The organism is Shivajiella indica, assembly GCF_042683085.1.
GTDB lineage: Bacteria > Bacteroidota > Bacteroidia > Cytophagales > Cyclobacteriaceae > Shivajiella > Shivajiella indica.
Window position 1 is genome coordinate 394,756 of sequence record NZ_JBHUIV010000020.1, and the last position, 113,107, is coordinate 507,862.

Below are 113,107 nucleotides of genomic sequence, written 5' to 3' on the forward strand. Positions count from 1 at the left end.
GAAAAAAACTTACTGAAGTCAACCAATCTGAATACAGATCAATTGTTGTTTATCAGGCTGGAAAATAAAAACCACAAGAGTAACAATAGGAGCACAAAAGTTTGGGGCCATCGGCCCTTTCTTTTAACGGGATTTTCCATTAGGGCCCTTTCTTTTGTTCACTTTGCAGACTTTTGTGGTTCGAAAAAAAACTTACTGAAGTCAACCAATCTGAATACAGATCAATTGTTGTTTATCAGGCTGGAAAATAAAAACCACAAGAGTAACAATAGGAGCACAAAAGTTTGGGGCCATCGGCCCTTTCTTTTAACGGGATTTTCCATTAGGGCCCTTTCTTTTGTTCACTTTGCAGACTTTTGTGGTTCGAAAAAAAACTTACTGAAGTCATCCAATCTGAATACAGATCAATTGTTGATGCTTAGGATGGGAAAAAAAACCACAAGAGTAACAATAGGAACACAAAAGTTTGGGGCCATCAGGCCCTTTCTTTTAACGGGATTTTCCATTAGGGCCCTTTCTTTTGTTCACTTTGCAGACTTTTGTGGTTCGGAAAAAAACTTATTGAAGTCAACCAATCTGAATACAGATCAATTGTTGATGCTTAGGATGGGAAAAAAAACACAAGAGTAACAATAGGAACACAAAAGTTTGGGGCCATTAGGTCCTTTCTTTTAACGGGATTTTCCATTAGGGCCCTTTCTTTTGTTTACTTTGCAGACTTTTGTGGTTCGGAAAAAAACTTACTGAAGTCAACCAATCTGAATACAGATCAATTATTGTTTATCAGGCTGGAAAATAAAAACCACATGAGTAACAAAAGGAGCACAAAAGAAAGGGACAGTTTTGACTGTCCCTTTTTTTTAATTACTGATCAACTCTTCAAAGTCATCCCTGATATAGATGACGTTTCTTCCCAGTTCAATCCATTTCTTTTTTTCCAATTGTTTGAGCAATCTGGAAATTACTTCCCTGGAAGTCCCTAATTCGTTTGCAATTTCCTGATGGGTGGTGTGCAGCTCATTTGTTTTTTGTTGCTTCATTTTGGTTACAATATAACGCATCAGCCTTTCGTCCATCCTTTTGAATGCTACTGCATCAAGTGCTATCAACATTTCATGAAATCTGGTTTGGTATGTCATGGAGACAAAATCCTTCCATTGTTTGTATTGGTCCTGTAGTTGTTCATGTTTGTGGATGGGGATACCCAAAAGAACCGTTTTTTCTTCTGCGACTGCTTTGATTTCACTGGGTCTGGAAGCTGAACAACAGGTTAAAGAAAGTGCACAGGTTTCACCTGGCTCTAAATAGTATAAAAACAATTCCTTGCCATCTTCATCCATCCTAAGGATTTTTACAGATCCTTCCAAAATCAAAGGCACCATTTTGATAAACTGTCCCGGTTCTGTAATTACTTTTCCAGGTTGAAATTCATGAATGGTGCCATATGTCAATAGTTCATTTAATAAATTAGGGTCTGTAAGATTGGGAAGAATTTGCTTTAATTTTTCAAGTTCCATATCTGTTATTTTTAAAAATAGATCAATAAGAGGACAAGTTAACTATTACAGAAAGAATAGAAAAAGGGTCAAATAAAATATTTGACCCTTTTTAACCACCAAACCTATTAATTAAGCACTAAAACCACCATCAACGACATGCATTGCGCCGGTTATGAACTTGCTTTTGTCGGAGGCCAGGAATAGGGCCATTTCCGCGATATCTCTATTGGTTGCATATCTTCCCAAAGGAATCATGCTTTCAAAACCTTTTTTAACTTCTGCCCCAGCGCCGGGAGCAAATTGATCCTCCAAAGACCTCATCATCCTGTTGTCAACGGGAGAGGGGTGAATGGTATTGACCCGGATATTGAATGGAGCACCTTCTTTTGCGCCTACCCGCATAGCCCCTATGGTAGCATGTTTGCTGGTTGTGTATGCAATCATTTTTGCCGTCCCGGTCAATCCTGCCACTGATGAGGTGATAATGATGGAACCTCCTCCGGATTTTTCCAGGTAAGGAAAGGCGTATTTCATTCCCAGCCAAACTCCTTTGACATTGACATCCATCACAAGATCGTATTCCTCTTCTGAATATTCAGTCAATGACTTGACCACACCCTCTGTACCAGCATTCAGGAAAACAATGTCGATTTTTCCAAAAAGCGATGCCGCTTTTTCCGTATATGCTTTTACATCCACAGCCTTACTGACATCTGCGGCAAAAACATGCACTCTTTTATCGTTCAATTCTTTATTTGCAACCTCTAGGTTTTCTTGCTTCAAATCCACCAACAAAACACCTTCCATACCCTCAGAGAGAAACAATTCAGCAGTGTCTTTTCCTATTCCTCCTGCTCCTCCTGTGATTATTCCATATTTCCCTTTTAAAATCATGGCTTCCCTTTTTTAAATGAATTGATTTTATAATTCAAAACTAACTATGAAATAAATAAGGAATAGTGGTAATTATCAGGGTGTTCTATGATTTTCATCAGGGTTTATGCCTTGGAAAATTGCGAAATTTAATCTGTACTTAAGAACTAAAATCCTGAAGCCATGAAAAGAATAATTGTCCCCGTCGATTTCTCTTCTTATGCAGATAATGCTTTTTTGACGGCACTAAAAATAGCCGATAAAGCGAACAGTAGTATTACCTGTGTAAATGTTGTCAGTACCCCACTGGATTGGGAAAAGTTAAGTGCTGAAAAAAAGAAGCAACATCCGGATATCCTTGATCTCGAGGCTGAGGCTAAAGATAAATTAAAAGCGTTTGTCATGGACCATAAATTGGGAGGGGTACCGGTAGAAACAGTCGTTGAAGTAGGTGTGCCGCATGAACAGATTATTAAAGTTGCCAACAAACATAAGGCGGATCTCATTGTAATAGGTGCCTATGGTATAGGCTATACCAATGAAAAATTCCTGGGATCAAATCTTCAAAAAGTATTAAGAAATTCAGAATGCCCTGTTTTGGCAGTGAAAAAAGTCATGAATGGAAATGACCTGAGAAAAATGGCTTTTGCATCCATGTTCACTGAAGATTCAAGGCCTGCTTTCCTTAAGATGAAGCCCATGATCAAAGACTTTCAAACCTCAGTACATTTTCTGGTTGTGAACACCCCTAATTCTTTCATCAACTCGGCAGATGCCCAGAAAAACATGGACAAATTTGCCAAAGGATTGGAGGATATTGTCATCCACAAGAATGTTTACAACCATGACGAAATAGAAAAGGGAATCGTGGAATTTTCAGAAAACAACAAAATCGGATTCATCGGAATTGCTTCCACAGATAGGAAAGGCATGTCTTCTTACCAAATTGGTGTAACTGATACAGTTTTATTCAAATCTGAAATTCCTGTTTTAAGCGTAAAAATGGAGTGACCCACGGAAAAGTTGCAAGCACCCAAAGGCTGTCCCTGTTGATGGGACAGCCTCTTTTTTTGGTTAGATTTCTGAACCAAGTTTCTTATAATGAATTCCCAGGGCATTCATTATACTTACGATACAGCCTTATAATTTATATCTATAACTTCCTTCTTCAAAAATTTCCAATGGATAACAGAACTTCCAAGGTTGTCCAAGCTTGAAATTACCTGTTTAATTACATTGGTTAGGGTTGAAACAGGAAATTCAGATGGCCCTTTTTTAATTTTTTCATACATGACAGCAATCCACATTTTGTACTGTTTGGCGTTTTCGCCTATCCAATCCGGTTCCCCTTTTTCTTCAAAATTTTCTTGGGCCAAATAATCATTCAACTTACTGATAAAGTCAAAGAAATATTCTCTCAAACTCTTGTAAAAATCTAAAGCTAAAGGATCATCTTCCCCCTCCATATCCACAATATTATGCATCACATCTTTCAAATCCTTTGCTGCATATACCATTGTTCTTAAAGATAACATCAAAGAGGTAAGTCTTTGGGCTTCTTCTAAGGTTAGGTTCTGCTCCTGTAAATCGATATGGTAGTTGGTCAATTCGTCTTCCAGTATCTTTATTTCCCTGTATTGCTCCATCAAATCTTTGGGCTGCAATAAAATCCTCCTCCATATTGAAATGTTTTCATTCTCTATTTCCCCATGGTTCCAGACATTGTACATGAAAGAAATTGTTTTTTGAAAAGCCAATTGAAGGTCTTTTTCAAGGGCTGAAATGGCAGCCTCAGGTACTTCAACACTCACTTTTTTGATATAGATGGATACGCCTATTGGTTCATCAGATATAAACCTTTTTTTCAGCCATTTTTCAGCTTTGGGGATGAATGGGAAAAACAATATTATTCCGATCATGTTGATTATGGTATTCAACAATACCAATTCCATCAAAGGATCTTCAACAGAAAAAATGAGCATGGTGTACGCCACCAAATGCCTGATAAAAAGGAAAACTAATACGCCTGTAATTAAATTGAACAGAAAATGAGCAAGAGCAAGGCGTTTTTTATCTGCAGAACCGTTTAGAGCGCCAATTCCCACAGTAATGGTAGTCCCAATATTGGCGCCGATTATCAAAACTGCTCCTTCCAATAATTCAATGACTCCGGCATTCATGGCACTTAAAATGATCACCACCATAGCAGAACTCGATTGAATAAGAGCTGTAACAATAATACCTATCAAAAGGAAAATCCAAAGGCCATAGGTATGGAATTCGCTTAAATCAACTTGGTCTGCCACAGCCTCTATGGAAGTTTTTAAGAAATCCAATCCAAGAAACAAAAGGCCAAATCCAACACAGAAAGCTCCAATATTTTTTAAAGTCGGTCGCGATGTTGTGAACAAATAGAGGATACTCCCTAGACCCAAAAATGGCATGGCAAAATCTGCCACACTTAATTTGAAACCCAAAGTTGCGACAATCCAGGCAGTGACAGTGGTTCCAAGGTTCGCTCCCAAAATCACTCCAATGGCATTTTTGAGGTTCAACACTCCGGCACCAAGGAAGGCAAGTACCATTAAGGTTACTAAGGAACTACTTTGTAAAATGGCAGTGATCAAAGTACCAATAAGGATTCCTTTCCATGCCGAATCGGTAAATTTTTGTAATAAGTTGCGCAATGATTTGCCCCCTAATTCCTTGATAGCCGTTTCCAATTGGTGCATCCCCCAAAGGAAAATGCCTATACCTGCTAAAAATTTCCAAAAATCAAAAATATCCTCTTGCATATTTCCACTGTACAGCCATTACAAAGATAAATGTCAGAGGTAGAAATCATCTGAAATCAGGATTTTATTCCTGTGATTTTTTAATCCTTTTGATCTTTTTAGGATAATACCATAGGTAAAAACCTGAAATACCCAAAAAAATCAATATCAAAGAGGTAATGGTACTGTATATGAGTTTACTGGCTTCAGAATCAGATTGCATAACAAAATCCACTATACTCCCATCGTGGATGCGTTCTATCAGGTCTGAATTCCTTTTTTTAACAGATAGGATATTTCCTGTATAACCATCCACCTGAATCTCCATAAAATGCTGCTTGTAAAGGATCTTGGCAATTCCTTTATCCGGCCTGATGTCAATTCTATCTATGATGGGGCTTTTGCCCAGGCTATCCTTCATAAAGGAAGAACCAATAGCTAATATTTCCTCAATATTTATCCATTGGCCTGGGACCTCTAGCTTGGTTTTTTGGGTTTTTGGGAGCAGTTCCAGTTCTTTTTTCCAGGCCAAAAGAATTGCAGTGAGCCCTATGATAAGAAGAAACAGCACAAAAGGAATACTGATCCATTTATGGATCCTTCTGTAAATTCTGGTCAGGCTCGCTATTTTCGAAATTCTATGCATGATTCGTCAAAGGCCTAAAGTTATTTCAAACTTCAGGCAGGACTAAAGTAATCCTTTTAACGGTTGATTTTGTGGGTTAATCAGTTAAAAACCACACGGGATAATTTCATGGCTTCTGATAATTCATTTCGATCGATTCCAGTTTCAAATCCATTCTTATCAAGGATACTGATCAGGGATTCTGTGGCTACATTGCCGACCAGCTCGTCTTTGGCCATAGGGCATCCCCCAAATCCATAAATGGCCCCATCAAATCTTCTGCAACCTGCTTTTAGTGCAGCCTCAATTTTTGGTTGGAGGTCTTTTGGGTTGCTGTGCAGGTGCAGTCCAAATTCAATGTTGGGAAAAGCCCTGGCATTCACCTCATATAAATTTTCGATAAGGTCAGAATCCGCACTGCCTATGGTGTCAGCAAAGGAGATGATTTTAATTCCCATTTCCTCCAGTTTTTCCACAAAATCAGCCACCAATTCAGGGGAATAGGGGTCTCCATATGGATTTCCAAATCCCATACTGAGGTAAGTGACCAGCGTTTTCCCATTTACTTCACAAAGGTTATGAATGGATTCAACTGTCTCCAAAGCTTGTCTGATGGATTTGTTAGTATTTCTTTGCTGAAAAGTTTCGGAAACCGATAAAGGAAAGCCCAAGTAATCAATTTCTTCAAATTGAAGGGCATCTTCAGCCCCTCTTTCATTGGCAATGATGGCCAGAAGTTTTGATTTGGAGCTATATAGGTCCAAAAGTGAGAGCACTTCTGCAGTATCCCGCATTTGGGGAATGGCTTTGGGGCTGACAAAACTTCCAAAATCAATGGTGTCGAAGCCCACTTGTAACAATTGATTGATATAGGCAGCTTTTATGGCAGTATCTATAAATTCAGTTCTGCCCTGCATGGCATCCCTTGGACATTCTATCAATTTAATCATGACCGAATGTAATTTTTACTGCGTTCATTTCCAATTAATATGACAAGGAAAGATAAGACCTACTAGGAGAGGTAGTGGCTTTTCCAGATCTAAATAATGAGGAAATGTTTGATTTTAATGGAAGAATATTTAGTATATTTCATTAGACGAAATCTGTTTTATCGAAAACCAAAATATGTCTTATAAAAGCATTTCTATAGCAATCTTGATGTTTTGTTTTGGATGGCTGACATTACAATGCCAAAAGAAGCAAATTGAAACGGAAGAGGAATTTTCCTTTCGCCTGCTGTCCTTTTATGGTGTTACTTTCTATCCTTTTTCAGTATTAGATAACCATGAGCGATTTAGCTATGAAGATTCAGGAGAATATGTAACTGTTCCTGTCAAGAATGGTGATTTGGTTGTTTTTAAACTTGATAAAACTAATAATGAATATATTTATTCAATTGATCCTGAGTGGAAAGACACCTTGATTTTTGATGGGGATGAAAACACCTTGCTGATCAACGGGAAACTTTCATCCATTACTATTGATTCTATTGGTCCTTCACTGATGTTTTTGCATCAGTTGTCACTTCAGGAGAGCAAAACGCTCAAATCAATTGAGTTTGAAATTGAAATTCCTGATTCGGTTAAGCCTTATTTGCAAAAAATTGCAGAGTTCAATCCGCATATTGACATTTCATTCACAGGATATGAAGATTCAATCCCTGTCAACAATCAGGATTTACTTTGGATTTCCCAGCATTTTTCGCCCAAAATGCTATCCATTAATAACCCATTGGATTCTCTCACATTGACGAGTATTGGAAGATTCAAAAATCTGGAAAGCCTGATGATCTTTATTCCGGATTCAATTGGTGATCTTCCACTTCCCCATTTGGAAAAATTGAAAAAATTAATCCTTAGAGAATGGAATGAAACAGATCAATTTCCACTCCTGAAGTCATCCTTTTTTCAAGAAAACTTACAGATAAAGTCCTTTACTTTTGTTGGGGATGGTGAAGATTTGGAAAGCCTTCCACCATGGTATGATCTGAAGCAACTCGAGGAATTGAATATCATGTTTTGGGATGATGCATGGATGGATTACCCTTTAGCTTATGTCCATCCAAATTTAAAAGCTTTGACAGTGGTGGGACAATTGGAAAATGCTGCGGATATCTCAAATTTAAAGCAATTGAAAAGACTTTCTTTAAGGTCACAGGAATCCTACTTAAAGGATAACTTACCAATTTTTGCTGACTCGTTAAAAGAACTGGAGTTTTTGGATTTTAATGTGGTAGATACATTATTTGATTACAGGATCTTGGGAAGATTCAAAGAATTAAAATATCTCATCATAGGAGATTCTGAATATAGTTCCTCAATTGATTCTGGATTATTTCAGTTGAAAGGTTTACAATACTTGTCACTGCATGAAGATTTTTATAGTGACTCTCTAGGGATTGTCAACCTTAAAAGTGAATTACCAAATACCATTATTGTCCCGAATTCCGGTGCCTGTATTGGCTCTGTTTGGTTGCTTTTAATTATTCCAATCGCCTTGTTTTGGTTTCTGTTATTGCGTACTTATCATAAAAAAGAAGCTTATGCACCATAAAGAAATCAGTGGGCTTTACCGTGCTATCTATCTCTCGATTTTTTTGTGTGTTTTTTCTTTATTTATCCAAGAGCCCTATCCATTAAAATGGCTTGCTATTGGTTTTTTAATGATGTCAGGTTATTGGTTGGGTACCATTCAATTATTCCATCCAAAGGCAGTTTTTGATGCACAGCTTTGGAGGCTTAAAAAATCCAAAAAATGGGTCTTGTTTATATCTGTCTTCATAGCGATGGCAGTGGCTATTTATTCCCGATGGGAGGATGGATTACCAGCTATTCCCGGTGCTGTAGGACCATTTGTTATCATCGCAGTCTGTATTGGGTTTATAGAAGAACTTGTTTTTCGGGGATTTATCCAAGGAGCAGCAGGCTATTGGAATCCTAAATTGGCCATTCTGATTTCGGCTGTCGCTCATGCAGGATATAAAGCCTGTTTGTTTGTCCTGCCGGAACAGACCATTTACAATACGCCTTTGGAGTTGTTTTTTTACACAGCAATTGCCGGAGTATTGTTTGGGTATTCCAGATTTCTCAGTGGATCCTTATGGCCTTGTATTGCTGCGCATTGTATCTTCGATTTTTGGGTTTATATGGAACAATCATCCCCTCCCTGGTGGGTTTGGTGAATTGTTGTGTCACTTTATTTCTTATCTTTAAATCGATCCAAAAATCTATTTTATGAACCTGACGGCTATAGATATCGGCACCAACTCCATCCACATGATCATTGTTAAGGCCACTTCCCAACAGAATTTTGAAGTGCTGGTTCAGGAGAAGGAAATGGTCAAATTAGGAGTAGGGGTGTTTGCCAATAAAATCCTGAGCAAAACGGCTTACCACAAAGGATTGGAGACCATCTCCCGATATGTCCAATTGGCAGACCAGTATGGGACAGAACATATCATCACTGCAGCTACTTCTGCGACCAGAGAAGCCAAAAACGGCAGGGAGTTTTTGGATAACCTCATTCATGAAGTAGGCATTTCTCCACAATTGATTTCTGGGAATGAGGAAGCCAGATTGATTTTTTTGGCAGTAAGAAGAGCAATAGATCTTCAAAACGAAAAGGTTTTGGTACTTGACATTGGTGGTGGTAGCACGGAGGCAGTCATTGGAAATAAGGATGCCGTACTATTCAAAACCAGTATGAAACTTGGCGTGCTCCGATTGTTGGATAGGGTAGGATCTCAAGAACCATTAAATCAGGAACAGCGCAACGAACTGAAAAACCATGTAAGGGAAATAGCTTCCTCCGTCTTGGAAAATGCCAAAAGGGTAGGGTTTGATAGGGTGGTGGGAACTTCAGGAACCATCCGTGCTCTTGGAGAAGCTACCCTATTGCTCATGGGAAGAGAACTGGGAAATACTGTCAATGCGGAAGTCATCAAAGTCAAGGATTTGGAGAAAGTAGTAGATAAATTGATGTCCTTGGCTCCTGACAGGCGAACTGAAGTCAAAGGAATCAGTGAAAATAGGGTAGATGCTATTCATTTAGGTGGGCTTTTGCTTGTAGAGCTGCTCAAACTGGCGGAGGTAAAGGAGATTACCCTTTCAGATGCTTCTTTGAGAGAAGGGCTGATCATTGATTTTTTGGAAAAGCATGGACAGATGCTGGAGGAACCTCTCAAAGGGGGAAACATCAAGGAGAGAAGTTGCCTGCAAATGGCTAAAAGGTATGAAACAGATATAGAAGAGAAAAAGCATGTTTCCATGCTTGCTCTACAATTATTTGATCAATTGAAAGATCTTCATGAATTGGATAAAAGTGCAAGAGATTTACTTTATCAGGCAACTTTGGTACATGACGTGGGAACTTTTGTGAATTTTCAAAATTACCATAAACATTCCCAATACCTAATCCTTCAGGGGAGGTTAAGGGGATTCAATAACCTGGAATTGAAACTTTTATCGCTTTTGGCTAGATACCACCGGAAAGCTGGGCCAAAAAAGCGGCATAAAGAATATAAACAGTTGGATAAAAAAGAGCGAAGACTGGTCAAAGGACTGGCGGGAATTTTAAGGATTGCTGTGGGATTTGATAAAACCAAAAACCAATGGGTTGAAAACGTACATTGTGTTGCGGAAAAAAACCGGCTTATCATCAAGGTTTTTGGTGAGACAGGATTGGAACTTGAAATTTGGGAATCCCAACGATTTTCAGATACCTTATCCAAATATCTCAATAAAGACATCTTGATCATAAAAGGATAAAATCAACTGTTTTTAATATGTAACCTTTTTTCTAATAGATTGGACATGAGCCAAATGATGTCTGCAGTGCCAGGAATATAAGGCAATAGTCTTGTCCAATGGGATTTCCTCCTGTTTTTCAGGATGGTAAAATGTCCTTTTCAGGTCCTTTTCAGTCAGGCTTTTCAATAAAAAGACCCATCGTGCGTGCAAACCTTCCAAAATAGACAAGGAAAAACTTACAGGCATTTCCAGATAATCTACGGATTCAGCCCATAGGTGTTCAAGGTAAGGTTTGATGTGTGGGTTTTCTTCAGTTAAGGCCAATTTAAACCTTATAAAGCTATTCATATGACTATCGGCACAATGATGCACCACTTGTCTGATGGTCCATCCCCCTGGACGATAAGGAGTATCCAGTTCAATTTCTGTTAATTGCTCAACTTCTTGCTTCAAAAGCTTAGGAAAATCCTCAATATCTTGAATAAAGTGCCTAAGATGTATGGTGTCAATTTTTTCAGAGGCTTTAAATTTTCCAATGGGGTATTGCAAGGCTGTGGACATAAATCTTGTCATTTAATGGTCTAATCTGATTATTCCGTTATTATGGTCCTATTGTTTCTCGACCATTCACTCCAAGACCCTACATAAAGTTTTGGAATATCAAATCCTGCATAAGCAATGGCCAATAGTGAATGACATGCAGTCACACCTGAACCACAATGAACAATGATATTGGAAGCTTTTTTACTTCCAAAAATTTTGGAATAGTTCTGTTTTAGAATTTCAGAAGGAAGAAAATTCCCCTGTTCATCCAGATTATTGGCAAAGGGGACATTGATGGCTCCCGGTATATGCCCTGCTATCAGGTCAATAGGTTCTTTCTTTCCAATATATCTTTCATGTTCCCTTACATCAATGACGATAAAATTTTCGTCCAATGATACCTGATCCAGTTCCTCTATTGTTGCCAATGGAAGTGACCAATCCGATTGGGGATAAATGGACTTTTTTGAAGGAATTCCTTTACCACTCTTCAAAGGAAATCCTGATTTGACGGCAGCATCTTTTCCTCCATCCAATACCTGAATTTTTTCGTGTCCAATGGCTTTGAGCATCCACCAAAACCTTGCAGCCGCATTGGATCCGTTTTTGTCATCATATACCACAACATGGCTTGAGGGACTGATTCCCAGATTGCCCAATAATTTGCAAAAATCTGAGGGTTTTGGAAGAGGATGCCTTCCCCCATGGGCAAAATCTTCTTTGATGTCCGAAAGCTCGGTGTTCAGATCCACATGTAAAGCTCCTTCCAGATGGGATGCTTCATAATTTTCTTTACCAAAACAGGCATCAATCAAGACGAATTCCTCATTTTGTTTTAATTCTGAAAGATCAATGACTTTAATGATGGGGGAGAGAGAAGTTTTCATGATGGGTAAATTAATGCTTTAGGTTTTTAGAATTACTCCCTGTATTTGATGGATAAAAGTATAAAATAAACCACAAAAAAACCGAGGTCTTCATCCGGTTATCTGAAAGTAAAATAAAGATCTGGCAAAGACCATGAAAAGAATAAAACCATTTTAAGAAAATGTTTTTTGTTTTGTCCATTTCCAAAATTCCTCTTTTGAAAACTTTTTCCTTAATTTTCTTCCATGAAAAAAATCAAGGATTCTGAAGTAAGATGGGGTGTACTTGGTGTAGGAAATGTCTGCGAAAAAAAATCCGCCCCTGCTATGAATATTGTTCCCCACAGTAAATTGGTGGCGGTAATGAGAAGGAATGAAGAAAGGGTCAAAGACTATGCTGAAAGACACAGCGTGCCAAAATGGTATACAGATGCCAGTGAATTGGTTGAAGACTCCGACATCAATGCTATTTATATTGCCACGCCACCCCACATGCATCTGCCTTATACCAAACTAGCCGCATCAATGGGGAAACCGGTCTATGTAGAGAAGCCCATGGCCAGGACTTTTGCAGAATGCAAGGAAATGATTGCCGTTTGTGAAGAAGCTGGAGTACCTCTATATGTTGCTTATTACCGAAGGGCTTTACCTCATTTTATTAAGATCAAGGAAGTGATGGATTCTGGCACTATCGGAGAAATCAGAACAGTTCATATCAATATGAAACAGGTGATCCGACCCGATGCAGTGGTCCATCTTGAAAATAACTGGAGGATTGATCCTCAAATTGCAGGAGGAGGGTATTTTTTTGATTTGGCCTCCCACCAACTGGATCTTTTGGATTTCTTTTTTGGACCTATTACCAAGGCTAAAGGCTTTGCTGCTAACCAGGCTAAAGCCTATGGGGCAGAAGACATTGTGACAGGCACATTTGTTTTTGAAAATGGCGTAATTGGAACAGGAAACTGGTGTTTCACCGCGTCCCAAACGGCGCAAATTGATGAAATTATCATTTATGGCAATAAAGGAAAAATCAGTTTTCAAACCTTTGGATTGGGAGAATTTGTTCTGGAATCAGACCAACAGGAAAAACAATCGTTTCATCTGGAACTTCCTTATCATATTCAACAACCTTTGATTCAAAGTATTGTGGATGATCTTTTGGGAAAAGGTTATTGTCCCAGTACAGGTAAGACCGGGGCAAGAACCAATTGGGTGATGGACCAATTGGTGAATTCCGAATATTTGAAGCTTTGAAGTATAGCTTCCTTTATCCGGTACTCTTTAATCCACTGGCGAGAGCAGTAGTTATTTCCAGCAATCTTTTAACGAGATAATCCGCTTCAGGGCTGGCATGGTCTTTTAAACTTCTCCAATTTTTTAGGTTTGATAACTGCATTTTATGCAGTGCATTGAGGGCATTTCTTCTCCTTTGAAGCGAATCAAGATGACTGATCCTTCTGGTTTCCCGTTCTTTCTCAAACATCTTAGCTATGCCATCAAGGCTTCTTTGGTATTCTTCCAAAATGATAGGCATGATACCTTCTTTAATTTTTTTGTCTGAAACCAAATCTGCATAAGCATGCATGATATCCCTATCTGCAACCAATAGGCTGGTTTCCACTTGGATAAAGATATAGCGTAATAAAGGCCAGGAATCTGCATTTTTTCTTAAGGCTTCATAGAGTTCTGGTTCTTCATCTTGCAGTTTTTCTAAAGCGAATCCGATACCAAACCATCCAGTAAGGTTGAATCTGGCCTGATTCCAACTGAAAACCCAAGGTATGGCTCTTAAATCTTCCAGAGTCCTTGTTCCAGTCCTTCTAGCTGGCCTTGAACCTATTTTACTCAGTTCTAAAACATCAATTGGGGTTGCTTCTCCATAAAACTGGATAAAAGAAGGGTGTTTGATCAAGGATTTGTAATATTCCAAAGAATATAAGGAGAGTTTTTGTATTGATTCAACAGGATAGCTTTCTGAAGGGAGGGAATATTCAAAATAGGCAGTTTGTAAGGCCACCCCTGAAAGCAACATTTCAAAATTATAGGCTCCGTTCAATAAATTGGCGAACTGTTGGGCGATGGTTTCACCCTGCACAGTCAGTTTTATTTCACCACATAGGCTTCCTGTCGGCATACTTTCCAAAAACCTATGGTATTTACCACCACCCCGGCTTATAGTCCCCCCAATTCCATGGAAAAAGCGGAATTTGACCCCATGCTTATTGGCCACTTTCGTCAATTGGCTTTCTGTTTTGTAAATGTTCCATCTGCTGGATATGATTCCTCCGTCTTTATTGCTGTCTGAATAGCCCAACATGATTTCCTGTACTTCATAATGAAGCTGCTGACGGAATGGCAACGAAAGATAGGCTTCCATAATTTGTGAAGACTGTGAAAGATCTTCAATGGTTTCAAAAAGCGGTACAACCTGAAATTGCTGCGGGTCCAATCCGACTTCTCTGAAAAAAAGATAGACCAATAGGATATCGCTTACCTGACGGGTCATACTGATTATAAAGGAGCCAATCCCATCTGGACCATATTGGTCTGAATGTTTTTTGACGACCTTGTAACAATCCAAAACTTTATCTGCTTCGGGACCAAAAGATTTGTCGCTGACTCCGAAAGGCCTGGCAATTTTTAATTCCTCCAAAATGAATTGCATTCTTTCTTCTTCTGACCAGTTTCTAAACAGAGGTTTTTCCGGAAAAACCGAAGCTACAATCTGTTCCATGGCTTTATCATGGTATTCAGAATTTTGCCTGATATCCAGTTTGGCAAGATGAAACCCAAAGCACATCAACTGTCTTTCAATAGGAAAGAGATGTTCTTCCATTATCCTATCCGCGCCGATCTCCTCCAGACTTTTTCTTAAGGTCTTTAAGTCATCAGCCAATTCTTCCACTTCATTATAAATAGGATACCTGTTATCAGGAGTTTGTTTTGCAGTATTTTCAAGACGCAAAAGAATCAGGTTGATATATTGTCTCCAGGGTTCATATGGATTTCTGGCAATTGCTTTGGATCCTTCAGGACCAAATTCTGATTCAAGCTTTTTGATACTTTGTATCAAAAAACCGGGAACCGGGTTACGGATTTCCGAAAAAGTCATGTCTTTTGCCAATTCAAATATCTGTTCCTGCAATATATGCAGGGCGGCACTTCTGTGCGCTTGCAGTGTTTCTTCCGTCAATTGGGCAGTCACATGTGGGTGTCCATCCCTATCACCGCCTACCCAGCTTCCAAATTGGAGTTTTGGAAAATCATCTGGGGACTGAAGTAATTTCGGATCCATACCCAATGACTTCCAGGTCTGTTTTATCTGTATATCTGATTTGGCCAGTTCTTTGGGGAAAACTTTCCGGAAATAATGCATGACATTATTTCTTTCAGACACAACCGTTGGTTTTTCCAGGTAAACTTCTCCAGTTCTCCACCATCTTTCAATCAAGGATTTGATTTCATTGGCAATAACCTCCCTTTCAATTTTTGAATAGGAATTGTTTTCAAGCCTCACTAAGTTTAAATACAAATCACGGTGGAGGTCCAGAATAGATATACGTTTGGCTTCTGTTGGATGGGCTGTCAATACCGGAATAACTTTTATCTTGGCAAGGACTTTTGAAATCTCCTTGTCGGAAAGCCCATTTGATTTAAGCCTGAGTATAGTTTCTGCCCATGAACCCCGAATAGCCTGAATTCCGGATTGATCAGTTATTTTTCTTCTTAACTGGACCGCTGCATTTTCTTCGACCAGATTCATCAATTGGAGATAGATACTTAATACCTGAATGTGCTTTTCTTCCAAATGAACAAAGGCTTCAGTTAAGTTGATTCCCTTGGATTTCAATTCCAGGAGATCAACAAGATCAAGTTCTCCTAAATCATTTAATACTTCTTTAAAACACTCCAATAGAAATGAAATGTCTGAATTGATTTTTTCAAAAATCCAAGTTGTTGAAATCTGTTTCATATTTCAAAAAGGTATTTTGATGGTTTCCACAAAGGAATTTATAAACAATCAAGATAGTCAATTACATCATTTTTAGGAGGTTTGCAACAAAAAATCCCAGATAATTTCCAAGGGCATACCCGATAATTCCAATAGTAATTCCGGAAACCATAATCTGCCGGTTTCCTAAGGAGCCAGCTATTACAGGAACAAAGGGAGGAGAACAGACCAGGGCCACAGAAGTAATCATGGTGGTATCGGAGTCAATTTTGAATAATCTGGAAATCAGAAGATGTAAAATTAAGGATCCGAAGACAGCTAAAGTAATATAACCCAGAAGTGCCGGTTGAAACCCTGAAAAATTACTGATGTCAGCCATTGAGGCGACCACCAAACTAAATATTAATATCAGATACATCCCCGCTTCGAATGTTTTTTCAATCCTGCTTATAAAAGGAATCAAGGATGCAAGGATCCCAAGCGTGGTAATACTTAAAATGATGACCACCATCAGTAAGTTATCTGGAACCAAAATGGCCAAAATTCCGCCTATTGCCACTATTCCAATAGCCATGGCGATGGCTTTAGTCAAAGGTATTAAAGTCTTTGGTTTAAATGAACTCCAAAAAGCTTCCTTTTTTTGGTCATTCTGTGATATAAATTGTTTTGAATGAATGGGGAAAGCCGGAAGAAATTTCTGGAAAAATTTCTTCCCTATGGATAATAAAAAGGCCAGGTAAAATATTCCGATGATCAGGTCATAGGTATGGGTTAGAATATAAGTATTGGCATCAACATCCAACATTAATTTCAATGAAGCCAGATTGGGTGTGCCTCCTGTGTAAACACCAACCAATAGACCGGATATTTTCCAAAGGTCCCGGATTCCACTTTCTTTGAACAGGAAATATCCTGCGATGATGACAGAAAGGACCGAAAAAAGCCCAATCAATAAGGAAAGGAAGGTTTTTCCCAACAATTTTCCCCATTGTCTGATGTTGGATGAAAACAGCATCAGTGGTATTGCCAAAAGAATTGTTAGGCTGGTAAGCAGGTCCCGAAGCTTATAAATTTGGAATCCCATCAGGTCATTCTGCGTAATTAAAGCCTGCTTATACATATCCTCTATTTCTTGGTTGCCGGCATTGGGGTTAGTAACGAGGTAATCGCTTAAAAAAGAATCCATGGAAGGAAGAATTCCTGTATTTCCCAAAAGTAGTCCAAAGATATAGGCCAAAATTACCGATCCAATTTTGTCGGCCAAAGGAAATTTATAACATAAATAAAGGATTAAAATTGGGGTGAATACATAAAAAACAGTCAATAAGATAAGAGTCCATGTCATAAGGGTTACAGTTTTGCATGGAATATATTAAAAAATTGCATGTCTTTAATTCAGATATAAAATTTTACTCTATTGAAGATTGGAAAATATTTGATTTAATAAACCCGATAAAAAAGAGTTTTTCAATAAAATCGAAAAAAATCGGCTCCAAATTTTATTCTGAAACGAAAAAACCATGACTTTTACAGGATTTGGTTGATAGATGTTCGAATAGTAATATATTTGTCGGATCAAAATTTTGACAGTAAACGCAAAAGCAGCTTTATGGAACAAATGTTTATTTATGTGGTCCCATTGTTGGGGATTATAGGCCTTATTGTTATGGCAATTAAATCATCCTGGGTTACAAAACAGGAGACGGGTGATGCAAACATGGTGGAACTGGCAGGTCATATTGCCAAGGGAGCTATGGCTTTTTTGAAGGCGGAGTGGAAGATACTTGGCTATTTTGTCGTCATTGCCGCAATTATTTTAGGATGGTCAGGAACCTTGGTGGAAACCTCAAGTCCAATTATTGCAATTTCATTTATTATTGGTGCGGTGCTTTCAGCATTTGCAGGTTATTTGGGAATGAACATTGCTACCAAAGCTAATGTCAGAACCACGCAGGCTGCTAAAACCAGTCTGAAAAATGCATTAAATGTTTCCTTCAATGGTGGATCCGTGATGGGTCTGGGTGTTGCAGGTTTGGCAGTATTAGGGATGGGTTCCTTATTCATTGTTTTCTATAATATGTTTGTGCTCTCTACAGGAGGAGATGTAAACGGTAAGGCCATGGAAACTGCCCTGGAAGTATTGGCTGGGTTTTCCTTGGGTGCTGAATCCATTGCGCTTTTTGCCCGTGTAGGTGGAGGTATTTATACAAAAGCTGCTGATGTGGGTGCAGATTTGGTTGGTAAAGTGGAAGCAGGTATTCCTGAAGATGATGTAAGAAATCCGGCTACCATTGCAGATAACGTGGGTGATAATGTCGGCGATGTTGCCGGTATGGGTGCAGACCTTTTTGGTTCTTATGTAGCTACCATTTTGGCATCCATGGTCTTGGGTAGAGAAATTGTTTCTGCAGATAATTTTGGTGGAATTGCCCCTGTTTTGTTGCCATTGGTCATTGCGGGTCTCGGCCTGATGTTTTCAATCGTAGGAACTTTCTTTGTGAAAATCGCCAATGATTCTTCCAGTGTACAGGCAGCCCTGAACAGAGGTAACTGGATATCAATTTTGTTAACTGTAGCTGCCTCCTATCCGCTGATCATGTATATGTTGCCTGATGGGGAGCTTGTTTTATCAAGAGGAGGATCCATTGCTTTCACCAAAATGGGAGTGTTCGGTGCTGTTGTTATTGGTTTGATTGTGGGCGCTTTGATGAGTATGATTACGGAATATTATACCTCAATGGGTAAAAAGCCGGTTAATTCCATCATTAAACAATCCTCTACAGGACATGCTACCAATATTATTGGCGGTCTTTCTGTAGGTATGGAATCTACAGTTGCTCCAATCCTTGTATTGGCAGCAGGTATTTACAGTTCCTTCCTTGTAGCAGGTCTTTATGGAGTAGCGATTGCCGCTGCAGGTATGATGGCGACGACGGCCATGCAGTTGGCCATTGATGCCTTTGGTCCGATTGCAGATAATGCCGGTGGTATTGCCGAAATGTCAGGTTTGCCAAAAGAAGTAAGGGAAAGAACAGATATTTTGGATGCCGTAGGAAATACGACAGCTGCAACCGGAAAAGGCTTCGCCATTGCTTCTGCTGCCTTGACCGCATTGGCCCTGTTTGCTGCCTATGTAGGAATTGCAGGCATTGATTCCATTGATATTTATAAAGCCGATGTACTTGCAGGTCTCTTTGTCGGGGCAATGATTCCTTTCATATTCTCTTCCCTTGCAATTGCTGCAGTTGGACGCGCAGCCATGGATATGGTGAATGAGGTGAGGAGACAATTCAGGGAAATTCCGGGGATTATGGAATACAAGGCCAAACCAGAATATGAAAAATGTGTGGAGATTTCTACCAAAGCATCTATCAGAGAAATGGTTGCCCCTGGTGCCATCGCTTTATTGGCCCCTATGATTGTTGGTTTTGCATTTGGTCCGGAAGTATTGGGCGGTTTGTTGGCCGGGATTACAGTTTCAGGGGTGTTGATGGGAATTTTCCAAAACAATGCCGGCGGGGCTTGGGACAACGCCAAAAAATCCTTTGAGAAAGGTGTGGAGATCAACGGCAAAATGGAATATAAAGGTTCTGATGCCCACAAAGCTTCTGTAACAGGTGACACCGTAGGTGATCCTTTCAAGGATACTTCCGGTCCATCCATGAACATTTTGATCAAATTGACTTCCATCGTAGCATTGGTTATCGCTCCTCATATTTCCGATCATTCCGGTCATTCCCATGCAAATGCAGAAAAAGTTGAGGTGAAAAAAGAAATCACCTACGAGGATGGAAAGAAGATTGAGAAAATAGAGAAAATTGTGATTAAAAACTGATTAACTGAATAGATATCATCAAGCCCTTGGTTTTTTACCAAGGGCTTTTTTGTTATATTTTGTCATTCTTAGTCAAACCCTATTTCAAAATGAAAAGATACTACCTGTTTTTCCTCCTCTTTTTAATAAGCATTTATGCCATAGGCCAATCTTTTTCTGTGGAACAGATTTCTTCATTCCCTTTTCCTTCGGAATTGGTGAGTTCACCCGTGGGTAAAAAAATTGCATGGGCCATGAATGAAAAAGGAATGAGAAATGTGTATATGGCAGAGGCTCCTGAATTCAATCCAAAGAAAATAACTGCCTTTGTAAAAGATGATGGACAGGAAATTAGCAGTCTACAATTTTCAAATGATGGTAATTCTCTCATTTTTGTTAGGGGAGGGGAGCATGGGAGCAATTGGGATGACAATATCGGAATCAATCCTTCACAGGAACAGTTCATTCCAAAGGTAGAAATTTGGCAGGCTTCTTTGTCAGGAGGAGCTGCTGAAATGCTTACGGAAGGAGATGAACCGGTTATTTCTCCTGACAACCGAACCATCGCCTATATCAAAAACAAACAGCTTTGGGTTATTGCCAAAGATAAAAAACCGGAGCAGTTATTTGAAACTAAGGGCTCAATAGGCTCCATCAGTTGGTCTCCTGACGGGAAACATTTACTCTTTTCAATTAACAGAAGCAGCCATGCTTTGATTGGTGTTTTTGATATGGCTGACAAAAAGCTAAGGTATTTGGCACCCTCCTTCAGCAGGGATTCCAGTCCCAAATGGTCCTCTGATGGGAAAAAAGTAGCCTTTATCCGAAGGCCTGGCGGAAGTGGAGAAATAATGCCCATCTTAGAACAAAGGCACAATCCTTGGGAAATTTGGATAGCAGATTTAGAGACTGGAGAAGGTAGGATGAGATGGAAAGCACCTGAAACACTTAGAGGATCGATTTCCACCACTCATGGTGGAGCAAATCTGAATTGGGGAGCAGATAACACCGTTATCTATTTATCCTATGAGGATGGATGGCCACATCTTTATGCCATGGATGCTGATTCCGGCCCATCCAGACAACTGACCAAAGGGCAGTTCATGGTAGAACATGTCCGGTTAAGTCAGGACAAAAGGTTTTTAGTATTTTCGGCCAATACGGGGCCTGATGGTGAAGACATTGACAGAAGACATATAGGCAAGGTATATATTTGGGGAGGGGACATGGAATTATTGACACAGGGAAAAGGAATAGAAGCCATTCCGACAGTGCTATCTGATAACAGACACCTTGCTTTCCTTTCTTCCACTGCCCAAAGGCCATTGTTGCCAGCAGTTTTGGATATGGAAAAATCAACTGAAAAATTGGTCGGAGCACATTTGATACCTTCGGATTTTCCACAAAATCTGGTTACACCCCAACAAGTGATATTTAAGTCTCCTGATGGGATGACTATACATGGTCAGCTATTCGAAAAACAGGGTGGTTCTTCCAAAAAACCCGCTGTTCTTTTCGTGCATGGAGGACCACAGAGGCAAATGCTTTTGGGTTGGCACTATGGGGACTATTATTCGAATACTTATGCAGTCAATCAATATCTGGCAGAATTAGGTTTCGTTGTACTTTCTGTCAATTTTAGACTTGGCATAGGTTATGGCTATGAATTTCACAAGCCGGCCAGAACTTATTGGCAAGGTGCCGAAGAATACCAGGATGTAAAGGCTGCAGGGGAGTATCTTGCCTCCTTGCCCCAAGTTGATACCCAAAGAATAGGTATTTATGGAGGATCTTATGGTGGATATCTTACGGCTTTGGCTTTGGGAAAAGATTCAAAACTGTTTTCAGTTGGAGTAGATATCCATGGTGTCCATGAATTGTCCAGTAGACTGCAAATGCCTGAAGGGTTTGAAAAGGCACCTGATTTCGAAAAAGCACAAAGAACAGCTTGGTTTTCTTCACCCTTGGCTTATTTGGATACCTGGACATCACCGGTTTTGTTTATCCATGGCGATGATGACAGAAATGTTCAGGTGAGTCATACCACTGACCTAATCAGAAGATTTCAGGAAAGGAAAATGCCTTTTGACTATTTGATTATTCCGGATGATTCCCATCATTGGATGAGGTTTTCAAATCTGGTAAAGGTCAATCAGGCCACCACAGATTTTCTTAAACAACATCTCAGACCTGAATGATGAGCTTAAAAGTCATTGGGTTTCAGGATTGAATTCTATTTGGGTAACTTCAAATTCCGCCCAAGTCCAATCTCCATTTTCAAGTTTCCAGGTGGCATTGCACTTGCTTGGTAGTGTGATGCCATCAAATGCTTTATACTCTAGAACTTTAACTATCCAAAGGTGTTTTTTGGCTTCTGTTCCACTGCCCATGAATCTTTCCGCCACAAACTGTGTCAACCTGCCATTTTGATCAAAGTAAAAAAAACCAGCTCCGGTGGTGTTTTTATACTTTAATGTTGCTTTTGCAGTGTTTTCATCAATTTCTTCCCAGGTAACGTAATCCATGAGGGCAGATGAAGGGTTCCAAACTATCTCACCCAAAAAGCGCTGAAGCGCACTTTCATTGATTTGGGTATTGGGACCATCTTTTGCTACCGGAAACAAATTCAAAAGCTTGAACAACATTTCACCCTCTCCATCAATAAATTTATCTCTTCCAAAAGCAAAGACTAAAGGCATCATTTTCATGTCAGCCGTCCAAACAAAAGCAGGAGGATATGCAGTAGTGTATTGTTCAGCTTTTGCAGAATACCAGTTGGTCTGTTCCGGTTTTAATTTAATCCGGTATTCCTGAGTTATTTTTAAAGAATGAATTGGTGATTTGCCGATAATTCCGGATTGTTTTAACCATTTTATGACAGGTTGGGGAAGCCCTTGTATGGATTCTAAGGTAATAGGATCTGAAGGTTGATCGGAAGATTCCTTTAGAATTTCTTCTACTTCAGCATCAACTTTTTGTTGGAAAAGGAATTGGGAAAAAGAAATGAACGCCACCAAAAAAATCAAGATATTAGGAAATGTCCCGAATTTGGCATCGGCCCAAAACCAAATAATTAACACCTGGGATAAAATTACCCCCAATAATGCAAATAGCCACCAATGGGGATGATCATACCAATAAAATATGGTGGAAGTCAGAAATATAAGAGCAGTGCCTAACCAAATTAATCCAAACGGTTTGTTGATGGGGATAGTGAATTCTTTCACTTCGAAAATTTGAAAGCCTTTTATAAATCCCAGCAAATGGATGAGAAAATGAAAAATAAGGAAGATTAAAAATAGATGTTTCATGATTTTTTGATCAATGGCATAAAGATACCAGCTATTAGCTTTTTCAAACATGATGAAGGTCATAAAATGCCTTGATTTTTGTTCAGGCCAATCCAGACAGTTTTATTTAGTTTTGAGGAAAAGATCAAAAGATAAGCTCAAAATAAGTAAGCTGATTCTCGCCAGGCGCTGTTATTCTTTTGGAATCCAATTTAGAATCACTCATGTTTCATCCCAAAACGATATACCATCAAGGTAAATTGCCACTTATCAATCCTTTCGAAATTAGGATTGATCCTATGGAAAGGCTGTTATTGGTTAATATTGAAAAAGATCCGGATGCTATCTATAAAGGATTCGAGCCCCAATATTTCAATGATGAGATCAATGGCAAGGGGTTGCTTGTCATTGCCTGGAGATTGGATTTGAAAGTGGATCTGTATTTCCAAAAAGGACTGACCCTTAATCCTCAAAAGTATGATATTGCGGGCAATGGCCTCAGGGCTATGAAAGAAGTAGCCTTTGAGAAAAACAAATTCCTGATAAATCAGGCTGGAGTCCAAGTAGAAATTGTATTTAATGACTTAGAGAGCAGGAAGATTGAAATCAAAGTGATTGAAAATCATGATAAAGAAAGAAAGCCCTTTGGCTTATTGGCTCCTATGGGGGATGCAGCAACCCAACCCTCTGCCTTGCCCTTGGTATATCTTCATGATTTTTATTTTGTTAGGAGAAAAAAAACTGAAGCATGTCTGCGCATCAATGGGAAAGAACATAAAATAGACAGGTTTCCTTTTCCATTGGACGGTACTTGGATGTATTTTATGAGGTATTCCTCAGATCCTTTCATTGTCACCCTTAATCCATCACAATCAGGGGTTATGAAGGAATCAGCGGTTAATGAAGGGGATATAATTCTTACCAAAAACGGATCAGCCGAAGAGATCAAAAGCCTCATTGGAAAAAGAGGTAGGCATCAGGTTGAATTGAATTTTGATCCACCTTTTCCTCAGGTCAATTTGCTAAAAGACAGGGTCAATCTTGAAGGGAATTTTGAGATCAAAGGACATATTTCAACCGGAAGGATAATCGGTAGATATTGGGTAAAAAAGAGCGAGGGACAAGCGAATATACAGTTGCAACCCACTGGAGGATGGGAACCCAATGAAAAAAAACTGGCTATACGGTTCTTGTATTCCGTGGCTAAAATTTTTAAACGATGGCCCAAAACTTATTTGTGGTCAGCAAATCTAATTCAAGATGGAGGTACCTGGCAAATGGACTCCAAATGGGAGAGAATTTAACTTTATCCATTTTTAGATTAATTCAGTCAACTCAACGGACCTGTTTAATTATTAATGTTGTTTTCTGGATATCCTTATATTGGGTTTTTGTCTATATTACTCCACCTGGAATTTTCATTAATCAGGATTTGCTCCACTCTTTGGGTAAAATCCTCTATCACATTTCGAAAAGTAATATAAAATTGGATGGCATTGTTTTTTTCAGATTCGACATTGTTATCTGCATATAGCTCATCAAAAAGTCCCTGATCCTGTAAATAGTACCAGGTTTTGAGTATGTTTTGATCCTGGGTTTGATAAACTTTTTCTTTTAAATCATTCAGTAAGCCGAATATTTCATTTTGGAATACATTCAAAATATTGGTGTCCATGTTTTGTGATAGATTTTCCTCTAATCCAGGATTGAAAAAGCTGAAGGAGTCATTTTTTAACATCATTTCAGATGGGGTGGAAAAGCCAATTCCCATTTCTTTGGCTTTCCTTGGCAACTTTTTTATAAAATCCAAAACATGTAGGTCTTTGGGATTTTCCGGAATGAGGTTGGCATATTCCAGCACCAGACATACCACATCATCTTCATCAGGAAGATTTTTAACCCAGCTTAGAAACAAATCTATATCAATGGCTTGTTGTTTTTTATCCCTATTTAAGGGAAATGTGAAATTTTTGAATGGTCTTTGCTCAGCAAATAATACTTTTATTGGAATCGAATTCAGGATTTGATAATGGTATTTTGATGAACTGGAAAGTACCTTATTGAATTTTATCATAACCTTTAATCCAAGCTCAGGTAAGATGGAAGAAAAAAATTGTGTTGGATATCCCGAAATATTCAAAAAAGCTTGGGGCAACTGGCCAAAAATATTCCAAACTTTCTGTTTTTGTATTTTGATTTGTTCTTTGAATTCATCCAGGTATTTTTTGGATAAAATGGAATGTGAATAGGTTTCTGAAAGAAATTCAACATAGCCCAATTCATTCATTTTTTTCAGATCCCTGACCATTTCCGATGCTGCATGTTCCAATAAATCCAAGGTAGTTCCAGAAAAAGAAAAGCTGATTTTAAAAGGGTACTGGTTTTCTTGAAATATTTTCATCAAAACCTGGTTTACCGGATTAAATTTCATCGTCACAAGGTTTTGGATCAGTTCACGGTTGGTCGCCTCATTGAAATAGGCGCTGCTATTTCCAATATCATAAAACCTGTAATTTTTCAAAGAAATGGGTTGATGGGTGTGTAATACCAAACAAATTGATTTCACGGTCATTAGATTTTAATTATTATTCTGCGAAGATGTACTGTATTATCCGGCATAGGAATATGCCAGAACCATTCAGCATTCCTGTTGGTGGTTTATTTTCCGGTGAAAAAATGAAGGTTGGTTTTTGTAGCTAACTTGTATCGAATATAACGAAAAAAAACCATTTTTCTTATGGTTACATCTATGAATCAATTCATAAAAGTTTAAATATTTTAAAGGTATATTTCTTTCCAAAAATTCTTAAAAAAAAAGCGGACAGGAATTATCTCTGGCCACTTTCTGAAGTAATAGATAAGGTATTCCCCTTTTAAAAGTAGGATCAACCTTGAAATAAAGACCTTTCAAGGATTCAGGATTTTTATTCAACCATGCCTACAACTTTAGCTAGTTTTTCACTGACAGCTGTCGCCAAAGGTTTGATATCTACATTTCCCACTCCTGCCATAGCCGTAATCGGCTCTATGGCTGAAATTTCAATTTTTCCAGATTCCAGTTCACGTAAACTTACATTGCAGGGAAGCAAGGCGCTCATATGGGGATCTACGGATAAGACCTTATCGGCAAATACCGGATTACAGGCTCCCAAGATCACAAAAGGTCTATAATCCTTATCCAATTTTTTCTTCATGGTAGCCTTGATGTCAATTTCGGTCAATACGCCGAAACCTTCTGTTTTCAAGGCTTCCACAACTTTTTCTTTTAACTGATCAAAATCCTGTTTTTCGACTGTTTTTGAGATATGGTATGCCATATGTTTATTGATTTTATGTGATTTAAAATTAAAATTTTTAAATCACTTATACTGTGATCTAGGTTACCCAGCTATTTATTTTGTTAATGATTGCAGCTTTACCTTTTTAAACCCTTCCTTTCTTCATACACCTCACCTGCAATGATGGCAGATGATTTATTTCCCAAGTCATTTCTGATGAAAGTAAGCAAATCAGCAATTTCTTTATCAGAAAGGTGGTCATAGGCAGGCATTTCCTGGTTGTATTTTTTCCCATTGACCGTGATCTCCCCTGAAAGACCCAAAAGTAAGATCCGGATCAATCTTCCTTTGTCTCCGGTGACCCAATCCGTTTGGGATAGGGGAGGTATCAAATCGTCTGAACCTTTTCCTTCAGGCCCGTGGCAGGTAAGGCAATGCTGGGTATATAATTTTGCACCTGTCTCGAGTTCAGCACTGACTTCATATGCCCAATTTTCATCCAATAAACGCATGGGTTCAGCTTCTTCTTCATAAACTGGCAATGCAGGATCTGGATTGTCGCCGGTGTCCATAACCCTTATCCTGATAATTCTATCCGGACCTTCAGGCAATACCTCATACAACCAAGGTTGGAATCTTGGATGCCAATCCCTATTGCTGGTACAAAAAAATATATCCCCATTAGGCGCCACGGAGATGTCTCTTATCCTTCCAAAATGTTTTTGAAGAAAAATGGCCTCTTTTTCCACCTTTTTTCCATCCTCTGCCAATGTCAATACCCTGATGGATTGGCCCTTCATAGTAGCTATCAACAGGCTGTTGGTCCATTCCGGGATTTTGGAACTTCCATAATATGCCACTCCTGCGGAGGCTAGGGTAGGTGTCCAGGCAATCAGCGGTTCTTCTATTTTAGTCCGCGTTGCATAATCTTTTTCTTTTTCCAGATTGGCAAATCCCTGCACATCGGGCCAACCATAATTCCCTTCCATGAAAACCAAGTTGACCTCATCGTCATTTAAAGGACCATGGTCAGTGGCATATAAGAATCCATTATTTCCAAAAGTTAACCCTTGGGTGTTTCGAAAACCCATGGCCCAAACAGGATTGGCAGTAAATGGATTATCCGGTGGAATACTTCCGTCAAGATTGATCCTGAGAATTTTTCCTCCAAGGAAATCTTTATCTTGAGATAGATTTACTTTTCCGACATCCCCCAAGGAAAAAAATAATCTATCATCCTCGGAAATGATAATTCTTGACCCATTGTGAAAAGTGGCTCCCGGAAGACTGTCCAATAATATTTTGGGATTTGTTAAAGTGTTTCCATTGAATTCATAACGGACTAGCCGGGATTGGATTTCTTCCTCCTGTCCAGCTTTGGGAATGGCAAAAGTATAATGTAGGAAAATCCATGATTCTTTAGGATAATAAGCCATTCCTAATAATCCGTAGGACTTTTTTGCAATCAGATCCGGAACTTTAAAAATTTCATTTTGCTCTCCGGTCTTCAGATCCAATAAATGGAGGGAACCTTTGACCTGGGTAAACCAAAGTTGATTTTCATTTCCTGCATCAATATCCCAAGGAACTTCCAAATCAGTTGCCACTTCTGAAATTTCGAGCAGGGAATTGTTAAGCTTAATGTATCCGATAACAGGAAAAGAGACATCTAAAGCCTTTTGTTTACTACAGGAAAAAAAGAGGAAACACAGAAAGAAAATAAAACTAGCATACTTCATTTCATGAAATTTTGATTGTTTTAAACTATGAGTAAAATTAATTTTCCTTCATATTCAACCTTAGCCATGGTCTAATGGATTTGATTTTATGGGAATAAACTTCAAAATATTCTAAATAATACATTTAATCATTGAAAATAAAAAATCCCATTCCTCCCGGATCTCTGATGATTACATTATCAACCTCTTCTTCTTTATTAAAATAAGTGATTTCTTCTTTAGATTTTCAATCTCTATGCTCCAATCCTTACTGAACAGTTTAAGACCTGCGCGGGATGTACGGTTTGGGCTAATCTCGATGATTGCCCTACCATCGGAGAATAGATTAGGATTCTCCCCTAATGGTGTAAAGCCAAGTATATTGTAAAATATCTGCGACTGCTTTAAGTCCGGGGTAGGAGTGAGGATGATAGATTTCTTCATTTTTTTGGTCGGTAAATAATTTATTTTTGTTATATATATTGTATAAAATATAATTGTAAACAAATATTAATATATAGAATAATTTCAATTTAATAAAGTTTTTCTAATTGGGATTTGGTGTATATCCTTCTTTATGATATTTGAATGGAATATTTTTAGACATTATTCTATATTAAATTGTAATAAATTATATTGCTAACAAATATTTTTTATTTATTGAATTGTAAATTGAGATGGCACCTACTCCTTCCAAAAACAAACCTTTTGGATCCATCCATCCGCCACCTTAATTTCCGAACCCAATAAAAACTGGTCTCGTTGCAATAAGGGCAATTTGTTCATGGGAGTCCACAGGCATATAATTCCGGCTCAATGGTCATACATATTTGACATAATTGCCTCCCAATCATCCGGGCTTCTTATTAATCCTTTGTTGACAAATCCAATAATTCCTTTCGTTAGATAAGGGCAAGGTTGAAAATCAGGACAAGCATTAATGCAATTCAAAAAGTTGTCATGGCTCAATGGTTTAAGCCAATTTAGTCCATTTTATTTCTGATTGATAAGTGTTGGGTTAACCGGCGTTCTGATAAGCTAATTTTAGCCAGTTTATTACTTCCTCATCTATATCACTCAGTGCAGAAAGGTTAATTTTATGTGAACACATGGCATTGCCACTAGGAATTAATTTGCCTTGAGGTTCCTGACCTTTTAAGTTAATTCCGATTTCAAAACGTGTTTTAGTGATGGGATGGAGTAGGGCAAATTGTTTTTTCCTTCGGATACTTACATTGGCATTTTTAGGAGCTATTTCTATATCATCTCCAAATCTTGAGATTTCATAGATGAGATGGTCATAGAGGGGTCTGAAATGTTCCTTTCCTTGATATTGTTTATCAATCAATTGGCTACTGTCCTCTGCAGAACCTGCGTCACTGGCCAGACTTTTCAAGGCAATAAGGTTAGCAAAGCCATGTGTAAGCCCATGATCTTCCTTTAAAAATTTCATGATCTGGCCATGTTTTTGAAAGGATTTAGCTTTAACAAGCTCAATCCACTCCTCGAGCGTTTTACCTGTGTTTTTTTGGAGGTTTTCCAACATGGTTCGGGTGGATGTATCCATTGTAATTCAAAAGACAAGTTGATTTTTTTTATTCAAAATCATTTCCTGATCTTTTTTGGATCAGCATTGCCCTTAAAGCAATGAATCGGGCTGTTCTGTAAGTTAAACCCTCATTTTCTGTAAGGTATTTGATTATTTTTTCCTGGTTATCAAGGTTTAGAATATTGATCATGGAAAGCCAATCATCTAGTGTTAATCCTGTGTTTTTATAAAGGATTTCCACTATGGAGGATTCATTTTCGTCCATAGAAATTGAAAGCTAAGAAGTTTTTCGGTCCAAATTGTTGATGTTCAGAAAGTTAATTAAAAAATGCATAGAAATGCATTATTGCTGCAAAAAATTGTGGTTTGAATCCCTTCCATCTGCTTTTTTTACAATTAATTCGGTATTTCCAAAAATTTGATTGGATGAAATAACTTGACATTGAATGATGGCATTTCTAAAAAATCAATCGAATTCATTTATTCAAGTGGCTTCAAGAATATTAATGACTTTTTTGATATTGTCTACCTGATGAAAATCCGGATGCTGGATCGTATGACTGACTTCTTCATGGATCCATGTGATATGAAATGGTACATGAATGGCGGTTCCCCCTAATTCCAAAACAGGTAATACATCTGATTTGATGGAATTTCCAATCATCAAAAAGTTTTCCGGTTTGCAGTCCAGGTGTTTCAATAATTTCTGATAATCACTGACCTTTTTATCACTCATGATTTCAATGTGATGGAAATGTTTGGCCAAGCCTGATTTATTAAGTTTGCGCTCCTGATCCACCAAATCCCCCTTGGTTGCCATAACCATTCTGTAATTTCCGTTCAAACGAACCAGTACCTCTTCTACACCTTCCAAAAGATTGACCGGTTTTTCCAACATTTCCCTGCCTATGAGTAATGCTCTTTCTACTAATTTGATGTCTGCCGTATTTTCTGAAACTCTTAGAATCGTCTCAATCATACTGAGCATAAAACCCTTTACGCCATAGCCATATAGACTCAGATTTTGGATTTCAGTCTTAAAAAGTTCTTTTTCTACGGTATGATGGGGCAGGAAATCCTCCAACAAGGAACAGAATTTTTCTTCGGCTTCCCTAAAAAAGGGCTCATTCACCCAAAGGGTATCGTCTGCATCAAATGCTATAACTTTGATTTTTTTCATTTTCCTTCAAAAAAAACTGGAACACGTGAGATCAATCTATCTGTCCAACATCAAAGTAAAAGCCTGATAGCTATTCATGACTATACTGTCAACTTCATTGACCTTAATCCTATTGGTTCTTTTCCTGATTTTTAATGATACTAAGCCATGAAGGGTAGCCAATATCATGTAGCTCAAAGGTTCTGCGCTCAATCCCCGAAAATATCCTTTCATGATGGCCTCCCGGACAGTGAGTTTGAGCAGGTTAAATATCGATTCGCCTTCTTCCCAACCTTCTACTTCTTCACTGACCATGTGTTCGACCGGTGCCTTGAGCATAAACATCAGGTCGTAGATTTTTGGATTTTCAAGGGCGAATTGAACGTATTGTTTTCCCATGGCTTTCAAACGGCCCATTGGGTCTGCTATGGCCGTTACAGATTCCATTTTTTTCTTAAGGGTATTGAATCCTTCTGTATGTAGGGTATGGAATATTTCGTTTTTATCTTTAAAATAATGATAAATTATACCAGGGCTGTACTCTATACTTTCTGCAATATTTCTAATAGAGGTCTTTTCAAATCCCTGTTTGAAAAATAGTTCTCTTGCAGCGTTTAAGATCAATTCCTTAAGCTGCTCTTTTTCCCTAAGTTTTCTTTCGCTAATCCCCATGGTATAAACTTAAACAATCGAATATTATTAAACAATGTTCAATTAAGCAAGGAAATTAATATTTATTCCCAAAAAAATAGATGAGCGGTCTGTCCTTACAATATAATTTTTTTAAATTTCAGGAAGTGAATTTATTAACATTTCTCATCCTAATTCAACCAAAATAGCCTTATGAACTCAAGAAGAGATTTCCTTCAAAAAATCACAGCGACCGCCTTTTCTATTCCATTGGTGGCAGGAATTTCCCCCAAAAGTTTTTCAAGTACTTCTTTACCCCAGGAAAATGATAAAGTCCTCCGCGTGGCCCTTATGGGTTTAGGAAGTTACGCCAATAGGGTTGCTGATGCCATGAAGGATTGTAAAAGAGCCAAAATAACCGGAGTTATCAGTGGTACGCCATCGAAGATAAAAGTTTGGCAGGCGAGGTTCAATATCCCGGATAAAAACTGCTACAATTATGAGAACTTTGATGCGATAAAAAATAATCCTGATATAGATGCAGTCTATATTATAACCCCCAATGCCTTACATCATCCTCAATGCCTGAGAGTGGCCGCGGCAGGAAAACATGTTATTTGTGAAAAACCCATGTCCATCAATGCAAAGGAAGGAAGGGAAATGGTGGAAGCCTGTAAAAAGGCCGGCGTTCATTTATTGATAGGTTATAGAATGCATTTCGAGGCCAATACAAAAGAAATTGTCAGGATGCGCAGTGAAGGGGAATTGGGCAAAATCATGTTCTTCCAGGGATTGAGCGGCTTCATTATTGGTGATCCAAGTCAATGGAGACTAAATAGGGAACTTGCAGGAGGTGGTGCCATGATGGATATAGGTATATATTCCATCAACGGTTCCAGGTATATGGTAGGAGAGGATCCTATTTGGGTTACTGCCCAGGAAACCAAAACTGATCCTGTGAAATTTAAAGAAGGCGTGGATGAGACCATACAGTTTCAAATGGGCTTCCCCAGTGGGGCAGTCGCATCCTGTCTTTCCACTTACAGCATGAATTATCTGGATAAGTTTTACCTCAATGGGAAAAAAGGTTTTGCTGAAATGCAGCCCTCAACGGGATATGGACCCATAAAAAGCTGGACCCATAAGGGGAGGCTGGATCTTCCCCATGTAACCCATCAAACAACCCAGATGGATGAAATGGCAGGCATTATCCTTGACGGGAAGGTTCCAATGATACCGGTAGACGGAGAAGAAGGATGGAAGGATATGGTCATTATTGATGCCATCTTTGAAGCTGTGAAGACAGGTAGAAAAGTAGAGATTAAGTATGTGTAATCAGGTAAAATGAGGGAAAAGGTTAAAGAGCCAAGGCAAAAGGGGGGTAATGTAGAATGAGGAATGATGAATTAGGAATGGTTTTTCAGGGTTGTCGGGTTGTCATAGTTGTCATGGTTGGAGCTTCGTAAATTTAGGGATTTTATTCAGTATGGGGTCGACTTGTGCCAGATGTACAATCCATTGTTAGCTTAATAGCGATAACCATTCCCATCCTCACTCCTTGTATTAAAAAAAAAGCATCAATCCCTAAAGACCTGTTGGAATGCCATGAGGTGTTCTTTCAGGTCTTTTTCGCTGAATAGAACCATTCGGATAGTCCTGATATGTTGGAGTTTATTGGCTTCTTTAGCAAATGTCCTGAATGCAATATTGGCTGCTTCGGCAATCGGGTAGCCAAAAATACCTGTAGAGATAGCAGGAAAAGCAATGGATTTAAGACCCTTTTCCTCTGCAATTTTAAGGGCATTGCGATAACAGTTTGCGAGAAGTTTGGCTTCCTGCTTGTCCTGACCATAGATCGGCCCCAAACAATGAATGACAAAAGGATTAGGCAATCCATGTCCGGATGTGATGACCGCTTCCCCGGTTTGGATAGGGGCCAATGGTTTGCATTCTTCATATAAGCCTGGCCCTGCTTTAAGGTGTATGACACCTGCCACCCCGCCCCCCGGAGCCAATTGGGTATTGGCAGCATTGACAACAGCATCCATGTCTGATTGGGAAGTAATGTCTCCTTGGATGCATTCAATGGTTACTGGACCTACTTTCACACTCATCATGCAATATCTTTCAAGTGGATGATTTTATTTTCTTTGGAAAACTTGAAAATAGACTTCCCCCTCAATTGGATCTGATCTCCTTTCTTTAATCCATTGGGGAAATCCATTGCCAAAACGGCCCTATAGTTAAGTTCAACGACGGTTTGGTCTTTCTCATGCACAAGTGTTTCGATACTTTGATTTCTACTGGAAAAATAGGATAAGGACTGTTCCGCCTGTTGTCTAAATGCCTCGATTCCTTTAAGGCTCATAGTAACTTGTCCGTCGGATATGTTTTCGAAGAGGATGTTGGTGTCCATATCCTTAATCATTCCATGTACATCAAAAGCATTGTAGGCATTGATGTAATTTCTGATGACAAGTTCACGGGTATTGTAGTCAAACATAATTTATAAACTTTTAATAACACGTCAAAGATTTACCAAAGTTCCAATTCGTAAACCTGCCCTAAGGTCAGGCGGGTGCCAATTCCCAAATCTTAAATCCGAAATCCGACCTCACTTCACCTCCAACCAATCATTATAGAACAAGGCTATTTCTTCAGGTTTGGTAAGTTCTTTGCTATTGATTTTTTCCAGGAGTTCCGGGCAATCTTCAAAGTATTCGGAAAGCTGATTCATCTTTAAACCAAATATTCCCTGAGTTACCCTTACAAAATAATCTTCATCCCTTCTTTTGAATAGGTCTACCACATCTATGGTGGACGATTCCTGATCTAGGAATTCCCATTGGTAATAGGTTAAAAATCCTATTTCCCTCACCTTCAGAAAATATTTTTTTCCTATGTTCTCCCGGCTAATATATTCCATTTTGAAAAGACGTGAGTTCAACAGGATCCAATGGCTTTCAAAATGTTCATCCCCCTTAACATATCCATGGATCTTTTTGGGGCTGTATTTTTTGACGAAAGGGGAACTGCTTTTAAACCGGATTTTTTTATAAATCTTCGCAAAGGGAGGTCCTTTTCTATCTTTGACCATTCCGGGAATGGTGTCAAATGCCTTGGTGAGGACATAACCTTTTTCATAGCCTTTCTGTGCCTTTAGCTCATAGAGACCGGAAAAAATAAGGAGTAAGGAAATAAAAAGAATAGGTTTTGGCATGGAGAGGTAATGGGTTACATGCTAATGCGGTGGTTTACTTTTTGAATTTACAAAAAAAGCGTTAAATAGCTTAAGTCTTTAAACTTGTCTGCAATTGGCTGACTTGCCCAAATCAGGCTGGGTTCTATTGATCAGGCTCTTGTATCACTACTAATCACTGATGCCTCTAACCGTCAACTTGTATATCTAATACAGAAAACCTGAACCAAATTATCAATTTCTCCTCTGTAATAAGAAGTATAAAACAAAACCAATCAAACCCAACACCAGACAAGAAGCCATTTGAATGAGGAGGTCAAACCCTAAAGCATATAGGGAAAAGATCAGGATAAATAGAGCAAGACCAAGGATTTCCCAAAAGGTATTTCCAATAATCTGTAGGGTTTGGGGAGCAGTTAGATTTTCGATGGAATAGGGTAAAAAAAGAAATTGCCACTTTTCAATATCCCATAAAAGCAGAAAACATACAGCCAACAGCATCAAACCTGTGACTATGGGCGTTCCTGTAAAACCATAGGATACAGTAATGACAAAAATGTTTAAGATAATCCCAAAAAACATGGCCGCCCCCAAACTTGCAAAACGTTGGGTCATCAATAATCCTCCGGCAATTATCTGTGACCAACCTATAAAATTCCAATAGAGCCCGGATTCCGCCATGACCCTGAAAAACAGTTGGATAGGCTCCAATTCCTGGATGGGTTTGTTGGCAGCAAGTGCCAAAGGAATGGGAGTGGAGGATAATTTACCCATTCCTACTGCTGCCATCACAAACGCTCCTCCAATAAGATAGCGGAGGTAAATTGTAAAAATCTGGAGGACCTTAAATTTTCTAAAGTAGCTTACCAAACTGATCAGGTTCTTCATTTCATTGAGTCTTTAACACTTTGCATAGTAGATTTTTTTCAAGCCTCCCCATGCAATAAATAGGAATAAAGGAAAAATTCCATTAAATCCTTTACCAATTCCAAACCATTATTTTCAACAAACTTCAATATAACTTTTCTAGATTTTACTTTTCCCTATAAAATTCTACAACCTAAACCTCAACAACTCCGCCTTCACCTGATGATAATCATTTTCGGTCTGCAGATAATTGGTATAGGCCATATAGAAGTAATTGGATTCCAGGAAATATTCTATAGTAGAAATATGGCCAAGTTCTAAGGCTTTGTCCAGATATGCAATACTGCTGATATTTTCCAATACATTGCGATAATCCTGTAAAGTAGCGGACAGTTTCTCGTATCTTTCGTATAATTGTCTCAGTTCAAAATACCGTGTATTTTGATAATCCGTCCATTGTAATACCGCAAAACTTAATTCAGCTTCTTTTTGACGGACTTTGTATTTGTTTTCCCAAAGTGGAATACTTGCCCCTACCCTGAAGCCTTGAAAAGTTTGCCCCAAGAGTGTCTGATACCGATATCCAGTCGAAATCTTGGGCAAGGCCATAGCTTTCATGAGCTCTACTTGTTTTTTTGAAGTTTCATTTTCCAATTCATAATACTTCCAAAGTGGATCTGTTAATTTGAATTCTGCAAACAAAGCCTCAAATTCCGGAAGACCAGATTCCTCAGGAAAATCTGTCGTAACCAGTTCAATATCCAACCCTCCATTTAGAGATTTTAGATTTTGTTGTAATTGGTTAATTCCAGCCAGATTCAGTTGGTATTCCTTATTGATTTCAATCAGTTGAAGTTTGGCCTTGTTGACATCCAGGATATTACCATCTCCGGTTTCCAATTTCTTTTCAAAATCTATCAATAATTTTTCAGTTGCTGCTTGTCTGCTTGAAATCTGTTTTTGAAGCTTGTTTCTGAATACCAATTCAATATAGTTTTTTTGGGCTTGCAGCAATATTTCCTGTCTAGAGGCCATCAATGCTAAATCGGCTTGGCCAACTAATCCTTCGGAAAGCTTTTTTCTTTTCCCGTATGCCGTAGGAAAATCAAAGCTTTGGTTGATCCAGATATCGGTTAAACTACCTGCCCCAGAAGGAGAGCCTATCATATAGTCGTATTCAAAATTGGGATTGTAAAGTGGAAGATCCACTTTGAATTCCAGTTTTTGGGCCTCCAAATTTTGCTTTTGGGCCTGAATAGTTTTGTTGTTCCTTTCGATTTGTTCCAAAACGCTTGACTGGTCTGATTGGGCAATGAGAGGAAAGAGGGCCGAGCAGGTCAATAAAAGAGTGATGATATATTTTTTCATGATTGCCTGGTTTTGGAATGACTGATGAAATAAACCATGGGTACGATGATCAAATTGAGTAGGGTAGAGGTGGTCAATCCACCTAAGATAACCTTGGCCATAGGGCTTTGGATTTCATTACCCGGAAGGTCACCTGACATGGCCAAGGGAATTAGTGCCAGAGCCGCGGTTATGGCTGTCATCAGGATCGGACTTAACCTATCCTTGGAACCCTGAATGATGGTGTCGAAGAGGTTCATTCCCTGCTCTCTTAGCAACTCGTAATGGGAAACCAACAAAATTCCATTTCTCGTTGCGATACCAAAGAGAGTAATGAAACCGATAATTGCTGGAATACTCAGGATACCCGAGGTGAAATAGATGCTAAAGATGCCCCCGATCAAGGCCAAAGGCAGGTTAAGCATGATAATGGAGGCCAGTTTAACATTTTTAAATTCCTGAAACAGTAATAAAAAAATCACCAGTAGTGAAAAAAAGGAAGCCAACAAAAGGGTGGAACTGGCTTCTTCTTCCGCCTCAAACTGACCTCCCAGTTCTATGTGATAACCTTCAGGAAGCTTTATTTTTTCATTGATCCTGGCTCTGATTTCATCCACTACACTTTTTTGGTCTCTACCGGTAACATTCGCAGATACTACTGTTTTCCGCTGTACATTTTCGCGATTGATAGTATTTGGCCCACTGCTACTAGCTATATCCGCAACATAATGAATAGGGATTTTTTCTCCTGAATCAGTATCGATCAGAGTATTGAGGACATGGTCCATCTTCCCCCGGTTGTCTTCATCAAATCGAACAATCAGATCAAAGGAGCGGTTGCCTTCATAGATTTCGGAAACTTTTTCTCCTGCTAGACCAACATCCACCATTTGGTTGAATTGGGCTATGGTAATACCATATTGGCTGAGAAGTTCCCTATTGGCTTTCAACTGGAACTGGGGGATTTCTATCTGAGGCTCCACTGCCAGGTCTACCAATCCTTCAATGTCTTCGATTTCATGTTTGATCTGATTGGAAAGGTTGAACATCCTGTTCAAGTCTGTACCGAAAATTTTGATTGCAATATTGGCCCGTGTTCCTGATAGCATATGGTCTATTCTATGGGATATGGGTTGGCCAATACTGATATTGGCTTCTTTGATATGGGATAATTTTTGTCGGACATCTGCTAAAAATTCTGCCCTATCCCTTTCTTCAAGATGGAAGGGTATTTCAATTTCAGAAGAATTGACACCTTGGGCATGTTCATCCAATTCAGCCCTTCCTGTTCTCCGTGTGGTGGAAATGACTTCGGGAATATCCAAAAGTGCTTCTTCAATCCTTGTACCTATCTTATTGCTTTCTTCCAGGGACAAACCTGGACGTGCTACCGCAGCAATGGTCATGGCACCTTCGTTAAATTCAGGTAGAAAACTTCTTCCCAATTGGGTAAAGACAAGGACAGCGATTCCAAACATTACTAAAGTCGAGCCGATAAATATTTTTTTGATGCCCATGGCTTTTTCCAGGAAAATGCCATAAAAATGCTGCAATTTATCCACCAGCCAACTTTCCCTTTCCTGCTTCATCAATCGTTTTTCGTTGGTAAGTAAAAAGCTGCAAAGCACCGGCGTTAAGGTAATGGCAATGATCAGGGATGCAAAAAGTGCCACAATAAAGGCAATGCCCAGAGGTGCCAATAACCGGCCCTCCATTCCTGATAGAAAAAAGAGGGGTAAAAATGCCACAATGATGATAAATGTGGCGTTGATGATGGAATGACGGATTTCAAAAGAAGCATCAAATATCACAGTCAATTGATTCCTTTTTTTCTCAAGAGGAAGTTTGGCGTTTTCCTTTAACCTTTTGAAGACATTTTCAACATCAATGATGGCGTCATCAACAAGATCCCCAATGGCAATGGCCATTCCCCCTAAACTCATGGTGTTGATGGTGAATCCCAACCATTTTAAAGTTAGAATAGCCACAATAAGGGAAATAGGGATGGCCAAGAGGGAGATGACTGTGGCTCTCCAATTCATTAGGAAAAGGAAAAGTACAATTACTACAAAGGCAGAACCTTCTAAGAGGACTTTTTGGATATTACTGATTGAGGCATTGATGAAATCTGCTTGCCGGAAAACTTTAGTGTTTACGTGAATGTCTTCAGGTAGCGTCTTTTTAAGTTCATCCAGTGCATTGTCAATTTTTTCGGTCAGTTCCAAAGTATTGACATCTGGCTGTTTGGATACAGAGAGAACAACTGCTGCTTTGGCATTGGCTGAAGCATCCCCGATTTTTGGAGCTGCACCTATTTTAACTTCTGCTACATCTTCTATACGTATAATCTGATCACCGATTTTTCTGATGATAGCGCGACCGATTTCATGTACATCATTGGTTCTCCCAATGCCTTTGATGATATATTCATTACCGAATTCGTTCATGAATCCACCCGAAGAATTTCCATTTGAAGCAGCGGCTGCATTGAAAAGTTCTTCCAGGGAAACATTATGGTATTGCATTCTTTGAGGGTTTGCCAAGACTTGATATTGTTTGAAATCCCCTCCATAGACAATGACCTGTGCTACACCTCCTGTAGCCAATAATCTCGGGCGGATAATCCAGTCCGAAATTGTCCTGAGTTCCATCATGGAGGTACTGTCCGCATAGAGAGCCACAAACATAATTTCTCCCATAATGGAAGATTGCGGGGCCATGGTTGGGGTTCCTACCCCTATGGGAAGACGGTCTGTGATGGTGGATATTTTTTCATTCACGATCTGTCTGGCCTTATAGATATCTGTATCCCATTCGAACTCTATCCAAACAACAGAAAAACCACCCGAAGAGGCTGACCTAACACGGCGTACATTGGTCGCTCCATTGACGGCGGTTTCAATAGGAAAACTCACCAGCCTTTCCACTTCCTCTGGTGCCATTCCATGGGCTTCAGTAAGGATGACTACTGTAGGTGCCGTCAGATCAGGGAATACATCTACTTCCATGTTGAAGGCCACATAACTGCCAAAGAAAGTAAGCAAGACAAATCCCACAATGACCAAAAGCCTGTTATTTAGGGAGAAATGTAGTATTTTATTGAGCATGATGTTGTGTCATTAATGGTTGATAATCAGTTAATTGATTCTTCTGACTTCTAAGTCCATTTAAATTTAATGGCTATGTCCATGCTCGGGTATAGCACCCGTTGAAGTGGCTAATTTGATAGCATAAGCTCCTTTTGTTACCACCCTTTCTCCTTCTTTAAGGCCAGAAAGGACCTGTACTTTAGCACCATCATTTCCCCCCAATGTTACTTCCTGCTTGAGGAAAGTCTCTCCTCCGGTCTGAATAAATACATAATGATGTCCCAATTCTTCCATCAAAGCTTCTTCAGGAATAACCAAGGCATCTGTAATGAGAGCTGATTTGAGGAAAACTTCTGTGACTGCACCCGGAATAAGGTTGCCGACATTGTCTATTTCAAAAGTGATAGGTACAAAGGTGCTGTTGGATGCAGAGCTCCTCCCATAAGAAACTATTTTCCCGTTCATTGCTTCTGTATCATAAATCTTTTCGTCACCGGCCATCCTGAAATTTGCTGCGGTAATCAATGGGAGTTGATTATAGTATTTTTGAGAAACCTGAGCCTGCAAAAGCAACCTTTTATTTTTGCTAATCTGAGCCAAAGGTGCCCCGGTTTCAACATATTGACCTTCCCGTACCATAATGTTTTTTACAAATCCACTGATCGGAGAGGTAATAATCTGTCCTGCACTGGAAAAGTTTTTGGAGATTACCTGGTAAGAATTGGATGCAGTCTCAAAATTAGATTTAGCCTGTAAGAAATCTTTTTCTGAAATGATTTGATCTTTCACCAACGCTTCAGCCCTTTCGAAATCTGCTTTTGCCTGTTCATATTTTACTTTCGCATCCTTATAAAGGATTTCTGGATTACCTTGAGTTAGACCACTTCCACTAATAGTAAAAAGTTGATCACCAGAATTGACAGCTGTCCCAATAATGGATTTATTACCGGTGAAAAGGACTGTTCCGCTGGATTTAGCGTTTAATATGGTCTCATCACCTGGAGCAGAAAGGATTTTTCCGCTTGTTTTTAAAACTTCCCTGAAAGGTTCTTTTTGGACTTGTGCATTGGCAAAATCAATACGCCAGGCCTGGCTTTTCAGATAGCTGATTTCATCCCCGTTGCCTGATTGACTTAAGGCCCTTACTGCAGTTGTCAGATTTGGGTAAACTTTGATGTTTTCGAAGGTTATTTTTTCGGTAAAACCAGAGGTTTTAATTTCAAGTTTGATAGTGCCCACCCCCTCCGAATCGGGTGTCAAATCCAGTTCAAAAATGCCAGGAGAATCAGGTCTGGTACTTGAACTTCGGTAATTTTGACCATGGAGAAAAAGACTGAGGTCTATTTCCCCTTCTAATAGTGGTATAAAATTATCGCCTAACTGGGTGATATGCACCATGATGGTGGACATCCTGCTTTTCACCAATGGCTCAAAGTCGATAAAGACTTCAAGTCTGTCAGTATAACTGGTCAAAGCTTCTGTCGGAATACTCGATTCCTGATCATGGCTATGCTCTTGCGGGTTCTGGCATCCTACCAAACCAAGCAAAAACCAGGTCAAAAGGAATTTTGCCTGTTTCATATATTGTTTAATTAAAATGATAACTGGGAAAAATGATTAGTTTATGATTTATTCTTACAGGAATCAGCCATAGAATCAAAGGTATGAATGGCCTCAGTCATTTTGATTGAATTTACAGGTGAAATCCTTAAGAAATTAAAGAATAAATCAGACAAAAGAAGGAGGTGCCCTCAGGCCTGAGGAGAAGATTTTATGTGGAGGATGAAGATCTTCAGAATGGGGAGGAAAATTAAGTTTTAAAAAAATGAAAGCAGTTTTATATTGAATACTTTCAGGTAAAACAGCGGATATGGATAAACTCTGTTTCTTGACAGGTTCGTCAATTTGTATACAATAAATGCCCTCCATTCCTTTTTCGGAATGGGGCACCAAAGAAAATATGGATTCCAACATGCCATAAGGGTGCTCATGGTGATGGTGGAAACACTGGTGGGATTTGATAAAAAGGCTTTCAAATGGGTCCTGGTGATGGTGCGGAATAAGATTATGCCCCAGCATCATGGTCTGGGCCAAAAATAAAAACCATATGGCTAGGTTCCGCTTCATCTTAACATGATAAAGTTAAACTATTTTTCTTTTGAAAAAAGTGACTTTGATCATGTTGGCGCAATTCTTTAAAAAATATGTGGATCCGTTATTTCAATGCTAAACAAATACTGGTACCAAGTACCATCCGCCACAGCGGACAAGATGTACTAAGTACCATGTATCGGGTGCCGAATAGGATACTTGGTAGTTTGTAATTTAGCTTTGTAATTTAGCTTTGTAATTTGGCCTTTGAAATTTGATATTTGGTCTTTGGATTTTGTAATTTGTAATTTTTCAATCCTCCCATTCATATCCCCAGGGCGATGACCTGTAAAATCTTCCTTTAACTATGGCATCTTTCACCTGAATGTGTTTTCCGTTCAGACCTTGGAGTACGGCATCGAAAATCAAGGTAGCTTCAACCGAGTCGCTTCCTTCTCCAAAATCAGGAAAATATTCCACTTCTGTAATGATAACAGCTGACCCGGTCTGGGCCACACTTCTACTGGAATATAATTCCCCATCCTCCCAAAATTCAATGATGAAATTTCCAAAATCTTCATTATCTGAAGCAAAGCCATATTGGCCTGGTTGAAATAAATAAAAAAAGGATTCTCTTGTACTAAAATCATGACAAGAAAAGATCCCCATCACATTCAAGTATCTTTTGAATACACTGAACTCAGGATTTGAAATATCATATTCCTGCAAACTAATAGCTGGTCCCAAAAAAGGATTTTCATTCATTTCATACCCCAATCCACAGTTGCCGGTTCCTGTACCTGCAATCTGGACCGGATAAATATCTTCTAAACAAACTGCCTCTTGTCTGTTGGGATTCCTGAATCCGGAAGGAACCGGATTGCCGGAAAAGTAATTCAGAATAAAGGAGCCAAAATACCCGGTGGTTGGTTCACAGGAAAGCACTACTTCAGTTGAGTTATCGTCCTCACAGGAGGAAAAAACAAACATCAGAACTAAAGAAACCAAATGTAAATATTGGTTTTTCATAGCGTGGGGATAAAATAAAATTTGGGAAGAATCAGTAATAAAAACAAGAACGATAATATCTACTAAAAAGTTATTTTTTATTTGTTTTTATAAATATTTAATGGAATAACCTATATTATACCTGTTTAAAAATAAAATTCCTGAACCATATGCTTCGGTTTTTAATTATTTTTTTCAATTTTTTTTCATTTGCTTTATTTCTGGAAGCAAGGGAAGTGGATAGTGTTAAAATCCAGCAACAAAAACTTTTTAATGAAGGACTTATCCTTTCCCTCCCCCAAGCAATTCAAGGCCAGATTCCAGGTTTATTAGTGTCAAGACCCGGGTCCAACCCTAATGGAAATTACGACATGATATATAGGGGTTACCATACATTTAAAAGCAGGATGCAACCCCTTTTAATGATAGATGGTATGCCAGGTTTATCTTGGCATTTGGTAGATCCCTATCTGATCGATTCCATTGGTGTAAGAAGAGGAAGTCAATTGGCGCAAATGGGTTTACAGGCTGCGGCCGGAGTTTTTGATGCCTCGGTTTCAAAACCTTTGAATTCCGGATTATCCCTGTCATTTCTTCAGAACATCAGCATGGAAAATTACCAAAGGGCATACAATAACCTATCTGCTAAGGAATTCCGTACCCAAGCCCCTCCGGGAACATTATTTGGTGAAAGTGATACTGATTGGTTGGAGGCCCTGACAAGAACCGCCTGGTCTACAAATACAGGCCTTAAATTGGGTTATCAATCGGGAAACTTAACTGCCAGGACCATATTAAGTCACAGAAAAGTGGAGAGCATACAGCGGCAGGCCGGTTTTAGACAACTCAGTTTATTCGGTGCCCTGGATTACTCCTTTTTGAATGGCAAAATCAATGCTGGAGCGTCCACCTTGCTGGTTTCCAGAAATTCGGAACTTGGAAATACAGATTTTTTCCAGGCAGCAGTCGCTATGAACCCCACCCTGGGATTGGAAGATCCTACCAATTATTTCAATAGATATGGGGGAAATCCCAAAGTGAGGATGAAAACCGATGAAAACAGTCTCAGTGCCAACATGAATATGGTTCAGGGTTATGTGACTGTCAACCCACTTCCTCATTGGACCGTCAAAGGAAGAATTGGCTATTTGGAAACAAATAAAAACCAATTCCAGCTTAATGGGATTCTAAGTTCAAGCAATGATGCCGGCACACTTGAAAGAAATAGAATCAGAGAAGATGACAGGACGTTTTTGGAACTAACTTCGGATTATTTGATCCAAATCCAAGATTTCACCTTAAATCCTGGAATGAGGTTCACTTCACAAAAGATCTCTTATGACAAAACAGGTTCTGCCCTCATCAGGTCCTGGCAGTCTGGAAATACTGTGATTGAGGAGCAAACGCTTCCTCACGACTTTGGGAAATATACTTTGAATGCTATGGGTTTCTTTATCCATAGCGATTGGAAAGAAAAACTGTATTTTGACTTTCTGCTTCAACCGGAAGGCGCTGCAAATCTTGGAGAAAACGCAGGATGGGGGAATTTTTTTGGTTGGGATCTCAAATACCGCTTAAATCCCCGATTCCTGTTATTTACCTCATATTCCCATACAGGAATGATTCCTGATAGAACCGGACTGAGTAAAACCATCCTTCAGATTGAACCATTTGTAAATTTCACCCATTTCGCCAATCCGGATATGAAGTGGGAAGATACTTTCCAATGGGAAATAGGAGGGACTGGTAACTTTTTGAGGGATAAAATTTATGCGGAGTTTCGGTTATTTATTTCCCAGTCATCAGATTTTATTAATCTGATGCAGGGCTATGATTGGGATTATACTGACTGGAATGCCTATTACCCCTTTACTTATCAAAATTTTGGAGCCATAAGGAATCAGGGAACTGAATGGATACTGAAATTGAATCCGGTCAACTTAGGAAAATTATCTTATCAAAGCAGTATCAATGCCACATTCATACAATCCGAATGGACAGATTTAGAAGCTGAATTCGTCAGTTTGGAAGGAAATGACACTGGCGTATCCAGGGGAATAGGTGGAAATCCGCTTTATCAGTACAGTACTATCCGAACAGGAGAGTCAATTGGTACAGCAAGAGCATTGGAATATTTGGGAATTGACCGGACCACAGGTCAATGGATTTTACAACAAAGTAATAATCCGCAGGATTGGCGATCGGATTATGTAACCCAGGGCAAAACAATTCCCAGGTGGTGGATGGGATGGAATCATCAGCTTCAATGGAAAAAGTGGCATTTGGATGCCTTTTTCAGGGGGGTATTTGGTCATATCAACGCCAATGAAACCAATTTGATGTATGGAGGAGTAAATTTCTCCAATCAAAATGTCCTGAGGTCCTACCAAAATTTGCAAGACCAAGGATTGAAGGAATTTAATAGATTTAGCAGTTATTTCATCGAAAATTCGGGATTCCTTTCACTACATTATCTTACTATTTCCAGGGATTTAGATTTTTTGATCAGGAATAAAAAAATAAGCAGTACCCTTTCATTGATCGCCAACAATCTTTTTTATATTACTTCCTATTCAGCTCCTGACCCTGAGGCCAGATTGAGCACCCGCCCTGTTTGGCAAATGGATGAGCACATTGATTATACGGACAATTATTTTTCCTCTGGAATTGACGGGGCCTCCACATGGTTGCCATCCCGTGCTTTTACAGTTTCTTTTCAGTTAAGGTTTTAAAAAATCAGGTGTAGAAGGAAGATTTCTACTTACCGAGGTACCATGTACCATGTACCAAGTACAAAGTATGGAACCGGAATCTTTGGTAATTGGTAATTGGGAATTGGTAATTTGTAATTTGGCCCTTGGATTTTGGAATTTTAAATCACTTCTTATACTTATCATTCAGCCCAACCCCTTCCAAAACCATGGGTTTGATTTTTTCCAATCTTTCTAGCCGGGTCTGTTCTCTTTTGGCGCTACTGATATATTCCGCATATTCCTTCTGCTTACCCGGCGTAAGTTTTTCAAACGCTTTATTCAAAGCCGGATCAGTTGTTAAGGCTTTTTCTAAAAATTCCGGCATTTCAAACTGGCCAGGGTCGGATTGAACCAGCTTTACACCTGCTTTTTCATTTTCAATGGCTTCTTTTATATAAGCCAAAACTGTTTGGCTGTCAATTTCTTCCAAGGAATTGAACCTCCATTGCCTCAAAGCTTTGGTCTTACCTTCTTGGGCATTGATAAAAACATCCTTGGGGTCTTTCATAAAAACCCCATTGTAAAACCAGATTCCGACATAACTTTTGAAAGGTGCTATGCCCAATACATTTTTTCCATTATAGGTGTAAACATCAATACCCCATTTGATACTGTGTTCCAATTCTGTTTGTTCTACCAAAGTTTTCAATAGGGCGATTTCTTTGGTCCATTGTTCGTTTTTCATAGGCCAGGGTATTGTATTTTCCAAATTCGGGAAAAATCAGTTTTAATACGAGCCAAAATCAGGTTTTTTTAAAAAAATAAAGTCCGATTGCAGGTCCTAATCCAAGGATTAGAAACAGAAAACCAGGCATGATGATGGGATTAAGAAAATTCAATAGCTGAATACTAAGTATCGAAATACCAAAGCCAATGGAGTTTACAATAGTCAGGGATGTCCCTTTTTTGGGATCAGGTGCATTTTGTGCCACTAAAGTGGAAAACATTGGAGAATCAGCGGTAACTGCCAAGCCCCAAATCAGGAGAAACACCAGAAAAATCAGAATTGATCCTTGGTGAATGATGAATGGAGATATCAAGCAGCAAATGCCTGAAATAGTCAGAGCAGTTGCAGCGATCTTTTTGGGAGGATATTTTTCGGATAAAAAGCCACCCATAGCGCAGGATAATCCTCCCACTCCAATAATAGAAAATGCCATAAATGGAATATCAAACTCCAATCCATGACGGTTGCCAAAGTATTGAATCAACAAGGGGACAAAGGCCCAAAAGGCATATAATTCCCACATGTGGCCAAAATAACCCAAAGCTGCTGCACGGAAAGACTTCACTTTGAAAACTTTAAAAAATACTGTAAAATCAAATACCTGGCTTTTCTTTCTAAAAGGTCCATTGGGAACGAATAAAAAAATCATCAAGCCTCCAAGAATTGCCAGAGCAGAGGTGGAATAAATCACATACCTCCATGGGAGTTCATCTGTAAGACTCCTTACCAAATGGGGAAAGGCTGTTCCCAATACCAATGCTCCTACCAATAAACCCAGCGATTTTCCAAGGCCTTTTTGAAAATAATCAGCAGCGATTTTCATCCCAACAGGATAAATTCCAGCAAGGAAGAAGCCAGTACCAAACCTTAGGAGTAATATTTGCAATCCTGTCAATGCGCTAAGGCTCATAGCGAGGTTAAATGAAGCTGCAAGAATAGCGCTGATCAGAAAAACCCCTGAAGGGGAATATTTATCGGCGATGGTCAGAATTGCAAAAACTAAAGTTCCTGCAATAAAACCCAATTGTACAGCACTGGTCAGATGTCCTAAATATTGGGGAGCTAAATCCAAATCCTTGGCCATGTCTGTAAGTACGGCATTTCCTGCAAACCATAAGGAGGTACTGAGAAATTGGGCTATTACAATGATGGGCAGGACGTGTTTCACTAATTATTTTGGTTAATTATTTGGTTTATCTCCCTTTCATGATTTCAGAATCCCAAGCTTGATCATTTAGGGTAAATTTCCTGTTTAATTCAGAAGATAATAGTTGCTCCTGCATTTCTATCTGCTTCCTAACTGCGGAAATGTATTCTTTTTTATCGTGTTTAATTTTCACCAACTCTTTTAAGGCTTCTTCATCATATTTGATAAAACTCTGTGCCAGCCTTTGAACGGTATGAGAGCGAAAACCCATTTTAATCAAAACATCTTTTCCCAGCCTGACTGAACTTTCCAAATGTTCTCTGTAAATATTAGGAACATCCAATTCCATCAGTTCAAAAGCATCTACACGGTTTTTGGCCCGGATCATCAATTCAAGATTTGGAAAATGTTTTTTTACTGTCTCCACCAGGATGAGATTGGTTTCAGGACTGTCAATAGCTGAAATCAGGATTTTGGCTTCATGTGCACCTGCTGACTCCAATAAATCTGCTCTGGTGGCATCTCCATAATATACTTTGAATCCCATTTTTCTTAGCAAATCCACCCTGTCAGAGTCATTGTCCAAGATGGTGGCGTTAATACCATTGGCCCTCAAAAACCTTCCAACAGTGCTTCCAAAGTGAGAGAATCCGACTAGGATTACTCCATGCTTTTCATCCACTTTATCAGGTTCTTTTTCTGACTTTTCCAAAGTACCGACTCTTGGTAAAACTAACCTTTCATTGATTAAAATAAATAATGGAGTCAAGGTCATACTTAAGGCAGTAATAGCCATAAGCATTTCTGTAGTAGGCTTATCTATGATCTGCAATTGGCTTGCAAAAGAATAGGTCACAAAGGAAAATTCTCCAACTTGGCTTAAGCCCAATGCAAAAATGAGATTTTGGTCGGTTCCCAACTTGGCATATTTTCCTATTCCGATCAGAATTAAAGTTTTGACCAGAAGGATTCCAAATGTGATGGAAAAAATCAAACCAGCCTGTTCACTTATCAAACCAAAATTGATAGAAGCCCCAACAGCTATAAAAAACAATCCCAAAAGCAAACCCTTGAAAGGATCAAGATCACTTTCCAATTCATGTTTGAACTCAGAATTGGCCAAGACCACTCCCGCTAAGAAAGTTCCCAATGCAGGGCTAAGACCTACCAATTCCATTAGAAAGGCTATTCCTACAACAATTAAAAGTGCAGAGGCAACAAAAAGTTCTCTTAATCTGGTTTTTGCAATAACCCTTAATATGGGAACGATGGCATATCTTCCCAATATTACCACCAAACCGACCGCTCCGATCACCAATAGCGTCTGTATCCAACCTGGAAACTGATCCATCGGGCTGGTATGATGATCTGAAGAAACTACTTCAACAGTAACTACTAATAGCGGTAAAATGGCCAAAATGGGAATAACAGCGATATCCTGCATCAATAATACTGCAAAAGAATTCTTGCCTGCCGCTGAATCCAATTGGTTTTTTTCTTTTAATGACTGGAGTACAATGGCAGTAGAGGAAAGCGATAGAGACATGGATACGGCCAATGCAATCTGCCAGGAAAAGCCAAAGGATACCATTAATCCGAAAAAGGCCAAAGTGGTCAATAGAACCTGGGAAAGACCTATTTTGGTGATCATGGATTTCATTTGCCATAATTTGGCAGGCTCGAGTTCAAGTCCAACCAAAAACAACATCATCACTACCCCAAATTCTGCAAAGTGCATGATATCCTCACCTTCTTCTCCAATAAATCCCAAAAGGTAGGGGCCTATGATGATTCCGGCCAAAAGGTAACCCAACACGGATCCCATACCCAGTTTTTTTGCAATAGGGACACAAATAATAGCTGCCGCCAAATAGATGATTGCTTGAAAGAGAAAACCGTCCATAACTTAAAGGGTAAAGTGTGAAAGATCATTAAAAACCTTTATTTCTTCCGGGATTTCAGGTATATCCCTGAGGTATTTCAAGACATCCCCATATTTTTTAGTAAGGTCAGTCAATTCCTTTGATTGGATTTTATGAGTGCCCCCCACATGAAAAGGAGGTAGATAAATCATGTTGCATAATTTGGCAGTTTGATAAAATGGCAATAAAAATTCTTTAAGGGTATGTCCGTGACGCCCTTCTTTGGAATAAGCCTCCTCTGTCCCTCCACTGCTGACACAATTAAAAACATATTTCCCCTTAAGATATACGCCACCAGGTCCATATGCCCAGCCAAATTCCAAAACAAGATCAAGCCATTGCTTCAAAAGAGGAGGAGCAGAATACCAATAAATAGGATGATGCCAAATAATGATGTCCGCTTGGATTAAATGTTCCTGTTCAACCTGAACATCAATATTAAAATCAGGGTAGAGTTCATAAAGATCCAGTACCTGGATGTTTTCAATTCCTTTTACCGCATCTAATAACTTTTGGTTGACAAGGGAATGTTCAAATTTAGGATGCGCAAAGATGACAAGTATTTTTCTCATGGGCATGGGATAATTGAATAGAAAGTTGATCCAATTATTGATTTTGAAGGTTATTCTACCAAGCCTTTTGGTACAAGTCCATGGTAGAAATATTTATTTTGATAGGCTTCTGCAAGGGCAATCAAACTTTCTTCTCCAAAATAATTTCCGATCAGGGTAATACTTGTAGGCCTTCCTTTTTGATCAAATCCATTTGGCAGACTCAATGCAGGATGTCCTGTTAAATTCGTAATCAACATCTGTCTTCCTCCGAAAGTCGGAGAAATGATTACATCATATTCCTTGATCAGGTTATGAAATTCTTCTATCAATTTGGATCTATGTCTGTTTGCCTGGAGATATTCCACTGCAGGTATGAATCGGGATTGCCTCAATGAATTGGCCCTGGAACCTTTATGCTGTTCTACCATTTTATCCACATTTCCGGAAAGAACCAATTCATCAAAAAACGCACCTGATTCCGCACGAAGAATTATGTCAAAAACCGAAAAAGGAAAATTATCCGGCAGAGAAACACTATCAGGTTTGATACCTAAGAACTCAAATTCCTTTAAAGTTTTTTGATGGTTGATACTTATGTTGGAAGTATCCTTATCAAAAAGATCTTTAAAATAAGCTACTTTCAATTTTTTGAGGTCGGGACTTTCCCGGTATTCAAAAGCAGCATTTTTCACAGTTTTATCCAATCCGTCCTGGCCTCTGATATAATCAAAAACAATAGCACAGTCATTGGCAGTACGGCAGATGGGACCTACTTTATCCATACTCCATGAAAGCACCATAAAACCATGCTTACTGACTGCTCCATAAGTAGGCCGGAGACCAGTGCTACCTGTTCGGGTTGAAGGAGAGACGATAGATCCAAGAGTTTCAGTTCCAATAGAAAATGCCACGAGTCCTGCGGCTGTTGCTGACCCTGAACCTGCTGAAGACCCTGAAGCTCCCTGTTCCAGGTCCCAAGGATTTTTGGTTTTTCCACCAAACCAGACATCCCCCCGGGCAAGACTTCCAGATACCAGTTTACCCAATAACACTGCACCTGCTTCCTCCAGTTTTTTTACCACAGTTGCTGTTACATTGATAACCTGATCTTGATAGGGGGCAGCTCCCCAGGTAGTGGGATAACCGGGTAGGGCCGCCAGGTCTTTTACCCCATAAGGGATACCATGGAGGGGGCCTCTATACAGGCCATTTGTGAGTTCTTCATCTGCTTTTTTTGCCTGCTGAAGCGCCAACTCTTCGGTTACGGTCACAAATGCAAGAAGTTTTGTGTCAAATTTTTTTATCCTGTCAAGGTAAAATTTTGTCAATTCCAGGGAACTGATCTGTTTGGTTTTGATCAATCCTGCCAGATCCCGGATAGAAAAAAAAGCCAAATCATCCATATTACTTGGTAATTTAGCTTCCAGATTGATTTTCCAGTTGTTTATTCCATTATTCGGCTTTATTGAAAATCCCAAAGGAAAGGGGTCAAATATCAAGGCAGGTGCAATAGCATTTCCCAAATGAAAAGTACGCATACTGTCATAGGCTTTCCTGTTACCTTCAAGGTATTGCAACATCGTATCTATAGCAGCACCTTCGAAGTGGAGGTTAAAAAGTTTCTGGGCGGTTTGAACATCCGAATGGGTTATAGGCACTGTGGATTTGGCCAGGACAAACCCAAATAATATTCCCATTGACAGGACAAACCATAATTGTTTTTTCATGCAATTAAAATAAGGAATTAACCTTGGAAATTTATTTTTTTATGGGATCCATCACAATAAGGTTTGTTTTGGGAGGAACCGCATCTGCAGAAGGCTGTGTTTTTTTGTTTCTTTTCAATACGACCATCTCTGAATTTAACTTCAATATCCCCATAAACCATCAGTGGTCCGTTGGGCCTGACCTCAAATTGAGGTTCAGAATTTGAAAATTGAGACTCCTTTTCTCCTTTACCTGCTGGATAAAAGTAACTCAAAGCCCCTGAAGGACATTGATTGACCTGATTTATCAAAGAAGAGGTAGATTCAGCTTCAATTTTGATCCAAGGCTTTTCACTGGGCTGGAAAACCCTTGGCAATCCTTTCACGCAGATTCCGGAATGAATACATTTACCTGGTTCCCAAAGAATGGTAATTTCACCGTTTGAATATTCTTTTTGTTTCATGGAAAGTTGTGGTTATGAAATTAAACATGAACATCTCTTAAATCTTTGTTTCTAGCAAAAACCCCTCTGGCAAAGGGGCATAAGGGTAATATTTTTAAATTGTTTTTTCTTGCAAACTCAACTCCTGCTACCACCAGTTTTTTACCGATACCCAATCCTTTATATTTTGAATTTACCTCGGTATGTTCAATGATCAATTTTTCGGTTCCTGCCATGGTATAGGTCATGAACCCGGCAATTTCCTCTCCATCGATAAACTTGAATTGACCTTTAGTTTCTCTTTGTTCGTGGTGTAATACCATAGGATGAAATTTAAAATTATATTAGGAAATTCTAAACCATTGTTTTGACGAAACCCGAAAAAGGATCAAAATTTCAAAGTATTCAAAAATTCAATTTCAATCCTTCATTTTTCATTCAGCATTGCCCCTCATAACCACTTGCTTTTCACGACCATCAGCTTTTCCCTGGTCATTTCATGCATGGAGTAGGGGATGCCTCCCAATCCTTCCCCAGAGGCGTCACGGCCTCCAAAGGGCATCCAATCCACCCTAAAGGCAGTATGGTCATTGACCATCACGGCTGTTGCATTCAGTTTTTGAACGGTGTCAAATGCAATATCTATATTTTTAGTAAAAACCGCTGCCTGAAAATGATAGTCAAGCGCATTTGCCTGTTGAATTGCCTGATCCCTATCTTGATAAGGATAAATACAAACTACAGGACCAAAAATCTCCTCTTTGGAAACTTTGATGTCTTGGGGAGCATTCCAAATTACTGTTGGGGCATAACAGGTGTCAGAAATTCTTTTCCCACCGCATAATAGTTCAGCTCCTTTATCCTTGGCTTCTTTGACCCATTCTTCAACCCGATCAACTTCTTTAGGAAGAATTAAGGGGCCTACTTCTGTTTTTTTATCCAAAGGATCTCCGACAACCAATTTATTGGCCATTTCAGCCATCTTTTCAGCAACTTGCCTGGCAATTGATTCGTGAACAAAGACCTTTTGGACAGAGACACAAACCTGACCTGCATGATAAAAACCACCTTTCACCAAGGCGGGTAACATTTCCTCTAATTCTGCATCTGGCTCTACGATTACAGGAGCAGCTCCTCCATGTTCCAAAGCGCATCTGGTCCCTGGGGCCAATTTGGATTTCAGGTACCATCCTACTTTTGCAGACCCAATAAATGAGAGGTAATTGATCCTTTTGTCTGTCACCAGTTTTTCTGCTGTTTCATTGTCTGTGATAATGCTCTGTACCCAACCTTCAGGTACCCCTGCTTCGTCCAAAATCTCCAAAAATGCCAAACAGGAAAGGGGAGTGGTGGAAGCAGGTTTTACTATAACCGGACAGCCTGATGCAAAAGCGGTAACCGTCTGATGAACAATTAAATTGAGCGGATGATTAAAAGCTGAAATTGAGGCAATTACACCAATAGGTTCCCTTGTTGTAAAGGCAATCCTGTTGACTGATGCCTGGGTCAACCCCATTGGAATCTGTTCACCTGTCAACCTACCGATTTCTTCAGATGCGATTTTTACCCCATTGATGGCCCTCATTACCTCTACCTTGGAGTCCATATAGGGTTTTCCACCTTCAGCTGCCGCAGTTTTGGTCAATTCCTCAACTTTAGATTTCATTATTTCCTGAACCTTTTCCAGGATCTCAATTCGCTTGTAAGGAGGTATCCATTTTTTACGGTCTAAAAAAAGCGAATAGGCAAGCTTTAAAGCATTTTCCACTTCTTTTTCACCTACCATAGGGATTTCCTTCAATAGGCTTTGGTCAAATGGGGAAAAGACTTTTAAAGTTTTTGAATGGTTCATAGTTTTTGTACTTTTTCTTTCAATAAAACATTTAAAATGGGATGATTTAGGGAATAATCTACTTCCAGATCAATCAGGTTCACCCCTTCGGAATTAAGGCAGGTTGTTAAAATATCCTGAAAATCCTGATCTGAAGTAGGCCTAAATCCTTTCGCTCCATAACTTTCTGCATATTTTACAAAATCAGGATTGTTGTAGTCCAGACCGAAGTCCTCAAAACCCATATCTTTTTGTTTCCATTTAATCATGCCATAGGCTTTGTCATTGAGTATGATGATGGTCAGGTTAAGATTTAACCGGACAGCGGTCTCCATTTCTTGGGAATTCATCATAAATCCACCGTCGCCGCAAACAGCCACTACTTTACGGTCAGGGAAAAGCATTTTGACCATCATGGCTGAAGGGAGTCCTGCACCCATGGAGGCCAAAGCATTGTCCAAAAGCAAGGTATTGGGTAAGTGGCAGGTATAATTTCTTGCAAACCAAATTTTATAGATTCCATTGTCCAGCGTAATGATATCCTCAAACTGTAGATTTTGGCGCAATAAATTGACCAACCGCTGGGGCAACATGGGAAACCTATCATCATGAAAATATTTTCCGAGATGTCCTGCAACTTCAGATTTTATCTTACTGAAAAAGCTAAAATCCCAATGAGACTGTTTCTTTAGTAATTGTCCCAATTTCTTAACGGTGGAGGTGATGTCTCCGACTACATTCAATTGAGGAAAATAAACAGGATCGACTTCGGCTGGAGAGAAGTTGATATGGATAACTTTTTTTTCCCCTCTTTTCATGAAAAATGGGGGTTTTTCAATTACATCATGGCCTACATTGATGATCAAATCGGCTTCATCTATGCCGGCGTGGAGAAAATCCTGGCTTGATAAGGCTGCTGTGCCCAAATATTGCTCATGTCTTTCATCGATTACACCTTTCCCCATCTGGGTAGTGAAAAAGAAAATACCTGTGGCATCTACAAAAGACCTTAAGGCATCACAGGTCACCTTTCTATTGGCACCTGCCCCAATCAGCAGTAGAGGCATTTTGGCCTGATGGATCATTTTGACCGCCTCATCGATGGCTTTGTCATCGGATTTTGGAATGATATGCCCTATAGGTTCAAAAACTTCCCCGTCACAATCTTCCTGAGCAATGTCTTCAGGGAATTCCAGATGAACAGCTCCTGGTTTTTCTTCAATGGCAAGCCTGAAAGCCTCTCTGACCTGGGAGGCAATATTATTTGAATTGACAATTTGCTTGGTGTATTTGGTTATTGGCCGCATCATATCTACCACATCAATTATCTGGAATTTTGCCTGCTTACTTTTTTTAATGGGTTTTTGTCCTGTAATCATCATCATGGGCATTCCTCCCAATTGGGCATAGGCTGCAGGTGTGACCAGATTGGTGGCTCCAGGCCCCAAAGTGGCCATACATACTCCTGGTTTTCCGGTCAATCTCCCATAGGTGGCGGCCATGAATCCGGCTCCTTGCTCGTGCCGGGTAATAATCAATTTGATTTTGGAGTTTTTTAAGGATTGCAACAGGTCCAGATTTTCTTCACCGGGTAAAGCAAAGATGTATTCCACCCCCTCATTTTCCAATGCACTTACAAAAAGATCAGAAGCTTTCATATTGTGGTTTTATGGTTCGAAAAAAACTAGTGCTTATACTTATAACCACAAATTGGGCAAATTGATTTACGGAAATGTGATTTTTGTCCTTCATTTTCCCAGAATGACCCAGAAAATAAGGTATAGGATTTTGAAATCCCCAAATCGTTAAGGTCCCTTAAAAAGTAAAAAAGTTAAAATTCAGACCCCGGTAATTTCCCTGAATTTCACACTTTGCCTTTGGCTAAGGTCAATCCTTTGGCCATTTTGTAATTCGATTAACAAAGTACTGTTGAAATAAGGTTCTATTTTTTTTATATAGTCCATATTGAAAATATACTGCCTGTTAGCCCTAAAGAAAACATCCTCGGGAAGTCGTGACTCCATATAGGTCAGTGATTTATGGAGTAGGGGTTTTTTATTTTCAAAATGGACTTTCACTTAGTTTCCTTCACTTTCAATCAAAAAAATATCCCTTATCGGTACAAAATAACACCTATCTCCATCTTTGATAAAGATTTTCTTATCCAGGCTTAGTTTATCAGTCCGATCTTTTAAAGCCTGTTGGCTCTTCTTTTCCAATTTTTGAATGGCATCTTTTAACCTCTCGGGATTTACAGGCTTAAGTATATAATCCAATGCATTGACTTCAAAAGCCCTGATGGCAAATTCATCGTAAGCGGTTACAAAAATCACTTCAGGAGCCTCATCTAACTGCTCCAAAAGTTCAAATCCATTGGTTCCCGGCATATTGATATCCAAAAATATAAGGTCCGGTTTTTTATCATTGATTTCCACTATGGCCTTACTTGCTCTTTCATTGGAACCAATTACCTGTATATTCGGGAATAGAGCCAACATGGTTTCCAATTCCTTGACGGCCAGGTTTTCATCGTCAACTATATAGCATTTTTTATTCATAATGGTCGTATTTTAAAGGGTAAGTTATGGTAGCAGATACCTGATTTGGGACTTTGGAGACCAATATAAGCTCTGTATTCTCTCCAAATAATCCCTGAAGCCTTTGTCTGATATTTTTCATTCCTATTCCTTTATGATCATTGCTGTCAATGGTCCCTGTATTGGTTACCTCAATTTTAATCTTTTTGGAATTAATGGAGGAATCGATCTTGATAATGCCTCCATCAGGTAATTTCGTAATTCCATGCTTGATGGCATTTTCCACCAGGGTAAGGACCATAGCAGGAGGAACTTTAGCATCCAAGGTTTCTTCCTGAAGATCAATTAAAACCTCCAACCTGTTACCGAATCTTATTTTTTCCAGTTCCAGATACTTAATAACTTCATCGATTTCATCCGATAAGGAAATCAGTTTGATTTTCTCATAATTTAAGGTAAACCTCAATAATTCACTCAATTTGATGATAGCCTCTCTGGCTTTTTCCGCATCTATCAACACCAGGGCTTTGATACTGTTTAGGGCATTGAAAAGGAAATGGGGATTGAGTTGGGATTTTAACAATTCCAGCTCTGAGCTTTTGGCCAATGTTTCGAGCAAGAGTTTTTGTTCATGGATTTCACTTTTCTTCTCCATGATATGGTAGAGATAATAGACAATGATCCAAACGACCACATACCTGCAGACATTCATGATCTGTCCCAAAAAATGGATATAAAACTGATTCCGGTTTGCCTGGAATTCATCAAAATTCAACAGTATTGTAGGAATATCAGTAAGGACAATGATAATAAAGGAAATGAAAATTGTGTCAGAAATCCCCTTGATGGCCAAAAATGAAATTGATCGGTCAAATTGGCTTTCTTTAATAAATGCCTTTTTGTAAAAGTGGGTTACCCATAAACCAACAAATGAAAGGTAGATAAACTGAATGAAATAATTAAAATCAAACCTGCCCAGAATAAAAAATCTATAATTGATGGTTTCTACCAAAATTATTGAAATCCAACCTATTAGCTGTAATAGCCAATAGGTTTGATTTTTATTGAGTTTGGTTTTTTTCATAGGGATTAAAAACTGTAAAATGATATTTTAAGCCTTGATAGAAACCAAAGTTGGAGTTTTTCCCACTTTAATTCTCCCGAAAATACAGGATTGCAGGATTATTGGGATGAATGCTTGTAAGAAATGTAATTCTCTAAAGTACCAATTCCATCAATGGAAATACTGACTTTATCATTTTCCAGGAGTGTAAAACTGTCATCCGGTACAAGACAAGTACCAGTCATCAGGTAAACACCTTGTGGGAAACTCATTTCACGGGTTAAAAATTCAGCCAGTTCCTGATGGGTCCGTTTCATCTGATTGATGGAAATTTCTCCCTCAAATACGGTTTTCCAGTTACGCTCAATCTGCATATGTATTTTTGTATCCTGATGGATAGGTGATTCGGGAATCCATAGGCATGGACCAATAGCAGCAGAAAAATCATAACATTTTGCCTGTGGTAAGTACAGTGGATTTTCTCCTTCAATATCCCTTGAACTCATGTCATTGCCGATGGTGTACCCCACAATATTTCCCGATGAATTGATAAACAGGGTAAGTTCCGGTTCTGGAACATTCCATTTGGAATCTTTTCTGATATTGACCTTTCCCCCAGGATTGGCAACCCTGTAATGGGTAGATTTGAAAAATAATTCAGGTCTTTCGGCTTCATACACCTTAGAATAGAAGACATCTGCGCCGCTTTCTTTGGATTCTTCCATTCTGGCTTCCCTGCTCCTAAAATAGGTGACGCCGGCTGCCCATACTTCCTGGCTGCCTATAGGTGCCTGTAGGGATTCAGGAGACCAATTTACCTCGTTTTCAGGGTTTAAAAGTTTTTTTAGGTTTTGATACAGTTTGTCCTGATTGATCAATTGGTCCCAATTTCTGGTTTCAGCAAGATAAAACTTGCCCTCAGATTCAATGAAAATGTCGTTTAATGATTTATAAAGTTTCATAAAGTAGGTTAATAGGTTTATTGTTGAAAGTTAGAAAAAAATGTTTTAAAATATGGTCAAACATTATGATTTCGGTAAATAAGCTTTATTTGGAACAAAAAGTCTTTTGTGAAGGAAATGCATTTTGATTATTTTATCCTCATAATTTCATTTTCCAAAATAAATTCCTGCCCATCATTCAATGAAACTTCAATGTCAAAAACAAGTTCCAAAGTTCCGCCCTGAAGGTCCTCTTTCCATTGGATCAAAAGAGATTCTCCCAATTCCAGTTTCCTTTCTTCCTCAAGAAACTCAGCAAAAGGTTTTCCTTCAAATTGCGGGAAATCAGTCACCAGAAACCTTTCAGAAATATTCTGATTGATGGTTAGTAAGTCGTTTTCAGCTATTTCTATTTCATGTTTATTGATTATTTTTAAACCTGTCACACTTTGCACCGAAAAACTTGGAGCAGGGCTACAGGCAAAAGCCCCAGGTATTATGCTGCCTGTTTTTTTATTCGGAATATGTTCACTGATTAAATCAAAGTCCACCACTTTGATGACCTTGAAATATTGATCCCTTTCATAAAAACTTTCCGGGTTGAAACTTTCTACGTTCATGACGATATTTTCAGTCCCAAAATTTTTGATGGTAAAATCTTTTACCGGCGCCAAAGGTCCACAGCCACAGGAGTCATTGCAAAATATATCACAGGATGTTGGCACAATTCCAAAAAGCAGTAATGATATCCATATCAAAACAACTTTTCTTTTCATCGTAATCAATAATTTAATTTTTCTATCATCATGACGATCTTTTTCACCTGCATGTCCTGGGTTTTTGCTTCCATGATCTCATTGATATGCCCTTGTTTTTCTTCGTTTGACATTTGATTGAATCTTTGGAGAGCAAGTGGAGCATCATTCAAACAATACAATATATCTTCAGGAACGGCCAAAGGCAACTCATCATTGTATAAAGTGATTTTTACCCAATCCCCAGCTTTTTTTTTGATGGTTTTCCGGATTTCAGCTTTTACGGGAAGGAAAAGCTGACCATTGCCAAAGGGCATAAGCTTTAAATTTTCAAAAGCATAGCCATCAATGCTGCCTGAAACTTTCAACCAGCCAAAAGGAAATCGTTTTTCTTTTGGGATTTCGGGGATCAAAGCATATGTCCAGCCAGCTTTTCCGGGAAACTTCTCCAAAAGGTAGACTTTATTGATCAGCGCTTGTTTTTCCATTTTGGTCGAGGAATGCTTTTCAAAAATTCAGTTAAATTTAAAGAATTTACCTCAATAGCTTGATGAGATCAAGTGATTTAAATGTTAAACTTAGTTTATAATGCTTTTCAGAAAATTTGTTTTTACCTTTTTCTTAGTTCAGTTGTCCTTTTCCGGGTTTACCCAGCAAGCGGAATTTGACGCAAAAAAAGTCGTTTTGGTGATTTTGGATGGTATTCCGGCTGAGATTTTAGAAAAAACTGACAGCCCTAATCTTGATGAAATTTCAAGGGAAGGAGGTTATTCAAGAGCTTGGTTAGGCGGTGAAAAGGGAAATTATTCAGAAACCCCAACCATTTCTGCAGTGGGTTATAACAGTATGTTGACAGGGACCTGGTCTAACAAGCATAATGTAAAGGACAATAGGATACAGTTTCCAAACTATAACTATTGGACGGTTTTCAGACATTTTAAAGAAGCCTATCCACATAAAAAAACTGCCATTTATTCTACATGGCTGGATAACAGAACCAAATTACTGGGGGAAAATTTACCGGAAACAGGATTTTTACAGTTGGATTATCATCTTGATGGACTGGAACTGGATACCATCCAATTTCCTCATGACCAAGAAAGTCAATATATTCATGAGATAGATAAACTGGTGGCATCATATGCTGCCCGGGATATTCTCCAAAAATCACCGGATCTTACCTGGGTTTACCTGCAATACACCGATGATATTGGACATAAATATGGAGACAGCCCACAGATGGAGGATGCCGTGAAAGAGGCGGATAGACAGGTAGGCGAAATATGGGAGGCCATTAAAAAAAGGCAGGAGGAATTTAATGAGGAATATTTGCTACTGGTCACTACAGACCATGGCAGGGCTACCGGAGGATTTCATCATGGAGGACAAAGTGATGAGGAAAGAAGTATTTGGATTGTCAGTAATCAAACACTAAATCCAAGATTTAAGCAATATCCTGCTATTGTAGATATATTCCCTACGGTAGTCTCCTTTTTGGAAATTCCAATTTCTAAAAACCATGCCATGGAGTTGGATGGCGTGGATATGTGGGGTAAAGTATATGCTTCTGATCTTAGGGCAGAACTAAAAGATAAGCGATTGCTCCTTACTTGGGAAAATTATGAAAAACCTGGGGAAGGGATTGTTTGGATTTGCTTTGGAAACCAGTTTAGGTATGGGAAAATAGATCAATACAAGTATTTGGGTAAAGTTGCATTAGGAGAAGGAAAAGCTGAACTGAACCTTGATGGTTATGAATTTAACAATGCAAAAGTTGTGCTGGAATTACCTAAAGGATTTTTGAATTATTGGATTAGCAGACCCCAGTAGAACGGTTTTCCCAAACCGTTCAATTTCTTTGTGGTTTAGGTTTCTTTTGTCCGACTTAGAAAGTCGGACTACTGGTTCAGTAGAACGATTTTCCCAAACCGTTCAATTTCTTTGTGGTTTAGATTTCTTTTTGTCCGACTTGGAAGGTCGGACTACTGGTTCAGTAGAACGGTTTTCCCAAACCGTTCAATTTCTTTGTGGTTTAGGTTTCTTTTTGTCCGACTTGGAAAGTCGGACTACTAGTAAAACGGTTTTCCAAACCGGTGAAGATTTTTTTATAAAATAAATAGTAGATTGAATTTTATTAATTTTTTAGAAAAGTCTAATTTTTTGTAACTTTATTTAATTGAAGTTTAGTTGACTAATACAATTGCATTTTTAATAGTCATTTACATTGGTAATTTTAATTTTTTCACCATGGAATTTAAAGAGTTTTATTGGAGAAAGTTGCCTCATATACAGCCTTTAGGTGGGATGTTTTTTGTGACCTTTAATTTAAAAGGAGCTATTCCAAAATGGAAACTGAAACAACTGAAAGAAGAAAGAGAAGTCAAATACTTGCAGATCTTAAAAAGGTCCCAGAACAAGAAACGTGACCTGGAAACTCTTTCCCGAAAAATGTTTATTAAATATGATAAATATTTAGATTCTTACTCAAATTCAAAAATGTATTTAAAAAATGAAGAAGCAGCTAAAACTGTTGCTGATTCACTTCATTTTTGGGATAAAAAGAAAATTGAATTATTATGTTATTGTATAATGGCAAACCATGTCCATGTATTGATGAGGTTATTTGATAATTCAGAAACAGAAACTCCAAAGGCTTTGAATCAGGTTATGCACTCCATAAAATTGTATTCAGCCAAAAAGTGTAATGAATTTTTGGGATTGGAGGGTAATTTCTGGGAAGAAGAAAGCTATGATAGATTGATTAGAAACCGAAAAGAACTAAGGAGTATAATGAGATATATTCTTAATAACCCTGTAAAGGCAGGACTTTGCAAGGAAATGACAGATTGGAAATGGAGTTATATCAAAGAAGAATATAATGATATTTTTTAAATTATTTTGAGTTCCGTTTTGTCCGACTTGGAAAGTCGGACTACTGGTAGAACGGTTTTCCAAATCGTTTAATTTTTTTAGGGCTTAGGTTCCTATTTGTCCGACTTGGAAAGTCGGACTACATGGTTCAGTAGAACGTTTTCCCAAACCGTTCAATTTCTTTGTGGCTTAGGTTTCTTTTGTCCGACTTGGAAAGTCGGACTATTGGAGACAATTCCTATATTTACTTTTTATCCAAAAAAGGCTATTCCTATGAACAAAATATGCTACCTCTTTTCCCTGATTCTATTTATGGCAGTTTATCCCTTGTCTGCACAGCAGGATCCTGAAGCTTATGAACCATTTAAAGTGGGAATGGCGGGGTATACTTTTCATAAATTTAATCTGGACCAAACCCTGGATGCCTTACAAAAAACCAATGTCCAATACCTTTGTATAAAAGATTTTCACCTACCGCTCAACAGTTCGGAGGAACAGATAAAAGAATTTCACGCCAAACTCAGGTCCAAAAATGTTATAGGTTATGCTGTGGGACCTATTTACATGAAGACCCAGGAGGAAGTCGACAATGCCTTTGCATACGCAAAAAGGGTAGGGGTAAATATGATTGTCGGTGTCCCCAATGTAGAACTTCTACCCTATATAGATAAGAAAGTGAAGGAGTATGATATGAAGTTTGCCATACACATGCATGGCCCTGATATCGCCTTATATCCTGATGCAGATGATGTTTGGTCCCATGTGAAGGATCTTGATCCGAGAATGGGCATGTGTTTGGACATAGGCCATGACAGAAGAAATGGTAAAGATCCCGTGGCTGATCTGGAGAAATACCATTCCAGGATCTTTGATATCCACATAAAAGATGTCACTGCGGCAGATAAATCCGGTAAATCTATAGAAATTGGCAGGGGAATCCTGGATTTCCCTGCTTTTATAAAGATGCTTAGAAAAGTAGGTTATTCTGGTGTTTGTAGCTTGGAACATGAAAAGGACATGGATAATCCTTTTATGGGGATTGCTGAATCCATTGGGTATTTAAGAGGCGTAATAGAGGCAACAAAATAATAGTTTAGATTTTAGAAAGTGAATGCTTTAGTGGGTTTTCAATTGTTTAAAACATTGATCACGTCTGCCGCAAAATCATTTATGCTGAATTCTCCTTTGGGGGTATATCCAAGTCTAACGATCACCAGTTCCTGAGAGGGAATTACTAAAATCCACTGGCCTTCAAATCCTCCGGCGTAAAATGCATCGTTTGGTAATTTGGAAAACAGTTTATCCTCAGGATTTTCTTTATTTCCTGCATTCAGCCACCATTGAGCACCATATTGGCCTTTTGGGGCGGCTGTAGATGGAGTGGTGGCAAATTTTACCCATTCTTCAGATAGAATCTGCTCTCCTTCCCAATTTCCTTTGTTCAACATCAACAAACCAAATCTTGCATAATCCCTTCCCGTTCCAAAAACAAAAGAAGAACCAACAAAAGTACCAGATGCATCTTTCTCCATGACCGTGTTGTGCATTCCGATTTTATAGAAAAAATCTTCATAAGGTAAACGCTGGTATTTTTCCTCCCCAAGTTGATTTCTCAATATTTTGGACACAATATTTGTAGTCCCAGAGGAATAATAAAAATAACTGCCCGGCTCATATTTTAAAGGTTTAGAAGCTGCGATTTGAGCAGCATCAGGGTTTAAAAACAGCATTCTGGTTGCATCAGACACACCGCTATAGTCTTCAACCCAATCCAATCCATTGGTGGCCTGCAACATATGAGTCAATGAGATATTCTTTCTTTCGTCTGACCATTCAGGAAGTAAGTTTTTCTGATCCAGATTCATTACTCCTTTATCTACCTGTAACCCGACCAATGAACTGATGATACTCTTTCCCATAGACCAGGATGTATGCTTGGTGTTTATTTCATGATCATTCCCATAACCCTCTGCGACCAGTTCCCCCTGATGTACCACTAATATCATATGGGTCAATTGGGGTTTTTTCTCTTCACTTTCCAATTCATAGTTAATCATTTCCTGTATTTTCCTGTAGTTTTCAAGACTGATAATGGAATCATTCAGGATATTTCCCGAAGGCCATCTTACCGTATCTTGTGTCCAAGTAGGCTTCAGAACGGAATAAAAGGCTTGATTTCTTACCAAATTTTCACTTTCCCCTGACAATAGGGTACATCCCTGTCCCTCCCTGTAAATGGCTACTCTCTTGGCCAGGTTAAATACACTTCCTATAACTTTCTTACCTTCTCTATCCACTTCAAATTCTCCTAAACTGATCGGAAAGGATCTGAGTTCTTGGTTATGCACTGAATCCTCCGACCTTTCAGCCACAAAAACGCAGCTGCACATGATCTTGGCTCCATATGCACTGATCAGTGGAAAAGATTTCCAGGCATAGGAAATTCCATACACCAATCCAATTACAATTAAGGTTAAAAGGAGGTAAACAATTTTCTTTCTCATAATACTGGAACATATGCAAAGACTAGATCATTTCTTCTTTACTTTTGGTAGTGAATTTCTCTGACTATATATTTTGGCTGCCATAAATAAAAGGAACTCAGCTTCCCAAATATAAGTTAAATTTAAAAGTTTTAAGGCTTAATTCAAGTTTCAAATGGTTCGTTATTTAGTGGATTTTTAAAAGAAAACAGCTACTAACCCCCATTGATCTTCATGGTTTCATTATTGAAAATGTGCACTATTCCATTGTCCAATTCAATTTCAATATCAAACATGATTTCAATATCACTGTCCGGCTTGCTGGTGAACTTTAAATAAAGCCTTTCATTTTTTTGAAAACGATGGTTTGTGGATAAAAAATCTACAATTTTTCTTTCCATTTGAAAGTTCTGGGTAAGGATGAATTTTTCATTGATGATATCACCAATTTCAAGAAATTCATTTTCATTTACCCTAATAGGCTTTTTATTGATCAACCTAATGGTTTTTAAAGTTTCTTCCGAAAAAGATGCTGCTGGACTACATGCATAAGCTGAATTTGAAAATAGAGAATTAAAATGGGGTTTTACATTGACTGTTAACTCTCTTAATCCCGAAACCCAAAATGCTTTGTAAAGTGTTTGATGAAAATAAAACCGGTTAGGGTCTACCAGAAAATTCCTGTCTGCCCTGAAAAGTGTCTCAGTGGAAAAGGTAGTGATAGTAAATTCCTGGTTTTCATAGACAGGATAACAACCACAGGGTCCATTACATTGATCCACACAGGAACTGATTGGGATAAATCCCAATAACAGGGCCATGAACAGTAAAGTCAGCCAATTTCTTTTCATCAATTTATCTTGGTAAGATTAACCAGGGAATTAAATTTAATTATTTAACTTTAATATTATCAGTAAGTTATGAAATGAATTATTTGGATTTGAATCTTTGAAAATTCCCTTTATGGTTAACAAAAAAAAAGATAGGAAGTTTAATTTTTTTTGATTTAATTTTCAAGCCAATTTCCACTTTTCATTCATTCTCTTCATCCTTCCAACTTCATCCTCACTTTTCATTCTTCACCCATCACTCTCCACTTATCACCCTCTTCTCTGTTATTCGCCCGGTTTTTTTATCCTTAATGATGATCTTTTTATCTTTGTTGGGTAATATTTCCTCCTTGATAAACCAATGGTCCTTATCGAATTCAGTATATACCGAAGGTTTGGTCAAGCCACTTTTCCCTCTCCAAACCGGTAGTTCAACTGGTTCCCATAATTTTGTCTTCGCTGATTTGTAGGCAGCATCGATGATGGCATTGACCACGTATCCATCATAAAAAGTCTCGCGGGGCTGGGTTCCATTTTCAAATGCTTCAAACATATCAATAAACATATTCGGATACCCGAGTTCATGGGCTTCATCACCCACAGGAAAAAGCCAGCCGGAGGCTGTTTCTGCCTTTTCTGCCACATAATCTGTCCCAGCACCGCTACTGAACATTTCAAAGCCCGTTCGAAGAAAGGAATTGATCCAAATGGTACCCTCAGTTCCCATTACCTCATCCCTAAGATCCATTCCCCCTCTGAAGGTCCATGAAACTTCAAATTGCCCGATGGCACCGTTTTCATATTTGACCAAGCCGATTGCATGATCTTCTGCATCAATGGGTTTTACCTGCGTATCCGCCCAACACATCACTTCCAATGGAAGTACATCTTTTCCTATGAAATTCCGTGCAATTTCAATACAATGGCAGCCTAAATCAACAATGGCACCTCCTCCTGCTTTTTCCAAATCCCAAAACCAATCAGAGTGGGGACCTGGATGGGTTTCTCTTGATTTTGCCCATAAAACACGTCCAATAGCACCTGATTCCACACTTTTTACAGATTTCAGGAATTTTGGCGTATAACATAAGTCTTCTAGGTATCCCGCAAAGACGCCTGCTTCTTCACAGGCCAGCGTTATTCTTAAAGCTTCATCCGCATTTCGACCAAGTGGTTTGGTACATAAAACGGGCTTCTTGTGTTTGACGCATAACATGACGGCTTGCTCATGAACATAATTCGGCAGGGCAATAACTACCATATCCGTTTCCGGATGGGAAATGGCCTCTTCCATATTGGTAGTATAGTATTCCACCTGGTAATCTTTTGCAAATCTTTTGGCAGTCTCTTCCCTACGTGCATAAACCACTTTCACCGGATCTTTTCCACGCCTTCCAATCAAGGATTCCGCATAAAACCTGCCGATAAAACCACCGCCTAAAATACATATCTTAATCATAATTCAACTTTTAAATAGTTTTTTGACTTCATTGTAATTGATTTGATGGGCTTTAACTGCACCAAACTTTACCGAAGTATTTTCTTCTAAGCATTGTTCGATGACCAGATGAGCTTTGATACCCAGTTTTTTCACTTCCTCTGCAAATCTGATATAGTCAATGTCACCCTGTGGTTCAAAAGTCTCTGTCCAAATACCATCTTTGGATTGCCTTAAATGAAAAGAAACAATCCTGTTAGAATACATTTTTAGGGTATCAAATACCGCCCATTGGGAATTTTCTGAACCTCTGTACATCCAATGGACATCCATACAGAAATGAAGGTTATCGGGATCTGTATTTTGTAAAACATGATGAAATTCCCTAGCCCCGGCTTTTAGCTCCACGTCATGTGTATGGTAAGCCAGTTTCATTCCCATCTTATTAAGTTCCTTCCCTAATTTGTCCAAATGGGAACTCTGACAAAATAATTGATCATCGTTTTTTAATGGTCCACCTCCCCATTGGATAGGATTGGGGTTAGTGACCACGATATTACAACCTAATTGTCTGGCCTCTTCCGCAATATCCATGATGTCAGATATTGATTTTTTGGCTTCTTCTTTTTCATGGAAACTTTTTCCTACGTAAATAGAAGGGATTTGAATTTTGTGTTTTTCCAGATAAGGTGCTAATTCCTTTATTTGTGCAACGTCCCTGATGGAGGGTTCCAATCCTGGTATTTTGGTTTTTGCAAATTCAGCCAAGCAATCATTCCAATTTTCTCCCCATTTTTTTCCAGCTCTTTGATAAAAGGTCATCCAATTATACTCATTGGCTGAAATGGGAAAGTCATGTTCAATAAACTTGAGTTTAAATGCTGAAACAGCCAAAGTTACCAATGGAAGAATGCCAATAAAATGCCTTCTGTCCATCATTCTATTTAACATTCAAAGTGATTTCAGCTTCTTTTTTCAGGAAGTCAGCATGGGTGACCTCTTTTTTGCCACTTTGTAAAATGGCTTGGTCTGGGACCATTTGAACAGGGGTTATACAGGAGGTATGTTTTTCTCTGAAAGGGACATTATAGGATAAATTGTAGGCAGATATGACAGACCACCGGGGACTATCCGATAAATTGGCTTCAGATCGGTGCAGTATATTAGGATGAAAGAAAAGGACATCACCCGCCTTTAATTCACAATATACCAACTCGGAGAATTTTTCAGCCTCTTTTACAAAATCAGGGTCTGCACCTTGTTGTTCTCCCACAAAACTATGCTCAAATCGCTGCATTTTATGGGTTCCCTTCAATACCTGGAGACATCCGTTTTCCTGGTTAGCATCTGTTAGGGCCACCATTACTGAAATCATCGCCTCTGGATATAGAAATCCGTTTTTATACCAATAGCCGTAGTCTTGGTGCCATTCCCATGCCCCACCTACTTTAGGTTGCTTTTGCATGACTTTGGAATGGAAATGACACACTTCCCCTGGGCCCAATAAATCCTGAACAGATTGAACCATTCTTTTGCACCGGGACATAAGACCGAAGGAATCGTCCCCTGCAGTAAACCAGAGGGTTAATTTAGTTTTCTTTCCTTCCTGGTCATTCAGGTCAAAAGAATTGCCTGTAACTGTATCATCTATGGCAACACTATATAAAAGGGAAATTTCTTCCGGACTAAACATTTGTCTGACCATCAGGAAGCCATCATTTTTATAGGCTTTAATCAGTTCTTTTTTCATGATGGGTTGTTTTGGGTTAAAGTAGGTAAAATTTTGACCAGCTTATTTTTCAGGAAAAAGACTTATGGTATAATGGCTTAAGTTATCCAATTCATCTGAATATGAAAAGGATTTTTACAGGACTTTTCTGCAGTTTTTGAAAGAGTTTTTTACGGTATTATTGCTAACTTGGACAATTGTTTTGTTCTAATTCTAAAGCCTTCTATGAAAGCAGTAGTCCGTTACCGATACGGGTCACCGGAACAAATCCGGATCGAAAATATGCCCAAACCTGTTCCTGGGCCTGATCAGGTTTTGATCAGGGTCCGGGCAACTACTATCAATAGGACAGACTGTGGGGTTCTTAGTGGTGCCCCATACATTTTCAGATTTTTTGTAGGCTGGCCAAAGCCAAGGACTCCCATTTTGGGGACTGATTTTGCAGGAGTGGTGGAAGAAGTTGGAAGCAAAGTTTCCAAATTCAAGGTAGGGGATAAAGTTTGGGGCTTTGATGATAACGGTCTGCCTTCACAGGCCGAATATTTGGCATATGGAGAGGATAAAAATATTTTGGGAATTCCAGAAGGGGTTTCTTTTAAAGAGGCGGCAGCATGCGCAGAAGGAGCCCATTATGCAGTGAATTTCCTAAAATATGTGAAGCTAAACCCCGAATCGAATGTGCTAGTTAACGGAGCCACCGGAGGTATTGGTTCCGCTTTGGTTCAATTACTCAAATATCAGGGTGTGAAAGTTACTGCAACAGCCAATACCAAAAATATGGAGTTGATTGGTTCAATGGGACTGGATCGGGTAATCAATTATGAAAAAGAGGATTTTACCAAGTTAGGAGAAACGTTTGAGGTAATTTTTGATGCTGTAGGTAAAAGCACTTTTGGAAAATGTAAAGCAATTATGAAAGAAAATGGGTTTTACTTATCTTCAGAATTGGGCGATGGGATAGAAAACCTTTATTTGCCTTTTTTTACAAAATTAAAAGGAGGAAAAAGGGTCTTATTCCCTATGCCTAACAATATTAAAGGAAGTATGAATCATATTCAGAAAATAATTCTCGAAGGTAAATTCCGCCCAATCATTGAAAGAAGTTTTTCGCTGGAGGAAGCCAGAGAAGCTTATGGTTATGTTTCCTCTGGAAGAAAAACAGGTAATGTGGTCTTTGAAATTGATTGATAAATTAAGCTTTATGTATTTGATTTTCAATGCCTAATAATTTTAAAATAGTTCTTGGAATTGCTTTGATTTGGCATTTTACTTTTGCTGTAAAAGCTCAGGAACCATCAGCTTCTTTTGCTGATCTTGTTCCTTTTGTTACGACTCCTTGGGAAGTGGTAGAGGCAATGCTTCAAATAGCAGAAGTGGATTCTAGTGATATGATTATTGATCTTGGTTCCGGAGATGGGAGAATTCCCATTCGGTCAGCCGTACTTTTTGGAACAAGGGGAATAGGTGTTGAAATAGATGCTGACTTAGTTGAGGAAGCAAAAGCAATGGCGAAAAGGGAGGGGGTCTCTCACTTGGTAGATTTTGTACAGGGGGATTTGTTTGAAATGGACTTTTCTGAAGCTACGGTATTGACCCTTTACTTATTTCCGGACATCAATTTAAAATTGAGAACTAAGATTTTGAAAATGAAATCAGGTACCCGGATTGTTTCCCACCGCTTTGATATGGGAGATTGGAAACCGGAAAAATCGGAAAAAATCATGCTACCTAATGGAAAAGAGCATTTGATTTATTTGTGGAGAATCCCATAGAAATTACAAATGAAAAATTACAAATTACAAATTACAAAAATCTAAAATCTAAAATCCAAAATCCAAGATTGAAATATTAAAAGTTTAAAACCGAAATTTCACTATCCTTGCATTCTGGCTCGAAATATTTTTTTATGGATTGGTTTTCTCTTTAAATATTACATTTTCAAATATTTTTTCTTCCTTTTGAATTTAAAAATTGAATAAATCCGATTTGTCTTCGATTCTCTCTTAAAATTTTTTAAATTAATGATTTCCAATAAGTTTGGAAAAAAATTTTCAATTCACAGGGAGATTCCAATATAAAATATTTAAACATGACCATATCATTTACACTTAACGGCCAGCAAGTTACCTTAACAGCTGAAGAAGGATCAAACCTTCTTTGGACTTTAAGGGAAAGACTGAAATTAACAGGGACGAAATATGGATGCGGGGTGGCACTCTGCGGAGCCTGCACTGTCCATTTGGATGGTCAACCCATTCGATCCTGTGTAACACCCTTAAGTGTGGTTGAAGGAAAAAGTGTAACAACTATTGAAGGATTATCAGATAAGAGGGATCATCCCCTTCAGAAGGCATGGATTGAAGAGCAGGTTCCTCAGTGCGGTTACTGCCAATCAGGGCAGATTATGCAGGCAGCTGCTCTGCTTCAAAATAACCCCAACCCAACAAGGGAAGAGATCATTCAACATATGAATAGTGTCCTGTGCCGATGTGGTACCTATTTAAGAATTTTGAAAGCGATAGAAAAAACCGTCCAAAAAGCCTGATTATGGAAAAGCAAAAAATAGGAACAGCTATTTCAAGAAGAAATTTCCTCAAGACCGGTGGTGGAATCACCTTTCTTATAGCATCTATCGGTCTTCCTGCTGTAGTATTTAAATCAAAAGAAGGGGAAAATAAACAGATTTCAGCATGGGTTCACCTGGCTTCGGATGGAACAGTGACCATCTATAATCCTGCTTCGGAAATGGGGCAGGGTACCATGACTGCTTTGGCAGCCATTTTTGCAGAAGAAATGGATGCGGATTGGTCTAAGGTGAAAATTGAGGATGCTCCGGTACAACCTGAAATTTATGGTATTGGATGGGGAGGAGAAAGGGGAGGATCCATGTTGACAGTAGGTAGCAGGTCTGTCAGTGGCCACTATCAGAATCTCCGTCAATCAGGAGCACAGGCAAGGTTTGTTTTGTTGGAAAGTGTTGCGCAGAAATGGGGAGTAAATAAGAGTGAACTCACCACAGATAATGGAGTTGTTTTCCATCCAAAAAGCAATAGAAAAATACCTTATGGGGAAATCGTAGCTTTTGTTAAAATTCCAGATCAAATCCCTGATATACCGGATAATCAATTGAAGAATCCCAAAGATTTCAAGTTGATCGGTAAGGATTACCAACGCTATGATGTCCCGCCCAAAGTTGATGGATCAGCCATTTATTCCGGCGATATACATATCGATGGAATGGTTTATGGTGCAATTTCCCGTTCTCCGGTAAATGGGACTAAGCCTTCTCTAAAAAATGAAGCAGAGATCAGAAAAATGCAAGACGTATTGGACCTTGTTCATTTAGATCATGGAATTGGAGTGATTGCCAATAGCATGGAGTCTGCACTTAAAGTCAAAGGGATGTTGGATATTGAATGGATCGGTGATGCAAATGCCTCCAATCACAATAGTGAAGATGCTTATAAAGATTATGAGGCCTTGGCATTATCCGATAGTACTGGAAGTATGATTGCCCAATCAGGGGATCTTAGTCGGGAACTTCCAGATTCCCAGAAACAAATTAGAGCAGATTATAAGAATGATTATGTCTATCATGCCCAAATGGAGCCTTTGAATGCCATTGCCCATGTGAAAAATGGAGAGACGGAGGTTTGGGTAGGAACACAGGCTTCGGATGGAACCCGTAGAGATGTATCCAACCATTTGGGTATAGATTTTAATTCGGTTAATCTCCATACCCATTACCTTGGGGGAGGTTTCGGAAGAAGATCCATGACGGATTTTGTATTGGAGGCAGTGGATCTTTCCAAAGCAATGAAAAAACCGGTCAAATTACAATGGACCCGTGAAGATGATCTACAATTTGGAGCATTCAGACCGATTTCATTACAAAAATTGGAAGCAGGAATCAATGGCCAGGGTCAAATTACTGCCTGGAAGCACTTGGTCATTGGAACCGGTGGAGGATTATTGGGTTCAGGAGCAGATATTCCCTTTTATGATATTCCCAATAAGCATATAGAAGTCCGAAATATTGATCATGGGGTGCGAACTAAACATTGGCGAGCGGTGGGACATGGACCTAATAAGTTTGCCATAGAGACATTTCTGGATGAAATCGCTTTAGAACTCAAAAAAGACCCCTATCAATTGAGAAGAGAACTGATGAAAAACCATCCCAGAGCTTTGAAGGTATTGGATAAAGTCGCGGAGATGTCCAACTGGGGTTCTCCGGTACCTGAAGGGAGGGCAAGGGGAATTGCTTTTGCCGAACGAAGCGGTTCCTTAGCTGCGGGTGTGTGTGAAATTTCTGTAAACCAGAATACCGGAAAGATAAAAGTTCATAAAATATGGGGTTCACTGGACGGTGGAGTAGTGGTTCATCCTGAAAATGCCAAATATCAAATGGAAGGTGCTTTGGTGATGGGTTTGAGCAGTGTTTTGTTTGAAAAGATCACCTTCAGAGAAGGAAAAGTGGAGCAGAATAACTTTTATGATTATCCCATATTGAGAATGGAAGATGCTCCTGAGGAAATCCATTTGGAGATTATTCCTTCTCAGGAAAAACCCACAGGAATTGGAGAAGCCGGTTTGCCCTTTATGGGCGCAATTGTGTCCAATGCTTTTGCTGCCCTAACAGGAAAAAGGTTAAGGCATATGCCTTTTTCCCCTGATAAGGTCAGAAAACTAATGACCTGATTTTTTCTACTTGAACAGCTTTTTACTTTACAATGATTATAGCCCCCCAAAAGGGAGTCTTAGCCTAAATTTTTTTTGATTGATATAGAATTTTTGATAAGTGGGCAATAGCTTATTTTATCAAATGCTATATTTATAGAACTAAATTCTTGAATTTAGTATTTTATCCATTGATTAATTCACCTAACCTAATGATTGCCCTCCTATGCCCTTGGATTTAAAAGTTTTAAAAAGATTGTTGGAAAACTACTTTACTTTAATCCTGATCGTACCCATTTTATTTATTTTTTTCTCTTGTAATCAACAAAAAAAACTTCCACCAGCTGATGAAGGAAACGGTGGGCTTTTTTTACCGGATGGGTTTGAAGCACTTGTTGTAGTGGACAGTATCGGTAGGGCCAGGCATATGGCTGTATGTGAGACCGGGGATATTTATGTCAAACTTAGAGTTCCTGATCAGGAAGGTCGGGGGCTTGTAGCCTTGAGAGATTCAGACAATGATGGGAAGGCAGATGTAAAAGAGTATTTTGGAGGTTATCCAGACACCGGCAATTATGGAACGGCCATGCGGATTTATAATGGCTATCTTTATTTCAGTACTGCAGGAGAGGTTTATAGGTATAAAATGGACCCCAAAAATTTATTACCAATTGGTGAACCTGAACTTATTGTCGTGGATGATTATAAAAATGCAAAATATGGATATGAGCATATTGCAAAACCGATAGCCTTTGACCAGAATGGGAATATGTATGTGTCTTTTGGTTCTCCTGGGGATATTTGTCAGGAATTTAACCGAAGACCGGGAACACCTGGTATGGAGCCCTGTCCACAGTTGGAGTGGCATGCCGGGATATGGAAATTTGATGCCAATAAGTTAAACCAAACCCAGGAAATGGGGCAAAGGTATGCTACCGGAATCAGGTCTGTGGTGGCTATGGATTGGAATAAGGAAGAAAATGAATTGTACGTAGTCCAACATGGTAGGGATGATTTGAATAAATCCTGGCCCCAATATTTCTCTCCATGGCAAAGTGCAATTTTACCTTCAGAAGAATTTTTCATGGTAAAAGAAGGTACCGATGGCGGCTGGCCCTATTATTACTATGACCATATTGAGGGAAAGAAGAAACTAAACCCTGAATACGGGGGTGATGGAAAAATTCAGGGAGATGCCCATTTGGTAGAACAGCCTTTAATTGCATTTCCTGGGCATTTTGCTCCCAATGACCTTCATTTTTACAGAGGGGACCAATTTCCTGAAAGGTACAAGAACGGAGCTTTTGTGGCATTCCATGGATCTACTATAAGAGGCCCATATCCTCAGGGAGGGTATTTTGTAGCCTTCGTCCCATTCGATAATGGTAAACCTTCAGGGCCATGGGAAGTGTTTGCAGATGGATTTGCAGGATTGGATACCATTGTCAATACAGGGGATGCACTTGCCAGACCAATGGGCATTGCCATGGGGCCAGATGGCTCACTCTATGTATCTGAAAGTGTTAAGGGTAAGATTTGGAGGATCATGTATAAAGGGAAAAAGTCTGATTTTGGGGATGCTTCTTTGCTGAAATTGGAAGAAAGAAAAAAGACTAGAACCAATATCAAGGATCCGGATGAAATCCTGGATAATGTAGAAATTGAAATGGTGGAAACAGGAGAAAAAATTTACAATTTATATTGCAGCACCTGTCACCAAAGAGATGGAAAAGGTGATGGCAACCGTTTTCCACCAATAGCAGAATCTAAAACGGTCAATGGGAGAAATAAAGCCTTAATTGAACTCATCTTAAAAGGGATGGAAGGACCCGTAACCATACAGGGTCTGGATTACAATGGAGTGATGCCCGCTCATGATTTTTTGAGCAATGCGGAAATATCATCTTTGCTTACCTATATCAGGAAAAATTTTGGCAATGATGCCCAAAGTATTTCTGCCCTTGAGGTGGGAAAAGTAAGAGAAGAATTAGTTACTAAATAACCCAATGAGATCCAGAGGTATCCAATTGTATTTATTTATTTTGTGTGGGCTAGTCTTTCTATCCTTTACCTACCCTTCGGTTTTCTCTTTAAAGGTTGAGAAACAACATCATGAAGCGGTATATAAAGTCAATAAATTGGAAGGTGAGTTAGTGATTGATGCGGATTGGGATAAAGTTCAATGGCAAAAGGCTGAAGTCCTCCAAATTTTAAATAATATGGGGCAGGAACCTGGTTTTTCCCCAAAAACCAAAGCGAAATTATTATACGATGAGGATTATTTGTACGGAATTTTTCAGGTGGAGGATAAGTATGTACAGAGTGTAGTGGAAGAGATCAACGGAACTGTTTATACCGACTCTTGTGTGGAATTCTTTTTTTCCCCAAACCAGAAATTCCCACTTCATTATTTCAACCTGGAAATAAACGCTGGGGGTAAAGCCCTGATGCAATTTTCGACTGATCCCCACAAAAAGTTCAATTATATTTTACCCTCAGATGTTGGGAAAATCGAAATTGCCCATTCCCTTCCAAAAAAGATATTTCCAGAGATTGTGGATGAAGTTGCCTGGACTATAGAATTTAAAATTCCTTTGAGGATGTTATCAGATTATTCAGAACTAACACCTCCTAAACCTGGTGTAATCTGGAAAGGAAATTTTTACAAAACTGCTACCAATACCAGTAATCCTCACTATATCACTTGGTCATTTATAGACCGACCCAAACCGGACTTTCATTTGCCCCAATTTTTCGGTTCTCTGGTTTTTCAATGATTTAATCCTTTTTGATTCTTCAATGCGGATTTAAGCATTAAGGGAATTGATTATTTTTTATCAAAATATAATTATGATAATAATGTAATTATTGTGTAAATGGCCTTATTGTTAGTGCAATGGTTTGCTGAATGTTTTAAAAAAAATTAGATTTAAAAAATTTAATTTCAAGATATAATTTCAATTTGGCCTATCTGCCAATCCTTTGATTTTCACAAAAGACAATACATATGATCAATAGAAGAACGCTATTAAAAAGGCTTTCCGCATTACCTTTAGTAGGTGCCTTTGTGGGAACAGGGATTCCAATTTCCTCAGGTTTATCTCAACCTATTTCTCTTCCCAAAAGGGATCTGATCAAAGAGTTAGGATTAAGGACTTTCATTAATGCTGCAGGAACTTACACGGCAATGACCGCTTCTTTAATGCCTGATGAGGTAATGGAAACCATTCAGGCATCTTCAAAGGAATTTATCATGTTGGATGAGGTTCAGGATAAGGTAGGAGAAAAAATAGCTGCACTTTGTCATGCAGAGGCTGCAACTGTTACTTCTGGATGTTGGTCTGCTATGGTTTTGGGGCTTGCAGGGGTATTGACAGGAACAGATAAGGAAAAAATTGCCCAACTCCCTAATCTTAAAGGGATGAAATCCCAGGTAATTGTACAAAAAACCCATAATGTGGCTTATGTGCATGCTTTGACCAATACCGGAGTGCAATTGGTAGAAGTGGAAACTGTTGAAGATGTGGAAAGAGCCATTAATGAGCAAACTGCGATGTTATGGTTTTTGAATTATACCGCACCTGAGGGAAAAATCCAGCATGAACAATGGGTAGCCTTAGGGAAAAAACATAATATCCCTACCATGATAGATATTGCAGCCGATGTACCCCCTGTTGAAAATCTTTGGAAGTACAATGATATGGGCTTTGACCTTGTCTGTATATCAGGAGGCAAGGCAATGAAGGGTCCTCAAAGTGCAGGGATTCTAATGGGAAGAAAACATATCATTGAGGCAGCAAGGTTGAGTGCGCCACCAAGAGGAAATACCATTGGAAGGGGGATGAAAGTCAATAAGGAAGAAATACTTGGAATGTATGTGGCTTTGGAAAAATACATCAATACAGACCATGAAAAAGAATGGAAATCCTGGGAAAATAAGGTGGCTTATATAGCAGATATTGTCAATAAAGTTGATGCTGTAACTACTTCAGTATCTGTGCCACCGGTGGCCAATCATACACCATTTCTCAAAATTTCCTGGGACCCAAAAGTGATCAATTTAAACAGGATACAACTTCAGGAAAAACTCAGATTTGGAGATCCCTCGATTGAGGTTGTTGGATTTGGAGAACATGAAATAAGTCTGACCGTTTTTATGTTGAGACCCGATGAAGAAAAAATTGTCGCCAAAAGAATACAAGAAGAGTTAAAAGCTGCTAAAATTTAATAATTAACCCGGTATTATGAAGAGAGTTTCATCAAAAATAGTATTGTTTTTTTTGTTAATCGGAAGTGTTTATGGCCAAAATTATCAGATGGTAATCAAGGGAGGACATCTGATTGACCCCAAGAACAATATCAATGAGCAGATGGATATTGCCATTGAAGATGGTAAGGTTGTTAAAGTTGCCAAGAACATTGACACCTCAGGTGCAAAGCAAGTGGTGAAGGCGGATGGTTTACTGGTAGTTCCAGGTTTAATTGATATCCACGGACATAATTTTTATGGCACAAGACCAAATAGTTATCTTAGTGATGGTTTGGTGGCCGTTGATCCTGATAGTTTTACCTTCAGGACAGGTGTGACTACGATTGTGGATTGTGGTGGACCGGGATGGAAAAATTTCCATATTTTCAAACAGAACATTATCGATCATTCGAAAACCAGGGTTTTGGCCTTTATGAATATTGTAGGGGAAGGTATGCGGGGAGGAGCTTATGAACAGGATACCTCAGATATGAATGCAGGCCTCACGGCACAAACTGCTTTGAATTTCAAGGAACATGTGGTGGGATTTAAAGTTGCCCATTATGCTAAAAGGGATTGGATTCCTGTGGATCGGGCAGTGGAGGCCGGAAATATTGCGAACATGCCAGTAATCATTGATTTTGGAGGATCCATGGCCTTTGCTCCCTTGAGGCTTCGGGAATTGTTTTTCGATCATTTAAGACCCGGGGATATCTATACCCATGTATTTGCAGAATTGGGAGGTGCGAGGGAACCTGTTGTGGATTATGAGACCCGTCAATTCAAACCATTTGTCAGGGAAGCTCAAGAGCGGGGTATTATCTTTGATGTAGGATATGGAGGGGCAAGTTTTGATTTCAGGCAGGCCATTCCTTCATTGGAGGCCGGTTTCTTTCCAAATACCATCAGTACTGATTTACATAAGGGAAGTATGAATGCAGCAATGAAGGATATGCTGAATGTGATGAGTACCTTTATGGCCATGGGAATGGAAGTTCCTGAAATTATTAAAGCAAGTACCTGGTCTCCTGCCAAAGCTATTAAAAGAGAAGAATTAGGGCACCTATCTGAAGGTGCCATTGCTGATGTAGCGCTAATTCATGTTAGGGAAGGTAAATTTGGAGTCTGGGACAAAAACGGTTACAAACTGGAAACCAATAGGCGCTTTGAAAGTGAAATGACCATTAAAGATGGAGAAATTGTCTACAGTGTGAATGGTTTAAGTGAGCCGGTGGTTCTTAAATAACCGAATCCTACTTCTTATATGTAAGCGATGCAGTCCATTTCTACCAAAGAATCTCCAGGTACTCCCCCGTAAGTTGCTACAGTAGTCCTTACAGGAGGTTTTTTTCCAAATCTTCCTTTATATACCTCATTCATGCCCTTATAATCATTGAGGTCATGGAGGTAGACATTCACTTTCAACACCTTTTCCATGGAAGAGCCTGCTTTGATCAGTTCTTTTTCCAGTTCTTTAAGCACATGGTCAGTGTGGGCCTTTATATCCCCATCAAAATGGGCACCTTTTCCAGCCACAAAAACCATATTCCCAAGTTTGGTAGAGCCTGAAAACAAAGGTATGTCCTGATCTTGGACGACATTAAATACTTCTTTTTCAGGAGTATTGTCAGTTTCAGCTTTGGCTACCATTCCTATTCCTGCAAAACCTGCAATCGATGCAATCATTTTTTTTAATGAGGTTCTTCTTTTAAGCTTTTCCATATTTATTGGCTGATTTTAAATTTTATCTTACAACCATTGAATATATGGTTTTGAGTGATTTACTGCAAATTAATGAGAAGTCTAAATCATGTTTTTGAAAGTCTAAATTTATTTTTTCCATGTTCGGAAAATTCTTTGTTTTAATTTTTATTTGGTATCAAGGTTTTTCCAGAATACTGACTATAGGTGAATATTCCTTATCTTAAGCATATCATTGACACCTAAAAAATCATCTTAACTATGTACCGACAAATCCTGAGCATATTACTTGTAATTTTTAGTGGATCATGTTCCAATAAATCCAATGATCAACAGTCCTCTGAATTGCATAATGCAGCAACTGATGACATATATGTTTCAAGTCCTTTTACCCAAAACAGTGAGTTCACCAATGGAATTGAAGGACCCGCAGTTGATTCAAAAGGAATATTGTATGTGGTCAATTTTGAAAAAGAGGGTACTATTGGTCAGGTAAATCAGGACGGGTTTGCCTCTTTATTTGTGGATTTGCCAGAGGGCAGTACCGGAAACGGAATACGTTTCGATAGTAAAGGCAATATGTTGGTTGCTGACTATACTGGGCATAATATCCTAAAGGTGGATATGGATACCAAGGTCATCTCTGTATATGTCCATAATAGTGACATGAACCAACCGAATGACATTGCCATCATGGATAATGATATTCTTTTTGCAAGTGATCCGGACTGGAAAAACAGTACTGGTCAGTTATGGAGAATTGATACAGATGGGAGTACCTTCCTTTTGGAAAAGGATATGGGTACCACAAATGGCATAGAGGTGAGTCCAGATAACCGCAGGCTTTATGTCAATGAGTCTGTTCAAAGAAATGTTTGGGTGTATGACTTAACTGAAAAAGGAGAAATCAGCAATAAAAGGCTTTTGATCCAATTCGATGATTTTGGAATGGATGGAATGAGATCCGACCGTAGCGGTAACCTTTACATTACCAGACATGGCAAAGGTACAGTCGTTAAAGTTTCTCCTGAGGGAGAAATTTTGCAGGAGGTTCCTCTTTCAGGTAAAAAACCTTCCAATATTGCTTTCGGAGGTAAAGATGGAAAAACAGCCTTTGTAACTTTGCAGGATAATGGAAATGTTGATGTTTTCAGGGTGGATGTTCCCGGTAGGGAGTTTAAAAAATGAAAATAATTAGGGTAGTGCAGTCAATGAATTGGCCTTTGTGTATATGGTGGGTTTTAGGTCTGGATTTTTATTAGGATAAGGAAATTACTTTTTTGATTTCCTGCTTATTAGAAAAAATCAAGAATAATAAGCTAATACAATTTCAAATCAAAAAAGCCTTAATTGATTCCCATTTACTTCTTTCCAAACGATAAACAGAACATTCATCATCTCCGAATTTCCTGTATTCTACAAATTCAAAGCCGAACCTTTGATAAAAGCGTATGGCCCTTGTATTGATAGTTAGGGGATCTATCAGAATCGCTTCCACAGTTTTGTTGGAAAAACAAATGTCGATTGCCTTTTGCATCATCACAGTTCCATAACCCTTTCCAATATCTTTGGCTTCACCAATCCAAATATCTATGGCTCGGAAGTTTTTTTCAACCTCACCCCAATAATGACTTTCCTCCTTATAGGGGTCGATAATTTGGATAAATCCGATCGGTCTTCCATTCAGTTCAGCCATCAGTTGCATTCTCCAATCAGGGTTTCTTCCAAGTTCAATTTCCCAATCCCATTTATCATTGGGATCAGCAAAAATATTATGCTCCTGTTGGTCCCAGTAATTGAGCAATTCGATGTCCTCAGGCTGGGCCTTCCTTAAGATGATGTCAACAGCTGACCTCTTCATTTTTTGCCTGCTTTGATTTTATTCTCTTCTACCCGGAATTGGACTATATCGGAAATCAAATCATAAGGGATAGGTTTATCCAAGGAAAATTGTAATGTTCCTTTACCTGTTTTAAATGGTTCAACTTCTTTTTTAAAGGCTTCCATTCCGGAAGGAGCGGGATAAAACCCGATGTGTTTTTTATAGGCTGCGAAATGGACAAGATTTCCAAACAGTTTAAAGGTTGGAATACCATAATTGATGGATTCCGTGGCTTCAGGAGCAGCTTCCCTGACCGTTTCTTTTATTTTTTGTAAAATTCTTCTGGTCTCACCATCAAAAGCATTGATGTATTCTTCTATGGTTTTGAAATTGCGTTTTTCCATATGCATTGTTTCATGCCTTCTTCCAAGTCTGTTGCCTTTAGTCCATAAGCCTTCTCTATTTTGGAAGAATCGAAACAGTAATCCTGATCCAATTGATACCTCAACTCTTTGACTTCTTTTAAGATGGAAATAAATAGGCCTAATATCCATACCATAAAGCCGGGTAAAACAGCAATTTTATTGGAAGTGCCTAAATGCTTGGCAAGGATATTGACCACTTCCTGCGCGCTTGGATATATCTTGGAAGTGGGAAGATGCCAAACCTGGTTCCATGCTGATTCATATTGGGCCAAATAGGCTGTGGCATAAGCTGCATCAGGGATATAGGTAAATGAATGTTTTTTGTCTTTATTGTAAAGCCATTGGGCTGTTTTTCCTGTCTTCATCCTGTTGATCACAGACTCGTGCAGTAAACTCAGTTTTGCGTTGGGACCATAAAAATCTGCCGCCCTTACAATCATACCTGTTATTCGGCTTTCTTTTATTTCCTCCAACAGCAATCCAGCAATTTGAGCCCTTACTTTTCCTTTTCTGCTCAATGGATTTACCGGGCTATTTTCTGTTAAATGGCCTACATGGGAAGGATCATAACAATACATGTTGTCAAAGAATACCAGTTTTGCTTTTTCAATTCTACAGGCATTTAATACATTTTTCATGATTATGGGCCATTGTTCTTCCCAAATTTTGGATTTATAGGGAATTCCTGCTACCAAATAAACCACTTCTGAACCTTTTACCGCTTCCATTACCTCAGCTTCTTTCAGTAAATCAGCTCTGAACAATTCGTCTGAATCGTTAACTTTTTGTGGATTTCTACTTACCAACCTGATGTGGGTAGTATAAGCATTCAACTCTTTGGCCAAAGCCATTCCAATATTGCCTGTTGAACCGAGGATGGTATGTAATGTACTGTTAGCCATATCTTTTTGATTTTAAGTTACAAAAAAATCAAAAACCAAGTTACAAAATCCAAAATCAAAATATCTGGGAACCTCCACTAGATAAATTTAGAAATTATAGACCTGACAGGTTTCTGAAACCTAACAGTTCTATAATAAAAGTAATTATTCAGACCTATACACTATTTTTCCTCCCACCACAGTCATGGCCACTTTGGTCTGAAGGATTTCATTTTCGGGAATTTCCATAATGTTCCTATCAAAAATGGTGAAATCTGCTGCTTTCCCTATCTGGATGGAACCTTTGAAATCTTCTTCAAATTCAGCATATGCTCCATCTAGGGTATAGGATTTAAGTGCCTGTTCCCTGGTCATTTTCTGATCTGGTTCATTGCCTCCTTCTGGAGTCATCTTTAGGGTTTTTCTGGTCACAGAAGCGTAGAAAGAGGGGATGGGATCTAATGGTTCCACTGGGGCATCTGTTCCATTGGAAATGACCGCCCCGGATTGCAATAGTTTTTGCCAGACATAGGCTCCATCTTTGATCCTTTTAGCGCCTAATCTGCCTATAGCCCAGGGCCTGTCTGAACTCAAATGAATGGCCTGAATGGCAGCGATTACCCCCATTTCCCCAAATCTGCTGATGTCATCAGGGTGTAAGTGCTGGGCATGTTCGATACGGAACCTATGGTCAGTTACTTGAGGATATTTAGCAAATGCCGTTTCATATCGATCCAGAACTTCCCTATTGGTGCGGTCTCCTATGGCATGGGAACATACCTGAAAACCCAATTCCAATCCTTTTTCTGAAACTTCACTTACAAGCACCATAGGCATGGTTTCATGTCCTCTATGGCCCGGTTTGTCCTCATAGTCTTCCAACAACCAGGCTCCCCATGGTCCCAAAGCCCCATCCATATTCAGTTTGATCGATCGTACGGTCACCATATGCTCCGGATCGATCATAGGGCCTTTTTTATACCATTCTTCTAAAAGCTGAGGCTGTCTACTGGACAACATGATGTACATCCTTGCAGTCAATTTTCCTTCAGTTTTAAACTTATCAAGCAGGTCTATTACATCCTGCCCGCTTCCTGCGTCATGAAAGGAGGTAATGCCTTTTTCGGCCAGTTCCTGTAAAGCCAATTCCAGGGCTTTTTCTCTTCTTTCCGGTGTATCTTCCGGTATCAGTTTTCTTACCAGCCCTGACGCTGTTTCCACCAATATACCGGTTGGATTGCCCAGATCATCCCTTAACACCTCACCTCCTTCTACTTCCTGAATTGGATTTTCATTGCCAAGCGGAGTAATTCCTGCCAGTTCCATAGCCTTTTGATTGACAAAAGAGGCATGTCCTGAAGCATGGGCAAGAAAAACCGGGTTATTGGGTGTGACAGCACTGAGTTGTTCATGGGTCTGAAATCCTTTTATGGTTTTATCCGGCATTTTCAACCATTTGTCCTGGTGCCATCCCCTTCCTGTTATCCATTCTCCAGGTTCGGCTTTTGCAGCCGCTTCTGCCACCTTTTCTATCAGTTCATCATAGGTTTGTACATACATCAAATCGATGTCCAATTTATTATATCCAATTCCCATCAGATGCGCATGGGATTCTATAAAACCGGGAGTCATAGTTTTTCCCACTAGGTCTATGACTTCTGTATGCTTTCCAATGAAGGCATCGATTTCTGATTTCGTACCCACTGCTTGTATCATCCCGTCTTTGACTGCAACAGCTTCGGTTTTTGGATTGGCTTCGTCTACGGTGTAAACTATCCCATTGATATAAACCTGGTCAGCAGGATTTTTTGGACCTGAATTACAGGAAAAGAGGAGTAATCCAAGAAGTCCAATAATGTATATTTTTTTCATAAATGATAATGCTCTGTTCCAAAACTAGGAGATATAATCAAAAGTTACATAACCATTGATGTAATTTGGTGAGTGGCTTTTTTTTGATATTAAACCTGCTGTTTTGGTCATTCTAAGTCCATAAATAGTTCTAACTTTCAACAAATGTATTGTATTGGTAATGCCAGGTTTTTCATTTAAGGAAAATACAATTTAGAATTCTAAAATCCCTTGATTTTTGGATTCAAATAGGGGTAATCACCTTTTCAGTTTTCTTTATAAAAGAAGAACCAAAAATCTTAACTTGTAGGGATTTTACAAATAACCATGCAGGCTACGGATCAAAAGGTTTTTTCTGCCATCAAAAAAGGAGATGTTTCCACATTCGAGATGCTGTTCAAAACCCATTACCCCGCACTTTGCCGGTATGCCACTGCTTACCTTAACGATCCGGATGATGCCGAGGAGGTAGTTCAGTCCACTTTTATAGGCTTTTGGGAAAAGAGGGCAAACATCCGTATTGATTCTTCCCTAAAAGCTTATCTTTATAGATCTGTCAGAAATGCCTCATTGAATGAACTCAAAAGACAAAAAGTACGAATCTTGCATGCGAATTCTATAATTGCAGAGGGTGAAAAATTCAATCACCCCTCAGATCATTTGACAATTAAAACCGAGTTGGAAGCAAAAATTCAGGAAGCCATACAATCCTTGCCTGACCAATGTCGCCTTATTTTCAAAATGAGCCGATATGAGGAGCTCAAGTACCAGGAAATCGCAGATCAGCTTCAGATTTCAATCAAAACTGTGGAAAATCAAATGGGAAAAGCACTGAAAATGATGCGTGTACAATTAAAAGATTATTTACCATTGATCATGATCCTGATGGGTCGCCTGTTGGAACCATGAATCCTGAATCAGAACATATAGAAGAATTGATAGGGAAATTCCTTTTTGGTGAAGCTTCGGAGCCAGAAGCCAAAGAGTTAAAAGAGTGGTGTGCCATATCTCCGGAAAACCAAAAGTACCTTGATGATGCCCAATGGATTGTGGAAAAATCCCAATTATCAGGGCAAAAAGAATTTGATAGTGAAATCGCCTGGGCTAAAGTAGGAAGTAAAATCAATCCTGAGAAAGTAAAAAGAAGCTCAATATTCACAGTTTGGAAAATTGCAGCAAGTCTTGTCCTACTTATTGGGCTTTCATACCTGTTTTACATATGGATGACTCCTAAGCAGGAATTTCAATATCTAAGCAAAAACAGGGTAGAGACATATATGATGCCGGATCTAACTGAAATTACTCTCAATCAACAATCCGAAATCCTGGTGGAATACAGCCATCGGAAAAATAAAGGAACCATCCAACTGACAGGAGAAGCGCTGATAAGCATTCCTGAGGGGAAAAAAGTCAATTGGATTGTGAAGACGGGTGATTTGCTGATCGAAGATATAGGGACAATTTTCCAAGTTAATGCACATCCTGATAATCCGATCGTAGAAGTCACAGTGCAGGAAGGCATCGTCCGTTTTTATTCTAAAAACCAGGAAGGCATCACCCTTCAAGCTGGGGAAAAAGGAACTTATGACAGGTATTCTGAATTATTCTCCAAATCTATCGCTGGTCCAAATGTGGCTGCATTTAAGACCCGTATGCTGACATTCCAAGAAGAGGAATTGGGTCTGGTGATAGCCACCTTGGAATCTGTATATGGCAAAAAAATTATTTTGGCAGGAAATATTTCTACCTGTAAACTAACTGTTGTTTTTGAAAATGAGGATCTGGAAACTGTCCTCTCGGTAATTTCAGAAACCTTGGGTTTGGAAGTAATTGATGAGGAAAATTTAATCCGGATCAGTGGTGATGGGTGTTTTTGATTTTTTGAAAATCAATTCAATCAAATGGTTTTGGGTACCCTTAGCTCTAATTTTGATTGTTTTATTTCAGTTTCCCGTCTTTGCCCAAGATATCCCCATTTTGGAACGTAAATTAAATATTACAGCAAAGAATGAAAGAATTGACGATTTCCTTAAGCGTTTATCGCAAGAGGCAGGATGTGTTTTTTCTTACAGTCCATCGGCAATTGATGTCACCAAAAGCATTTCAGGGAAATTTTCCAATCAGCCATTAAGGGAAATTTTGGAGAATGTATTTGAAAATCAGGTGGAAATCAAACAAAAAGGCAACTATGTCATCCTCAGCCCTAAATCATCTCTAGACAAAGGAGTGGTAGTGAGCGGCTATGTTGTCGATGAAACCACAAAAAAAGGAATCAGGGATGTGACTATATATGACCCGATTACCTTAAAATCTACAAATACAGATGAATTTGGTTTTTTTGAACTGACAGTGAAAAATCCATCTTTAGAGGAAGTCGAATTAGTAATTAATAAAAGAGATTATACAGATACCTTGGTGGTAAATGATATTAATAATCCATTTCAAAAAATTCTTCTTAAAACAAGTCAAGTGGACATGGAGGAAATCGGGAAAACCATTGCCAAACCCTTAAAGGATTTCTGGTTGTGGACCAAAAACTCGGTTGGATTCACCAATTTAGAAAATGTCAGCGATACCATTCATCGAGGATTTCAAATGTCCATCATCCCCTTTGTTGGCACTAACAGGAAACTGTCTGGGAATGTGGTCAATGATTATTCCCTTAACATCCTAGGTGGCTTTTCGGGGGGGACCAACAAACTGGAGTTTGGAGGACTATTCAATCTCAACAAAGGAAATGTTAAGTCTGTGCAGGTAGCCGGTTTATTGAATCAGGTCAGTGGAACCGTCAAAGGAATACAACTGGCAGGATTATCGAATGCTGTTTTGGATTCAGTAAATGCTGGTCAAGTTGCAGGATTGGTCAATTTCAATAAAGGTAACGTCAAAGGATTCCAGTTGGCAGGTCTAATGAACTTGGTAGCTTCTGATTTTGGCGGTTTTCAGTTGGCCGGGCTAGCCAATTACACCAACAGGGAGGTTAAAGGTGTTCAAATGGCAAGTTTATTGAATGTGGGACGAAATGTCAAAGGAACCCAAATCGGGCTTTTCAATTATGCTGACAGTTTACAGGGTGCCCAGATTGGTTTGATCAGCTTTGTGAGAAAAGGGTACCATCAGGTCGAAATCGGTTCCGATGAAATGTTACCTTTGAATGTGTCACTTCGCTCTGGAACAAGATCATTTTACAACATGCTTTTTGCGGGGATGAGAACAAACAATTCGGACTCTACTACTTGGGCATTTGGCTATGGGATAGGCATCTCCCCTTCATTGGGCAAAAAAACAGCTCTGAATATCGAGCTGAGTTCCCAACAATTGAACAAAGGAAATGTTTCTGCCTTAAACCTTGTCAATAGACTTTACATAGGAATGGAATTTCGTTTGGCTAGGAAAATTCATTTCTACGCAGGACCAAGTATAAATCTTCGGGTATTTGACAGTTCCTATAATGACCACCCACTGTTATTTACTTACACCAACCCAACTATCATTTCCGAAAATTCCGTTCCTTCCGAAAACCTTGCCACCCAATTCTGGATTGGCGGCAGAGCGGGATTTAGGTTTTTCTAAAAAAAACCAAAAAGGTGATATTATAAATAGATTGGTCCAATCCAACCATATTTTATTCAGCATTTCCCAAAACCATAAAAGAGAGCGATTATTTTTTGGTCATTTTGTTTCGCCATTTCAGCGCTGAAAGTCAAAATGTTTTTTTGTTGAATAGAAATTCACGGCATTGACTGTATTTCCAATACCAATAAATTCCCAAAGGATTCGAGTTTGCCTCTAGGGATAGTGATACCAGCTTATCCTGTTTATTAAAAAAGTTAAAATAATTTCTACCCTTCAATAGGGGTGTTTTTGGTTTTACTTGTCCTAGGATTGAAACTAATCCAAAAAATGAATACCATAAGCAAAATTTTAGCAACAGCGGCTTTCTTTTCCATTTCTCCTGTGGAAACAAAAGCCCATTCAAGCCTTGAAGAAACCCCGATCGATAGCCTCCAAAAGGTGGAATCGACAGTTTCATTTTACAGCAATGTTGAAAAAACCGGTACATTAAAATTCCAACCATTTAGTGTCAATACTGAGGATACTACCATCGTATCGGTACAGTTTGCATTTGTTCCCTTTGTAGGAACGAATGGCACCCAATCCGGAAACATGATCAATGATGTTTCTTTCAATTTGCTTGGAGGATATTCAGCAGGAACCAGGGCTTTTGAAATGGCCGGACTTTTCAATATTAACCGGGGTGACATGACCGGTGTTCAATTGGCAGGCCTTTTCAATCAGGTTGGTGGAAAAGTCGACGGGGTGCAGTTGGCCGGTCTGTTCAACTCCAATCTACAATCTGTCAAAGGAGTCCAATTGGCGGGATTGACCAATTTTACCACAGGTGAAGTAGAAGGTGTACAGCTTGCCGGATTGGCTAATTTTTCACCAAAATCAGTCAAAGGAGTTCAAATTGCAGGCCTGGCCAATTTCTCAGGGAAAAACACCGAAGGATCACAAATCGCAGGATTGGCCAATTTTACTCCCCATGAGGTCAAAGGATCGCAAGTAGGCACATTTAATTACGGTGGAAATGTCGATGGCTTTCAACTTGGGGTGTTCAACTATGCCGACAGCATGAGTGGGGTTCCTGTGGGATTGATCAGCTTTGTCCGCTCAGGATACCAAACTGTCGAAATCGGCGTCAACGAAGTCCTTCCATTGAATCTTGCATTACGGACGGGAAAGCGCGAATTCTATAACATCCTATTCGCAGGCATCAGACCGGAAATCAATGAAGATGTCACCTGGGCGTTTGGCTATGGAGTAGGTACCTCTCCAAGATTGGGGAAAAAGACTTTCCTGAATGTTGAAGTCAGTTCCGAACAACTCAACAAAGGCAATGTCCAATCGCTAAATTTGATCAATAAACTCTATGTTGGAGCAGACTATCAAGTTGCTAAAAAGATGGCATTATTTGCCGGTCCAACGATTAATTTCAGGGTATATGACGATTCCTTTGATGGCCATCCAGACCTATTTACCTATACAAAACCGCAGATTCGAAATGAGAACTCCTATTCAGAAAATATATCAAGTCAATGGTGGTGGGGATTCCGGGCTGGATTTAGATTTTTTTAAACTGATTTTCATTCTTTTCAAAAAAGTCAAAAATCGAATAGGGGTAAACTTTCCCTGAATTGTCATAACTTCAAAAGCTAAACCAACACTAGTAGAACCTGCCCAGCTAAATTTAAGCTTGGGCAGGCTTTCTGCCTCAAAAAATCGAAAACAAACATAACAAAATGAAAAAGCTATTCACTTTAATTATCTTATTGCTAGTGGTCTATACAGCCTATAGCCAAGAAGCAGACAAATTTAGATTCCAAATGGATTTGGGTGCCGCTGCTCCAAAAGGAGGTGGAATCGGTGCTTTGGTCAATTTTGAACCACAGATACTTGTCAGGAGAAACTTGGCATTGGGTCTAAGAATGGGTGTAGCTGGACTCGCTAAAGATGTGGTCTATTACGAAATACCGGATGATTATACTGGAGAATTAGGAGCAAATGCTTCTATAACAGGTACTGCGAATTATTATTTTAACTATGGAAAAGGTAAAGTTGCACCTTATATCGGGGGCGGATTTGGATACTATACCATAAGCAATATCAATATTGAAAGCACCGATATTGATGAAAATGACTTGGGAGACCTAAAAGCAAACTTTGCATGGGCACCAATGATTAGAGCTGGAGTGGAACTGGGAAAATTCAGAATTGGGGCTGAATTCAACTTTGTTCCAAAAAGTGATCTTCAAAACATCAACGGAGAAGTCATAGGGGAAGCTACCAATGAATACTTTGGATTTACCCTTGGGTATTTTATCGGTGGAGGCAAATGGGGAAGATAAGATGAATCCTGTAAAGTTTTCCTGCTTTTCAAGAAGCAGGAAAGCTTACAAGCAAAACCTACATTATTAACTTATTCAAAAAATTTTAGATCTAATTTTTTTAAGCATTCAGTTTCTTTGAACATTAAAATATGATCTTGCTACAAAACATTTCTTTAAAAGAAAAGAAATCTTTAAAATGCTTAATAATTTTGAATGTCCCATTATGCTTAAAAATATCATTATTCCGGTAGATTTCTCTGAACAGGCAGAAAATGCCCTTCTTTTCGCTGCTGAAATCGCCAAGAGAGTATCTTGCCCTCTTATCATTCTTCATGCAAATCCAAATCAGAAAGCCCCCTCTTTGGAGGAGCAAAAAATGAAATACCTTGAAACCAAACTGAAAAATTCCTTTGGATCTGATTTTCAATGCCATTCGATTTTTGCACCTTTTGACCTTATTCATGCCCTTAAAAGTCAAATAGGTACTCGAAATACCAGTTTGATAGTAATGGGTACCAAAGGTGCTAGTGGTTTGAAAAGGATTCTAATAGGAAGTAATACAGTAAGAGTAATCTCAGAGGTCAAAGCACATGTGTTGGTAATCCCCGAATCGGCAAAATTTGAAGATTTTAATAGAACCGGAAAAGATAGGGTAATCCTAGCAACAGATTTGGAGGAAACAGAAAATAAAGATGCTTTCGACTTTTTATCAGGAATTCTTCAGTTGATGGTCAACCCCAAACTTCGCATTCTAAATGTAAGGCCTAAAAATACCAAGCTAAAGCCCAGTAAGCAACTTCAGAGGTCATCTTTGCTTTATAACTTTAAAAAGGAGTTGGAAACTGAGGGAATTACCGTATTCAGCAACAATGTCCTGGACGGGATTAACTTTTATTTGGACAAGCATTCGGATACAGGATTGGTAGTGATGATTTCCCGGGATTCGGGTGGGCTTTTTCAGCGTCACTTTACCAGAGAAATGGCTTCCATTACCCATAATCCTTTGTTATTGTTAAATGACCGGGATTGAAGAGAAGTTGGAAAGGGAAAAATTTTGAGTTATTAGGAACCATAAAATCACTCCAAAAGAAAAAAAATGATAAAAAAAGTAAATTCAAAAAATTCGATAATTAGGATTTTAATCAGTTAAAAACCTAAAATGGAACATTAAGATTTGTAGTATTCTACAAACCTCCCATCAAATCCTGCTACCTTATCTACCAACTGCATGCGCTTTTTCTCATCAAAAGCCTTGAATTCCTTGGCAAGATTGATTTTTTCTTGCAACATGGAGGCATTATCCGCTCCTGTAACCAAAACAGATATCGGAAGTGACCAGGAAAAATACAATGCTTCTTCAACGCTTAAAGCATTGGGGACAATTTTTGGTTTGTCACCGTGCATAAAATGCGAGGTACCTCCAAAAAATCCCCCATTGGCCAAAGTTTTCATCGCAATAGGGGCTATGTTTTTTTCTATCAATTTGGGTAGTACATTATTGATAAAGCTTTTGTAATTAGGATCAAATGCATTGATGGGCATTTGACACACCTGAAGTTCTTCGGTACGCTCCAACATTCTTAGGTGAGCTTTGTAGTCCGCATGGCCTGAAAAACCCACGAACCTCACTTTCCCACTTTTTTGGGCTTCAATGACCACATCCAGAACGCCATTTTTAATCCTATTGTCTACATCTGAAGGACTTCCAACGGCATGGAAAAACCAAAGATCCAGATAATCTGTCTTCATCCGCTTTAAAGTACCCTCCAAATGTTCCTTGGCTGTTCTACCAGTAGTGGCAGTGGTTTTACTTTGGATGAAGGCTATATCTCTGTAATTTGGCGTAAGGAACATCCCGTATCTGGTTTCGGCCAGTCCATTTCCGTAGGATTCCGCGTTGTCGAAAAACCTTACACCACCTGCAAGGGCGGTTTCGATGGTTTTTTGAGCTTCTTTTTCACTCATTCTTGCGATATGAGCACCACCGAGACCAAGCATGGTGACAGAAATACCCGTTTTTCCAAATTTCCTCAAGGGTAGGAGATCTCCTAATCGGTCCTTTTCTGTTTGATTTACTTTGGACAGAGAAGATCCTAAATTGTCAATTATTGGATTAGCAGATAAGGGTAACATCATCCCGGCAGTCAATCCTGCTAAAGACTTGAGAAATATCCTTCTGTCCTTGGATTCTTCGGCAAGTGTTGAATCCTGTCTTGACCATGGCCATTCTACGCAGGTTTGGATCTCTGGAAACAAGACATGGTCTGCTTTGCCCTTAAATACAAGTGTAATCACCTGGTAACCATTAAGGTTTTCTTTGACTTTTTTCAAAGTTTTTCCAGTCACAGACACATCATCCACCAACAATATTTTGGATCCTTGCTCCAAAGGAATATCCAAGTCCTCCAATAGAGTGGGGGATTCTCTTTGGGGATAATTGTGATCATCCCGATAGTTGACCTTAACTACCAAAAGCCTTGCACCCAGTTTTTCTGCCACCATTTTTGCCGGATTGGCTCCTCCTCTTCCAATTCCTAAGACCAATTCAGCCTGTGGAACGGGATATTCTTCCAGTCTTTGTTTGATGTTTTCAAAAGATAAGGGATGTTTGGTAGCCATGGTAAATAGTTTAATTATTTGGCAATAGCCTCATATGGCTTCCATATTTCAAGACAAGAAAATTCAGAAGTAACATAATTCCAATACCGGGAAGAGCCCTTGAGAGAGAGCCAAAGAAAAATTCAAGGGGTGCCGAAGGCATAATGGGTATGAAATTGAGAAGCAAAGATGAAATCACCTTTGCACCGATATAAGATAGAGGAGCAGCAAACCACATCAATTTTGGGTTTTTCAATAATATATAAGCCAAACCTGAGAACAACAACAATTCCAATGTCAGAACTGCTAGGAAACCCCACTGTGGATTGCCAGTGATCAGAAAGTTTGTCAATGGGGCAAACAAGGCCACAGGCATGGCTATCTTCCAACCGAAAAAGAAAAGAGCAATAAAGGGAATGTAAAACATAGGGAGCAGATAAGCTCCAATTGGAAAGCCATTGTATGGAGGAATCATATGCACAAAAAATGGGAAAAATACAGCTACAATTAACATTAACCCTGTAGTCTTAATCCAGGCAATGCTTCCAAGTTTGGAGATGTTTTCCATAATCATTCAGGGATTGGTTGGAAATCTCAATTCACGAAATAAAGGGTATAAATTCTGTCCTAAAAAGAGATTCTTTAGATTTTTAAAAGCATTAAAATCCAGGAACATAAAATCAAAACCTTGCCGTTATTTCTTTTCATATGGTCCCCGGCCAAATCCTTCAATTTCCAAAATCTTGGATTTATATTCTTTGATACCAGAAAGCTAATCCGTACTTCTTTATTTATTTTTAAAATCTTTTATCTAAACTAATATCTCAATATCTAATATCCCAATTCAATTTAACGAAGGTTAAGGATTACTAACCGATAACTTAATAATCCTTAACCTTTATTTTCTACTACTCAGCCCTTGCATTTGGATTTCATTGCTCCGTCACTCTTTTCACATTATCATCCGGGATCCTGTCAATTAAATAATTGTAAGGATCAATACCTGCCTGCTGGGGTTTTTCTTTGACCCTGAAGGTAAAGGTATTTTCAGGTTTTGTGATTTTGAATCGCTCATAAATCAATGGTTTTCCATAGACTTTTTTATTTTCAGTTTGTGCAAATATTCCAATGTCTATAAAATCTACCAAAGGAACTTCGGTCTGTTTACCTAAGGAATCCGATCTGAATTTTTCAGAATGTGTCTTTAAGGTAACCAAATATTCATCACCTTCCTGAACATACTTGGCATCCACCAACCTATTGGAAAACAAAGTGATGTTTTTAAACATATCCTCAATGAGGTATTGTAAGCTATCAGGGGTTACTTCCTCGAAAGCGCGTACTGCAGACCATGATGTGGGGTAGGGAGGTTCCTGATAGGCATGGTCCACAATCAATTTTTGCAAAGCCTGATTAACCTTTTCTTCTCCGATCATTTCTTTTAGATAGTACAGCACCACCGATCCCTTCTGGTAATGGATATAACCTTGGTTTTCTGTTTCCATTAATGGTCTTTCTGCTTCAAATTCACCACCTCTACCGCGTAGATAACCGTTCATTTCATACTTCAGGAATTTGTTCATTTTATCTCTTCCATATTCTTTTTCCATGACCATTAGGGAAGCATATTGTGCAAAGCTTTCACTCATCATTTCAGTGCCCCGCATACCGGCCCCTATGAGTTGATGTGCCCAATATTGATGTGCCATCTCATGGGCAACTACATAATACACCAGATCAATATCATCTTCAGTAACATTTCTCAGGTCAGTAATGAATCCAATGCCTTCTCCATATGGCATGGTTCCAGGAAATGCCTGTGCAAAAGAACTGTATCTGGGAAATTCAATGATGCGGCATTGTTTATGGTAATAGGGGCCAAAATTCTCTGTAAAATATTCCAGGGATTTTTCCATACTCCTAAGCATATTAGGAACATTGTATTCATGCCTTTTGATATAGTACACCTCTAGGTCCACATCATTCCATTTCTCTCTTGCCACCTCATATCTAGCTGAAATGAAGGCATAGAAATTCAAGGATTGATGATCTAAGTGATATTCAAAATACCTTCTGCCATTCTCTGTCCATTCTTTTACCAGACTTCCAGGTGCCACAGCAATCTGATCTTCGGCAGTACTGATCACCGTTCTCATATTCACCCAATCTGCATCTTGGTTGATATAGGTATTCCCTCTTGATTGAAGGTCATTTTCATCCAAAAAAGGTAATCGTTGCCTTGGGGGTAATTCAAGTTTTGCCCGTTTGTTTTTGTCTGTAATTTCGTACCTCCTGTAGTATCCGAAAACCGGTAGGACATCAAAATTATTGAAGAAAGTCCCATTTTGGGTCAATTCTGTAAAACTGACTTCATTTTCAAATCCCTTGGTTTCCTTAGAAACTACCACTTTAATCGGTAAGGTATCACCAGGCTGCATGGGTCTATCCAGACTGTAAATCCTATAATACAATTCTTTGTCATGAAGTTTTATTTTGGCACCTGGAACTTCAATTCCCAACGTATCGGGCATTCTCGGAAGCGTAAAATGTAATTCTTGGATAGGCTCACTGGTTTTATTGGTGATTTGACCGTTTACCGTAACAAATAAATCCCTTTCATAAGGGTGAATATCTATCTGATATTCAAAATCAATCCATCTGGGTTGGGCAATTCCTTCATACTTTTTATAAGTGAGCTCATAATCCTTTTGTCTGTTATCCTGTTGCTTTGGGTTCAGATATGTATTGAGTATTTCGGTATTATAGTAAACAAAGCCACCACATACAATAAAGCCAACAAGAAATAGGCTTAACAGACCAGTCTGAGACCTTAGTCTTTGGGCAGCAAACTTTCTTCTGATGCTGAATGTTGTTTCCTTCCCTCTTACATAAAAGGCATAGATGAAGACGCAAAGTATCAAACAGAAAAGTGTCCAATACATATTGAACCAGATGAGGCCTGGGATGAATGGTCCGAAACCGTTCATATCCGAATAAATAGCCCTTGGTGTAGCTGCAAATTCCAACATATTGGAATTCATTTCCAATGCGGACCAAACAAATTCATTGAGAATGATGAAGGCTACAAATGCAAAATAGGCGATATACCTATTGTTGATAATATAATGGAACAAAAGGGCAATGACCACTAAAAATCCAAATTGGAACATATCAAGAATCAGAAGGCTCTGAAAGTAAACCCCCAATTCAAATCTGGTATAGCTGTAGAAAAGCTGTGCCACCATTCCCACCACAATGGTACTGCACAGTACCACGAAAATACTGAAAAGCATGGCGATTAATTTGGAACCGAAGAGCATCCCGGTTTTTACCGTGGTAGCATCCTCAATCTCCGATATTTTTGCATCTCTTTCTTTCCATACCAAAACCCCGGAATAAAAAGTGATGATACCGAGTAAAAACAGGTAAAAAGAGCCCCTGATATAGTCAATGACATCATAAGTGACAGGGTATTTTGATGTTCCATAATTCCCTGTGAAGCTGGTCAAACTGGCGATCAAATTGATCAGGCCTATGATGACTATTATGATAAAGGTCTGGTTTTTTATGATGGCTTTGGTTTCAAAAACAATCATATGCCAGAATGCTGGCAATGAAAAACCAGACTTTTGGGGAAGATCAAAAGTTTTGATTTCGCTCAGATCGAAAAGGTCGTTTTCTTCTTCCTGAGCACCTTTGATATTTTTAACTTTTTCTTTTTTGGAATCAAAAGAAAAACGGGAATACATAAACATTAGCAATACCAAACTTAATCCGATCCAAACCATACGGTTGATCAGAAACTGCCCAGTCAAAGGCGTAGCAAATAGATTTTTTTCCTCTATGGTTTTGTATTTGGAAAGCGTATTTAAAGGTTGGAAACCAAAGGGATCCAGAATATTGGCCAACCATTCTTTTTCTAAATCAGCTGTGAAACCTTGGCTCACGACATAAAAAACCAAAATCAACATGGCCCCTACAAAGGATACGATATTGCTTCTGAATACTATTGCCAAACTGTATAGAACCACGCCGGCAATGATGGTATTCGGTATGGCAAAAGATAAAATTCCCTGGATGTGACCGTTCCAAATTATCGGGCCATATCTTTCAGGTTGTACCCATGGCATCAAAGGACCTATCAATGCACCTATGGAAACTCCCAAAAGGGGAATGATGGAAATCAATAGTGCACCAATAAATTTTCCGAAGAAATAATCGCTTTTTTTGATGGGAGAAGTAAAGATAAATTGGTGCATTCCCGTACTGAAATCCCTGTTGGCGGAGGCATTCATAAATGCAGTGGTCATCAATAAACAGATCAGGGACATCACCCCATAATAAGATTGGATGACTGAAGGCGCATTTTTGTAAACGCTACCTACACCACCACCTATCGTAATCTGATCTGATGAAACTGCTCCAAAAACAAGCAAACTGATAATAAATAAAAATATCCAAAGCATTGGGGATCTGAACCAATACTTCCATTCATGTTTGATAAACTTCCACATAATGATTCAAGTAAAGGTTAAATTAATTGATTCAGTTTGGCAAAAAATACATCCTCAAGGGTTTCTTCCGCCTTGATAAATCCATTGTTTAACGAAGATTCAGAGAACACATGAATTTGGGGTTTTCCACCTACCAGTTTGTTGCTGATAATTTGAAATTCTTCCTGGTATTGGGGCAATTCTGCTTTATCTACCCTTTTTTCAAATATCTTACCTTTGATTAAATCAAGTGCATTATCGGTAGTACCACTGTACAACAACATACCTTTGTCCATAATGGCCATGTTGGTGCAAAGTTCCCTCACATCTTGAACTATATGTGTTGAAAGAATTACAATGACTTGTTCTCCAATTTCACTTAAAATATTGTAAAAGCGGTTTCTTTCCCCCGGATCCAGTCCTGCAGTGGGCTCATCTACAATGACCAGCTTTGGGCTTCCTATGAGACATTGGGCAATGCCAAATCTCTGTCTCATCCCCCCGGAGTAGGAGCTTACGGCTTTCTTTCTATGCTCATATAGATTTACTTTTTGGAGCAGGTAATCTACCATTTCCGTTCTCTCTTTCTTTTGATCAAAACCTTTTAATACTGCCAGATGATGAAGGAGGTCAGTGGCGGAGGTCCTTGGATAAACCCCAAATTCCTGCGGAAGATATCCCAGTATTTTCCGGACTTCATCTTTTTCTTTCAATACATTAATTTCTCCAAGCGTTATTGTTCCACTATCTGCCTCCTGTAATGTGGCCAGGGTCCGCATCAAAGAAGATTTTCCGGCACCATTCGGACCTAATAATCCAAACATACCTTTTTCTATAGTTAAATTAATGTCTTTCAGAGCATGCACCCCGTTGGCGTATTGCTTGTTGAGTTGGGTAATGGTCAAGATCATGGGCTTATATTTTTTCTTTTGTCAATGATAATAGCTTAATTTTTGTTCGGTTTGAAAATCGTGTTAATAAATTACCGAGAACCATGCCAAAGCAATATTTGGGCTTTAATCCAATAAAACGGCTCTAATTTCAAATAGAGATGTCCGATTTTGCAAATAAATCGGACATGTTGGACAACTTAATTTATAGGCGCTACTTCATATCCTGCATCACGGAGAAGTTGAATGACACCTGTTTCTGAGCCAAGGTGACCAGAACCGACTGCAATAAAAGTTGATTCTTCTTTGATTAAATTCTCTATGATAGGAATCCAGTTCCGGTTTCTTTCAATCAATAAAATATCTCCATAATTCTGGAACATTTCGTTCTTAGTGATGAGCTCATACAGTAAGTCTAAATCTTCTTTCAGATATGCATCGACCAGGGACTCAAATTCAATAATGCTCTCTTTGTTGGTAACCAGTTCTCCAATGTCATTTAATTGAGTTTTTAGTGGAATCTGATCGAATATCCCTACCTGGTAAGCAATGCTCTCTAGACCAACCATTGGAATTTTTGCTTCTTGGGCCTTTTGCATAAAAAACATTTCATAGCCACTGATTTCTTCACAGGGCATCATTTTGGTAAGGATCATAGTAGATAAGACAAATGGCTTTAAAATGCCCAATTGGTCAAGACCAACTCCATATTTATCCACAAGAAATTCTTCTACTTTCTGCGCCTGTTCAGGCCCAAATTCATCTTTTATATTTTTAAAATCTTCATTGACTGATAGCCTTTGCATTTCCATCATCATATTTTGATCAGACATGTCGATTTCCAATGCGATTTTTTTGGATTCATTCAAAGCATTTAAGATTCTATCGTCCATTTTGAACTGATCCTGACAGATCAGATGTATCGTACCAAATAAATAAGATTCCTGTTCCAATCCATTTCCTGAAATCTTCCAAAGGAGGGATTTTTCTTCCCTTTCTTTTGCAAATGATTGGGATAAGAAAAGAATAATAAATAATAGAGGTAGAAGTGATTTTTTCACATTGCTTTTCATAGTCAAATAAGTTTAAAGCCAAGACCTAACAAAAGTAATTTTTAATTAAAGCAAATATTATTGGAATTACAAGAAAGAAGAATTTAGGCTATCCAGCGCTTTTTATGTTACTTGTAATAAAAGTCACATATTTTAATTCAGGAAAAATTCAATTTTGTCAGAAAGCTAGTTTGGAGAAAACTTACCCAATGGGATATGCTTAAATTAAACCAATATTCTATTTCCTTTGGCTTCTTCAAAATTACTGGAAGTATTGAAATCAATTAAAACACCCAAAATGAATAATTCAAAAAGAGAGTTTCTCAAAAAACTTGGTGCCCTAAGTGCTGGAACAGGTTTGTTTGCTGTTAATCCATTAGTTTCGTGCGATAGCCCCAAAAAAGATAGTACAGGTTCTGTTGGAGAGAAAAAGGAAAAATTTAAAGTGACCATTTTCCAAACTACTGATGTACATTGTCAGCTTCACCCTCATGATGAACTTTTTTGGGAGGACGGACAAATAGTTTTCAGGAAAACAGGGGGGTATGCTAATTTGCATAGCTTTATTCAGCAGGAAAGGGAAAAATGTGACCATTCATTTTTAGTGGATACAGGGGATATGTTCCAGGGTTCCATGCTGTCAGTTAAGACAGAAGGAATTGCCATTGTGCCTATTTTAAATGCGATGTCCTACGATTTGTATTCTCCGGGAAATTGGGAGGTAGTTTATAATAAAGCGCCAATGCAAAGACTGATGGGCTCTCTTCAGGCGGGAAAAGTCTGTGCCAATATGTATCATGATCTTGGAGAGGGAAAAAGAGGAGAGTTGATTTTTCCCCCATATCATATTTGGCATGTCAATGGGGTAAAAATAGGATTTATTGGATATAATGACCATTTGGTGCCCAAAAGGCAATCACCAGGTTATAGCGAAGGTATTATTTTCACCAAACCGGAAGATAACCTGGCACATTATGTAGATGTTTTAAGAAATCAGGAGCAATGTCAGTTTGTGGCCATTATGTCACATATCGGATTATCACAGGAGATTGCCCTGTCCAATCACCCGGCCTGCGAAGGTGTGGATTATATTTTAGGGGCTGATACCCATGAGCGGGTCAGAAAGCCGATTCAGGGAAAATATGCCAAGGTGGTTCAACCAGGTGCATTTGGTTCTTTCCTGGGTAAACTGGAATTGAGTTTCGACCAAGGGAAGCTGGTAGAAGAAAATTATGAACTTCTTGAAATAGATGCCGATAATATTACTGAATCCCCAAGAGTGGCCAAAATCATTGATGAGGTTGAAGCGCCTTACCAGGATGAAATTCATAAAGTAGTTGGTTACAGTACCATACCTTTATACAGGTATTTTGTAATTGAAAATCCAATTGATACCATGGTGACTGATGCCTTAAGCTGGCAAATGCCTGATATTGATATAGTACTTTCCAATGGTTTTAGATTCTGTCCTCCTTTGGCTACTCCAGATGAAACAGGTAATATACCCATTACCAGAGGATTTATCTATGACATGTTGCCTGTAGATAGTGTGGTGCGAAGAGGTGAAGTAACAGGTCAGCAGCTATGGAATTGGATGGAAAAAGAATTGAACAATGTTTTTGCTGAAGATGCTTCCAAGCGATTTGGCGGTTGGGTTACCAAATTCAAAGGTATGGAAGTGAGGTTCAATGCTTATGGAGAAGAAGGGAAAAGAATTCAATCTATCTCCGTCAAAGGTGAAGCATTGGACATGGACCGTATCTATACCATTTCTGCCTGTGAAAGAGAAGGAGATCCAGCTGATGTGGTGTGCAGAATGAATAATGTTAAAAATGTGCAAAACACAGAATACACCCTACATCAGGTTATGCTTGGTTATTTGGCAGAAAATTCTCCGGTTACACCTACGCCCAGAGGTGCAGCTGTTGCCTTAGATGCACCAGCTACCTTGCTGAGTCAGGTTCACGGGGTGGATTATGAGTTTAGGTAATTACAGATTATAAGAAAAAAAGCCCCAAAATTCCAGTTTTGGGGCTTTTTTTATTTGATTACCAATAGGGGTACATGGGTATGATAAGCCATTTCCACACTATGGCTTTTATTTAAAAGGTTTTCAAAGAATGTCTTGTGCTTGTAAAACATCACAAGGACAACATCTTTATTTTTTTCAAGATAGGATTGCATTCCCTTATTGGTATCATCTGCTTTAGTAATCAGGAAATTTGAGTTGAACTTAGGGTATTTCTCTTTTATATATACCTCCAATCCCTTGAATTCAACATTTTTTTCAAAATTGTCAGCCGATTGCACGTGAAAAAACTCATAGGGTAAGTTGAGTTGCTCTGTAATCCTGAAAAGCTTTTTGAAGTACTTTTCCTCCTCTTTTTCCAACTGAAGTGCCACAGAGATTTTTTTGACATGCTTTAAACTGGCTTTTTCTGGAACAGCTAAAACAGGCACAGAACTTTCCTTGATCACATGTCCTGTATTGGAGCCGATCAATGTTTTTTTGATGCCACTTGCTCCTTGGGTACCCATGACGATTAAGTCATAATCTTCTTTATAGGCAAATGAGGTTACCGTCGTTGCCACCGTGCCCTGAAGAATTTTATAATTGAAATCAAGTCCCTCAGCCTTTCCAGATTCAGCTGCTTTCTTAAGTTCTCTTTTTGCTTCCTGCTCTATCTGTCCAATTATTTCAGTGGCCTGGGCGGCAAAATCATAAACCGCATAAAAGGAATATAAAAGAGTAATGGAGGCATTTTCCCTATGGGCTATTTTTTTAGCGAATTCCAATGCATTATTGGCATTTTCCGAGAAATCAGTGGGAACAAGAATTTTCATGGTTATATTGGTTTTAATAATTTTTTCCAGTTCATTTTAACTAAATTCCAGGAATAAGTTGTCATCTGGAGCAATATTTTAATGACAGGAAGATATCAAGGATTACACAAAAAAAAGCTGATCTTTATCAGCTCTTTATTTGATTTTTCCGCGAAGACGGACTACATGGCCATCGCCCGAATGACCTTTACCTTCATTTAAATGAATGATGCCATCAAACTCATATTCCCACTGAATGTTAGGAAAACTGCTTTTTATTTCATGGATATCATAGAGCATTTCTTCGTTTTTTGGTCCTCCGGAAGAATATTTTAACTGCTTTTTACCAAAACCTTCAATTAGAATTGTTCCACCTTTTCTGATTGATTTTTCAAAGGTCTGATGTACATTGTCCCGGATTGAAAGTGGTAAGTGGAAATAGATTAATGCAATTAAATCAAAACTCTCTGGTTCGGGAATAAAATGGGATACATCACAGACAAGATAGTGAAGTTTTAAACCTGAATCCTCCGCTTTCAATAAAGTATGCTTTTGGGCAATATAACTTTGGTCTAATGCAGTAACATCCCATCCTAATGAAGCGGCATACAAGGCATTTCTGCCTTCCCCTTCTCCGGGAAACAGGATTTTACCTTTGGCAAAAATTGAAAGTTGTTCTTTTAGAAATTCATTAGGGCCTTCCCCATATAAATTTGGGTTAAGGCTGAATTTTTCATCCCAAAATTGACTGTTCATTTTATTATTTTTTTCAAGCAAAAGAATTTAATAGTAACTTCTAAACATATAACAAAAGTTACTTTGGGTGTTGGATTCTTATGTAATATTCTCAAATCCATAATCCCTTTCTACCAGACAGATTCTGGTTTTATAGGCCGCATACCATTTTTCCTTTCCCATTTGTTGGGCAAAAAGGTGCGCTGCATTCATTTTCCACTGTTTAATGGCTTCAGTGTTTTTCCAATAACTTACCGTGATACCCAAACCTTCTCTCGCAGATTCATGGCCTAAAAATCCTTCCTGTTTTTGGGCCATCTCCACCATTTTTTTTGCCATTAAATGGTAATCCTCTTCGATTTCTGTACGTATACTGGAAAAAATAACTGCATAGTAGGGAGGATTTGGTGTGTTCGCTATCAAATTAATTTAGTTTTCAAATTTGGTTAAAATGTAATGAAAAAGATTCTTTTTTTAATTCCATTTTTTATGCTACAATGCTGTCTTTTTGGGCAAAATATAAAAAGATTGGGTCTGGAAGGAAGTTATGGATTTATCATCCCTCATTCCAGGGAGCTCAAACCTTTATCCCAAACCAACCCACTTGGAATTAATTTACATTATCAAAATCTCAATAGTTCTTTAAAAAATTGGAAGAATTGTAATTGCTTTCATTATATGGGATTACAGATTTCATACCACAATTTTGGTAATCCGGAAGTGTTAGGTTCGGCTACAAGTCTTACCGGAACTTTTGAGCCAATTATTTGGCAGAAAAATAAATGGACTTTTAGTCTTTTATCTGGTCTAGGATTAAGTTACCTGAATAGGATATATGATGAAGTCTCCAATCCTGAAAATGTATTTTTCAGTTCGCATCTAAGTTTCCTGATTTATCTAACACCCAAAATTGAATATAGCCTTACCCAGGATTGGGGCTTGAATGCTTCCATTTCCTATAACCATATTTCCAATGGAGGCCAAAGCCAGCCCAATAAGGGAATTAACTATCCTATGGGCAGTCTTGGCTTAGTCCGATATTTTCAAAGAAAAATCTTTCCTATTTATGAGAAAGATAAAATTTCCAGAAACTGGATGTATTATTTTGAAAGTGGTTTCTCAACCCGTGAAGGAAAAGATGGGAGGGAACCGAATATTTCAGTCGTTTTTGGGACCATCAAACCACTTTCAAGTATAAATGGAATTGGTGGTGGTTTGGAACTTAACAAAGATTTTTCCTTGGAAGTAAATGAAAACAGGATAGAAGCATTGATTCCGGCCCCATATATTGCCCATCATTTCATTTTTGGAAAAATCGATTTTAGTCAAAGGATGGCCTTCTATACCCATAAACCAATGGGATACAATGATTATGTTTTGTACCAACGCTATGTACTTGGATATAAATTACTGAATCATCTGACCTTGGGTATTGGACTTAAAGCCCATGGGCATATCGCAGAACATATGGACTTGAGGATAGGTTGGAAATTCTAGATTTTTATTTTTCCCTTTCCAGATATTCACTGGGAGTCATTTGATAAGTTTCTTTGAAACATTTGATAAAATAGGAAGGAGAACTGAACCCTACAGAATAGGCTATTTCCGAAATAGACTCTCCTGACCTTTCCAAGCGCTGGATGGCCAACCTTAATCTTTGATCCCTAATAAAGGCCGTCGTTGATAGTCCGGTCATCGCAGTCAATTTCCTATGCAGTTGCATTCTGCTCATGCCCACTTTTTTGCAGAACTCTTCTATGGTAAAATTGCTGTCAGAAAGGTCTTCATCCACGATTTTCTGGATTTTTTTTAAAAATTTTTCATCTGTTGAAGTAAGGGAAATTTCATTCGGAGAAATTTGATTTTTGCCTGAATACCTGATCCTTAGGTTATTCCTCAACTCTATGAGCTTTTCTATCCTGAGCAGGAGCTGTTTGGTGGAGAATGGCTTCAGGACATAATCATCAGCGCCAACTTCCAGACCTTTGATTTTATCCGCCTCCTCTGACTTTGCAGTAAGGAGAATGATGGGGACATGGGAAGTTTTTTCATCCTTTTTGAGGGTTTCACATAGGTTTATGCCATCTATGTCAGGCATCATCACATCGGAGATGATCAGATCAGGTATCTTTTTGAAGGCCTGATAAAGCCCTTCTTTTCCATCAGCTGCTTCCAGTACTTGATAATAAGGTAGGAGTTCATTGGAGATAAAGGTCCTGACTTCTTCATTATCCTCGATGACCAGTACCAAAGGAGTGTTTTCGTTTTTAGGAGCAGATCTCAATGATGTTAATTGAAGTTCTTTTTCTTCCTCTTCAATGACCTCTTCCGGTCTAAATGAAAATTTATCAATAGGCAATCGAATGCTTACAGCAAAAAGTTTTTTGCCTTCATTTACGTTCAGTTCTATTTTACCATGATTGAGTTCCACCAGATCTTTGATCAAAGGTAGGCCAATTCCGAAGCCTTCAGATTTCAGGTCAGGCTTGTAGAATTTATCAAACAGGTGGGTGATTTCTTCAGGGCTGTACTTTTGGACGCTTGTGTTGGTCACCTTCAAATGTAGGTGATTACCTTTGAGGTAACTGCTAACCTCAATATCTGTCCCTGATTTGCCGTATTTGATGGCATTTTGAAGGAGATTGCTGAGGATTTTTTCAATTTTGTCACTGTCAAACCATACCTCGGTCATTAATGGAACCGCTGGAATAATCCGCATATCTTTTTCAGCTGCCAGATAGAAGAAATTAGAAACAATAGACTGTATCAACAAACCTAAATTTCCTTTTTTTACCCTTAGTTGATGTTTTCCGGATTTGATCTTGGTCACTTCCAAAAGCTGGTCTACCAGATTCAGGAGTCTTTGGGAATTTTGTTTGACAAGGTTCAACTGGGATTTGACAATGGGATTTTCGGATTGACTGATCAGCCTTTCCACAGGGCCAGCAATAAGCGTAAGCGGGGTACGGAATTCATGGGAAATATTGGTAAATAAATTGGTCTTGAATTCATCTATTTCTTTCAACCTTTGGGCTTCTTCATCTTTCATTTTAAGGTTATACTGCATTTGCCAGCGCCATTTTAGGTATTGGTAGACCCAAATTAAAACCATGGCTAAAAAAAATGCATAAATCAAATAGGCCCACCATTCCAGATACCAAGGAGGTAAAATGGTAAAATTGATCCCAACTGGTTCCTCTGACCAAATACCGTCATAATTGCTTGATTTGGCATAGAAAGTATAATTACCAGGAGAAAGATTGGTGTACCTGGCTTGATGGTTATTTCCCGAATTAATCCAATTATCCTCATATCCTTCCATTTTATATTGAAATTCATTTTTCCCAGGAGAGGAGAAGACCAAACTGGCCATATTGATTGTGAGGGTATTCTGGTTATGCTTAAGTTTTAGATTATCTGAAATTTTTATGGCTTGCTCAAATACCATCAATTCGGTTAGGGCTGTTTTAGGCTGGGTTTCATTGAGGGAAATATCTTCAGCCTTGAACCAATAAAAGCCTTCCAGACTTCCAAAATACAAGGTGCCATCATTGGTTTTGAAATAGGCTCCCGTATTAAACTCTGTAGCCAAACCGTCATAATTGGAATAATTGGTGATAGGGAAGGAGCCGTCTTCATTTTTTAATGTTTCTACTTTGGTGATTCCCTTATTCGAGCTTAACCATAAATTACCCCGATTATCCGGAAGAATTCCATATATCACGTCATTGGATAAACCTGAAGCGGTATTGATGATACCAACTTCCATACTGTTCAAATCCAGTCTATTCAGTCCTGCTCCATTCGTGCCTACCCATAATATATTGTCTTCAGCCAAATGCAGGGATTTAATGTTGTTGCTGCTCAATGATTTTGGATTATTGGGCTGATGTCGGATTTGCTGAAATTTTCCCGTTGGAAGATTGAGTTTGGCGATACCTTGGTTTTCAGTTCCTATCCAAAACTCATTGCTTCCAGATTCAATAATGGCCCTTACATTATTATCCGGTATGCTACTGTAGGGCTGGTCAGGATCATGGAAGAAATGGGCAATTACCCCTTGATTAGGGCTAAATTGTATCAGGCCACTATTTCTTGTCCCCAACCAAAACCTGTTTTGGCCATCCTTTAAAATTTTCCAAATAGTGGTAGCAGGTAATTTTATGAAAGTTTCTTGATTAAAGTGCTGGATCTTGCCGGACTGAATGTTGAAAATACTGAGACCTTCATCCTGATATCCGATCCATAAATTTCCCTTTCCATCACCTTCCAAACTCATAACCCTATTGCTTGCGATACTGTTGGATTCATTGGGATTATGGGTAAAGGTTTTCCAGCTATTGGTTCTTGGATCATATTTTGTCAGTCCTTTGCCGGATGTTCCCAACCAAACCTGTTCAAATTCATCTACATAAATGGCTCTGACCACATCGATATGTATATCCTCAGGCACCTGTTGGTTGTGAAAAAAGTTAAATTTTTCCAAATAAGAATCATAAAAGCTCAGACCTGCGCCGTCCGAACCAAACCAAAGTGTGCCTGTATAGTCTTCAAAGATGCAAAGTATATCATCGTAGTGCAGAGATCGGGGGTTTTGTTTGGAATAATTGAAATATTGAATCTCCTTTGATTCTGGCTGGATCAAGGCAATTCCATTTCCATAAGTTGCAGCCCAAATCCTTTGTTTGGAATCCACCATAATATCCAGAATCATGTTTTCTTGGTTTTCCTGATTATTAAAGTATTCCGAAAGCGAAATAGGTTGCAGAGAAGATGAAGGCAGTACCCATATCCCTTTGTTCAATGTTCCGATCCAGATATTGCCATCCAAATCTGTTTTGGCACTTGACAGAAATACTTGTGGTTCCGTCTGCCAAATTTCACGGAGTTGCCGGCTTTCTGTATTAAAAAGCGCAAGTGAATTTTTGAAAGTAATCAAAAGGTTCTTAGGACCATACTGATTGATTGCTACAAATTCTTTTTCAGGTTCGACAAGGACCATTTCTGCTTGCTGAATGGATTCATTCCATTGAAAAAGTTGTCCAGAAAGAGTACCAAAAAAAACATGCTTTTCTTCATCTTCAAAAATACAATTCGCAGATGTAATACCTTGGAGAGGGGAAAAATCATTTGTTTCCCGGTTTAGCAATTCCGGAGTGGAACTTTCGGGAATTATCCAGATTCTATTTTTGGAATCTGCATAAACTTTCCCCAAGAGAAGTCTTTTTTCTTCTGTAATGTCAAGGAATTTTCTATTGTACACCACAAATTCCAAACCATCATATCGATTAAGCCCTTCCTGAGTGGCTATCCATAAAAACCCTTCCTGATCTTGGGTAACAGAAACAGCCGAATTTTGAGAAAGGCCATCATTTACAGAGAGTTGTCTGAAGCTTAACCCAAATTGGGCAAAAACAGGATGGGCTTGAATACCTACTATTACAACGTAGGCTATAGTTAGGGTTAATCTTAAATTAAACTTACAAAAAGTACTATTCATAAATCATCAATAAGTTGAAATAATAAAATCCGCATATCTCAATATACTAAAAACAGTTTAATATCATTGGTTAAACTGAATAATTAAGATTAAATAAATAGATTTTTTGTCATTTTTTAAAATAAAAATCTGATCTACATGGATATTGTTACATTTCTGATACTCTTCGATACATAATTTACATAGTTTGGGTAAATCCAGACTTAGCTTGCTCATTCAAAATACAGCTTGTTATCATGAAACCTAGAATTAATTTTACAATTCCTCAATTGGTGCTACAAACAAAATTTTCATTTTTTTCTCTTTTTTTCTTTGCTTTTGGTTTTATCGCATGTAGTAATTCAACTGACTCTGCCACTGTACAGAATGAAGAAAACTTTTCAAATCCTTTGCCTCAGGAACAAAATTGGTTGACGGATCTAATGCAGAAGGACTTGCTGACAGATGAAACATATCTTCAAATGATCCCACAAGAAATAATTGGATACCCTTTATTGAACAGTAGGCCCTATCCGGGTCTGAAAGGGGTGTATGCAGTGTATTCCTCATCTGAAGATCCGGATGATCCTCATATTATTCTTCAGGTAATAGATGGTGCGGGGCATCATCAGTTTCAACATGTCAATGCGGTCTATAAAATGCTTCAACTTGATCTTAATGAAAATTCTGAGGAATTAAGCGCATCAACGAAGGACTATAAAGGAATGAGGATTTTGGTGAAAAGTATGAATAAAAACAATCAAAATAAGATTAGTAGTGAAATAGAATTCATCAAATCTAACCGTTATCACGTCACATTGACCGGTAATGTTCTAGACCTGGATGGACTTTATTTGGCATTGGAATACCTTGATGAGTATGTATTTCCAAGTTGAGCAAAAAATTAAATATTAGGAACAGTTCCTTTCTCCATAAAAAAACCACTTACGACAAGTATGGCTAAAAAAATGAAAATCTGGATAATGATTTTTTTCTGTCTGCTGATGATAGGATGTGGATGGGATGGAAAGGGAATTCCTGAAAGAAATACCGCATCCCAAGCTTTTGTACCAAAAGAAAATTATACACCTGATACTTCCACCTCACCTGTTGCCTATCCAAAAAAAGGATTGGACAAAGAAATACCACTTAGCAGTGAAAAGATCAAAGAATTATTGCCTGAGAAAATAGCGCTTTATAGCAGGACTAAGTTGATAATGGGTGATACAGAGTCCTTGGGATATTCAGGCCTGATAGCCACCTATCAGTATTTTCCAGGTGCGGAAAAATCAATTTCTGTTGAAATCATCGATGGTGCAGGAACTGCCGGTGCTGTCATGGTCCATGCTGCTGAAGAGCGATTAAAACTGGATTTTGAAGAAAAAAAAGCCAATGGTTATATCCGTATTTTTCAAAGAGAAAATCTTAGGGTGAAGGAAAAGGAAGATACATTTGATAGCTATTCCGAAGTTGAATTTGTTTACCAAAACCGTTTTCACTACCTGTTCAGGGCCTATAAAACCCCCATCCATGAACTTTGGGAGTTTATTGTACAAACTGGGTTTTTAACTTCCTAATGAAGTAGCTAATGAAAATAAGTAAAAATAACCATCCTAATTTGAAACGTTGATGTTTTACACATACTTCAACAATGTTACACCAGTATGATTCTTTGTTACATTATTGATATAGAAGAAGGTGTGAAGGATGTTAATTTGAATATTCAAACCTTTTAAAAGTATCAAACTAATTAATTGAAATATATGAAAGCTTTATTAACTCTAGGTTTTACTTGCTGTGTTTTTTGGGCAAATGCACAGGAAATCAGTGGGAATATCAAAAACCATGGGAAATCCGATATGGATATGGTCCTGATGCTTTTTGGGATGGATTATCCCGTCTCAATTGGTAAGGTTGATAAAAAAGGTCAGTTTACTGCTAACCTGGACAATCTTAGTTTGGACCAAATACCTGAAGAAAACCTATCCATGTCCATGGGGCCACTTTATTGGAACTTTCATTTTAATTGTAATAATTCTGATCCTTTCGGAGAAAACGCAGAAAATCTGGCTGCAAGGCAGGATTTTGTAAGATTGACCAAGAATGGAGAATGGGCAGGAACGGTCTTTTTGGTTTCTGATGAAGGCCTAAGACCCTGGATAGAGGATTCAGGGTATAACAATGCCATAAAAGGGTCTTTTTATGAGGTGATGTATGTGGTAGATGATGTGAGATTGAATATGACCTGCAACAGCAGTGTCTATGCAGCTGATAATGAAGAGGTGGAAACAGAATACCGTTTCGATATTGAGTTGAAGAAAGGCTTCAATTGGGTAGAATATACCATTGAAGAAGTGTATGAAACAGATCCTAATATCAGGGCCTCTTTTCCTTCCAAAGTAACCATCAGCAATGTGAAAGATCCTTCCAAAATGCTTTGGGTGGGGACTTATTATTAATGCCTTAAATTTTATCAAAATGAAAGAAGCATTTCGGATCAATTCTGCTATCGTTGCTTTAATGGTATTCATTTTAATGTCAGGATGCGGCAGCAATGAGGAAGACATGAATCCAGATGACATCAACAATTCAGGCTTTTTTTTGAAAGCCAAGGTGAATGGAGCTTTGGTTGAGTTTAAACAAGAGGAGTTGCAGTTGGTCAATGTTGGTTCTGCAATCCCAGGGGTCTATGAAATTAGTATTTCTGCTGGAGCGAGTCTTTCCGATGAATCAGGATATTCTGAAGCAATCACACTTATTGTAAGAGATGATTCACCCATTGGAGTTAAGACCTACGATTACCTCAGACCATTTACAGAAACAGGTTTTGGACTGAAGGGATTTATTTTGGGCTATCTCAATGCTTCTGAAGGTCTGGGTTATGTTACAGATGTTGATGAAGAGGATTCGATTTTGCAGATAACAGAATTGACCAATACCCGGATAAAAGGAAAATTTTCAGGAATAATATATGATATAGTTTCAGGGAATTCTAAAAATATTACAGAAGGTGAGTTTTTCCTTAAGGTAGATAATATGAACTAACTTCTATATGATTGTCCTATAATGTCAACAATTACCTAAATATGTTTTTGGGATAACTTTTTTTGAACTTAAATACTTTTTCCTGCCCAATTGGGGCAGGTTTTTTTGTTTGAATGAAATACAATATAAAGTTTTCCTTAAAAAAGTAAATAAGGATAACTCTAAAGCTTGACTATAGATTATTGACAAAACCCCATTCTGTTACAGGATTGCTATCATTTGATACATGCGTGATATTCTTTGCAAGAGATGATTTGAATTTTTAGGAGAGATTTCAGGCATACTGGAATCGTAGAATTAAAAACAAATCAGTATGGAACCAATTTTACATTTAAGCCCTAGTAAAAAAGTATCCAAAATTTTTTCTCAGTTTGATTTTGGAAATAGCTTTTTTAAAGGAAGAAATTCTTTTTTAATGATTTTTCTTCTTTTTCTTCAAACAACTGTATTTGCCCAGGCACCAACTGTGCCTTCATCCAACCTTACTTTTACAGACATAGACGGGGATCGGTTTATTGCAAGATATACATCAGGAAATGGGCAAAACCGGATTATCATAGCCAGTGAAAGTCCGATCACGGCCGTGCCTGTTGATGGGGCAGATTATTTGGCAGGAAATTATGGGCTGGGAAATGAAATCAGTCCGGGCCAGTTTGTGGTGTATAAAGGCAATTCTTCAGCAACTTGGCTTTATGGATTCAATCATTCCACTACCTATTACATCAGAATCTACGAATACAATGGATCCAATTTCACCACTCAATATTTAAAGGATCAATTTTTAGAAGGAACAGTTACCACGCTCACAGGCCCAACGGTTCAGGCGAGTAATTTGACTTTCAGCAATGTCACGGGGAATTCGATGACCTTAAACTGGACCAAAGGAGACGGTTCTTTCCGTCTGATCGTGGCCCGTGTAGGTGCTCCTGTGGATGCGGAGCCAGTGGACCTGGTCAGTTATGGATCGAGCAGTTCTTTTGGTAGTGGGGTTCAATTGAGCCCTGGGAATTACTCGATCTACAACGGATCGGGCACCAGCATGACTCTGACGAATCTTTCCCCAAACAATACATATCATTTTTCAATTTTTGAATACAACGGGAGTAGTGGACGGATTTACCTGCGTCCCGGAGCTACAGGAAGTCAGTTAACGGCCTCTGCACCTACGGTTCCGGCAACTAATTTTTCTACCCGCAACGTTGATGGAGACCGGTTTATCTATGAGTTTACCCGGGGCAACGGTACGAACAGAATGGTAATAGCCAAAAAAGGGAGCCCGGTGACTGCAGTTCCGGTAGATGGACAGACGTATTCAAGAAGTGAGACATTTGGTTTGGGGACGGAGATTGCACCGGGCGAGTTTGTGGTGCATAATGGGACGGCCAATGCGGTATGGCTGTATGGATTGGAGCCAGGGACTACCTATCATTTTGCTGTTTTCGAATACAATGGAACGGGATCGGAGACTTTTTATCTGAAAGATCCTTATTTGGCAGGTTCGGGCAGCACCCTGACAGGTCCTACTGTTCAGGCGAGTGATTTGACTTTCAGCAATGTCACGGGGAATTCGATGACCTTAAACTGGACCAAAGGAGACGGATCATCCCGTCTGATCGTGGCCCGTGTAGGTGCTCCTGTGGATGCGGAGCCAGTGGACCTGGTCAGTTATGGATCGAGCAGTTCTTTTGGTAGTGGGGTTCAATTGAGCCCTGGGAATTACTCGATCTACAACGGATCGGGCACCAGTATGAATTTGACGAATCTTTCTCCTAACCAGACGTATCACTTTTCAATTTTTGAATTCAACGGGAGTAGTGGAAGGATTTACCTGAGGCCTGGC

The 113,107-nt window shown here is 38.8% G+C and carries 97 protein-coding genes; 36 read left to right on the forward strand and 61 right to left on the reverse strand.

Going from position 1 to position 113,107, the window contains the following annotated elements; genetic code table 11:
* Nucleotides 1–630: hypothetical protein (locus ACFSKV_RS15900; protein WP_380804875.1), on the forward strand; the 630-nt coding region annotated here is incomplete at its 5' end.
* Nucleotides 631–860: 230 nt separating this feature from the next.
* Here the strand turns inward: ACFSKV_RS15900 and ACFSKV_RS15905 are convergent.
* Nucleotides 861–1,517 (reverse strand): Crp/Fnr family transcriptional regulator, encoded by a 657-nt coding sequence (locus tag ACFSKV_RS15905; protein WP_380804878.1) that lies wholly within the window; start codon nucleotides 1,515–1,517, stop codon nucleotides 861–863.
* Between the two features lie 111 nt (nucleotides 1,518–1,628).
* Nucleotides 1,629–2,393 carry an SDR family NAD(P)-dependent oxidoreductase gene (locus tag ACFSKV_RS15910; RefSeq protein WP_380804881.1) on the reverse strand — a complete coding sequence of 255 codons (765 nt, stop codon included), beginning with the start codon at nucleotides 2,391–2,393 and terminating at the stop codon, nucleotides 1,629–1,631.
* 162 nt (nucleotides 2,394–2,555) lie between these two features.
* On the opposite strand from ACFSKV_RS15910, the gene ACFSKV_RS15915 reads away from it, so the two are divergent.
* Complete coding sequence (locus tag ACFSKV_RS15915) at nucleotides 2,556–3,383, forward strand: universal stress protein (RefSeq protein WP_380804884.1); 828 nt, start codon at nucleotides 2,556–2,558, stop codon at nucleotides 3,381–3,383.
* A 116-nt stretch (nucleotides 3,384–3,499) separates the two neighbouring features.
* On the opposite strand, the gene ACFSKV_RS15920 is transcribed toward ACFSKV_RS15915, so the two are convergent.
* The 3 genes from ACFSKV_RS15920 to ACFSKV_RS15930 all read right to left on the reverse strand — a co-directional run bounded on the left by ACFSKV_RS15920 (nucleotide 3,500) and on the right by ACFSKV_RS15930 (nucleotide 6,721).
* On the reverse strand, nucleotides 3,500–5,167 hold the full coding sequence (locus tag ACFSKV_RS15920) for a Na/Pi cotransporter family protein (RefSeq protein WP_380804886.1): 1,668 nt from the start codon (nucleotides 5,165–5,167) through the stop codon (nucleotides 3,500–3,502).
* Nucleotides 5,168–5,231: 64 nt separating this feature from the next.
* A complete protein-coding gene (locus ACFSKV_RS15925; RefSeq protein ID WP_380804889.1) occupies nucleotides 5,232–5,792 on the reverse strand; it encodes a PepSY domain-containing protein in 561 nt (186 codons plus the stop codon).
* Nucleotides 5,793–5,872: 80 nt separating this feature from the next.
* Nucleotides 5,873–6,721, reverse strand: coding sequence for a hydroxymethylglutaryl-CoA lyase (locus ACFSKV_RS15930; protein ID WP_380804891.1), 849 nt, complete (start codon nucleotides 6,719–6,721; stop codon nucleotides 5,873–5,875).
* Between the two features lie 175 nt (nucleotides 6,722–6,896).
* Between ACFSKV_RS15930 and ACFSKV_RS15935 the strand changes: the two genes are divergently transcribed.
* The 3 genes from ACFSKV_RS15935 to ACFSKV_RS15945 are packed head-to-tail and all read left to right on the forward strand — an operon-like array spanning nucleotide 6,897 to nucleotide 10,537.
* A complete protein-coding gene (locus tag ACFSKV_RS15935; RefSeq protein WP_380804894.1) occupies nucleotides 6,897–8,324 on the forward strand; it encodes a hypothetical protein in 1,428 nt (475 codons plus the stop codon).
* On the forward strand, nucleotides 8,314–8,952 hold the full coding sequence (locus tag ACFSKV_RS15940) for a CPBP family intramembrane glutamic endopeptidase (protein WP_380804897.1): 639 nt from the start codon (nucleotides 8,314–8,316) through the stop codon (nucleotides 8,950–8,952). The genes ACFSKV_RS15935 and ACFSKV_RS15940 overlap by 11 nt, the downstream gene beginning before the upstream one ends.
* A 52-nt stretch (nucleotides 8,953–9,004) precedes the next feature.
* Nucleotides 9,005–10,537, forward strand: a complete 1,533-nt coding sequence (locus ACFSKV_RS15945; protein WP_380804899.1) for a Ppx/GppA phosphatase family protein — start codon at nucleotides 9,005–9,007, stop codon at nucleotides 10,535–10,537.
* Between the two features lie 12 nt (nucleotides 10,538–10,549).
* On the opposite strand, the gene ACFSKV_RS15950 is transcribed toward ACFSKV_RS15945, so the two are convergent.
* Entirely contained in the window at nucleotides 10,550–11,080 is a 531-nt protein-coding gene (locus ACFSKV_RS15950; protein WP_380804901.1) for a YfiT family bacillithiol transferase, read from the reverse strand.
* A gap of 29 nt (nucleotides 11,081–11,109) precedes the next feature.
* Nucleotides 11,110–11,949: a sulfurtransferase gene (locus ACFSKV_RS15955; protein WP_380804903.1), complete on the reverse strand. Its 840-nt coding sequence runs from the start codon at nucleotides 11,947–11,949 to the stop codon at nucleotides 11,110–11,112.
* Nucleotides 11,950–12,174: 225 nt separating this feature from the next.
* Here ACFSKV_RS15955 and ACFSKV_RS15960 point away from each other — a divergent pair, with 225 nt between their 5' ends.
* A complete protein-coding gene (locus tag ACFSKV_RS15960) occupies nucleotides 12,175–13,185 on the forward strand; it encodes a Gfo/Idh/MocA family protein (protein ID WP_380804906.1) in 1,011 nt (336 codons plus the stop codon).
* A gap of 13 nt (nucleotides 13,186–13,198) precedes the next feature.
* On the opposite strand, the gene ACFSKV_RS15965 is transcribed toward ACFSKV_RS15960, so the two are convergent.
* Nucleotides 13,199–15,904: a phosphoenolpyruvate carboxylase gene (locus ACFSKV_RS15965; RefSeq protein WP_380804908.1), complete on the reverse strand. Its 2,706-nt coding sequence runs from the start codon at nucleotides 15,902–15,904 to the stop codon at nucleotides 13,199–13,201.
* Nucleotides 15,905–15,965: 61 nt separating this feature from the next.
* Nucleotides 15,966–17,228 carry a DUF819 family protein gene (locus ACFSKV_RS15970; protein WP_380804911.1) on the reverse strand — a complete coding sequence of 421 codons (1,263 nt, stop codon included), beginning with the start codon at nucleotides 17,226–17,228 and terminating at the stop codon, nucleotides 15,966–15,968.
* A gap of 264 nt (nucleotides 17,229–17,492) precedes the next feature.
* On the opposite strand from ACFSKV_RS15970, the gene ACFSKV_RS15975 reads away from it, so the two are divergent.
* Nucleotides 17,493–19,718, forward strand: a complete 2,226-nt coding sequence (locus tag ACFSKV_RS15975; protein ID WP_380804913.1) for a sodium-translocating pyrophosphatase — start codon at nucleotides 17,493–17,495, stop codon at nucleotides 19,716–19,718.
* An 89-nt stretch (nucleotides 19,719–19,807) separates the two neighbouring features.
* Nucleotides 19,808–21,895 carry a S9 family peptidase gene (locus tag ACFSKV_RS15980; protein ID WP_380804916.1) on the forward strand — a complete coding sequence of 696 codons (2,088 nt, stop codon included), beginning with the start codon at nucleotides 19,808–19,810 and terminating at the stop codon, nucleotides 21,893–21,895.
* Between the two features lie 12 nt (nucleotides 21,896–21,907).
* Here ACFSKV_RS15980 and ACFSKV_RS15985 read toward each other — a convergent pair whose 3' ends face one another.
* Nucleotides 21,908–23,008 (reverse strand): DUF6544 family protein, encoded by a 1,101-nt coding sequence (locus ACFSKV_RS15985; protein WP_380804918.1) that lies wholly within the window; start codon nucleotides 23,006–23,008, stop codon nucleotides 21,908–21,910.
* A 203-nt stretch (nucleotides 23,009–23,211) separates the two neighbouring features.
* Here ACFSKV_RS15985 and ACFSKV_RS15990 point away from each other — a divergent pair, with 203 nt between their 5' ends.
* Nucleotides 23,212–24,291 carry a hypothetical protein gene (locus tag ACFSKV_RS15990; protein ID WP_380804920.1) on the forward strand — a complete coding sequence of 360 codons (1,080 nt, stop codon included), beginning with the start codon at nucleotides 23,212–23,214 and terminating at the stop codon, nucleotides 24,289–24,291.
* A 74-nt stretch (nucleotides 24,292–24,365) separates the two neighbouring features.
* Here ACFSKV_RS15990 and ACFSKV_RS15995 read toward each other — a convergent pair whose 3' ends face one another.
* From ACFSKV_RS15995 to ACFSKV_RS16030, 8 genes are all read right to left on the reverse strand, one after another.
* Nucleotides 24,366–25,553, reverse strand: coding sequence for an alpha-glycosidase (locus ACFSKV_RS15995; RefSeq protein WP_380804923.1), 1,188 nt, complete (start codon nucleotides 25,551–25,553; stop codon nucleotides 24,366–24,368).
* Nucleotides 25,554–25,911: 358 nt separating this feature from the next.
* Nucleotides 25,912–26,304, reverse strand: a complete 393-nt coding sequence (locus tag ACFSKV_RS16000; protein ID WP_380804926.1) for a DUF302 domain-containing protein — start codon at nucleotides 26,302–26,304, stop codon at nucleotides 25,912–25,914.
* Between the two features lie 98 nt (nucleotides 26,305–26,402).
* Nucleotides 26,403–28,004 carry a PQQ-dependent sugar dehydrogenase gene (locus ACFSKV_RS16005; protein WP_380804928.1) on the reverse strand — a complete coding sequence of 534 codons (1,602 nt, stop codon included), beginning with the start codon at nucleotides 28,002–28,004 and terminating at the stop codon, nucleotides 26,403–26,405.
* Between the two features lie 171 nt (nucleotides 28,005–28,175).
* Nucleotides 28,176–28,427, reverse strand: a complete 252-nt coding sequence (locus tag ACFSKV_RS16010; RefSeq protein ID WP_380804931.1) for a hypothetical protein — start codon at nucleotides 28,425–28,427, stop codon at nucleotides 28,176–28,178.
* A 574-nt stretch (nucleotides 28,428–29,001) separates the two neighbouring features.
* Nucleotides 29,002–29,550 carry a DUF4287 domain-containing protein gene (locus ACFSKV_RS16015; protein WP_380804934.1) on the reverse strand — a complete coding sequence of 183 codons (549 nt, stop codon included), beginning with the start codon at nucleotides 29,548–29,550 and terminating at the stop codon, nucleotides 29,002–29,004.
* Between the two features lie 28 nt (nucleotides 29,551–29,578).
* Nucleotides 29,579–29,797 (reverse strand): hypothetical protein, encoded by a 219-nt coding sequence (locus tag ACFSKV_RS16020; RefSeq protein WP_380804937.1) that lies wholly within the window; start codon nucleotides 29,795–29,797, stop codon nucleotides 29,579–29,581.
* 219 nt (nucleotides 29,798–30,016) lie between these two features.
* On the reverse strand, nucleotides 30,017–30,712 hold the full coding sequence (locus ACFSKV_RS16025) for an HAD family hydrolase (protein WP_380804939.1): 696 nt from the start codon (nucleotides 30,710–30,712) through the stop codon (nucleotides 30,017–30,019).
* A 36-nt stretch (nucleotides 30,713–30,748) separates the two neighbouring features.
* Nucleotides 30,749–31,363, reverse strand: coding sequence for a TetR/AcrR family transcriptional regulator (locus ACFSKV_RS16030; protein WP_380804942.1), 615 nt, complete (start codon nucleotides 31,361–31,363; stop codon nucleotides 30,749–30,751).
* A gap of 171 nt (nucleotides 31,364–31,534) precedes the next feature.
* Here ACFSKV_RS16030 and ACFSKV_RS16035 point away from each other — a divergent pair, with 171 nt between their 5' ends.
* The gene (locus ACFSKV_RS16035; protein ID WP_380804945.1) at nucleotides 31,535–32,656 is read left to right on the forward strand and encodes a Gfo/Idh/MocA family protein; all 1,122 of its coding nucleotides are present in this window, start codon (nucleotides 31,535–31,537) and stop codon (nucleotides 32,654–32,656) included.
* Between the two features lie 242 nt (nucleotides 32,657–32,898).
* Here ACFSKV_RS16035 and ACFSKV_RS16040 read toward each other — a convergent pair whose 3' ends face one another.
* The 9 genes from ACFSKV_RS16040 to ACFSKV_RS16080 all read right to left on the reverse strand — a co-directional run bounded on the left by ACFSKV_RS16040 (nucleotide 32,899) and on the right by ACFSKV_RS16080 (nucleotide 42,943).
* Nucleotides 32,899–33,438: a macro domain-containing protein gene (locus tag ACFSKV_RS16040; RefSeq protein WP_380804947.1), complete on the reverse strand. Its 540-nt coding sequence runs from the start codon at nucleotides 33,436–33,438 to the stop codon at nucleotides 32,899–32,901.
* Entirely contained in the window at nucleotides 33,435–33,824 is a 390-nt protein-coding gene (locus ACFSKV_RS16045; RefSeq protein WP_380804949.1) for a nuclear transport factor 2 family protein, read from the reverse strand. The genes ACFSKV_RS16040 and ACFSKV_RS16045 overlap by 4 nt, the downstream gene beginning before the upstream one ends.
* A gap of 111 nt (nucleotides 33,825–33,935) precedes the next feature.
* Complete coding sequence (locus tag ACFSKV_RS16050; protein ID WP_380804952.1) at nucleotides 33,936–34,541, reverse strand: hypothetical protein; 606 nt, start codon at nucleotides 34,539–34,541, stop codon at nucleotides 33,936–33,938.
* A 213-nt stretch (nucleotides 34,542–34,754) separates the two neighbouring features.
* The gene (locus tag ACFSKV_RS16055; RefSeq protein ID WP_380804955.1) at nucleotides 34,755–35,408 is read right to left on the reverse strand and encodes a hypothetical protein; all 654 of its coding nucleotides are present in this window, start codon (nucleotides 35,406–35,408) and stop codon (nucleotides 34,755–34,757) included.
* 165 nt (nucleotides 35,409–35,573) lie between these two features.
* Nucleotides 35,574–36,755: a TolC family protein gene (locus ACFSKV_RS16060; protein WP_380804957.1), complete on the reverse strand. Its 1,182-nt coding sequence runs from the start codon at nucleotides 36,753–36,755 to the stop codon at nucleotides 35,574–35,576.
* A complete protein-coding gene (locus tag ACFSKV_RS16065) occupies nucleotides 36,752–39,841 on the reverse strand; it encodes an efflux RND transporter permease subunit (protein ID WP_380804959.1) in 3,090 nt (1,029 codons plus the stop codon). Before ACFSKV_RS16065 ends, ACFSKV_RS16060 begins: the two co-directional genes overlap by 4 nt.
* Before the next feature lie 66 nt (nucleotides 39,842–39,907).
* Nucleotides 39,908–41,404, reverse strand: coding sequence for an efflux RND transporter periplasmic adaptor subunit (locus ACFSKV_RS16070; RefSeq protein WP_380804961.1), 1,497 nt, complete (start codon nucleotides 41,402–41,404; stop codon nucleotides 39,908–39,910).
* 147 nt (nucleotides 41,405–41,551) lie between these two features.
* The gene (locus tag ACFSKV_RS16075; RefSeq protein ID WP_380804963.1) at nucleotides 41,552–41,950 is read right to left on the reverse strand and encodes a hypothetical protein; all 399 of its coding nucleotides are present in this window, start codon (nucleotides 41,948–41,950) and stop codon (nucleotides 41,552–41,554) included.
* A 276-nt stretch (nucleotides 41,951–42,226) separates the two neighbouring features.
* A complete protein-coding gene (locus tag ACFSKV_RS16080) occupies nucleotides 42,227–42,943 on the reverse strand; it encodes a hypothetical protein (RefSeq protein WP_380804965.1) in 717 nt (238 codons plus the stop codon).
* A gap of 149 nt (nucleotides 42,944–43,092) precedes the next feature.
* Here ACFSKV_RS16080 and ACFSKV_RS16085 point away from each other — a divergent pair, with 149 nt between their 5' ends.
* Complete coding sequence (locus ACFSKV_RS16085) at nucleotides 43,093–45,654, forward strand: TonB-dependent receptor plug domain-containing protein (RefSeq protein ID WP_380804968.1); 2,562 nt, start codon at nucleotides 43,093–43,095, stop codon at nucleotides 45,652–45,654.
* Nucleotides 45,655–45,799: 145 nt separating this feature from the next.
* Here the strand turns inward: ACFSKV_RS16085 and ACFSKV_RS16090 are convergent, their stop codons facing one another.
* The 15 genes from ACFSKV_RS16090 to ACFSKV_RS16160 all read right to left on the reverse strand — a co-directional run bounded on the left by ACFSKV_RS16090 (nucleotide 45,800) and on the right by ACFSKV_RS16160 (nucleotide 59,789).
* Nucleotides 45,800–46,360, reverse strand: a complete 561-nt coding sequence (locus ACFSKV_RS16090; RefSeq protein ID WP_380804970.1) for a YdeI/OmpD-associated family protein — start codon at nucleotides 46,358–46,360, stop codon at nucleotides 45,800–45,802.
* Between the two features lie 58 nt (nucleotides 46,361–46,418).
* Complete coding sequence (locus tag ACFSKV_RS16095; RefSeq protein WP_380804974.1) at nucleotides 46,419–47,570, reverse strand: MFS transporter; 1,152 nt, start codon at nucleotides 47,568–47,570, stop codon at nucleotides 46,419–46,421.
* A 25-nt stretch (nucleotides 47,571–47,595) separates the two neighbouring features.
* Nucleotides 47,596–49,452, reverse strand: coding sequence for a monovalent cation:proton antiporter-2 (CPA2) family protein (locus ACFSKV_RS16100; protein WP_380804977.1), 1,857 nt, complete (start codon nucleotides 49,450–49,452; stop codon nucleotides 47,596–47,598).
* Between the two features lie 3 nt (nucleotides 49,453–49,455).
* Nucleotides 49,456–50,043 carry a glutathione-regulated potassium-efflux system oxidoreductase KefF gene (gene kefF, locus ACFSKV_RS16105; protein ID WP_380804980.1) on the reverse strand — a complete coding sequence of 196 codons (588 nt, stop codon included), beginning with the start codon at nucleotides 50,041–50,043 and terminating at the stop codon, nucleotides 49,456–49,458.
* A 50-nt stretch (nucleotides 50,044–50,093) separates the two neighbouring features.
* Complete coding sequence (locus ACFSKV_RS16110; protein ID WP_380804982.1) at nucleotides 50,094–51,752, reverse strand: amidase; 1,659 nt, start codon at nucleotides 51,750–51,752, stop codon at nucleotides 50,094–50,096.
* A 17-nt stretch (nucleotides 51,753–51,769) separates the two neighbouring features.
* A complete protein-coding gene (locus tag ACFSKV_RS16115) occupies nucleotides 51,770–52,195 on the reverse strand; it encodes a (4Fe-4S)-binding protein (RefSeq protein WP_380804984.1) in 426 nt (141 codons plus the stop codon).
* A gap of 20 nt (nucleotides 52,196–52,215) precedes the next feature.
* Nucleotides 52,216–52,497: a GNAT family N-acetyltransferase gene (locus ACFSKV_RS16120; RefSeq protein WP_380804986.1), complete on the reverse strand. Its 282-nt coding sequence runs from the start codon at nucleotides 52,495–52,497 to the stop codon at nucleotides 52,216–52,218.
* A gap of 128 nt (nucleotides 52,498–52,625) precedes the next feature.
* A complete protein-coding gene (locus tag ACFSKV_RS16125; RefSeq protein ID WP_380804988.1) occupies nucleotides 52,626–54,026 on the reverse strand; it encodes an aldehyde dehydrogenase family protein in 1,401 nt (466 codons plus the stop codon).
* Nucleotides 54,023–55,663, reverse strand: coding sequence for an acetolactate synthase large subunit (locus ACFSKV_RS16130; protein ID WP_380804990.1), 1,641 nt, complete (start codon nucleotides 55,661–55,663; stop codon nucleotides 54,023–54,025). The genes ACFSKV_RS16125 and ACFSKV_RS16130 overlap by 4 nt, the downstream gene beginning before the upstream one ends.
* Nucleotides 55,664–55,843: 180 nt before the next feature.
* On the reverse strand, nucleotides 55,844–56,083 hold the full coding sequence (locus ACFSKV_RS16135; protein WP_380804993.1) for a LytTR family DNA-binding domain-containing protein: 240 nt from the start codon (nucleotides 56,081–56,083) through the stop codon (nucleotides 55,844–55,846).
* Nucleotides 56,084–56,563, reverse strand: a complete 480-nt coding sequence (locus tag ACFSKV_RS16140) for a LytR/AlgR family response regulator transcription factor (RefSeq protein ID WP_380804996.1) — start codon at nucleotides 56,561–56,563, stop codon at nucleotides 56,084–56,086.
* Nucleotides 56,556–57,626, reverse strand: coding sequence for a sensor histidine kinase (locus tag ACFSKV_RS16145; protein ID WP_380804998.1), 1,071 nt, complete (start codon nucleotides 57,624–57,626; stop codon nucleotides 56,556–56,558). The genes ACFSKV_RS16140 and ACFSKV_RS16145 overlap by 8 nt, the downstream gene beginning before the upstream one ends.
* Before the next feature lie 98 nt (nucleotides 57,627–57,724).
* Nucleotides 57,725–58,567, reverse strand: coding sequence for a fumarylacetoacetate hydrolase family protein (locus tag ACFSKV_RS16150; protein ID WP_380805001.1), 843 nt, complete (start codon nucleotides 58,565–58,567; stop codon nucleotides 57,725–57,727).
* A 128-nt stretch (nucleotides 58,568–58,695) separates the two neighbouring features.
* Nucleotides 58,696–59,322 carry a hypothetical protein gene (locus ACFSKV_RS16155; protein WP_380805005.1) on the reverse strand — a complete coding sequence of 209 codons (627 nt, stop codon included), beginning with the start codon at nucleotides 59,320–59,322 and terminating at the stop codon, nucleotides 58,696–58,698.
* Between the two features lie 5 nt (nucleotides 59,323–59,327).
* Nucleotides 59,328–59,789: a YdeI/OmpD-associated family protein gene (locus ACFSKV_RS16160; RefSeq protein WP_380805007.1), complete on the reverse strand. Its 462-nt coding sequence runs from the start codon at nucleotides 59,787–59,789 to the stop codon at nucleotides 59,328–59,330.
* Between the two features lie 100 nt (nucleotides 59,790–59,889).
* Between ACFSKV_RS16160 and ACFSKV_RS16165 the strand changes: the two genes are divergently transcribed.
* The 3 genes from ACFSKV_RS16165 (at nucleotide 59,890) to ACFSKV_RS16175 (ending at nucleotide 63,261) form a co-directional block, all read left to right on the forward strand.
* On the forward strand, nucleotides 59,890–61,131 hold the full coding sequence (locus ACFSKV_RS16165) for an alkaline phosphatase family protein (protein ID WP_380805008.1): 1,242 nt from the start codon (nucleotides 59,890–59,892) through the stop codon (nucleotides 61,129–61,131).
* Between the two features lie 417 nt (nucleotides 61,132–61,548).
* Complete coding sequence (locus tag ACFSKV_RS16170) at nucleotides 61,549–62,193, forward strand: transposase (RefSeq protein WP_380805010.1); 645 nt, start codon at nucleotides 61,549–61,551, stop codon at nucleotides 62,191–62,193.
* 291 nt (nucleotides 62,194–62,484) lie between these two features.
* Nucleotides 62,485–63,261 carry a sugar phosphate isomerase/epimerase family protein gene (locus tag ACFSKV_RS16175; protein WP_380805129.1) on the forward strand — a complete coding sequence of 259 codons (777 nt, stop codon included), beginning with the start codon at nucleotides 62,485–62,487 and terminating at the stop codon, nucleotides 63,259–63,261.
* 38 nt (nucleotides 63,262–63,299) lie between these two features.
* Here the strand turns inward: ACFSKV_RS16175 and ACFSKV_RS16180 are convergent, their stop codons facing one another.
* The 5 genes from ACFSKV_RS16180 to ACFSKV_RS16200 form a co-directional block, all read right to left on the reverse strand.
* Nucleotides 63,300–64,676: a serine hydrolase domain-containing protein gene (locus tag ACFSKV_RS16180; RefSeq protein WP_380805013.1), complete on the reverse strand. Its 1,377-nt coding sequence runs from the start codon at nucleotides 64,674–64,676 to the stop codon at nucleotides 63,300–63,302.
* A 194-nt stretch (nucleotides 64,677–64,870) separates the two neighbouring features.
* Nucleotides 64,871–65,506 (reverse strand): hypothetical protein, encoded by a 636-nt coding sequence (locus ACFSKV_RS16185; protein ID WP_380805014.1) that lies wholly within the window; start codon nucleotides 65,504–65,506, stop codon nucleotides 64,871–64,873.
* 235 nt (nucleotides 65,507–65,741) lie between these two features.
* Nucleotides 65,742–66,944, reverse strand: coding sequence for a Gfo/Idh/MocA family protein (locus ACFSKV_RS16190; protein ID WP_380805016.1), 1,203 nt, complete (start codon nucleotides 66,942–66,944; stop codon nucleotides 65,742–65,744).
* Nucleotides 66,945–66,947: 3 nt separating this feature from the next.
* The gene (locus tag ACFSKV_RS16195; protein ID WP_380805018.1) at nucleotides 66,948–67,874 is read right to left on the reverse strand and encodes a sugar phosphate isomerase/epimerase family protein; all 927 of its coding nucleotides are present in this window, start codon (nucleotides 67,872–67,874) and stop codon (nucleotides 66,948–66,950) included.
* Nucleotides 67,864–68,673, reverse strand: a complete 810-nt coding sequence (locus ACFSKV_RS16200) for a phytanoyl-CoA dioxygenase family protein (protein WP_380805019.1) — start codon at nucleotides 68,671–68,673, stop codon at nucleotides 67,864–67,866. Before ACFSKV_RS16200 ends, ACFSKV_RS16195 begins: the two co-directional genes overlap by 11 nt.
* A gap of 204 nt (nucleotides 68,674–68,877) precedes the next feature.
* Here ACFSKV_RS16200 and ACFSKV_RS16205 point away from each other — a divergent pair, with 204 nt between their 5' ends.
* From ACFSKV_RS16205 to ACFSKV_RS16240, 8 genes are all read left to right on the forward strand, one after another.
* Nucleotides 68,878–69,840 (forward strand): NAD(P)-dependent alcohol dehydrogenase, encoded by a 963-nt coding sequence (locus ACFSKV_RS16205; RefSeq protein WP_380805022.1) that lies wholly within the window; start codon nucleotides 68,878–68,880, stop codon nucleotides 69,838–69,840.
* Between the two features lie 29 nt (nucleotides 69,841–69,869).
* On the forward strand, nucleotides 69,870–70,424 hold the full coding sequence (locus tag ACFSKV_RS16210; protein ID WP_380805024.1) for a class I SAM-dependent methyltransferase: 555 nt from the start codon (nucleotides 69,870–69,872) through the stop codon (nucleotides 70,422–70,424).
* A gap of 317 nt (nucleotides 70,425–70,741) precedes the next feature.
* A complete protein-coding gene (locus ACFSKV_RS16215; RefSeq protein ID WP_380805026.1) occupies nucleotides 70,742–71,197 on the forward strand; it encodes a (2Fe-2S)-binding protein in 456 nt (151 codons plus the stop codon).
* Between the two features lie 2 nt (nucleotides 71,198–71,199).
* Complete coding sequence (locus tag ACFSKV_RS16220) at nucleotides 71,200–73,353, forward strand: xanthine dehydrogenase family protein molybdopterin-binding subunit (RefSeq protein WP_380805029.1); 2,154 nt, start codon at nucleotides 71,200–71,202, stop codon at nucleotides 73,351–73,353.
* 205 nt (nucleotides 73,354–73,558) lie between these two features.
* A complete protein-coding gene (locus ACFSKV_RS16225) occupies nucleotides 73,559–75,334 on the forward strand; it encodes a PQQ-dependent sugar dehydrogenase (protein WP_380805032.1) in 1,776 nt (591 codons plus the stop codon).
* A 4-nt stretch (nucleotides 75,335–75,338) separates the two neighbouring features.
* A complete protein-coding gene (locus ACFSKV_RS16230) occupies nucleotides 75,339–76,109 on the forward strand; it encodes a carbohydrate-binding family 9-like protein (RefSeq protein WP_380805034.1) in 771 nt (256 codons plus the stop codon).
* A gap of 230 nt (nucleotides 76,110–76,339) precedes the next feature.
* Nucleotides 76,340–77,560 carry a selenocysteine synthase gene (locus ACFSKV_RS16235; protein WP_380805036.1) on the forward strand — a complete coding sequence of 407 codons (1,221 nt, stop codon included), beginning with the start codon at nucleotides 76,340–76,342 and terminating at the stop codon, nucleotides 77,558–77,560.
* 16 nt (nucleotides 77,561–77,576) lie between these two features.
* Nucleotides 77,577–78,827, forward strand: a complete 1,251-nt coding sequence (locus tag ACFSKV_RS16240) for an amidohydrolase/deacetylase family metallohydrolase (protein ID WP_380805037.1) — start codon at nucleotides 77,577–77,579, stop codon at nucleotides 78,825–78,827.
* A 14-nt stretch (nucleotides 78,828–78,841) separates the two neighbouring features.
* Here the strand turns inward: ACFSKV_RS16240 and ACFSKV_RS16245 are convergent, their stop codons facing one another.
* The gene (locus tag ACFSKV_RS16245) at nucleotides 78,842–79,303 is read right to left on the reverse strand and encodes a RidA family protein (RefSeq protein ID WP_380805039.1); all 462 of its coding nucleotides are present in this window, start codon (nucleotides 79,301–79,303) and stop codon (nucleotides 78,842–78,844) included.
* 240 nt (nucleotides 79,304–79,543) lie between these two features.
* Here ACFSKV_RS16245 and ACFSKV_RS16250 point away from each other — a divergent pair, with 240 nt between their 5' ends.
* The gene (locus tag ACFSKV_RS16250; RefSeq protein ID WP_380805042.1) at nucleotides 79,544–80,470 is read left to right on the forward strand and encodes an SMP-30/gluconolactonase/LRE family protein; all 927 of its coding nucleotides are present in this window, start codon (nucleotides 79,544–79,546) and stop codon (nucleotides 80,468–80,470) included.
* Nucleotides 80,471–80,612: 142 nt separating this feature from the next.
* On the opposite strand, the gene ACFSKV_RS16255 is transcribed toward ACFSKV_RS16250, so the two are convergent.
* The 4 genes from ACFSKV_RS16255 to ACFSKV_RS16270 form a co-directional block, all read right to left on the reverse strand.
* Nucleotides 80,613–81,143 (reverse strand): GNAT family N-acetyltransferase, encoded by a 531-nt coding sequence (locus ACFSKV_RS16255; protein ID WP_380805044.1) that lies wholly within the window; start codon nucleotides 81,141–81,143, stop codon nucleotides 80,613–80,615.
* Nucleotides 81,140–81,508, reverse strand: a complete 369-nt coding sequence (locus ACFSKV_RS16260) for an iron chaperone (RefSeq protein ID WP_380805046.1) — start codon at nucleotides 81,506–81,508, stop codon at nucleotides 81,140–81,142. The genes ACFSKV_RS16255 and ACFSKV_RS16260 overlap by 4 nt, the downstream gene beginning before the upstream one ends.
* Nucleotides 81,481–82,431, reverse strand: coding sequence for an NAD-dependent epimerase/dehydratase family protein (locus ACFSKV_RS16265; RefSeq protein ID WP_380805049.1), 951 nt, complete (start codon nucleotides 82,429–82,431; stop codon nucleotides 81,481–81,483). Before ACFSKV_RS16265 ends, ACFSKV_RS16260 begins: the two co-directional genes overlap by 28 nt.
* A gap of 144 nt (nucleotides 82,432–82,575) precedes the next feature.
* Nucleotides 82,576–84,282 (reverse strand): amidohydrolase, encoded by a 1,707-nt coding sequence (locus tag ACFSKV_RS16270; protein WP_380805051.1) that lies wholly within the window; start codon nucleotides 84,280–84,282, stop codon nucleotides 82,576–82,578.
* Between the two features lie 306 nt (nucleotides 84,283–84,588).
* On the opposite strand from ACFSKV_RS16270, the gene ACFSKV_RS16275 reads away from it, so the two are divergent.
* The 6 genes from ACFSKV_RS16275 (at nucleotide 84,589) to ACFSKV_RS16300 (ending at nucleotide 91,182) form a co-directional block, all read left to right on the forward strand.
* Entirely contained in the window at nucleotides 84,589–85,170 is a 582-nt protein-coding gene (locus ACFSKV_RS16275; protein WP_380805053.1) for an RNA polymerase sigma-70 factor, read from the forward strand.
* Complete coding sequence (locus tag ACFSKV_RS16280; RefSeq protein ID WP_380805056.1) at nucleotides 85,167–86,138, forward strand: FecR family protein; 972 nt, start codon at nucleotides 85,167–85,169, stop codon at nucleotides 86,136–86,138. Before ACFSKV_RS16275 ends, ACFSKV_RS16280 begins: the two co-directional genes overlap by 4 nt.
* Before the next feature lie 100 nt (nucleotides 86,139–86,238).
* Entirely contained in the window at nucleotides 86,239–87,834 is a 1,596-nt protein-coding gene (locus ACFSKV_RS16285) for a peptidase associated/transthyretin-like domain-containing protein (RefSeq protein WP_380805058.1), read from the forward strand.
* A 330-nt stretch (nucleotides 87,835–88,164) separates the two neighbouring features.
* Complete coding sequence (locus ACFSKV_RS16290; RefSeq protein WP_380805061.1) at nucleotides 88,165–89,400, forward strand: hypothetical protein; 1,236 nt, start codon at nucleotides 88,165–88,167, stop codon at nucleotides 89,398–89,400.
* A gap of 164 nt (nucleotides 89,401–89,564) precedes the next feature.
* Nucleotides 89,565–90,170: a hypothetical protein gene (locus ACFSKV_RS16295; RefSeq protein ID WP_380805063.1), complete on the forward strand. Its 606-nt coding sequence runs from the start codon at nucleotides 89,565–89,567 to the stop codon at nucleotides 90,168–90,170.
* A gap of 205 nt (nucleotides 90,171–90,375) precedes the next feature.
* Entirely contained in the window at nucleotides 90,376–91,182 is an 807-nt protein-coding gene (locus ACFSKV_RS16300; protein WP_380805065.1) for a universal stress protein, read from the forward strand.
* Between the two features lie 137 nt (nucleotides 91,183–91,319).
* Here the strand turns inward: ACFSKV_RS16300 and ACFSKV_RS16305 are convergent, their stop codons facing one another.
* The 5 genes from ACFSKV_RS16305 to ACFSKV_RS16325 form a co-directional block, all read right to left on the reverse strand.
* Complete coding sequence (locus ACFSKV_RS16305) at nucleotides 91,320–92,771, reverse strand: aldo/keto reductase (RefSeq protein WP_380805067.1); 1,452 nt, start codon at nucleotides 92,769–92,771, stop codon at nucleotides 91,320–91,322.
* Nucleotides 92,772–92,781: 10 nt separating this feature from the next.
* The gene (locus tag ACFSKV_RS16310) at nucleotides 92,782–93,318 is read right to left on the reverse strand and encodes a hypothetical protein (RefSeq protein WP_380805070.1); all 537 of its coding nucleotides are present in this window, start codon (nucleotides 93,316–93,318) and stop codon (nucleotides 92,782–92,784) included.
* Nucleotides 93,319–93,682: 364 nt separating this feature from the next.
* Nucleotides 93,683–97,264 (reverse strand): M1 family aminopeptidase, encoded by a 3,582-nt coding sequence (locus ACFSKV_RS16315; protein ID WP_380805071.1) that lies wholly within the window; start codon nucleotides 97,262–97,264, stop codon nucleotides 93,683–93,685.
* A gap of 17 nt (nucleotides 97,265–97,281) precedes the next feature.
* Nucleotides 97,282–98,154: an ABC transporter ATP-binding protein gene (locus ACFSKV_RS16320; RefSeq protein ID WP_380805074.1), complete on the reverse strand. Its 873-nt coding sequence runs from the start codon at nucleotides 98,152–98,154 to the stop codon at nucleotides 97,282–97,284.
* A gap of 179 nt (nucleotides 98,155–98,333) precedes the next feature.
* Nucleotides 98,334–99,206 (reverse strand): TraB/GumN family protein, encoded by an 873-nt coding sequence (locus ACFSKV_RS16325; RefSeq protein WP_380805076.1) that lies wholly within the window; start codon nucleotides 99,204–99,206, stop codon nucleotides 98,334–98,336.
* Nucleotides 99,207–99,483: 277 nt separating this feature from the next.
* Here ACFSKV_RS16325 and ACFSKV_RS16330 point away from each other — a divergent pair, with 277 nt between their 5' ends.
* Nucleotides 99,484–101,175, forward strand: coding sequence for a bifunctional metallophosphatase/5'-nucleotidase (locus tag ACFSKV_RS16330; RefSeq protein ID WP_380805079.1), 1,692 nt, complete (start codon nucleotides 99,484–99,486; stop codon nucleotides 101,173–101,175).
* Nucleotides 101,176–101,225: 50 nt separating this feature from the next.
* Here the strand turns inward: ACFSKV_RS16330 and ACFSKV_RS16335 are convergent, their stop codons facing one another.
* The 3 genes from ACFSKV_RS16335 to ACFSKV_RS16345 all read right to left on the reverse strand — a co-directional run bounded on the left by ACFSKV_RS16335 (nucleotide 101,226) and on the right by ACFSKV_RS16345 (nucleotide 103,166).
* A complete protein-coding gene (locus ACFSKV_RS16335) occupies nucleotides 101,226–102,029 on the reverse strand; it encodes a universal stress protein (protein ID WP_380805084.1) in 804 nt (267 codons plus the stop codon).
* A 135-nt stretch (nucleotides 102,030–102,164) separates the two neighbouring features.
* Nucleotides 102,165–102,764 (reverse strand): class I SAM-dependent methyltransferase, encoded by a 600-nt coding sequence (locus ACFSKV_RS16340; RefSeq protein ID WP_380805087.1) that lies wholly within the window; start codon nucleotides 102,762–102,764, stop codon nucleotides 102,165–102,167.
* Nucleotides 102,765–102,842: 78 nt separating this feature from the next.
* A complete protein-coding gene (locus ACFSKV_RS16345; protein WP_380805090.1) occupies nucleotides 102,843–103,166 on the reverse strand; it encodes an antibiotic biosynthesis monooxygenase family protein in 324 nt (107 codons plus the stop codon).
* Nucleotides 103,167–103,199: 33 nt separating this feature from the next.
* On the opposite strand from ACFSKV_RS16345, the gene ACFSKV_RS16350 reads away from it, so the two are divergent.
* Nucleotides 103,200–104,240, forward strand: a complete 1,041-nt coding sequence (locus ACFSKV_RS16350) for an acyloxyacyl hydrolase (protein WP_380805092.1) — start codon at nucleotides 103,200–103,202, stop codon at nucleotides 104,238–104,240.
* A gap of 4 nt (nucleotides 104,241–104,244) precedes the next feature.
* Here the strand turns inward: ACFSKV_RS16350 and ACFSKV_RS16355 are convergent, their stop codons facing one another.
* Nucleotides 104,245–108,243, reverse strand: a complete 3,999-nt coding sequence (locus ACFSKV_RS16355; protein ID WP_380805095.1) for a two-component regulator propeller domain-containing protein — start codon at nucleotides 108,241–108,243, stop codon at nucleotides 104,245–104,247.
* A gap of 236 nt (nucleotides 108,244–108,479) precedes the next feature.
* Between ACFSKV_RS16355 and ACFSKV_RS16360 the strand changes: the two genes are divergently transcribed.
* From ACFSKV_RS16360 to ACFSKV_RS16380, 5 genes are all read left to right on the forward strand, one after another.
* Nucleotides 108,480–109,118 carry a hypothetical protein gene (locus ACFSKV_RS16360; RefSeq protein ID WP_380805098.1) on the forward strand — a complete coding sequence of 213 codons (639 nt, stop codon included), beginning with the start codon at nucleotides 108,480–108,482 and terminating at the stop codon, nucleotides 109,116–109,118.
* A 72-nt stretch (nucleotides 109,119–109,190) separates the two neighbouring features.
* Nucleotides 109,191–109,799 (forward strand): hypothetical protein, encoded by a 609-nt coding sequence (locus tag ACFSKV_RS16365; protein WP_380805101.1) that lies wholly within the window; start codon nucleotides 109,191–109,193, stop codon nucleotides 109,797–109,799.
* Nucleotides 109,800–109,985: 186 nt separating this feature from the next.
* Entirely contained in the window at nucleotides 109,986–110,681 is a 696-nt protein-coding gene (locus ACFSKV_RS16370) for a hypothetical protein (protein WP_380805103.1), read from the forward strand.
* Between the two features lie 19 nt (nucleotides 110,682–110,700).
* Complete coding sequence (locus ACFSKV_RS16375) at nucleotides 110,701–111,267, forward strand: hypothetical protein (protein WP_380805106.1); 567 nt, start codon at nucleotides 110,701–110,703, stop codon at nucleotides 111,265–111,267.
* Between the two features lie 415 nt (nucleotides 111,268–111,682).
* Nucleotides 111,683–113,107: fibronectin type III domain-containing protein (locus ACFSKV_RS16380; RefSeq protein WP_380805109.1), on the forward strand; the 1,425-nt coding region annotated here is incomplete at its 3' end.

What these genes read in the sequence shown, in the direction of transcription:
- ACFSKV_RS15905 (WP_380804878.1), bottom strand. Translation starts at nt 1,517, where the DNA reads ATGGAACTTGAAAAATTAAAGCAAATTCTTCCCAATCTTACAGACCCT.
- ACFSKV_RS15910 (WP_380804881.1), bottom strand. Translation starts at nt 2,393, where the DNA reads ATGATTTTAAAAGGGAAATATGGAATAATCACAGGAGGAGCAGGAGGA.
- ACFSKV_RS15915 (WP_380804884.1), top strand. Translation starts at nt 2,556, where the DNA reads ATGAAAAGAATAATTGTCCCCGTCGATTTCTCTTCTTATGCAGATAAT.
- ACFSKV_RS15920 (WP_380804886.1), bottom strand. Translation starts at nt 5,167, where the DNA reads ATGCAAGAGGATATTTTTGATTTTTGGAAATTTTTAGCAGGTATAGGC.
- ACFSKV_RS15925 (WP_380804889.1), bottom strand. Translation starts at nt 5,792, where the DNA reads ATGCATAGAATTTCGAAAATAGCGAGCCTGACCAGAATTTACAGAAGG.
- ACFSKV_RS15930 (WP_380804891.1), bottom strand. Translation starts at nt 6,721, where the DNA reads ATGATTAAATTGATAGAATGTCCAAGGGATGCCATGCAGGGCAGAACT.
- ACFSKV_RS15935 (WP_380804894.1), top strand. Translation starts at nt 6,897, where the DNA reads ATGTCTTATAAAAGCATTTCTATAGCAATCTTGATGTTTTGTTTTGGA.
- ACFSKV_RS15940 (WP_380804897.1), top strand. Translation starts at nt 8,314, where the DNA reads ATGCACCATAAAGAAATCAGTGGGCTTTACCGTGCTATCTATCTCTCG.
- ACFSKV_RS15945 (WP_380804899.1), top strand. Translation starts at nt 9,005, where the DNA reads ATGAACCTGACGGCTATAGATATCGGCACCAACTCCATCCACATGATC.
- ACFSKV_RS15950 (WP_380804901.1), bottom strand. Translation starts at nt 11,080, where the DNA reads ATGTCCACAGCCTTGCAATACCCCATTGGAAAATTTAAAGCCTCTGAA.
- ACFSKV_RS15955 (WP_380804903.1), bottom strand. Translation starts at nt 11,949, where the DNA reads ATGAAAACTTCTCTCTCCCCCATCATTAAAGTCATTGATCTTTCAGAA.
- ACFSKV_RS15960 (WP_380804906.1), top strand. Translation starts at nt 12,175, where the DNA reads ATGAAAAAAATCAAGGATTCTGAAGTAAGATGGGGTGTACTTGGTGTA.
- ACFSKV_RS15965 (WP_380804908.1), bottom strand. Translation starts at nt 15,904, where the DNA reads ATGAAACAGATTTCAACAACTTGGATTTTTGAAAAAATCAATTCAGAC.
- ACFSKV_RS15970 (WP_380804911.1), bottom strand. Translation starts at nt 17,228, where the DNA reads ATGACATGGACTCTTATCTTATTGACTGTTTTTTATGTATTCACCCCA.
- ACFSKV_RS15975 (WP_380804913.1), top strand. Translation starts at nt 17,493, where the DNA reads ATGGAACAAATGTTTATTTATGTGGTCCCATTGTTGGGGATTATAGGC.
- ACFSKV_RS15980 (WP_380804916.1), top strand. Translation starts at nt 19,808, where the DNA reads ATGAAAAGATACTACCTGTTTTTCCTCCTCTTTTTAATAAGCATTTAT.
- ACFSKV_RS15985 (WP_380804918.1), bottom strand. Translation starts at nt 23,008, where the DNA reads ATGAAACATCTATTTTTAATCTTCCTTATTTTTCATTTTCTCATCCAT.
- ACFSKV_RS15990 (WP_380804920.1), top strand. Translation starts at nt 23,212, where the DNA reads ATGTTTCATCCCAAAACGATATACCATCAAGGTAAATTGCCACTTATC.
- ACFSKV_RS16000 (WP_380804926.1), bottom strand. Translation starts at nt 26,304, where the DNA reads ATGGCATACCATATCTCAAAAACAGTCGAAAAACAGGATTTTGATCAG.
- ACFSKV_RS16005 (WP_380804928.1), bottom strand. Translation starts at nt 28,004, where the DNA reads ATGAAGTATGCTAGTTTTATTTTCTTTCTGTGTTTCCTCTTTTTTTCC.
- ACFSKV_RS16010 (WP_380804931.1), bottom strand. Translation starts at nt 28,427, where the DNA reads ATGAAGAAATCTATCATCCTCACTCCTACCCCGGACTTAAAGCAGTCG.
- ACFSKV_RS16015 (WP_380804934.1), bottom strand. Translation starts at nt 29,550, where the DNA reads ATGGATACATCCACCCGAACCATGTTGGAAAACCTCCAAAAAAACACA.
- ACFSKV_RS16020 (WP_380804937.1), bottom strand. Translation starts at nt 29,797, where the DNA reads ATGGACGAAAATGAATCCTCCATAGTGGAAATCCTTTATAAAAACACA.
- ACFSKV_RS16025 (WP_380804939.1), bottom strand. Translation starts at nt 30,712, where the DNA reads ATGAAAAAAATCAAAGTTATAGCATTTGATGCAGACGATACCCTTTGG.
- ACFSKV_RS16030 (WP_380804942.1), bottom strand. Translation starts at nt 31,363, where the DNA reads ATGGGGATTAGCGAAAGAAAACTTAGGGAAAAAGAGCAGCTTAAGGAA.
- ACFSKV_RS16035 (WP_380804945.1), top strand. Translation starts at nt 31,535, where the DNA reads ATGAACTCAAGAAGAGATTTCCTTCAAAAAATCACAGCGACCGCCTTT.
- ACFSKV_RS16040 (WP_380804947.1), bottom strand. Translation starts at nt 33,438, where the DNA reads ATGATGAGTGTGAAAGTAGGTCCAGTAACCATTGAATGCATCCAAGGA.
- ACFSKV_RS16045 (WP_380804949.1), bottom strand. Translation starts at nt 33,824, where the DNA reads ATGTTTGACTACAATACCCGTGAACTTGTCATCAGAAATTACATCAAT.
- ACFSKV_RS16050 (WP_380804952.1), bottom strand. Translation starts at nt 34,541, where the DNA reads ATGCCAAAACCTATTCTTTTTATTTCCTTACTCCTTATTTTTTCCGGT.
- ACFSKV_RS16055 (WP_380804955.1), bottom strand. Translation starts at nt 35,408, where the DNA reads ATGAAGAACCTGATCAGTTTGGTAAGCTACTTTAGAAAATTTAAGGTC.
- ACFSKV_RS16060 (WP_380804957.1), bottom strand. Translation starts at nt 36,755, where the DNA reads ATGAAAAAATATATCATCACTCTTTTATTGACCTGCTCGGCCCTCTTT.
- ACFSKV_RS16065 (WP_380804959.1), bottom strand. Translation starts at nt 39,841, where the DNA reads ATGCTCAATAAAATACTACATTTCTCCCTAAATAACAGGCTTTTGGTC.
- ACFSKV_RS16070 (WP_380804961.1), bottom strand. Translation starts at nt 41,404, where the DNA reads ATGAAACAGGCAAAATTCCTTTTGACCTGGTTTTTGCTTGGTTTGGTA.
- ACFSKV_RS16075 (WP_380804963.1), bottom strand. Translation starts at nt 41,950, where the DNA reads ATGAAGCGGAACCTAGCCATATGGTTTTTATTTTTGGCCCAGACCATG.
- ACFSKV_RS16080 (WP_380804965.1), bottom strand. Translation starts at nt 42,943, where the DNA reads ATGAAAAACCAATATTTACATTTGGTTTCTTTAGTTCTGATGTTTGTT.
- ACFSKV_RS16085 (WP_380804968.1), top strand. Translation starts at nt 43,093, where the DNA reads ATGCTTCGGTTTTTAATTATTTTTTTCAATTTTTTTTCATTTGCTTTA.
- ACFSKV_RS16090 (WP_380804970.1), bottom strand. Translation starts at nt 46,360, where the DNA reads ATGAAAAACGAACAATGGACCAAAGAAATCGCCCTATTGAAAACTTTG.
- ACFSKV_RS16100 (WP_380804977.1), bottom strand. Translation starts at nt 49,452, where the DNA reads ATGGACGGTTTTCTCTTTCAAGCAATCATCTATTTGGCGGCAGCTATT.
- kefF (WP_380804980.1), bottom strand. Translation starts at nt 50,043, where the DNA reads ATGAGAAAAATACTTGTCATCTTTGCGCATCCTAAATTTGAACATTCC.
- ACFSKV_RS16110 (WP_380804982.1), bottom strand. Translation starts at nt 51,752, where the DNA reads ATGAAAAAACAATTATGGTTTGTCCTGTCAATGGGAATATTATTTGGG.
- ACFSKV_RS16115 (WP_380804984.1), bottom strand. Translation starts at nt 52,195, where the DNA reads ATGAAACAAAAAGAATATTCAAACGGTGAAATTACCATTCTTTGGGAA.
- ACFSKV_RS16120 (WP_380804986.1), bottom strand. Translation starts at nt 52,497, where the DNA reads ATGGTATTACACCACGAACAAAGAGAAACTAAAGGTCAATTCAAGTTT.
- ACFSKV_RS16125 (WP_380804988.1), bottom strand. Translation starts at nt 54,026, where the DNA reads ATGAACCATTCAAAAACTTTAAAAGTCTTTTCCCCATTTGACCAAAGC.
- ACFSKV_RS16130 (WP_380804990.1), bottom strand. Translation starts at nt 55,663, where the DNA reads ATGAAAGCTTCTGATCTTTTTGTAAGTGCATTGGAAAATGAGGGGGTG.
- ACFSKV_RS16140 (WP_380804996.1), bottom strand. Translation starts at nt 56,563, where the DNA reads ATGAATAAAAAATGCTATATAGTTGACGATGAAAACCTGGCCGTCAAG.
- ACFSKV_RS16145 (WP_380804998.1), bottom strand. Translation starts at nt 57,626, where the DNA reads ATGAAAAAAACCAAACTCAATAAAAATCAAACCTATTGGCTATTACAG.
- ACFSKV_RS16150 (WP_380805001.1), bottom strand. Translation starts at nt 58,567, where the DNA reads ATGAAACTTTATAAATCATTAAACGACATTTTCATTGAATCTGAGGGC.
- ACFSKV_RS16155 (WP_380805005.1), bottom strand. Translation starts at nt 59,322, where the DNA reads ATGAAAAGAAAAGTTGTTTTGATATGGATATCATTACTGCTTTTTGGA.
- ACFSKV_RS16160 (WP_380805007.1), bottom strand. Translation starts at nt 59,789, where the DNA reads ATGGAAAAACAAGCGCTGATCAATAAAGTCTACCTTTTGGAGAAGTTT.
- ACFSKV_RS16165 (WP_380805008.1), top strand. Translation starts at nt 59,890, where the DNA reads ATGCTTTTCAGAAAATTTGTTTTTACCTTTTTCTTAGTTCAGTTGTCC.
- ACFSKV_RS16170 (WP_380805010.1), top strand. Translation starts at nt 61,549, where the DNA reads ATGGAATTTAAAGAGTTTTATTGGAGAAAGTTGCCTCATATACAGCCT.
- ACFSKV_RS16175 (WP_380805129.1), top strand. Translation starts at nt 62,485, where the DNA reads ATGGCAGTTTATCCCTTGTCTGCACAGCAGGATCCTGAAGCTTATGAA.
- ACFSKV_RS16180 (WP_380805013.1), bottom strand. Translation starts at nt 64,676, where the DNA reads ATGAGAAAGAAAATTGTTTACCTCCTTTTAACCTTAATTGTAATTGGA.
- ACFSKV_RS16185 (WP_380805014.1), bottom strand. Translation starts at nt 65,506, where the DNA reads ATGAAAAGAAATTGGCTGACTTTACTGTTCATGGCCCTGTTATTGGGA.
- ACFSKV_RS16190 (WP_380805016.1), bottom strand. Translation starts at nt 66,944, where the DNA reads ATGATTAAGATATGTATTTTAGGCGGTGGTTTTATCGGCAGGTTTTAT.
- ACFSKV_RS16195 (WP_380805018.1), bottom strand. Translation starts at nt 67,874, where the DNA reads ATGTTAAATAGAATGATGGACAGAAGGCATTTTATTGGCATTCTTCCA.
- ACFSKV_RS16200 (WP_380805019.1), bottom strand. Translation starts at nt 68,673, where the DNA reads ATGAAAAAAGAACTGATTAAAGCCTATAAAAATGATGGCTTCCTGATG.
- ACFSKV_RS16205 (WP_380805022.1), top strand. Translation starts at nt 68,878, where the DNA reads ATGAAAGCAGTAGTCCGTTACCGATACGGGTCACCGGAACAAATCCGG.
- ACFSKV_RS16210 (WP_380805024.1), top strand. Translation starts at nt 69,870, where the DNA reads ATGCCTAATAATTTTAAAATAGTTCTTGGAATTGCTTTGATTTGGCAT.
- ACFSKV_RS16215 (WP_380805026.1), top strand. Translation starts at nt 70,742, where the DNA reads ATGACCATATCATTTACACTTAACGGCCAGCAAGTTACCTTAACAGCT.
- ACFSKV_RS16220 (WP_380805029.1), top strand. Translation starts at nt 71,200, where the DNA reads ATGGAAAAGCAAAAAATAGGAACAGCTATTTCAAGAAGAAATTTCCTC.
- ACFSKV_RS16225 (WP_380805032.1), top strand. Translation starts at nt 73,559, where the DNA reads ATGCCCTTGGATTTAAAAGTTTTAAAAAGATTGTTGGAAAACTACTTT.
- ACFSKV_RS16230 (WP_380805034.1), top strand. Translation starts at nt 75,339, where the DNA reads ATGAGATCCAGAGGTATCCAATTGTATTTATTTATTTTGTGTGGGCTA.
- ACFSKV_RS16235 (WP_380805036.1), top strand. Translation starts at nt 76,340, where the DNA reads ATGATCAATAGAAGAACGCTATTAAAAAGGCTTTCCGCATTACCTTTA.
- ACFSKV_RS16240 (WP_380805037.1), top strand. Translation starts at nt 77,577, where the DNA reads ATGAAGAGAGTTTCATCAAAAATAGTATTGTTTTTTTTGTTAATCGGA.
- ACFSKV_RS16245 (WP_380805039.1), bottom strand. Translation starts at nt 79,303, where the DNA reads ATGGAAAAGCTTAAAAGAAGAACCTCATTAAAAAAAATGATTGCATCG.
- ACFSKV_RS16250 (WP_380805042.1), top strand. Translation starts at nt 79,544, where the DNA reads ATGTACCGACAAATCCTGAGCATATTACTTGTAATTTTTAGTGGATCA.
- ACFSKV_RS16255 (WP_380805044.1), bottom strand. Translation starts at nt 81,143, where the DNA reads ATGAAGAGGTCAGCTGTTGACATCATCTTAAGGAAGGCCCAGCCTGAG.
- ACFSKV_RS16260 (WP_380805046.1), bottom strand. Translation starts at nt 81,508, where the DNA reads ATGGAAAAACGCAATTTCAAAACCATAGAAGAATACATCAATGCTTTT.
- ACFSKV_RS16265 (WP_380805049.1), bottom strand. Translation starts at nt 82,431, where the DNA reads ATGGCTAACAGTACATTACATACCATCCTCGGTTCAACAGGCAATATT.
- ACFSKV_RS16270 (WP_380805051.1), bottom strand. Translation starts at nt 84,282, where the DNA reads ATGAAAAAAATATACATTATTGGACTTCTTGGATTACTCCTCTTTTCC.
- ACFSKV_RS16275 (WP_380805053.1), top strand. Translation starts at nt 84,589, where the DNA reads ATGCAGGCTACGGATCAAAAGGTTTTTTCTGCCATCAAAAAAGGAGAT.
- ACFSKV_RS16280 (WP_380805056.1), top strand. Translation starts at nt 85,167, where the DNA reads ATGAATCCTGAATCAGAACATATAGAAGAATTGATAGGGAAATTCCTT.
- ACFSKV_RS16290 (WP_380805061.1), top strand. Translation starts at nt 88,165, where the DNA reads ATGAATACCATAAGCAAAATTTTAGCAACAGCGGCTTTCTTTTCCATT.
- ACFSKV_RS16295 (WP_380805063.1), top strand. Translation starts at nt 89,565, where the DNA reads ATGAAAAAGCTATTCACTTTAATTATCTTATTGCTAGTGGTCTATACA.
- ACFSKV_RS16300 (WP_380805065.1), top strand. Translation starts at nt 90,376, where the DNA reads ATGCTTAAAAATATCATTATTCCGGTAGATTTCTCTGAACAGGCAGAA.
- ACFSKV_RS16305 (WP_380805067.1), bottom strand. Translation starts at nt 92,771, where the DNA reads ATGGCTACCAAACATCCCTTATCTTTTGAAAACATCAAACAAAGACTG.
- ACFSKV_RS16310 (WP_380805070.1), bottom strand. Translation starts at nt 93,318, where the DNA reads ATGGAAAACATCTCCAAACTTGGAAGCATTGCCTGGATTAAGACTACA.
- ACFSKV_RS16315 (WP_380805071.1), bottom strand. Translation starts at nt 97,264, where the DNA reads ATGTGGAAGTTTATCAAACATGAATGGAAGTATTGGTTCAGATCCCCA.
- ACFSKV_RS16320 (WP_380805074.1), bottom strand. Translation starts at nt 98,154, where the DNA reads ATGATCTTGACCATTACCCAACTCAACAAGCAATACGCCAACGGGGTG.
- ACFSKV_RS16325 (WP_380805076.1), bottom strand. Translation starts at nt 99,206, where the DNA reads ATGAAAAGCAATGTGAAAAAATCACTTCTACCTCTATTATTTATTATT.
- ACFSKV_RS16330 (WP_380805079.1), top strand. Translation starts at nt 99,484, where the DNA reads ATGAATAATTCAAAAAGAGAGTTTCTCAAAAAACTTGGTGCCCTAAGT.
- ACFSKV_RS16335 (WP_380805084.1), bottom strand. Translation starts at nt 102,029, where the DNA reads ATGAAAATTCTTGTTCCCACTGATTTCTCGGAAAATGCCAATAATGCA.
- ACFSKV_RS16340 (WP_380805087.1), bottom strand. Translation starts at nt 102,764, where the DNA reads ATGAACAGTCAATTTTGGGATGAAAAATTCAGCCTTAACCCAAATTTA.
- ACFSKV_RS16350 (WP_380805092.1), top strand. Translation starts at nt 103,200, where the DNA reads ATGAAAAAGATTCTTTTTTTAATTCCATTTTTTATGCTACAATGCTGT.
- ACFSKV_RS16355 (WP_380805095.1), bottom strand. Translation starts at nt 108,243, where the DNA reads ATGAATAGTACTTTTTGTAAGTTTAATTTAAGATTAACCCTAACTATA.
- ACFSKV_RS16360 (WP_380805098.1), top strand. Translation starts at nt 108,480, where the DNA reads ATGAAACCTAGAATTAATTTTACAATTCCTCAATTGGTGCTACAAACA.
- ACFSKV_RS16365 (WP_380805101.1), top strand. Translation starts at nt 109,191, where the DNA reads ATGAAAATCTGGATAATGATTTTTTTCTGTCTGCTGATGATAGGATGT.
- ACFSKV_RS16370 (WP_380805103.1), top strand. Translation starts at nt 109,986, where the DNA reads ATGAAAGCTTTATTAACTCTAGGTTTTACTTGCTGTGTTTTTTGGGCA.
- ACFSKV_RS16375 (WP_380805106.1), top strand. Translation starts at nt 110,701, where the DNA reads ATGAAAGAAGCATTTCGGATCAATTCTGCTATCGTTGCTTTAATGGTA.